83 protein-coding genes and 1 pseudogene (1 of these 84 only partly in view) are annotated in these 85,831 nt (G+C 71.5%); 40 read left to right on the forward strand and 44 right to left on the reverse strand.

The window, feature by feature from the left end; translation table 11 throughout:
* Together ACWENQ_RS31865 and ACWENQ_RS31870 are read left to right on the forward strand one after the other, a co-directional pair.
* On the forward strand, positions 1-394 hold the final stretch of the coding sequence (locus ACWENQ_RS31865; protein WP_449924976.1) for an NAD-dependent epimerase/dehydratase family protein. 503 nt of this gene lie to the left of the window's left edge; only the last 394 of its 897 coding nucleotides appear in the window; its start codon lies beyond the left edge, outside the window; its stop codon occupies positions 392-394.
* On the forward strand, positions 379-1,236 hold the full coding sequence (locus tag ACWENQ_RS31870) for an aldo/keto reductase (RefSeq protein WP_449924974.1): 858 nt from the start codon (positions 379-381) through the stop codon (positions 1,234-1,236). Before ACWENQ_RS31865 ends, ACWENQ_RS31870 begins: the two co-directional genes overlap by 16 nt.
* Here ACWENQ_RS31870 and ACWENQ_RS31875 read toward each other — a convergent pair.
* A complete protein-coding gene (locus tag ACWENQ_RS31875) occupies positions 1,229-1,636 on the reverse strand; it encodes a VOC family protein (RefSeq protein ID WP_449924971.1) in 408 nt (135 codons plus the stop codon). The two genes, ACWENQ_RS31870 and ACWENQ_RS31875, sit on opposite strands and share 8 nt — an antisense overlap.
* 80 nt (positions 1,637-1,716) lie before the next feature.
* On the opposite strand from ACWENQ_RS31875, the gene ACWENQ_RS31880 reads away from it, so the two are divergent.
* Positions 1,717-2,307 carry a TetR/AcrR family transcriptional regulator gene (locus tag ACWENQ_RS31880; RefSeq protein ID WP_449924968.1) on the forward strand — a complete coding sequence of 197 codons (591 nt, stop codon included), beginning with the start codon at positions 1,717-1,719 and terminating at the stop codon, positions 2,305-2,307.
* Positions 2,308-2,833: 526 nt separating this feature from the next.
* Entirely contained in the window at positions 2,834-3,721 is an 888-nt protein-coding gene (locus ACWENQ_RS31885) for an arginase family protein (protein WP_452417494.1), read from the forward strand.
* Between the two features lie 114 nt (positions 3,722-3,835).
* Here the strand turns inward: ACWENQ_RS31885 and ACWENQ_RS31890 are convergent, their stop codons facing one another.
* On the reverse strand, positions 3,836-4,951 hold the full coding sequence (locus ACWENQ_RS31890; RefSeq protein ID WP_449924962.1) for an epoxide hydrolase family protein: 1,116 nt from the start codon (positions 4,949-4,951) through the stop codon (positions 3,836-3,838).
* 96 nt (positions 4,952-5,047) lie between these two features.
* On the opposite strand from ACWENQ_RS31890, the gene ACWENQ_RS31895 reads away from it, so the two are divergent.
* Positions 5,048-6,340 (forward strand): virginiamycin B lyase family protein, encoded by a 1,293-nt coding sequence (locus ACWENQ_RS31895; RefSeq protein ID WP_452417496.1) that lies wholly within the window; start codon positions 5,048-5,050, stop codon positions 6,338-6,340.
* A gap of 240 nt (positions 6,341-6,580) precedes the next feature.
* Here the strand turns inward: ACWENQ_RS31895 and ACWENQ_RS31900 are convergent, their stop codons facing one another.
* From ACWENQ_RS31900 to ACWENQ_RS31930, 7 genes are all read right to left on the reverse strand, one after another.
* A complete protein-coding gene (locus tag ACWENQ_RS31900; RefSeq protein WP_452417497.1) occupies positions 6,581-7,834 on the reverse strand; it encodes a serine hydrolase domain-containing protein in 1,254 nt (417 codons plus the stop codon).
* Between the two features lie 206 nt (positions 7,835-8,040).
* Positions 8,041-8,418 (reverse strand): fluoride efflux transporter CrcB, encoded by a 378-nt coding sequence (crcB, locus tag ACWENQ_RS31905; RefSeq protein ID WP_449924953.1) that lies wholly within the window; start codon positions 8,416-8,418, stop codon positions 8,041-8,043.
* On the reverse strand, positions 8,415-8,759 hold the full coding sequence (locus ACWENQ_RS31910; RefSeq protein ID WP_449924951.1) for a DUF190 domain-containing protein: 345 nt from the start codon (positions 8,757-8,759) through the stop codon (positions 8,415-8,417). Before ACWENQ_RS31910 ends, crcB begins: the two co-directional genes overlap by 4 nt.
* Positions 8,756-9,229, reverse strand: coding sequence for a fluoride efflux transporter FluC (locus tag ACWENQ_RS31915; RefSeq protein ID WP_449924948.1), 474 nt, complete (start codon positions 9,227-9,229; stop codon positions 8,756-8,758). Before ACWENQ_RS31915 ends, ACWENQ_RS31910 begins: the two co-directional genes overlap by 4 nt.
* A gap of 159 nt (positions 9,230-9,388) precedes the next feature.
* On the reverse strand, positions 9,389-10,588 hold the full coding sequence (locus tag ACWENQ_RS31920; protein WP_452417499.1) for an RNA polymerase sigma factor: 1,200 nt from the start codon (positions 10,586-10,588) through the stop codon (positions 9,389-9,391).
* Entirely contained in the window at positions 10,585-10,923 is a 339-nt protein-coding gene (locus ACWENQ_RS31925; protein ID WP_354916217.1) for a YciI family protein, read from the reverse strand. The genes ACWENQ_RS31920 and ACWENQ_RS31925 overlap by 4 nt, the downstream gene beginning before the upstream one ends.
* Positions 10,924-10,961: 38 nt before the next feature.
* Positions 10,962-11,909 (reverse strand): helix-turn-helix domain-containing protein, encoded by a 948-nt coding sequence (locus ACWENQ_RS31930; protein ID WP_452417501.1) that lies wholly within the window; start codon positions 11,907-11,909, stop codon positions 10,962-10,964.
* A gap of 72 nt (positions 11,910-11,981) precedes the next feature.
* On the opposite strand from ACWENQ_RS31930, the gene ACWENQ_RS31935 reads away from it, so the two are divergent.
* Complete coding sequence (locus tag ACWENQ_RS31935; protein ID WP_452417503.1) at positions 11,982-12,305, forward strand: cupin domain-containing protein; 324 nt, start codon at positions 11,982-11,984, stop codon at positions 12,303-12,305.
* 195 nt (positions 12,306-12,500) lie between these two features.
* Positions 12,501-13,121: an IMPACT family protein gene (locus ACWENQ_RS31940; protein ID WP_452417505.1), complete on the forward strand. Its 621-nt coding sequence runs from the start codon at positions 12,501-12,503 to the stop codon at positions 13,119-13,121.
* Positions 13,122-13,126: 5 nt separating this feature from the next.
* On the opposite strand, the gene ACWENQ_RS31945 is transcribed toward ACWENQ_RS31940, so the two are convergent.
* Entirely contained in the window at positions 13,127-14,344 is a 1,218-nt protein-coding gene (locus ACWENQ_RS31945; RefSeq protein ID WP_449929083.1) for an isochorismate synthase, read from the reverse strand.
* A 176-nt stretch (positions 14,345-14,520) separates the two neighbouring features.
* On the opposite strand from ACWENQ_RS31945, the gene ACWENQ_RS31950 reads away from it, so the two are divergent.
* On the forward strand, positions 14,521-15,339 hold the full coding sequence (locus ACWENQ_RS31950) for an SGNH/GDSL hydrolase family protein (RefSeq protein ID WP_449929081.1): 819 nt from the start codon (positions 14,521-14,523) through the stop codon (positions 15,337-15,339).
* Here the strand turns inward: ACWENQ_RS31950 and ACWENQ_RS31955 are convergent.
* Positions 15,323-16,039, reverse strand: coding sequence for an HNH endonuclease family protein (locus ACWENQ_RS31955; protein WP_354916200.1), 717 nt, complete (start codon positions 16,037-16,039; stop codon positions 15,323-15,325). The two genes, ACWENQ_RS31950 and ACWENQ_RS31955, sit on opposite strands and share 17 nt — an antisense overlap.
* 184 nt (positions 16,040-16,223) lie before the next feature.
* On the opposite strand from ACWENQ_RS31955, the gene ACWENQ_RS31960 reads away from it, so the two are divergent.
* A complete protein-coding gene (locus ACWENQ_RS31960) occupies positions 16,224-17,126 on the forward strand; it encodes a S1C family serine protease (protein WP_449929079.1) in 903 nt (300 codons plus the stop codon).
* On the opposite strand, the gene ACWENQ_RS31965 is transcribed toward ACWENQ_RS31960, so the two are convergent.
* The 3 genes from ACWENQ_RS31965 to ACWENQ_RS31975 all read right to left on the reverse strand — a co-directional run bounded on the left by ACWENQ_RS31965 (position 17,092) and on the right by ACWENQ_RS31975 (position 22,939).
* A complete protein-coding gene (locus ACWENQ_RS31965; RefSeq protein ID WP_449929077.1) occupies positions 17,092-18,426 on the reverse strand; it encodes a glycosyltransferase family 4 protein in 1,335 nt (444 codons plus the stop codon). The genes ACWENQ_RS31960 and ACWENQ_RS31965 overlap by 35 nt on opposite strands.
* Before the next feature lie 120 nt (positions 18,427-18,546).
* Positions 18,547-21,657, reverse strand: coding sequence for a S41 family peptidase (locus ACWENQ_RS31970; RefSeq protein ID WP_452417506.1), 3,111 nt, complete (start codon positions 21,655-21,657; stop codon positions 18,547-18,549).
* A gap of 268 nt (positions 21,658-21,925) precedes the next feature.
* Positions 21,926-22,939 (reverse strand): Rv2578c family radical SAM protein, encoded by a 1,014-nt coding sequence (locus ACWENQ_RS31975; RefSeq protein WP_452417508.1) that lies wholly within the window; start codon positions 22,937-22,939, stop codon positions 21,926-21,928.
* 132 nt (positions 22,940-23,071) lie between these two features.
* Here ACWENQ_RS31975 and ACWENQ_RS31980 point away from each other — a divergent pair, with 132 nt between their 5' ends.
* Positions 23,072-23,359, forward strand: a complete 288-nt coding sequence (locus ACWENQ_RS31980) for a DUF3040 domain-containing protein (protein WP_449929071.1) — start codon at positions 23,072-23,074, stop codon at positions 23,357-23,359.
* 204 nt (positions 23,360-23,563) lie between these two features.
* Here the strand turns inward: ACWENQ_RS31980 and ACWENQ_RS31985 are convergent, their stop codons facing one another.
* Positions 23,564-24,208, reverse strand: coding sequence for a hypothetical protein (locus ACWENQ_RS31985; RefSeq protein WP_449929069.1), 645 nt, complete (start codon positions 24,206-24,208; stop codon positions 23,564-23,566).
* Between the two features lie 501 nt (positions 24,209-24,709).
* Between ACWENQ_RS31985 and bla the strand changes: the two genes are divergently transcribed.
* The 3 genes from bla (at position 24,710) to ACWENQ_RS32000 (ending at position 29,429) form a co-directional block, all read left to right on the forward strand.
* Complete coding sequence (bla, locus tag ACWENQ_RS31990; protein ID WP_449929067.1) at positions 24,710-25,648, forward strand: class A beta-lactamase; 939 nt, start codon at positions 24,710-24,712, stop codon at positions 25,646-25,648.
* Complete coding sequence (locus tag ACWENQ_RS31995; protein ID WP_452417510.1) at positions 25,648-27,888, forward strand: transglycosylase domain-containing protein; 2,241 nt, start codon at positions 25,648-25,650, stop codon at positions 27,886-27,888. Before bla ends, ACWENQ_RS31995 begins: the two co-directional genes overlap by 1 nt.
* Before the next feature lie 791 nt (positions 27,889-28,679).
* Positions 28,680-29,429 carry a TNT domain-containing protein gene (locus ACWENQ_RS32000; protein WP_452417511.1) on the forward strand — a complete coding sequence of 250 codons (750 nt, stop codon included), beginning with the start codon at positions 28,680-28,682 and terminating at the stop codon, positions 29,427-29,429.
* A gap of 176 nt (positions 29,430-29,605) precedes the next feature.
* Here ACWENQ_RS32000 and ACWENQ_RS32005 read toward each other — a convergent pair whose 3' ends face one another.
* The 8 genes from ACWENQ_RS32005 to ACWENQ_RS32040 form a co-directional block, all read right to left on the reverse strand.
* Positions 29,606-30,115 carry a hypothetical protein gene (locus ACWENQ_RS32005; protein WP_452417513.1) on the reverse strand — a complete coding sequence of 170 codons (510 nt, stop codon included), beginning with the start codon at positions 30,113-30,115 and terminating at the stop codon, positions 29,606-29,608.
* A gap of 99 nt (positions 30,116-30,214) precedes the next feature.
* Positions 30,215-31,807 (reverse strand): penicillin-binding transpeptidase domain-containing protein, encoded by a 1,593-nt coding sequence (locus ACWENQ_RS32010; RefSeq protein ID WP_452417515.1) that lies wholly within the window; start codon positions 31,805-31,807, stop codon positions 30,215-30,217.
* Positions 31,808-31,882: 75 nt separating this feature from the next.
* A complete protein-coding gene (locus ACWENQ_RS32015) occupies positions 31,883-32,536 on the reverse strand; it encodes a lysophospholipid acyltransferase family protein (protein ID WP_449929057.1) in 654 nt (217 codons plus the stop codon).
* A 462-nt stretch (positions 32,537-32,998) separates the two neighbouring features.
* A complete protein-coding gene (locus ACWENQ_RS32020) occupies positions 32,999-35,290 on the reverse strand; it encodes a penicillin acylase family protein (RefSeq protein ID WP_452417517.1) in 2,292 nt (763 codons plus the stop codon).
* A gap of 16 nt (positions 35,291-35,306) precedes the next feature.
* Positions 35,307-37,520, reverse strand: a complete 2,214-nt coding sequence (locus ACWENQ_RS32025) for an FtsX-like permease family protein (protein ID WP_449929053.1) — start codon at positions 37,518-37,520, stop codon at positions 35,307-35,309.
* Entirely contained in the window at positions 37,517-38,209 is a 693-nt protein-coding gene (locus tag ACWENQ_RS32030; RefSeq protein ID WP_449929051.1) for an ABC transporter ATP-binding protein, read from the reverse strand. The genes ACWENQ_RS32025 and ACWENQ_RS32030 overlap by 4 nt, the downstream gene beginning before the upstream one ends.
* The gene (locus tag ACWENQ_RS32035; RefSeq protein WP_452417519.1) at positions 38,206-38,733 is read right to left on the reverse strand and encodes a PadR family transcriptional regulator; all 528 of its coding nucleotides are present in this window, start codon (positions 38,731-38,733) and stop codon (positions 38,206-38,208) included. Before ACWENQ_RS32035 ends, ACWENQ_RS32030 begins: the two co-directional genes overlap by 4 nt.
* 139 nt (positions 38,734-38,872) lie before the next feature.
* Entirely contained in the window at positions 38,873-39,310 is a 438-nt protein-coding gene (locus ACWENQ_RS32040) for a MarR family winged helix-turn-helix transcriptional regulator (protein WP_452417520.1), read from the reverse strand.
* Between the two features lie 110 nt (positions 39,311-39,420).
* Between ACWENQ_RS32040 and ACWENQ_RS32045 the strand changes: the two genes are divergently transcribed.
* Positions 39,421-40,425: an SMP-30/gluconolactonase/LRE family protein gene (locus ACWENQ_RS32045; protein ID WP_452417522.1), complete on the forward strand. Its 1,005-nt coding sequence runs from the start codon at positions 39,421-39,423 to the stop codon at positions 40,423-40,425.
* Positions 40,426-40,483: 58 nt separating this feature from the next.
* Here ACWENQ_RS32045 and ACWENQ_RS32050 read toward each other — a convergent pair whose 3' ends face one another.
* Together ACWENQ_RS32050 and ACWENQ_RS32055 are read right to left on the reverse strand one after the other, a co-directional pair.
* The gene (locus ACWENQ_RS32050) at positions 40,484-41,467 is read right to left on the reverse strand and encodes a tyrosine-type recombinase/integrase (RefSeq protein ID WP_449929045.1); all 984 of its coding nucleotides are present in this window, start codon (positions 41,465-41,467) and stop codon (positions 40,484-40,486) included.
* Positions 41,468-41,516: 49 nt separating this feature from the next.
* A complete protein-coding gene (locus ACWENQ_RS32055; RefSeq protein WP_452417524.1) occupies positions 41,517-43,181 on the reverse strand; it encodes an acetolactate synthase large subunit in 1,665 nt (554 codons plus the stop codon).
* 40 nt (positions 43,182-43,221) lie between these two features.
* Here ACWENQ_RS32055 and ACWENQ_RS32060 point away from each other — a divergent pair, with 40 nt between their 5' ends.
* A complete protein-coding gene (locus ACWENQ_RS32060) occupies positions 43,222-44,643 on the forward strand; it encodes a WS/DGAT/MGAT family O-acyltransferase (RefSeq protein ID WP_452417526.1) in 1,422 nt (473 codons plus the stop codon).
* 10 nt (positions 44,644-44,653) lie between these two features.
* A complete protein-coding gene (locus ACWENQ_RS32065; protein ID WP_452417528.1) occupies positions 44,654-45,736 on the forward strand; it encodes a winged helix DNA-binding domain-containing protein in 1,083 nt (360 codons plus the stop codon).
* On the opposite strand, the gene ACWENQ_RS32070 is transcribed toward ACWENQ_RS32065, so the two are convergent.
* Positions 45,733-47,886 carry a SpoIIE family protein phosphatase gene (locus tag ACWENQ_RS32070; protein ID WP_452417530.1) on the reverse strand — a complete coding sequence of 718 codons (2,154 nt, stop codon included), beginning with the start codon at positions 47,884-47,886 and terminating at the stop codon, positions 45,733-45,735. The genes ACWENQ_RS32065 and ACWENQ_RS32070 overlap by 4 nt on opposite strands.
* 116 nt (positions 47,887-48,002) lie before the next feature.
* Positions 48,003-48,623: a TetR/AcrR family transcriptional regulator gene (locus ACWENQ_RS32075; protein ID WP_452417532.1), complete on the reverse strand. Its 621-nt coding sequence runs from the start codon at positions 48,621-48,623 to the stop codon at positions 48,003-48,005.
* Positions 48,624-48,745: 122 nt separating this feature from the next.
* Here ACWENQ_RS32075 and ACWENQ_RS32080 point away from each other — a divergent pair.
* Positions 48,746-49,666: pseudogene (locus ACWENQ_RS32080) on the forward strand (RNA polymerase sigma factor); the annotation flags it as partial.
* A gap of 64 nt (positions 49,667-49,730) precedes the next feature.
* Positions 49,731-50,684 (forward strand): adenosine deaminase, encoded by a 954-nt coding sequence (gene add, locus ACWENQ_RS32085; RefSeq protein WP_452417534.1) that lies wholly within the window; start codon positions 49,731-49,733, stop codon positions 50,682-50,684.
* 114 nt (positions 50,685-50,798) lie between these two features.
* Here the strand turns inward: add and ACWENQ_RS32090 are convergent, their stop codons facing one another.
* Positions 50,799-51,650: an LLM class flavin-dependent oxidoreductase gene (locus ACWENQ_RS32090; RefSeq protein ID WP_452417536.1), complete on the reverse strand. Its 852-nt coding sequence runs from the start codon at positions 51,648-51,650 to the stop codon at positions 50,799-50,801.
* Between the two features lie 64 nt (positions 51,651-51,714).
* On the opposite strand from ACWENQ_RS32090, the gene ACWENQ_RS32095 reads away from it, so the two are divergent.
* Positions 51,715-53,058: an APC family permease gene (locus tag ACWENQ_RS32095; protein ID WP_449929030.1), complete on the forward strand. Its 1,344-nt coding sequence runs from the start codon at positions 51,715-51,717 to the stop codon at positions 53,056-53,058.
* Positions 53,059-53,160: 102 nt separating this feature from the next.
* Here ACWENQ_RS32095 and ACWENQ_RS32100 read toward each other — a convergent pair whose 3' ends face one another.
* Both ACWENQ_RS32100 and ACWENQ_RS32105 read right to left on the reverse strand, forming a co-directional pair.
* Positions 53,161-53,943, reverse strand: a complete 783-nt coding sequence (locus ACWENQ_RS32100; RefSeq protein WP_452417538.1) for an ABC transporter permease — start codon at positions 53,941-53,943, stop codon at positions 53,161-53,163.
* Entirely contained in the window at positions 53,940-54,884 is a 945-nt protein-coding gene (locus tag ACWENQ_RS32105; RefSeq protein WP_452417539.1) for an ATP-binding cassette domain-containing protein, read from the reverse strand. Before ACWENQ_RS32105 ends, ACWENQ_RS32100 begins: the two co-directional genes overlap by 4 nt.
* A 39-nt stretch (positions 54,885-54,923) precedes the next feature.
* Here ACWENQ_RS32105 and ACWENQ_RS32110 point away from each other — a divergent pair, with 39 nt between their 5' ends.
* The 4 genes from ACWENQ_RS32110 to ACWENQ_RS32125 all read left to right on the forward strand — a co-directional run bounded on the left by ACWENQ_RS32110 (position 54,924) and on the right by ACWENQ_RS32125 (position 58,252).
* On the forward strand, positions 54,924-55,496 hold the full coding sequence (locus tag ACWENQ_RS32110; protein ID WP_449929024.1) for a TetR/AcrR family transcriptional regulator: 573 nt from the start codon (positions 54,924-54,926) through the stop codon (positions 55,494-55,496).
* 159 nt (positions 55,497-55,655) lie between these two features.
* Positions 55,656-56,870 carry a low temperature requirement protein A gene (locus tag ACWENQ_RS32115; RefSeq protein ID WP_452417541.1) on the forward strand — a complete coding sequence of 405 codons (1,215 nt, stop codon included), beginning with the start codon at positions 55,656-55,658 and terminating at the stop codon, positions 56,868-56,870.
* Between the two features lie 315 nt (positions 56,871-57,185).
* The gene (locus tag ACWENQ_RS32120) at positions 57,186-57,944 is read left to right on the forward strand and encodes an SDR family oxidoreductase (RefSeq protein ID WP_449929020.1); all 759 of its coding nucleotides are present in this window, start codon (positions 57,186-57,188) and stop codon (positions 57,942-57,944) included.
* Between the two features lie 77 nt (positions 57,945-58,021).
* Complete coding sequence (locus ACWENQ_RS32125) at positions 58,022-58,252, forward strand: hypothetical protein (protein ID WP_452417542.1); 231 nt, start codon at positions 58,022-58,024, stop codon at positions 58,250-58,252.
* Between the two features lie 82 nt (positions 58,253-58,334).
* Here the strand turns inward: ACWENQ_RS32125 and ACWENQ_RS32130 are convergent, their stop codons facing one another.
* Entirely contained in the window at positions 58,335-59,306 is a 972-nt protein-coding gene (locus tag ACWENQ_RS32130) for a hypothetical protein (protein WP_449929016.1), read from the reverse strand.
* Between the two features lie 273 nt (positions 59,307-59,579).
* Between ACWENQ_RS32130 and ACWENQ_RS32135 the strand changes: the two genes are divergently transcribed.
* The gene (locus ACWENQ_RS32135; RefSeq protein ID WP_452417544.1) at positions 59,580-60,590 is read left to right on the forward strand and encodes an ABC transporter substrate-binding protein; all 1,011 of its coding nucleotides are present in this window, start codon (positions 59,580-59,582) and stop codon (positions 60,588-60,590) included.
* On the opposite strand, the gene ACWENQ_RS32140 is transcribed toward ACWENQ_RS32135, so the two are convergent.
* The 4 genes from ACWENQ_RS32140 to ACWENQ_RS32155 all read right to left on the reverse strand — a co-directional run bounded on the left by ACWENQ_RS32140 (position 60,587) and on the right by ACWENQ_RS32155 (position 64,665).
* Positions 60,587-61,387 (reverse strand): substrate-binding periplasmic protein, encoded by an 801-nt coding sequence (locus ACWENQ_RS32140; protein ID WP_449929012.1) that lies wholly within the window; start codon positions 61,385-61,387, stop codon positions 60,587-60,589. The genes ACWENQ_RS32135 and ACWENQ_RS32140 overlap by 4 nt on opposite strands.
* Positions 61,384-62,712, reverse strand: a complete 1,329-nt coding sequence (locus ACWENQ_RS32145; protein WP_452417545.1) for a hypothetical protein — start codon at positions 62,710-62,712, stop codon at positions 61,384-61,386. The genes ACWENQ_RS32140 and ACWENQ_RS32145 overlap by 4 nt, the downstream gene beginning before the upstream one ends.
* A gap of 177 nt (positions 62,713-62,889) precedes the next feature.
* On the reverse strand, positions 62,890-63,504 hold the full coding sequence (locus tag ACWENQ_RS32150) for a VC0807 family protein (RefSeq protein WP_449929008.1): 615 nt from the start codon (positions 63,502-63,504) through the stop codon (positions 62,890-62,892).
* Positions 63,505-64,665: an alpha/beta hydrolase family protein gene (locus ACWENQ_RS32155; protein WP_452417547.1), complete on the reverse strand. Its 1,161-nt coding sequence runs from the start codon at positions 64,663-64,665 to the stop codon at positions 63,505-63,507. It lies immediately after the preceding gene.
* An 87-nt stretch (positions 64,666-64,752) separates the two neighbouring features.
* Here ACWENQ_RS32155 and ACWENQ_RS32160 point away from each other — a divergent pair, with 87 nt between their 5' ends.
* Entirely contained in the window at positions 64,753-65,316 is a 564-nt protein-coding gene (locus ACWENQ_RS32160; RefSeq protein WP_354916084.1) for a TetR/AcrR family transcriptional regulator, read from the forward strand.
* Positions 65,317-65,615: 299 nt separating this feature from the next.
* Here ACWENQ_RS32160 and ACWENQ_RS32165 read toward each other — a convergent pair whose 3' ends face one another.
* Both ACWENQ_RS32165 and ACWENQ_RS32170 read right to left on the reverse strand, forming a co-directional pair.
* Positions 65,616-66,080: a luciferase domain-containing protein gene (locus ACWENQ_RS32165; protein WP_452417548.1), complete on the reverse strand. Its 465-nt coding sequence runs from the start codon at positions 66,078-66,080 to the stop codon at positions 65,616-65,618.
* A gap of 129 nt (positions 66,081-66,209) precedes the next feature.
* The gene (locus ACWENQ_RS32170; protein WP_452417550.1) at positions 66,210-66,788 is read right to left on the reverse strand and encodes a helix-turn-helix domain-containing protein; all 579 of its coding nucleotides are present in this window, start codon (positions 66,786-66,788) and stop codon (positions 66,210-66,212) included.
* Positions 66,789-66,912: 124 nt separating this feature from the next.
* Between ACWENQ_RS32170 and ACWENQ_RS32175 the strand changes: the two genes are divergently transcribed.
* Together ACWENQ_RS32175 and ACWENQ_RS32180 are read left to right on the forward strand one after the other, a co-directional pair.
* The gene (locus tag ACWENQ_RS32175) at positions 66,913-67,269 is read left to right on the forward strand and encodes a hypothetical protein (protein ID WP_452417551.1); all 357 of its coding nucleotides are present in this window, start codon (positions 66,913-66,915) and stop codon (positions 67,267-67,269) included.
* Positions 67,269-68,555: an MFS transporter gene (locus tag ACWENQ_RS32180; protein WP_452417553.1), complete on the forward strand. Its 1,287-nt coding sequence runs from the start codon at positions 67,269-67,271 to the stop codon at positions 68,553-68,555. Before ACWENQ_RS32175 ends, ACWENQ_RS32180 begins: the two co-directional genes overlap by 1 nt.
* A gap of 83 nt (positions 68,556-68,638) precedes the next feature.
* On the opposite strand, the gene ACWENQ_RS32185 is transcribed toward ACWENQ_RS32180, so the two are convergent.
* Together ACWENQ_RS32185 and ACWENQ_RS32190 are read right to left on the reverse strand one after the other, a co-directional pair.
* Entirely contained in the window at positions 68,639-69,487 is an 849-nt protein-coding gene (locus tag ACWENQ_RS32185; protein ID WP_449928996.1) for an alpha/beta fold hydrolase, read from the reverse strand.
* A complete protein-coding gene (locus ACWENQ_RS32190) occupies positions 69,484-70,077 on the reverse strand; it encodes a TetR/AcrR family transcriptional regulator (RefSeq protein WP_449929095.1) in 594 nt (197 codons plus the stop codon). The genes ACWENQ_RS32185 and ACWENQ_RS32190 overlap by 4 nt, the downstream gene beginning before the upstream one ends.
* 665 nt (positions 70,078-70,742) lie before the next feature.
* Between ACWENQ_RS32190 and ACWENQ_RS32195 the strand changes: the two genes are divergently transcribed.
* From ACWENQ_RS32195 to ACWENQ_RS32220, 6 genes are read left to right on the forward strand one after another with little or no spacing between them, the layout of a single operon-like run.
* The gene (locus ACWENQ_RS32195) at positions 70,743-71,192 is read left to right on the forward strand and encodes a hypothetical protein (protein WP_452417554.1); all 450 of its coding nucleotides are present in this window, start codon (positions 70,743-70,745) and stop codon (positions 71,190-71,192) included.
* Positions 71,189-71,770, forward strand: coding sequence for a MauE/DoxX family redox-associated membrane protein (locus ACWENQ_RS32200; RefSeq protein WP_452417556.1), 582 nt, complete (start codon positions 71,189-71,191; stop codon positions 71,768-71,770). The genes ACWENQ_RS32195 and ACWENQ_RS32200 overlap by 4 nt, the downstream gene beginning before the upstream one ends.
* 49 nt (positions 71,771-71,819) lie before the next feature.
* Positions 71,820-72,404 (forward strand): hypothetical protein, encoded by a 585-nt coding sequence (locus ACWENQ_RS32205; RefSeq protein WP_449928990.1) that lies wholly within the window; start codon positions 71,820-71,822, stop codon positions 72,402-72,404.
* Entirely contained in the window at positions 72,401-72,715 is a 315-nt protein-coding gene (locus ACWENQ_RS32210) for a hypothetical protein (RefSeq protein WP_354916058.1), read from the forward strand. The genes ACWENQ_RS32205 and ACWENQ_RS32210 overlap by 4 nt, the downstream gene beginning before the upstream one ends.
* 34 nt (positions 72,716-72,749) lie before the next feature.
* The gene (locus ACWENQ_RS32215; protein ID WP_452417558.1) at positions 72,750-72,926 is read left to right on the forward strand and encodes a hypothetical protein; all 177 of its coding nucleotides are present in this window, start codon (positions 72,750-72,752) and stop codon (positions 72,924-72,926) included.
* A gap of 18 nt (positions 72,927-72,944) precedes the next feature.
* Positions 72,945-73,508 (forward strand): hypothetical protein, encoded by a 564-nt coding sequence (locus ACWENQ_RS32220; RefSeq protein ID WP_452417560.1) that lies wholly within the window; start codon positions 72,945-72,947, stop codon positions 73,506-73,508.
* A gap of 234 nt (positions 73,509-73,742) precedes the next feature.
* Here the strand turns inward: ACWENQ_RS32220 and ACWENQ_RS32225 are convergent, their stop codons facing one another.
* The 3 genes from ACWENQ_RS32225 to ACWENQ_RS32235 all read right to left on the reverse strand — a co-directional run bounded on the left by ACWENQ_RS32225 (position 73,743) and on the right by ACWENQ_RS32235 (position 77,489).
* Complete coding sequence (locus tag ACWENQ_RS32225) at positions 73,743-75,071, reverse strand: serine hydrolase domain-containing protein (protein ID WP_452417561.1); 1,329 nt, start codon at positions 75,069-75,071, stop codon at positions 73,743-73,745.
* A 98-nt stretch (positions 75,072-75,169) separates the two neighbouring features.
* A complete protein-coding gene (locus tag ACWENQ_RS32230) occupies positions 75,170-76,939 on the reverse strand; it encodes a CocE/NonD family hydrolase (protein ID WP_452417562.1) in 1,770 nt (589 codons plus the stop codon).
* 10 nt (positions 76,940-76,949) lie between these two features.
* Positions 76,950-77,489, reverse strand: a complete 540-nt coding sequence (locus ACWENQ_RS32235) for a CGNR zinc finger domain-containing protein (protein WP_452417564.1) — start codon at positions 77,487-77,489, stop codon at positions 76,950-76,952.
* A 76-nt stretch (positions 77,490-77,565) separates the two neighbouring features.
* On the opposite strand from ACWENQ_RS32235, the gene ACWENQ_RS32240 reads away from it, so the two are divergent.
* On the forward strand, positions 77,566-78,432 hold the full coding sequence (locus ACWENQ_RS32240) for an alpha/beta fold hydrolase (RefSeq protein ID WP_354916040.1): 867 nt from the start codon (positions 77,566-77,568) through the stop codon (positions 78,430-78,432).
* 291 nt (positions 78,433-78,723) lie between these two features.
* Positions 78,724-79,182 carry a hypothetical protein gene (locus ACWENQ_RS32245; protein ID WP_452417566.1) on the forward strand — a complete coding sequence of 153 codons (459 nt, stop codon included), beginning with the start codon at positions 78,724-78,726 and terminating at the stop codon, positions 79,180-79,182.
* 221 nt (positions 79,183-79,403) lie between these two features.
* On the opposite strand, the gene ACWENQ_RS32250 is transcribed toward ACWENQ_RS32245, so the two are convergent.
* On the reverse strand, positions 79,404-80,231 hold the full coding sequence (locus ACWENQ_RS32250) for an alpha/beta fold hydrolase (protein WP_452417567.1): 828 nt from the start codon (positions 80,229-80,231) through the stop codon (positions 79,404-79,406).
* Between the two features lie 86 nt (positions 80,232-80,317).
* Here ACWENQ_RS32250 and ACWENQ_RS32255 point away from each other — a divergent pair, with 86 nt between their 5' ends.
* On the forward strand, positions 80,318-80,950 hold the full coding sequence (locus tag ACWENQ_RS32255) for a TetR/AcrR family transcriptional regulator (protein WP_449928976.1): 633 nt from the start codon (positions 80,318-80,320) through the stop codon (positions 80,948-80,950).
* Between the two features lie 145 nt (positions 80,951-81,095).
* The gene (locus ACWENQ_RS32260; protein ID WP_449928974.1) at positions 81,096-81,932 is read left to right on the forward strand and encodes a class II glutamine amidotransferase; all 837 of its coding nucleotides are present in this window, start codon (positions 81,096-81,098) and stop codon (positions 81,930-81,932) included.
* Between the two features lie 155 nt (positions 81,933-82,087).
* On the opposite strand, the gene ACWENQ_RS32265 is transcribed toward ACWENQ_RS32260, so the two are convergent.
* On the reverse strand, positions 82,088-82,843 hold the full coding sequence (locus tag ACWENQ_RS32265) for an SDR family oxidoreductase (RefSeq protein ID WP_449928972.1): 756 nt from the start codon (positions 82,841-82,843) through the stop codon (positions 82,088-82,090).
* Between the two features lie 102 nt (positions 82,844-82,945).
* Here ACWENQ_RS32265 and ACWENQ_RS32270 point away from each other — a divergent pair, with 102 nt between their 5' ends.
* From ACWENQ_RS32270 to ACWENQ_RS32280, 3 genes are all read left to right on the forward strand, one after another.
* Complete coding sequence (locus tag ACWENQ_RS32270; protein WP_449928970.1) at positions 82,946-83,782, forward strand: helix-turn-helix transcriptional regulator; 837 nt, start codon at positions 82,946-82,948, stop codon at positions 83,780-83,782.
* A 69-nt stretch (positions 83,783-83,851) separates the two neighbouring features.
* Entirely contained in the window at positions 83,852-84,901 is a 1,050-nt protein-coding gene (locus ACWENQ_RS32275; protein ID WP_449928968.1) for a LuxR C-terminal-related transcriptional regulator, read from the forward strand.
* An 88-nt stretch (positions 84,902-84,989) separates the two neighbouring features.
* Positions 84,990-85,721: a hypothetical protein gene (locus ACWENQ_RS32280; protein ID WP_449928966.1), complete on the forward strand. Its 732-nt coding sequence runs from the start codon at positions 84,990-84,992 to the stop codon at positions 85,719-85,721.
* Positions 85,722-85,831 lie beyond the last annotated feature (110 nt).

The following is an 85,831-nucleotide window of genomic DNA, read 5'->3' on the forward strand; positions in this document are numbered from 1 at the left end:
GCGGATCCGCGCCGGCCTGCCGGTGACCGTGCACGAGAACCCCGGCGCCTCGTCGTTCGTCCACGAGGCCGAGATCGCCCGTTTCCTGGCATGGGCCGCGGGCGCCGACTTCACCGGCCCCGTCAACGCCGCCTCGCACGGCGAGCTGGACGTGTGGGAGCTGTGCGCGGCGATCGGCACGGCCACCTCCGCCGCCCCCGCCTTCACCCGAGTCGCCGGCGCCGCGGCCGGGGAGGTCTCGCCGTACTCCTTCGAGCGGGCCTTCACCATGGACACCGGCCGCGCCGCCCGCCTGGGGTTCGCCTTCTCCCACGTGGCCGACTGGCTGCCGGGCGTCATCGAACGGGCCGTCACGACGAGTGTCGAGAAGGCTGCGGCATGCGCCGGCGGCTGATCGGGGACTTCGAGGTCGGCGCCGTCGGCATGGGCGCGATGCCGCTGTCCGTCGAGGGCCGTCCGGACGAGGAACGTGCGATCGCCACCGTCCACGCGGCCCTGGACGCCGGCGTAACGCTCTTCGACACCGCCGACTCCTACCACTGGCACGCCGGCGAGGCCGGCCACAACGAGCGCCTGCTGGCCCGCGCCACCCGCGGCCGGGACGTGCTCATCGCCACCAAGGGCGGGCGCGGCCGGCCCGGTGACGGCTCGTGGACGGTCAACGGCGATCCCCGCCATCTCAAGCGGGCCTGCGAGGCGTCGCTCCACCGGCTCGGCGTCGAGGCCATCGGGCTCTATCAACTGCACAAGCCGGATCCCCGGGTGCCCTTCGCCGAGTCCGTCGGCGCCCTGCGCGACCTGCTCGACGCGGGCAAGATCAGGGCGGCCGGGCTGTCGAACGTCGACGCCGGCCAGATCCTGCTGGCCCGCCGCGAGCTCGGCGAGCACCTGGTCTCCGTCCAGAACAGGTTCTCGCCCGCCGTCCTGGACAGCGATGCCGAGCTGCGGCTCTGCGCCGAGCTCGGCATCGCCTTCCTGCCGTGGAGCCCGCTGGGCGGCATCGCGCGCAGCGCGCTCGACGAGGCGGACCCGGCCGGCGAGACCCCGTTCCACACCGTGGCGAAGGAGCGCGGGGTCAGCCCGCAGCGGGTGTGCCTGGCCTGGCACCTGTCACTGTCGCCGGTGGTGATCCCGATCCCCGGTGCGAGCCGCCCCTCGTCCGTCCGCGACTCGGCGCAGGCGGCCGAGCTGGAGCTGAGCGCCGCCGAGCTGGGCCTGCTGCCACGGCTCAGCTGACGTACTGGCCGGCGTACTCGCCCACCGGCGGGATGGGGGTGATGACGTCGATGAGCACGCCGTTGGGGTCGGCGACGATGAAGTGCCGCTGCCCGAAGTCCTCGGAGCGCAGCTCCAGCTCGGGCCGGAGACCGCCCTGGACCACCAGCCGCTCCCACTCGGCGTCGACGTCGTCGACCTCGACGTTGAGCAGCAGGCCCTGTGCCGCCACGCCCCGGAAGCCGGCCGGGACGGTCGGGTGGGCCGGGTCGAGCAGCGCCAGCTCGTGGTTGTCGCGGCGCAGGCTCACGTACCAGTCCGCCTCGAAGGTGAGCTCGAAGCCGAACAGGCGGGTGTAGAAGTCGCGCGACTCCTGCACCCGGGTGGTGCAGATGACCGGGTAGAAACTGCTGACCTTCATGCCGGACCCCTTTCGCATACCGTCGGTATGTCGAGGTACGGTAGTTCGCATACCGTTGGTATGTCAAAGGGGTCGAGGCGATGACGACGCGGAGCCAGAGGGCGGCACAGCGCGAGCAGACCAGGCGGACGCTGCTGCGCGAGAGCCGGAGACTGTTCGCGGCCCAGGGCTACGCCGCCGTCGGCCTGGCGGAGATCGTCCGCGCGGCGGGCGTCACCAAGGGCGCGCTGTACCACCATTTCGACAGCAAGGCCGAACTGTTCCGCGCGGTGCTCGAACAGGTGCAGCAGGAGGTGGGCGAGCGGGTGGCCGCCACCGCCGACGCCCAGGACGACCCGTGGGCGCAGCTCGTGGCCGGATGCCACGCCTTCCTGGCCGCCAGCGCCGACCCCGACGTGCAGCAGATCATGCTCATCGACGGGCCCGCCGTCCTCGGCTGGGCCGAGTGGCGGGCGCTGGACGAGGCCACCTCCGCCCGCCACCTGGCCGAGGCGCTGACCACGCTGATGGCCGCAGGCACGATCGTCGAGCAGCCGGTGGCGCCGCTGACCAGGCTGCTGTCCGGGGCGATGAACGAGGCCGCGCTGTGGCTGGCCGCCTCGGCGGACCCGGGCGATCTCGCCGCCACCCAGGCCGCGCTGTCCAGGCTCCTGGAGTCGCTGCGCGCATGACCCCTGCGGCCGGGCTCGCGCGACCCGGCCCCCGGAGCTCCGGCATGCCCGCGGGCTGGTTCCCTGCGGTCTGCCAGGGCGCGGATGGCCGCTCCGGCCCGCCCGCTGGCAGGCTCCACTCTCCGGGCCAGATGCCGGTTCCGGCGCGCCCGCCCACCGGCCGCCCTGCGCCCACTGGCCACCCTGCGCCTACCGTCTGACCGACGGCCACCGGTAGCCCGATGTCCACCATGGGCCCGACGTCCACACCGGCCCAACGGTCACCCTGTGCTCGAGGTCCACCTTGTGCTCGACCCGGTCACGGTGACCGTCCACCGTGTGCTCGAACGTCACCCTGTGCTCGAGGTCCACCTTGTGCCCGAGGGCGGCACCGTGTGCTCGGTGTCCACCGATAGCACGGCGGTCGGTCCGGGAGCAGACGGTCGAGTGGGATCGGGCGGCTCGGGGAGAGGGTGGGCAGGCCGGGGTAGGGGATGGGCGGGAGATGGGCCCGGTGGGAGGCGGAATGGCATGCCCGGAGCGTCCGGTGATCATCCAGGTGCGGACCAACCTGGGCCTGGTCCCCGGTGTCGAGCGGCTCGGCGGCGCGCTGCTCGACGCCGGCCTGGCCGAGGCGCTCGGCGCCCGTCGCGGGCCGGTGGTGGAGGCGCCGCCGTACTCGTGGGAGCGCACCCATCCCAGCCGGCTGCTCAACGCCGAGGCGATCGCCGACGTGGCGCTGCGCCAGGCAGGCGTCGTGGCGAACGTGCTGGACGCGGGGGCGTTCCCCGTGGTGCTCGGCGGGGACGACAGCGTCATCTTCGGCAGCCTGCTCGCGCTCGGCCGCACGGGATCCCACGGGCTGGTCTTCCTCGACGCGCACACCGACTTCTACCCGCCCGAGCACTCGCCCACGGGTGAGGCGTCGGACTCCGAGTTGTACCTGGCGTTCGGCCCCGGCACCGACCTCCTCCCGAGGATGGACGGCGCGCCGCCCATCGTCCGTAGCCGAGCCGCGGCGCTGATCGGCCACCGCGACCCGGACGAGCAGCGGGACACCGGCGCCGCGCTGCGCGCCACCGACGCCCTCGTCGTCTCCCTCGCCCGGACGCGCGACCTCGGCGCTGAGGAGACGGCCAGGCGGGCGCTCGCCCATCTGGACGGCGCGGGCGTCGAGCGGTTCCTGCTCCACGTCGACGCCGACGTGCTGGACGACGCGCTGATGCCGGCGGTCGACTACCGCCTGCCCGGCGGGCTCACCAGGCGGGAGTTCGCCGTGCTGGCCGGGACGCTGCTGGCCGACCCGCGCGCCGCGGCGCTCGACGTGACGATCTACAACCCCGCCCTCGACCCCGACGGCAGCGCGGCGCGCGATCTCGCCGCCTGCCTGCTCGACGCCTTCACGCACGCCACCACGCTGACCGGCCGCGCATGAGCACCCCGTCACACCAGACGGAGTGAGAGAGCCGCGGGCGTCCTCCACCCCGTCGATCATAGTGAGCGGCGCTGGAAAGCCGGGACGGCCGGCGGACCTGGACGGCCGGGGCTATCAGCGGCCCTGGAAGAAGGCGCGGACGTCCTCGACGTAGCGGTCCGGCTGCTCCATGGCGGCGAACGTGCCGCCCCGCTCGTGCTCGACCCAGCTCACCACGTTGTTGTCCCGCTCGGCGAAGCGGCGGATCGGCCGAAGGATGTCCTTGGGGAACACCGAGATGCCTGTCGGGACGGTGGCCGGCTTCAGCTCCCACTCCACGGAGGTGTCCTCCGAGGTGTCCGGCGTCTCCACGAACGAGCGCGCGGCCGAGCCCGCCGTGTTCGTCAGCCAGTACAGCATGACGGTCGTCAGCAGCCGGTCGCGCGGGATGCCGCCGTCGCTCCACTCGTGGAAGACGCTCGCGAACCAGGCCAGCAGGGCGACGGGGGAGTCGGCCATGCCGTAGGCGAAGGTCTGCGGGCGCGCCGACTGGATCAGCTTGTAGGCGTACTGCTCGCTCATGTACTTCTGTCGGAAGTCCATCCGCTCCTGCTCGACCTCGGTGAGGTCGTCGAGCTCGCCCGGCAGGCCCAGCGGGAAGCAGATGAGGCCGTTGCCGTGCATGCCCACGACGCGTTCGGGGGCCAGGACGCCGACCTCGCGGGAGATCCAGCTGCCCCAGTCGCCGCCCTGCACGCCGAACCGCTCGTGGCCGAGCCTGGTCATCAGCTCCAGCCACGCCTTGGCGATGCGGGTGGAGCCCCAGCCGATCTCCCTGGTCTGTCCGGACAGGCCGTAGCCGGGCAGCGAGGGGATCACCAGCGTGAAGTCGGCCGACAGGCGCTCGATCACGTCCAGGTACTCCACCGGCGAGCTGGGCCAGCCGTGCGTGATGAGCAGCGGCAGCGCGTCGGGGGCGGCGGACTGGACGTGGAGGAAGTGGATGGTCTGGCCGTCGATCTCGGTGGTGAACTGCGGGTGGGCGTTCAGTTCTGCCTCGGCGGCGCGCCAGGAGTAGCCGGTGCGCCAGTGGTCGACGAGGCCGCGCAGGTGATCGAGGGGCACGCCGTACTGCCAGCCGAGCCCGGGGACCTCGTCGGGCCAGCGGACCCTGTCGAGCCGCTCGCGCAGGTCGTCCAGGTCGGCCTGGGCGATCTCGAGGCGGAAGGGCCGGATGTCGTTGTCTCGCAAGACGTTCTCCTCCAGTGTTCGGTACGGCGTACCGTACGTCATACGGTTCAAGTGGTCAAGTAGCATTTCGGTCTTTGATCGGAAACAGGGGGAAGAGTGCGCACTGTCGTCTATGTCCACGGCCACGACGCGCGGCCCACCGGCGGCCTGGCCGGACGCGTGGTGGAGGTGCACGCCGCCGCGCCGGCCGACGTGGCCGCCGCCTACCGGGCGCTGCTCGGCGAGGGCACGCCCGCCTCGAGGATCGTCCTGGCGGGGGAGGAGGCCGGTGCGACCGTCGCGCTGGAGGCGCTGCCGCTGCTCGGAACGCCCCCGGCTGGCGTGATCCTGCTGTCGCCGCCGCCGGTGTCCGCGCCGCCGTACGGCATGCCACCCCTGCTGGTCCTCGTGGCCGCCGCCGACCGGGCCGCGGCGACGGCCGAGACGGTGCGGAACGCGGGCGGCAGCGTCCGCGTAGACGTCCACCACGACCGCGCCGCCCTGCTCGCCGCGGCCGCCGCGTGGATCGACGATCCGGTCAGGGAGTTCGCCGTGCGGGGCGCGGGCCCCTACGCGATCACCGCGGGACCCGACGGCGCGCTCTGGTACACGCTCGTCGGCGAGGGCGCCGTCGGCCGCAGAGGGGCGGACGGTTCGCTCACGACCCATCCGGTCGGTGCCGGCCCCACCGTGATCACCCCAGGTCCGGACGGCGCGCTGTGGTTCACCGAGTACCAGGGACACGCGATCGGCCGGATCACCGTCGACGGCCACGCCCGCTCCTTCGCGCTGCCCACCGGGCAGGCGGGGCCGTTCGGGATCGCGCAGGGGCCCGACGGCGCGCTGTGGTTCACCGGCACCAACGCCGGCCTGGTCGGGCGGATCACGACCGACGGCACGGTCACCGAGTACCCGCTGCCGGTGGCCGGGGCCTTCCCCTCGGCGATCACCGCGGGGCCCGACGGCGCGATGTGGTTCGCGATGAACCAGGCCAACGCCGTCGGCCGCGTCACGATGGACGGGGGCATCACCGTCCACCCGCTGCCCACGCCGGCGGCGGCGCCCGTCGGCATCACCCAGGGCGGCGACGGGGCGCTGTGGTTCGTCGAGATCGGCGCCGGGCAGATCGGCAGGATCACCGTCGACGGCGACATCGCCGAGTTCCCGCTGCCGGACCGGGCGGCCCGCCCCCACGCGATCACGCTGGGCCCCGACGGCGCCTGCTGGTTCACCGAGTGGGGCGGCAACCGCGTCGGCCGCATCACCGCCGCGGGCCGCATCACCACCTACGACCTGCCGACGCCCGCCTCCGAGCCGCACGGCATCGCCGCGGGACCCGACGGCTTCCTGTGGGCGGCGCTGGAGACCGGCCACCTGGCCAGGATCGAGCCGCCCGCCGACCCGTCCTGAACGGGTCCCCGGTAGCGACGGAGCAGCATCCCACGAACCTCGTCTGACCGTCCGCGGCCGGTCCGTCGTGGAGACCGCTGGTCCACGCCGCCGCCAGGTCGGAGGTTCCGGCCTGGACCTGGCGACGTGCACCGACGGCGTCCGCTGAGCGCGCGCGCTCCTCGGCGGCACCGGGCCGCCGAGGAGCGGCTGCGGCCGATGTCCGCGTGGCTTCCGCCGCCGGCCGCGTCCGCGCGAACGCTAGAAGTAGCGGGAGCTGAGGTCCGTGGTCGGCCAGCTGGTCACCTTGCCGATTTCGGCGTTGATCCGCGGACTGAGCACGTCGAAGTCGAGTGACCCGCTCTCCTCGCCCCTGTTGAACAGGGCGGCGTAGGTGAAGCCGTTCTGCAGCCGGGCGAGGTAGGTGTAGGTGCCGGGCAGCGATCCGTTGTGCCAGGTGTTGAGGTGACCGGGCACCTCGCGCACCCACCACCCGGCGCCGTACCAGGCCCCGTCAGGGGTAGGGCCGGTCTCCGGCTTGGCGAGCATCCTGTTGATGGAGGTCGCGTTCAGCACCGCTCCAGGCGCGTCGAGCACCTTCGCGAACCGCACCAGGTCGACCGCCGAGGCCAGCCATCCGCCGCCGGGCCCGCGGTTGGTCATGCTGAACCCGCCGTACGGCCGCGGCACCACCGCGCCTGACGCGTCCACGACGGTCGTGGCGGTGGCATCGGACTCGTAGATCACCTCGCCGGGCGCGGCCTCTGATCGGAGGGTACGGCCGAGCCGGAGGCGGGTGATGCCGACGGGCCCAAGGATCCGCTGCCTGACGTAGGACTCGTAGCTCATCCCCGAGGCCTTCTCGATGATCCGCCCGAGCAGCATGTAGCCGTAGTTGCTGTAGCCGTACCTCGTGCCGGGCGCGAAGTCGAGCGGACGGCTGTTGGCGTACCGGATGATGTGGTCCTGGGTGATCGGCAGCGGGACGCCGAGCGCCTTGGAGATGGGATGGTCCATGTAGAGGTAGTCGCCGGAGATTTCGCGGTCCCAGCCTCCGGTGTGCTGCAGCAGCCGCCACACCGTCACCTTCGCCAGCCGGGCGTCGGTCTCGGTCGGCAGACCCAGCAGGGTGGCGACCGACGCCGTCAGGCTGAGCTTGCCGTCCTGCGCCAGCCGCATGATCGCCGTGGCGGTGATGTGCTTGCTCAGGCTGGCGATGCGGAACAGCGAGGTGGGCGTCACCGCGGGAAGGGATCTGCCGTCGTCGGAGTAGCGGTAGCCCCTGGCGAGCACGAGCTTGCCGTTCTTGGAGATGGCCAGCTGGGCGCAGGAGATGCCTCGTTCGACGATGTAGGTCTTCAGCACCCTGTCGAACCCGGCGAGCGCGGCGGGCGCGATCCCCGAGGTCTCCACGGTCGCGGCGAGGGCCGCGCGGGGAGCAATGCCGCCCAATGCGATGGCCGGCACCGTCGCGGCGCCGGCCTGGAGGAATCTCCGCCTGCTCAGCATCCCCATGTCCGCCTTTCGGCTGCTGTCCCGGATGCGTGAAGTGTGAAATTGTGCATGGTCATATATCTAGTGGATCAACCATGGCGGTTGCTGGCATATGACGGGATTTGTGGAATCACATGGACCGGGCGGCCCGCACCTGCGGGGTGCGAGTCAGCTCGGGAGTACCAGCGCGCAGCCGGCGAAGGCGGTGCCGGACGACAGCCGGTCATTCATGTGCCGAAGACCGCCTGGGCGATCGTGAGGCCGACGAACAGCGCGCCCAGACCGGCCACCACCGAGGCGAGGACGTTGGCGGCGGCCAGCAGGCCCGCGCCGGACTCGGCCAGGCGCAGCGTCTCCCACGAGAACGTCGAGTACGTGGTCAGCGCCCCGCAGAAGCCGGTGCCCACCAGCAGTTGCACGTCGTGGCCCGCCGCCCCCGCCAGCACCGCCCCGGTCAGCACCCCGAGGAACAGGGAGCCGGTCACGTTGACGGCGAAGGTCCCCCAGGGGAAGACGGTGTCGTGGCGGGCCTGCACGGCCCGGTCGGTCAGATAACGCAGCGGCGCGCCGACCGCGCCGCCGAGCAGGACCAGCAGCCAGTTCATGCCGTCGCCTGCCGGCCGCGGTAGTGCACGACCTCGACCTCCTCCAGGACGGCCAGGCCCTCGATGTGCAGTTCGTCCAGCTGGGGAAGGAAGGCACGGATCTTCTCTTCGGCGTCGACGATGACGACGGCCACCGGCAGGTCGTCGGCCATCGACAGCAGCCGGGTGGTGTGCACGACGTTGCCGGCGCCGAAGCCCTCCATGCCGCGGAAGACCGACGCCCCGGCCAGCCCGGCGGCGTGGGCCCGGTGCACGATCTCGGTGTACAGCGGGCGGTGGTGCCAGGTGTCGGTGTCGTCGACGAGAACCGTCAGCCGCAGCGCCCGTCCGGACAGGGTCATCGCGTGCCGCCTTCCGTCTTCGGCCGCAGCAGCCGGCGGGTGGTCCAGGCGCCGGCCGTCACCGCGGCCATGGCCACGACGACCGTCGCCGCGAGGTAGCCGAGGGCAGGTCCGGCCCGGCCGCCGCTCACCAGCCGTTCGATGTCGGCGCAGTAGGTGGAGAAGGTGGTGAAGCCGCCCAGCACGCCGGTGGCGAAGAACGGCCGCACCCATGCCGGTGCCGTCCACGCCTCGGTCACCGCCACCAGCAGGACCCCGATCAGCAGGCAGCCCGAGGCGTTGACGCCCAGCGTGGTCCACGGGAAGGAGACGGCCGGGGTCGGCCACAGCAGCGCGGCACCGTAGCGGGCGCCCGCGCCGGCCGCGCCACCGGCGGCGATCACCGCCACCACGCGGTACTGCGCGCGGCGCGCCTGCCGGCGCCGGCGGGCATCGACGAGGTCGACATCGCGGTCGACGGGATCGGTCACTGCCGCGAACCTCACCTGATCAGGACGCATGCCTGTCCATGCGCGTGGCGTACCCGCGGGATGCGGGACGAGCTGTCACGGCCGGGGCCGGCCTGGCACGCCCCCGCACCCCTTCAGCCTAGCGTGAGGCCACGCCCCGGCCCTGCGCCCGACCGGGGGCTAGGAGAGCTCCGACAGGCGTTTGCGCAGGTAGCGACGGTCGGCCTGCTCGTCCGCCAGTTCGATCGCCCGCCGGTAGGCCGCGGCCGCCTCGGTCCGGCGGCCGAGGCGGCGCAGCAGGTCGGCGCGGGTGGCGGGGAGCAGGTGGTAGCCGTCCAGGCCGGCCAGCGTGTCGATCCGGTCGAGCCCGGCCTGCGGTCCCGCCACCATCGCGAGGGCCACCGCCCTGTTGAGCTCGACCACGGGGGAGGGCAGCATGCGCGCCAGCGTGCCGTACAGCAGGAGGATCTGCCGCCAGTCGGTGTCGTCCGCGTGGACGGCGGTCGCGTGGCAGGCCGCAATGGCGGCCTGCACCTGGTAGGGCCCGGGACGGCCGCGCGCCAGGTTCGCGTCGAGGACGGCGAGGCCCTCGTCGATCTGGGCGCGGTCCCACCGGGCGCGGTCCTGGCGGTCGAGGGTGACGAGCACGCCCTCGTCGTCGAGCCTGGCCGCCCGCCTGGCATCGTGCAGGAGCATCAGCGCCAGCAGCCCGCCGGCCTCCGGCTCGTCGGGCATCAGGCCGGCCGCGAGCCTGGCCAGCCTGATGGCCTCGCCGCACAGGCCGTGCGCGCTGTAGCCCTGGTTGAACAGCAGGTACAGGACGCCCAGGACGGCCTCGAGCCGTTCGGGCAGCAGCTCGGGCGGCGGCACGGCGAACGGGATCGCCGCTTCGCGGATCCTGCGCTTGGCCCTGACCAGCCGCTGCGACATCGTGGACTCGGGCACCAGGAAGGCACGGGCGATCTCGCCGGTGCCGAGCCCCGCCAGGCTGCGCAGGGTGAGCGCGACCTGCGCCTCGAAGGGCAGCGCGGGATGGCAGCAGGTGAACATCAGCCGCAGCCGGTCGTCGGGGAAGCCGTCGACCTCCGGCTGCGGTCCGGGCGGGTGCGCGGCCAGCTCGCGGAGCTTGGCGGCCCCGGCCGCCTGCCTGCGCAGCCGGTCGGTGGCCCGGTTGCGGGCGGTCACCGTCAGCCACGCGCCCGGCCGGTCGGGGACGCCCTCGCGCGGCCAGCGCTCCATGGCCGTGGCGAAGGCGTCCTGGGCGCACTCCTCGGCCAGGTCCCAGTCGCCGGTGACGCGGATGAGGGTGGCCACGACCTGACCCCATTCGGCGCGGAAGACGCTCTCGATCAGCGCCTGCCGGTCCGGTGGCCCGGTCATGGCTCCCAGACGGGCCTGATCTCGATCTGGCCGTAGCCGGCCGACGGGTGTCTGGCGGCGATCTCGACGGCCTCCTCCAGGTCGGCGCACTCGATGAGGACGAATCCGCCGATCTGCTCCTTGGTCTCCGCGAACGGCCCGTCCGACCGCAGCACCCGGCCCTCGCGCACGCGCACGGTGGTGGCCTCCGAGCTGGGCCGCAGCCCCGCCCCGCCGCGCACCACGCCGCGCGCCTCCATCTCCTCGCTCCAGCCGCCGCAACCCGCCTGGATCTGGGCGTCGACCACCTCGCGCGGCACCGAGGCGTCGGAAGCGATCATGAGCACGTACTTCACGCCGTCGAGCTTACTGCCGGGGCCGGTCGCCGCCGCGGCTACCAGCGGCAGGACCGGCGGTAGGCGGCGGGCGTGGTCCGCAGGGCGTCGTGGAAGCGCCTGCGCAGGTTGGCCGCCGACGACAGCCCGACCCTGGCCGCGATCGTCTCGACCGGAAGATCGGTCTCCTCCAGCAGCGCCTGCGCCGCCGCCACCCGCCGGCCGAGCAGCCACCGGCCCGGGCTGGCGCCGAGCTGCTCGGCGAACCTCCTGGCCAGCGTGCGTGGCGAGATCCCCGCCCTGGCCGCGAGGTCCTCCACGGTCAAGGGCTCGTGCAGCCGCTCGGCGGCCCAGTCCAGGACGGGCGCCAGCGAGTCGGCGACCTTCGCGGTGACCGGCGTGGCGGCGTACTGCAGCTGCCCGCCCTCCCGGTGCGGCGGCATGATCATGTGCCTGGCCACCTGCGCGGCGTAGGCCGCTCCGTGGTCGGCGCGGACCAGCTGGAGGCACAGGTCGATGCCCGCCGCGGTGCCCGCGCTGGTGGCGACGTCGCCCAGGTCGGCGTACAGGATGTCCGGGTCCACCTGGACCAGCGGGAAGCGGGCGGCGAGCTCGGCGGCCATGCGCCAGTGGGTGGTGGCCTTGCGGTGGTCGAGCAGCCCGGCCTGCGCCAGCAGGAAGGCGCCCGAGCAGATCGAGACGATGCGCGCCCCGCGCCCGTGCGCCCGGACGAGGGCGTCGACGACGGCCGCGGAGGCCCGCTCGCCGGGCCGCTGCCAGCCGGGCACGACGACCGTGTCCGCGGTGTCGAGCGCGGGCAGGCCGTCCCGCACGTGCATGTCGTAGCCGGCCAGCGTCGGCACCGGCCCCGGCCGCTCGGCGCAGACGCCGAAGTCGTAGTGGACCGGTAGCCCCGGCCGGCGCACGCCGAACACCTCGGCCGCGCAGGCCAGCTCGAACGTGGACTGCGGCGGCAGGACGAGCACGACGACCCGGTGAACGCCCATGGCAGGAAAGTATCTCAAGATGTCAATCCAGACACTGTGCCGGGGGAGCGGTGGCCGAGCAGGATGGCCGGCATGAATCACCAGGACAACGACATGAACGTGCTGCACGTGGACGAGGTGGAGGCCGTCGAGGTGATCCCGGGCATCGTCAGGCGGCGGCTGACGGCGACGGACCGGGCGCGCGGCTGGATGTACGACTTCGCCCCCGGCGCCGAGTGGCCCGAGGTCGACCGGCACGACGGGGAGGAGCGCTACTACGTGGTGGCGGGCGAGTTCATCGACAACGGCCACCGTCTCGGCCCGGGCAGCTACGTGGTCTTCGGTCCGGGCAGCACCCACCGGCCGCGCACCGAGACCGGCGCCCGCATGCTCGGCATCAGTCTCCCGCCTGCCTGACCCTCCAGCAGGTCGTCACCGCCCGTCCGGGACACCGCCCGTCCGGGACACCGCCCGTCCGGGACACCGCCCGTCCGGGGCGCCGCCCGTCCGGGGCGCCGCCCGTCCGGGGCGCCGCCCGTCACCGGCTTCCCGCGCGGGGGCGGCGACGGCGGGATACATTGATCTACTTTGTAAAGGCGGTAGCCTGGCCAGGTGACCCCTTACCTCACCCTGAAAGCCCCCGCCGAGCACGAGACCGAGGTCAAGAGGTCCCGCTTCATCTGCGCGATCGCCCCCGCCGAGAGCGTCGAGGCGGCCGCCGCGTTCATCGCCGAGCGGCGCGGGCTGCACCCCGGTGCCACCCACAACTGCACCGCCTACGTCATCGGTCAGCGCCTGCAGAAGGGCGACGACGACGGCGAGCCCGGTGGCACCGCCGGCACGCCGATGGTGCAGGCGCTGGTGGGCCGCGGCTTCAACGACGTGGTCGCGGTCGTGACACGTTACTTCGGCGGCGTGCTGCTCGGCGCGGGCGGCCTGGTCAGGGCGTACGGCTCGGCCGTGACCGAGACCCTCGACCGGGTGGAGCCGGTCCGCATGGTGCCCGCCAGGCTGGTGCGGGTCTCGGTCGGGCACGAGCTGGCCGGCCGGGTGGAGAACGCCCTTCGCGCGTCGGCCTATCCGGTGCGCGAAGCCGGCTACGGGGCCGAGGCGTCCTTCGCGGTGGCGGTGGGGCAGGACCAGATGGACGTCTTCACCGCCTGGGTGGCCACGCTGACGGCGGGCAGAGCGGCGGTGGCCGTGGAGGCGGAGGTCCACCTCCCCGAGGCGTGACGGGCTCAGCCCTCCAGCGCGTACTGCATGACGCGGAACTTGGTCTGCGCCTCGGCCAGCTCGCAGGCCGGGTCGGAGTCGCCCATGATGCCGCAGCCGGCGAACAGCCGGGCGCGGCGGCCCTTGACGATGCCCGAGCGCAGCGCGATGCCCCACTCGCCGTCGCCGTGGGCGTCGATCCAGCCGACGGGGCCGGCGTAGCCTGCCCGGTCCATGCCTTCGAGCTCGCGGATGAGCCGGATGGCGGTGTCGGTGGGGGTGCCGCCGACGGCGGCGGTGGGGTGCATGGCGGCGACGACGTCGAGGACGGAGGCGCCGTCGGCGAGGGTGCCGGTGACGTGGCTGGCCAGGTGCTGCAGGTTGGGCAGGACGAGGAGCTCGGGCTCGTCGGGCACGCTGAGCCTGGCCGCCAGCGGGGTGAGCGCCTCGCGGACGGAGGCGATGGCGCACTCGTGCTCGTGGCGGTCCTTGGTGGAGGCGAACAGGGCCGCGCCGCGGGCGATGTCGTCGGCGGGGTTGGTGCCGCGTGCGGTGGTGCCGGCCAGCACGAGGGATTCGATCTGCTGGCCCGTGCGGCGGATGAGCAGCTCGGGGGTGGCGCCGACGAGCCCGGCGACCGAGAAGGTGTAGCACTCGGGATAGCGCTCGGCCAGGCGGGTGAGCAGGAGGCGGGTGTCGATGGGGCGCTGCGCGGTGGCGGTGAGGTCGCGGGCGAGCACGACCTTCTCGAGCTCGCCTTCGCGGATGCGCCGGGAGGCGCGGGCGACGATGGCCTCCCACGCGGGGGCGGTGAGGCTGCCGTCGCCGTAGCTGATGCGCCCGGGATCGGTGATGGGGGCCGGCGGCCCGGCGGGGGCGGGATCGCCGATGGTGGTCATCCAGGTCTGCCCGTCGCGGCGGGTCAGCACGGTTCTGGGGATGACGAGAGTGGAGCCGGGTGAGTTCTCGTCGAAGGTGAAGGTGCCGAAGGCGACGGGCCCGATGCCGTCGTGGGTGTGGGCGTCGGCGAAGGCGGAGGAGAGCCACTGGCGGGCCCAGGCGAAGCGGCCGGGGCCCGAGGGCACGGTGACCTTGGCGGCCTCGCCCCATCCGGCGAGGCCCTCGCCGTGCCGGATCCACGCGTAGGGAGCGGTGGAGGGCAGGCTGGCGAGCAGGTTGCCGGGGTCCCCGATCGGGACGGTACGAACCGGCAGAGGGCGGGTTGTTCCGAGCGCGACACTCACTCAAGACATGCTATGCCGGAACTGAACGTGTTCGATTCAGGCCCCCTGCCAAGCCCTACCTTAGGGGAAAATCCGGACACCAGGTGGTATAGGGCTCAACCTGGTTGTGTCAAGCGTCGATAGGAAGTGGGTCCTTGTCGTGGCCTGCCCTCGCGGCCGTCTCTACCTTGGGGGCCATGATCCTTCGCGTGCTCACCGCTGTGATTCTGGTCTCCGGGTCGGGCGCCGTCGAGACCGAACCGGTGCCCGGGGTGATGGCGGCGCTGGGCGATTCGGTGAGCGCGGGGTTCAACGCCTGCGGCTGGTACGTCTCGTGCACGTCGCGCTCCTGGTCGGCGGGCGACAACGCGCACGTGCGCAGCCACTACCTCAGGCTGGCCGAGCGGGAGCCCGAGCTGCGGGGCAACAACCGCAACTTCGCCGTGCCGGGGGCGACCAGCGCCGATCTGATGGGCCAGGTGGACAAGGCGGTCGCGGTCAAGGCGGAGTACGTGACGATCATGCTGGGCGCGCAGGACGCGTGCGTGCGCACCGAGGCGGCGATGACGCCCGTCGAGGTGTTCGGGCAGCGGGTTCGGGAGGCGATGGACCGGTTGCGCGCCGACCTGCCGCAGGCGCGGGTGTTCGTGGCCAGCATCCCCGACCTGCGCAGGTTGTGGAAGGTCGGCAAGGACGACGTGATCGCGCGGACGTTCTGGGGGCTGGGCAGGATCTGCCAGGCGATGCTGGCCAACCCCACCTCGACGAAGCGGGCCGACGTGCGGCGGCGGGCCAGGGTGCGGGCCAGGGTGATGGCCTTCAACAGGGAGTGGGAACGGGCGTGCGCTGCCTACGGGCCGCGGTGCCGTACCGACGGAGGCGCGGTGTTCTCCTATCCGTTCTCGCTGGACCTGGTGAGCAAGTGGGACTACTTCCATCCGAACGCCGACGGCCAGCGGGCGCTGGCCGGCATCACGTTCGAGAAGGGGTTCGACTGGTCTACCGACACACTCTGAGCATGGTGGCCTTGTCGGCCCTGGTGACGGCCATGCCGTACTTCAGCGCGACCTGGGCGAAACGGACGGCGTAGGCGCAGCGGACGCGGCGCTGGGGCGGCAGCCACGCGGCCGGGCCGGAGCCGCCCTTGGCCTCGTTGGTGTCGCCGTCGACGGGCAGCAGGTTGAGCGGGTCGTTGGCGAAGCGCAGCCGCTTGGCGGCGGGCCAGCGGGTGGCGCCCATGCGCCAGCTGTAGGACAGCGGGACGACGTGGTCGACCTGGATGTCGTCGGCGCGTCTCTTGCGCCAGGCGATGGTGCGCCCGGTGTAGGGGTCGTCGAGGCTGAGCGCGACGACGTCGCAGGAGGAGCCCCTGCGGTAGGACAGGTCGTGGCCGTCGCGGGCCAGCAGGTCGTCGCGGGTGCGGCAGCCGTTGCCCGCGTACGGCAGGTCGGTGGCGGTGTCGGCCCAGTTCTCGCCGTAGCGGGCGCGGCTGTAGCCGGTCTTGGGCCCCATGCCCCGCACGCGTAACCCGCCGATGAGGTCGCGCGCGGCGGACCTGTCGTCCGCGCTGGTGATGGGGGCCAGCCCTGGGCGGGTGCCGTGGGGGTTGTCGAGCGGGGTGGCCGCGGCGGTGGCCGGCTGGCCGGGGTGCCGTCCGAGGAGGCCGGCGAGGAGTACGGCGGCGGCCAGCACGGCGACCGCGTCCCGAGTGCTCAAGTGGCGCCTCCCGGCCATTCATGGGCACAGGCCGAGTAGATTCCCGCTTCCCCGGGGTTCGACACGACCTGCTCGGCTCAGGTGAGGAAGGTGTGACGGAGGAGGTGGTCCGGCGCGCTGACGATCGCCATCACGTGCTGGGCGAGTTACCGTGTAATCGTGTAATCGACACGGGAGGTCTCGCATGTCCGATCCCCTCGACGCCTACTCCAGCACCGTGTCCTCGGTCGCCGCCGAGCTGATGCCGAAGGTGGCCGGCGTGCGCGCGGACAGGGGCAGCGGTTCGGCCGTGGTGTTCACCACCGACGGCTTCCTGCTGACGAACGCGCACGTGGTCGGCTCGTCCCGGTCGGGGACGGTGGCCTTCGCCGACGGGTCGGCGAGCGACTTCGTGCTGGTGGGCCGGGATCCGCTGTCGGATCTGGCCGTGATCAGGGCCGAGGGCGCGACGCCCGCTCCGGCGGTGCTGGGCGACAGCGACGGCCTGGTGGTGGGCCAGCTGGTGGTGGCGGTCGGCAACCCGCTGGGCCTGGCCGGTTCGGTGACGGCGGGCGTGGTGTCAGGGCTGGGCCGCTCGCTGCCCGTGGGCGGGCGGCTCATCGAGGACGTCATCCAGACCGACGCGGCGCTCAATCCCGGGAACTCCGGCGGGGCGCTGGCCGACGCGCGCGCCAGGGTGGTGGGCATCAACACCGCCGTGGCGGGGGTCGGGGTGGGCCTGGCCGTGCCCGTGAACTCCACCACGCGCTCCATCATCGCCGCGCTGATCAGGGACGGCAGGGTGCGCCGGGCCTTCCTCGGCCTGGTGACCTCGCCCGCGCCGCTGCCCGAGGCGCTGCGGGCGCGGACCGGGCAGCGGCAGGCGCTGCGGGTGATGGAGGTGGTGCCGGGCTCCCCGGCGGCGCGGGCGGGGCTGCGGGCGGGCGACCTGGTGCTGAGCGCCGGACGCAACCCCGTGGGCGACGCGCAGAGCCTTCAGCGGCTGATGTTCGCCGAGGCGATCGGGCGGCCGTTGCCGATCACGGTGTTCCGCAACGGCGCGCTCGTGGACGTCATCGCTGAGCCGGTGGAGCTGGAGACGGTGTGAGCGCGGGCGGCTCGGGCGCGGCCGGCGCGGCGGTGGGGTCGGGCTTGACGTAGGTGCCGTTGCGGCGGGCCAGCAGCTCCTCCAGCAGGGCGTCCCACTTGGCGCCGACGGACTGCACGTCGTAGGTGGCGGCGGTGGCCAGCGCGCCCTCGGCCAGCCGGTGGCGCAGCTCCTCGTCCTCGATGACGCGGATGAGGGCGGCGGCCAGGTTGGCGTTGGTGCGCGGCTTGACCAGCAGGCCGTCGACCTCGTTGGTGATCATCTCCTTGGGGCCGTGCGGGCTGTTGAAGCTCACCACCGCCAGCCCCTTGGCCATCGCCTCCAGGATCGTCATGGGGAAGCCCTCGTGGCGCGAGCTGAGCGCGAAGATCGAGGCCTTCTCCAGCTCGGCGCCGACATCGGTGGTGGGCCCCGGCAGCTCGATCCTGTCCTGCAGCCCGGCCTCGGCCACCTGGGCCCGCAGGTTGTCCTCCTGCGGTCCCGCGCCGAAGATGCGCAGGGTCCAGTCGGGGTGGGCGGCCGCCACGGTCTCCCAGGCGGTGATGAGACGGTGGAAGCCCTTGAGCCTGGTCATGCGGCCGACGGCGACCACGACCTTGTTCTCGAGCTTGGAGACCTCGCCCGTCATGGGCGGCACCGCGTTGGGGATGCGGGCCAGCTTCTTCGGCTTGCGCCGCAGCGTCTCGCGGTAGTCGCGCAGATCGGCCTTGGTCAGGGTGACCAGCGCGTCGAAGCTGCGGTAGCGGCGCTTGATGAGCTCCTGCACCTCCTGCGGCTGTCCCTGCAGGGCCACGTGCTCCTGGCCGATGGTGATGACGCTCGGCAGCGCCAGCTGGGCCAGGGCCAGGTTGAGGCCGGGCCTGGTGGCCATGACGACCCCGGTGTCGATCGAGCGGATCCACCTGGCCAGCTGCAGGTCGGTCCACAGGTTGAAGCGGTGGTAGGCCGCCTCCTGCGGGGGGATGAGCCTGCTCGGCATCTTCGACAGCCGGCCGCGCAGGCCGGTCCTCGGGACGAGCCGGTCGTCGAGGAAGCGGACCTTCACCCGCGGATCGAGGGGGAAGAACGGCTCCTCGGCCTCCTTGAGGATGGAGACGATCTCCACGTCGCGGCCGGTGGCGGCCAGGTATCCGGCCAGGTTGAAGACCGTCCTGATGGTGCCGCCCATGCCGTAGGCATGCAGAAGAAGGATCTTGATCTGGTGCGTGGACGGAGGTGGCGCGGCTCGTCCGCGCCTGCGGTTGTTGGCCTCGAACAGCCGGTAGACGGCCGCCTTGCCCTTGCCTGCCAGTGCACGCACCTGTGGGGGTCCCCTTCTCGGAAGCTTCCGGGTTCACGCGCTTGCCTGTCCCCGTGGCGCGTTCCCCCGCTTTCGCCCTTTAGACGCTCCAATGATGGAGAAGGTTGCAAAGTCTGAGCATCAGCTGTGAAAGATCCGTTCTATCGCGAGATCGATGGCTTTCTCGAGTTGCGTGTCGATCCCTCGGGCGTAGTCCTGAGGTGTGATATCAACCTCAAAGTCCGGGTCTGTCCCATAATTCTCCACTCGCCGGTCACCTTCGACAAAGGTGAAGGAATATTCCGGTTGGGTGGTGAGCGTGCCGTCGGCCAGCCGGTGACGTGGCCAGATGCCGATGACACCGCCCCACGTGCGCTTGCCGACCAGCGGGCCGAGTCCGAGCAGCTTGAAGGTGTGGCTGAAGATGTCGCCGTCGGAGCCCGCCCACTCGTTGGTGACGGCCACCAGCGGGCCGCGCGGCGACTCCGGCGGGTACGGCTCGGCGTCGCCGCGACGCGGATGCTCGTAGCCGACGCGGCGGCGGGCGAGCTTGTCGAGCAGGAGCGCGGAGATGTTGCCTCCGGTGTTGAACCTGACGTCCACGATGAGCGCCTCGCGGTCGTACTCGGACAGGTAGCCGCGGTGGAACTCGCCGAACCCGGCCGTGCCCATGTCGGGGATGTGGACGTAGCCGACACGGCCGCCGCTGCGCTGGTGGCAGCGGGCGCGGTTGAGGTTGACCCAGTCGCGGTAGCGGGCGGGCTGCTCGTCGGCGATGGCGCGGACGGTCACGCTGAACGTGCGCCCCTGCCTGGACAGGGCCAGCTCGACCTCCTGCCCGGCCTGGTTGACCAGTGCCTGGTTGGGCGTGGTGGTCGCGCCGACGGGGATGCCGTTGACGGCCAGCAGCGCGTCGCTCTGCCGTACGTGGACGCCGAGCCGGTTGAGCGGTGAGGTGGCCTCCGGATCCCACGGGTCGCCCTGGACGACGCGGCCGATCACGTAGGCGCCGTCCCTGTACTCCCAGTCGACGCCGAGCTTGCCCTGGGTGTAGTCGGGGCCGGGCCGGTACTCGCCGCCGATCTCGTAGGCGTGGCTGGTGCCGAGCTCGCCCTGCAGCTCCCACAGCAGGTCGGAGAACTCCCCCCGGGTGGTGACGCGGTCCAGCAACGGCAGGTAGCGCTCGTAGACGGCCTGCCAGTCGAGCCCGGCCATGTCGGCCGACCAGAAGTTCTCCCGCTGCAGCCGCCACGCCTCGCGGAACATCTGCCGCCACTCCGCCTCGGGGCTGAGGGAGACCTTGACGCGGGACAGGTCGAGCCATCCGCTCTGCCGGCCGGGCGTCTCGTCGTCCACGTCGGGGACCTCACCGGCCTTGAGCAGCCGCAGGCGATCTCCCGCCCGGTAGAGCAGGCTCCGGTGGTCGGCGGCCAGCACGAAGTCGGTGACGTCGGTGGCGAAGGTCTCGTCCTTCTGCTTGTCGAAGTCGAACAGGTGCAGCGTGCCCTCGTCGGCCTCGATCGGGTGGGACAGGATCAGCACCTTGCCCTTGAGCCCCGCCAGCCGCTCGTAGCGTCCCTCGGGCAGCGGGAAGGCGGTGATCCGGTACGGCAGGCGCTCGACGTCGACGGCCGGCTCACCCGGCTCGTCGCCCTCGTCCTCCCCTTCCTCCGCCTCGTCCCTGCCGTCGTCCTCGTCGTCCCCGTCGTCGTTCTTGGCGGCGAGCGGCCGCGGCCGGGGCACGAACGGGGAGGGCACGTCCTCGCGCAGGGCGATGGCGTAGGGCCTGGTGCCCAGCGGGAAGCCGAGATCGAACTGCAGGGCGTCGTAGACGGGGTTGAAGACGCGCTGGCCGATGAAGTAGAGGTAGTCGCCCTCGGGATCGAAGGCGGGGCGGTAGTCCTTGAGCACCGGGTGGGTGGCGGTCACCGTACGGCCGGAGGGCACGTGGTGCATCTTGATGGCGGTGTGCTGGGCGCTGGTGGGCGAGGCGTAGGCGAGCCAGCGGCCGTCGGGCGACCAGGCGGGGTCCTCGACCGCGGCGTGCGGGTTGGCCTCGACCAGGGTGGCGGTGCGCCTGGTGAGGTCGACGACGTGGAGCTCGTGGCGGTGGTTGGTCACGGCGATCAGGTCACCGGCGGGCGCGGCGACCAGGTCGGTGACCCGTCCGGTGTCGAGGTGGTCGAGGCGTGTCTGGCTCCTGCCGTCGAGCAGCACGAGGACCTCGCGGTCGCCGTCGTCGCTGGCGGCGGCCACCAGACCGCCCCCGCCGGTCCAGGTGAGGAAGCGGTAGCGGACGCCGTCGACCTCCCCGTGCTGGTGGACGGGCCCCTCCCAGCCGGCGAAGGTGTAGGCCTTGCCACGGGTCGTGATCGCCACCGCGCTGCCGTCGGGGCTGGGCGTGGCGCTGTCGAGGTAGTCGGAGGCGTCGACGAAGCGCCGGTTGCGCTGGGTGCGGGAACTGGCCAGCAGCACCTCCACCCGCCTGGTCTCGCTGTCCGGTTCGAGGACGTAGAGGTCACCCGCCGCGTGGTAGACGAGCGTGTGGCCGTCGCTGGAGAGGTTGCGGGCGTAGTAGTCGCGGTGATGGGTGTGCTTGCGCAGGTCCGAACCGTCGGGCGCGCACGAGTAGACGTTGCCGGTGCCCTCGTGGTCGGACAGGAAGCAGACCCGGTCACCGCTCCAGCACGGCGAGGCGAGGTTGCCCGGCAGGCTGATCAGCCGCCGCCAGTCGCCCTGACCGGCCGGGTCGATCCACAGATCGCCGGCGGTGCCGCCCCGGTAGCGCTTCCACCGGGCGGGGTCGGCGGTGTTGCGGCCCAGCACGATCATGTCCCGCGGTCCGTGGCTGATGCTCGTGGCCGGCCCGTACGGCAGGCGCTCGGGCACGCCGCCGGGCCGCACCCGGTGCAGCCACTTCTGCCCTTCGAACGGCTGCTGCGCGTCGCTGGCGTACAGCACCCTGTCGTGCGGGTCCCAGCCGGTGACGGTGCACCGGGCACCGTGGAAGGTCACCCGCCTGGCCGCCCCGCCGCCCGCGGGCATGACGTAGACCTCCTCGGGACCCTCCTCCCTGCCGACGAAGGCGAGCTGGTCGCCGCGCGGCGAGAACCGCGGGTAGGCGGCCTCGGCCAGCCCCGCGGTCAACCGGAAGGCGCGCCCGCCCTGCGCGGGGACCATCCAGAGATCGTCCTCCGCCGCGAAGACGACGACGTCTTTGAAGATCGCTGGGAAGCGCAGGTATGCCGTCATTGGCCGCTCCGTGATCAGGCAGCCGGACGGGCGGCCGGCTGCCTGATCATGATCGCACCGTCGCGGTGAGGGGAACCTACTCGCCTTCCGGTTTCTTGCCGGCCTCGCGTTTGGCGTTCTTGGAGGCTCTTGTCGCCTTGATGCTCGCCTTCTTGGCCTTTCCGGACTTGGCGGGTTTCTTCTGCGGTTCTGGCATTGGTCGTTCCCCCGATGTGTCGGCCCGCTATTCGGGCATCAACCCCGTTAATACCCAAATGGCTACTTGGCCTCACAAAAGGGACAACTGTTCCGGCTTGGCGGCTTGCTCCGGTCTGATGCGCCACGAAGGCGAGCGGCCGATCCCGGCATGCTCGGCCAGCCGCCTGACGTGGGCCGTCACCTGATCCTGGTAGGCCTTCGGCGCGTAGGCGCCCCTGCCGTACAGCTCCAGGTAGCGCGGCACCAGCCGCGGATGCTCGCGCGCGAGCCAGCCGAGGAACCATTCGCGCGCCCCGGGCCGCAGGTGGAGCACGATCGGCGTGACGTGCGTGGCGCCGGCCGCCGCGATCTGCCCGACCGTCTCCTCCAACTGCCGGGGGGAGTCGGACAGGTAGGGCAGGATCGGCGCCATCAGCACGCCGCAGGCGATGCCGCTGTCGTTGAGCCGCCGGCAGACTTCGAGCCGCCGCCGCGGATGGGGGGTGCCCGGCTCCACCGTCCGCCACAGCTCGGCGTCGAGGAAGCCCACCGACACCGCCGTGCTCACCTCCGTCACCCGTGCCGCCGACACCAGCAGCGGCAGGTCGCGCAGGATCAGCGTGCCCTTGGTGAGGATCGAGAAGGGGTTGGCGGCCTCGCCCAGCGCCCGCAGGATGCCGGGCATCAGCCGGTAGCGGCCCTCGGCGCGCTGGTAGCAGTCGACGTTGGTGCCCATCGCGACGTGCTCGCCGCCCCAGCGCGGCGCGGCGAGCTCCTTGCGGGCGAGCTCCGCGGCGTTGACCTTCACCACGATCCTGGAGTCGAAGTCGTGGCCGGCGTCGAGGTCGAGATACTCGTGGGTCTTGCGGGCGAAGCAGTAGACGCACGAGTGGCTGCACCCCCGGTAGGGGTTGATGGTGTAGGAGAACGGCACGCGACTGGCGGCCGGCACCTTGTTGATGATCGATCTCGCGTGGATCTCGTAGAAGGTCATCCCCCGGAACTCGGGGGTGTCGAAGGTGCGGGTCACCGCGCCACGGGCGAACAGCGGCAGCGCCGAATCGTCGCCGCCGGCGTCGGTCAGACGCAGGTTGTCCCAGCGCATGACATGATTAGAACGCAGGTTCGACAATGATCGCAACAGGAAAGACTCTGCAATTCGCTGCCCTAGGAACGGATAATGATCTTCACGGTTGGGCAGGAAACGGTGCACAGAGCTTGCGTTCGGAGGTGCACGATGGCCTGGTCGCAGGACGAGGAGCGGATGCTGGCACAGATCGAGCGCCACCTCGTCGACGATGATCCGCGACTCGTCGCGCGGCTGGAGTCGTTCAACGATCGCGTACGGCGCAGCGAGGAGTCCGAGCGCCGCCGGACGGCCAGAGCCAACGGCGAGCAGCCCGCCAGGCGCCGCCTCCGCCGCTCGACGGTCATCATCGTGATCAGCTGGGTGCTGATCGCCACGCTGGTGGCGACGCTGCTGGTGCTGGTCCTCCGCCAGGAGGCCGCCGCGCTGGCCTTCTAGGCCGCCCCGGCGGCCGCACTCGCGACGGCCTTCAGGGTGCGCCGCCGCCGGCGGGAGCTCGTGGAGCTCGGCCGCCGGCAGCCGCTCCCGCACGTCCCACGGCATCCCCGACCGTGCGGGCACGGCCCGGATCCCGGGCCGCCGGATACTCGGTCACCGTGGGTGCAGGCGGGCGCCTACGCGATACGGTCACCGTCGATGTACTTACTTGGCCGACAGGACGCGTCCCATGAAGATGGGGCGCTTGGTCTCCCAGTACCTCCAGCCCTCGACCCTCGACGGGACGTTGGCGATGCCGGTGGCGACCGGGTGGACGTCGCAGTTCTGGAACTGCCGCCAGGCCGAGAAGCCGATGCGGTAGCCGAAGACGCGGTACCACAGGTTGCCGTACATGTTCTTGCTGATGGTGTGGGTGTACTCGTGGCCCGCCTCGACGATGTTCTCCTCGGCGAGCAGCGGGTTCACGTTGTTGCGCAGCCTGCGGATCAGAGTGTCCTGGTTGAAGGGCATCTGGATCTCGCTGCCCTTCTCGCGCTCGATCTCGACTTCCCAGTACACGCGGTGCTGGCGCCTGACGGTCGCCGTGATCTCGCCGCCGGGGCCGTCGATGAAGCGGCTACGCGGGATGAAGAAGTTCCTCGGCTCGAAGTTGTGGAACCGGAAGAAGCTCCTGGGCCTGCACTTCCTCCTGGCCTCCTCCCGCAGCGTGGGGCGACCGTTGGGGCGGGGATCCGAAGCCGCGACCCCTGCGGAGGCCCCGCTCCCCACGGTCGGGGACGCGATGGCCGGTGAGCACAGGCTGGCGCCGAGCGCCATGGAGACGGATCCCGCCAGCGTCAGCGTCGCCACCCTCCTCAGTGGCTTGTGCCGCGCCGGCGGTGTCGGTGTGGTGTCTGTTCGGGGACTCGTGAACATAGAGAAAATCCGTTCCCTCTCGGATCGCGGCGGGGCCGCGACTGACTCGCTGGCCGGATGACGGCCGACGCTCGTCCGTTGAGTGACTCAACGTAACAATGAGGATGCTTACAGTCGTCGCGGGTTGTCTTGTGACGACACGCCACGCCGGAGTCTCCCGAGCGAGGAAAGTGCCGGTCAAAAGCTACGAAAACGCTGAGCGCCGCGCGGCGTCCCCGCTCCGCCGGCGGTGCGGCAGGGCCGGTCATGGCACGGAAAGATCACGTTTCCTGATGTGACGGGCCCGCCACTCCGTCTGGCACGGTCCCGCGACACGCGACACCACCAGTTCTCATATCGAAACTGATATTGGTTGATCGTCCATATCGCTATTGGACTGCACCGGGCCGGGCCTGCTTTGCTCCTTGCCTCTGACAGCCGACGCAAGGATGTGACATGCGAAACCCGCGCGCCCGCCGGCTCTCGGCCGCGCTGCCCGCGACCGCTCTGGCGATCTCCCTCCTGTCCGGGGCCGCCCCCGGCATCGCCACGGCCTCGGCCGCCACCGTGACGGCGGCGCGGCCGCTCTCGGCGCAGGCCCAGGTCGGGAAGGAACTGCGCGAGCTCGAGGCGTCCTTCGACGGCCGCATCGGCGCGTACGCCGTGGACACCGCGACCGGCAGGACCGTGACATACCGGGCGGGCGAGCGTTTCCCGTTGCTGTCGACGTTCAAGGCGCCCTTGTGCGCGGCCGCGCTGCACAAGGCCCGCACCTCCGAGCCCGGCCTGATGGAGAAGGTCGTCACGTGGACGGCCGCCGACCTCAAGCCCAACTCGCCGACCACCGAGAAGCACGTCGAGGACGGCCTGACGGTCGCCCAGCTGTGCGAGGCGACCATCACCCTGAGCGACAACACCGCGGGCAACATGGTGCTCAAGCAGATCGGCGGGCCGGCCGGCCTGACGAGGTACTTCCGCTCGCTGAAGGACCCGATCTCCCGCCTGGACCGCTGGGAGACCGAGCTCAACGACTGGACCCCCAAGGACAACCGCGACACCACCACGCCCGCCGCCATCTCCCGCGACCTGCGCCTGATCACGACCGGGAACGCGCTGCACCCCAAGGACCGGGCACGGCTCAACGCCTGGCTCATCGCGAGCAAGACCGGCGACGAGCGCATCCGTGCCGGCCTGCCCAAGACGTGGACCATCGGCGACAAGACCGGCACGAACACCGAGATTGGCGCGGGCAACGACCTCGCCGTCATCTGGCCGGGCAAGGCGGCGGCGCCCATCATCATGGCCGTCTACACCAACCGCGGCACCCCCGCCGTCGACAACACGGTCATCGCCAAGACCGCCACCATCCTGGCGCGTGGGCTCGGCAAGCTCTGATGGCGCGACGGACAGCGAAGGTCGTCCGGCTGGCCGCCGCGGGCGTGGCGGCCGGCGTGGTCGTGGCGGGGATCGCCTTCCCCGCCACGGGGGGTGCGGGTCTGGGGCTCATGTCGGCTGTGGGACAGGTCGACCTCAGGCCGGTCGCCCTCGCCGAGCCGCCGCTGGCCGAGGTCACGACCGTGCAGGACGCCATGGGCAACGAGATCGCGCGCTTCTACGAGCAGTACCGGGAGGCCGTCGGCTTCGACGAGATCGCCGAGGTCATGAAGAAGGCGATCGTCTCGATCGAGGACTACCGCTTCTACGAGCACGGCGCCATCGACCTCGAGGGCACGGTGCGGGCGCTCGCCACGAACCTGCGGGCGGGCCAGGTCAGCCAGGGCGGGTCGAGCATCACCCAGCAGTACGTCAAGCAGGTGCTGCTCAACTCCGCCGACACGCAGGCCGAGCAGAACGCCGCCCTCGAGGCCAGCTACGCGCGCAAGCTGAAAGAGCTGCGGTACGCCATGGGGGTCGAGAGGGCCTACACCAAGGACCAGATCCTCGAGAAGTACCTGAACATCGCCTACTTCGGCGCCGGCGCCTACGGCGTCGAGGCGGCGGCCAAGCGGTTCTTCGGCGTCCGGGCCGGCAAGCTCACACTCGCGCAGGCGGCGACGCTGGCGGGAGCCGTTCAGGATCCGAACGCCACCGACCCGAACCTCGGCGGCAAGTACCGCGAGCGGCTGCGCAAGCGCCGTGACGTGGTGCTCGACCGGATGGCCGAGCTGGGCGCGATCACCCCGGCGGCGGCCGCGGCGGCGAAGGCCACCAAGCTCGGCTACAAGGGCACGAAGCTCCCCGGCGGCTGCGAGTCCACCAAATACACCTACTTCTGCCTGTATGTCCGACACGAGATCCTGAGCAACCCCGACTTCGGCAAGACCGCCGACGAGCGCCTCAAGATGCTCAACCGCGGCGGGCTGACCATCAAGACCACGATCAACCCGGCCATGCAGGCCGCCGCCGACCGGGCCATCAGGCGGTACGTGCGCGCCTCCGACGGCCCCCTCGCCGCCGAGGCCCTGGTCCAGCCGGGCACCGGAGCGATCAGGGCCATGGCCGCGAGCCGGCCGTACGGCCCCCACAAGTCCAGGAACGAGATCTCCTACAACGTCGTCGCGGACGCCGCGCACGGCGGCGGGGTCGGGTTCCAGGCGGGCTCCACGTTCAAGACCTTCACCCTGATCAGCGCGCTGCAGCGGGGCATGAAGCTCGACGACGGCCTGAGCGCCGGCGCCGGCTACCGGGCGCCGGACTTCGCCACGTTCAGGACCTGCGCGGGCGGGAAGGTCGGCGACCCCCGGCACACGGTCACCAACGACGAGGGCTCGCCCGGGTGGAAGACGCTGCGGACCGGCACCTGGAGTTCGGTGAACACCTTCTTCATGGAACTCCAGCAGCGGGTCGGGCTCTGCAGCACGGTCACCACGGCCCAGTCGCTGGGCGTCCGGCGTGCCGACGGTCGCAAGCTGCGCGAGGTCGAGACGTTCACGCTCGGCGTCAACGAGATGGACCCGGTGACGGTGGCCAACGCGTACGCGGCCATCGCGGCGCGCGGCCGGTACTGCGCGCCGATGGCGATCACGCAGATCACCGACCGGGACGGCAAGGTCACCCGGTACCGGCCCAAATGCCGCCAGGCACTCGACCCCGAGATCGCCGACGCGACGGCGGAGGTGCTGTCCGGCGTGTTCACCAAGGGCACGATGCGCGGCGTCGGGGGCATCGGGCGCCCCGCGGCGGGCAAGACGGGCACCACCGACGGCTACGCGACCGCCTGGTTCGCCGGATTCACTCCGGATCTGGCGTCGGCGGTCAGCATCGGCGACCCGCGCGGCTCCCAGCGGTACAAGCTGACCGGGGTGACGATCGGCGGGCGCTACTACGGAACGGTGGAGGGGGCCACCCTGCCCGGGCCGATCTGGAAGGACACGATGATCGGCGCGCTCACGGGCGTGCCGCCGACGCGGTTCACGCCCCTGAACGCGGAGCGCTTCGAGGGCTGCTCCGGGCACTGCCGTCCCGCGCCGGAGTCCGCACCCGACGACGGCGACAGCGCACGTGAGGCCGACTCCGGCACCGACGCCATCGGGAACGCCGACGAGTCAGGTGCCGACGAGGCCGCCGATCCTGACACCGGGGCCGTGGAGGACACCCGTCCACGTGGCCGCCGCCACGGTCCGCCCAACGGCTGAGGCCGGTCTCCCACCTGTCCGGGCCGCCGGCCGTTCCGGCGCCAGGCGGCACGCTCGTCGGGGTGGGCGAAGCGGGCAGTGCCCAGGCGCGGCGGGCGGGGTTGCGGTGGCGCGGCCCCGGTGGCGCGGCTCCGGTGGCGCGGTCCCCTTCGGGACATGCGGCGGCCGACGAACGTCGAGGGCCCCGGCGGCATGCCGGGGCCCTCTTCTCAACGTGTCACATGGAGTCGGCGCGACTCATGCTCCATCATGACCGCCACCTCGCCGCCGACGCACGCACGACACGCCAGGCAACCGCCTCCCGCACGCCTCGAGCCGTGTCGCCCCTGACCGGCGCCGTCCCTGGAAGGTCCGTCGGACGGCGTGGCCGCGTCGTCGAGGACGGCCGGCGGATTCTCCGGAAAGTGTGCAATCGGCATATATATCCGACATGGCGATACAAAATAGCATGTGCTGGGAAATTCAGAAAATAGCGCACTGCCGCGTTCATTGCTCTATTCTTTGCTCTTCTCTTGCGGTTGATGTGATCTGGTTCCAGTGGTGCCGGGAATGTAGAGATCGATCACATTATTCATGTGCGTAATGCACTCATGTCCGCATGTACTCATAGGAGCGCCCTTCTCGAGCGAGAAATGCCGAAGCGGCTGATCCGGCGGAAGTCGCGGTGCGATCGGGTGCGTACGTCGCTGAATCGCTTGTGGTCAACCTTCATGTATTTGTCGTCCACAATTGACGGGAAAGTCATGCGATTCTATCGACGAAGCGCCATGCTGGTCGCTGCGATATACGCGATGGCCGGCGCCATGGGCGGGGTGGCCGCGCACGCCGACAGCGTTCTGCAGTCCGAAACCCGGCTCGTTCATGCGGCGGATCTCGGTCCGACGCCGCCGCCCGGTAAAGGCGAGAGCGACAGCAGGAGCACGCCGGGCGGCCAACTGGTCTGCGGACCGCCGTACGTGACCGGCGACCCGGACCTCGGGCCGGTCTTCCTGCCGCGGACCGGCTATCTCGGTGCGCTCCTGCGCGGCTACGTGCCGCTGGGCACTCTCAGCCCGCAGCATTTCCTGTCGCGCTACTGGGACTACACCACGAACGACTACCGCTACCCGCCCAACGCCGGATTCGCCCAGTCCGGCAATTACCCCAACGGCAGGCTGCTGGTCAAGACGACGATTCTGCAGATCGGCATGAGGCTCGACCGCTTCGGAGGATACGGGGGCGCATACCTGGCGCCGATGGGCGACCTGTTCATCAGGCGCGGGCTGCCGCCGCGCAACCTCAACACCAACGCGCAGGATCCCGAGCACCCATGTAATTACCACGCCTTCCGGGTCCTCAAGCCCTTCCGCGTCGATGTGGGCCCGGCCGCCCCCGCCTTCCAGCAGCCGGGCGGCGGCACGCAATACCACGTGCTCAGCAAGTACATTCCCGAGGCTCCGCAGACCAGCCAAGAAGTTCCGGTGAGCTGGCTGCTGGCGAACCAGTACCTGGAGGAGATCGCGCCGATCCCGCCGGCCGATCTCGTGGCCGGCAGCGAGTAGGACACAGGGCCTGGCAGCGGCGGCGCTCGCCTGCGGCGGGGTGCGAAGATCTCGCCGGCGGCGGGCGCCGAACCTCGCCCGACCGCTGAGACTGCCTCCCGAGCAGGGAAGCCCGCCTCGCCGTCGACCAGCCGGATCCTCTCCGCGCCAGCGAGGATCGCGGCCGGCTTGATTCGTCAGGTCCTTGCGGGCTTGATGTCGATCACGATCATCTTGTCGTGACGGAAGCTGTCGAGGTCGGCGGCGTTCCAGGTCTCGCCGGGCCTGATCTGGTGGAACCTGAAAGTCGCGTTGGTCTCATTGGCGTTCACGATGCAGCGCACGGCGTTGGGCGGGTCGAGGGCGTAGACCAGCCGGCTGAACTCCAGGGCGAACGCGACGCCGTTCATGAGAAGGATCCGCTGGTCATCGTCGCTGATCGTGGGTGCGCCATCCACGCTGACGATGTCGATCGGGACGTGGTCCTCCAGATGGAAGGAGCTGTCGGAGCACTCCCAGCCGGTGAGGTCGTGGAAGGAGGGGAAGCCTTCGGCATGTCCCGTCGAGGACGCCCAGGTGAGCACCTCGCCGCGGCGGACGATGCCTTCCGCCACGCGCTCGCGAAGGCCCGCGGCAAGGCCGCCTGGTGGCTCGACGCCCGCCAGCCCGCCCAATACCCGGAGCATGTCGGCTGCGGCGTCATTCATCGACAAGGACAGCATGCGTCCCATGATCGCAGCTCAGCTGTCCGCGGGGCGGTGGTCGGGGCCGGCCGCGCTCGTGGACGGCGCGCCGCTTCGCTGCTTCTAGGGCAGCGAAGCGGCCAGGCCGCGCAGGAAGGCCGCCGCGACGGGCGCGGCCACCTTGCCGCCACCGCCACCGCCTTCGACGACGACCGCGAAGGCCACGTCGCCCCGGTAGCCCATGAACCACGCGTGGGACGGAAGCTCGGGGCCGGAGCCGTACTCGGCGGTGCCGGTCTTGCCGCGCGTGCCCTCGGGCAGACCCGCCGCCTTGGCGGTGCCCTTGGTGACCACGGCCGCCATCATCGACCGCAGGTCTTCGGCCACGTCCTCGGGCAGCTTCACCGCCGCCGCCTTCTGCTTCAGGCCGGACACCAGCGTCGGCGGGCGCCAGGTGCCGTCGGCCAGCGCGGCCGCGACCGAGGCCATGGTCAGCGGGCTGGCGGTGATCCTGGCCTGGCCGAAGGACGCGGCGGCGAGCTCGGCGTCGGACTGGGTCCTGGGGAAGCTGGCCTTGGCCGCGGGGACGCCGACGGCCAGCGGCTGGTTGAAGCCGACCATCTCGGCGGCCTTCAGCAGCTTGTCGGAGCCCAGCCGTTCGGCGGCCATCGGGGCGATGGTCGTGTTGCAGGAGTAGGCGAAGGAGTCGGAGAAGGTGAGCGAGCCGTACTCGGCGTGCTCGGAGTTGCGCACCTTCAGGCCGCCGATGGTGGCGTACTTGGGGCAGGTCACCCGCTGGGTGGGGGAGACGCCCTCGGCCAGCAGGCCGAGCGCGGTGACGGCCTTGAATGTCGAGCCCGGCGGGTAGCGACCGTCGAGCGCCCGGTTGAAGCCGCCCCGGTTGTTGACGACGGCGAGGATCTCGCCCGTGGCGTGCCGTACGGCGACCAGGGACGTGGGCTTGGGCAGGTCGCGGACCGCGGTGACGGCCGCGGTCTGCACCCGCGGGTCGAGCGTGGTCTCCAGCGGGTTGCCCTTGCTGCCGTCGATCCTGCCGAGCACCTTGTCGCCGAGCATGATTTCGGTGGCGGGGGTGCCCGCCAGCCGCTTCTGGAAGTTCTCCTGCAGGCCGCCGCGGCCGATCGCGTCGCCGGCACGGTAGGAGGGGCCGAGCTTGGCGACGTCCTTGGCGGTGGCCTTGTCGAGGAAACCGACCAGTTGCTGCACCGACCCGCCGACCTGGCCGGTGTCGATGCGCTCGCCCGAGGCGTCGGTGATGGCGCCGCGCCGCGGCCAGTCGGTCTTGAGCTTGAAGGCGGCGCCGCCCGTCAGCGACGGGTGGAGCGTGCTGGGCGACCAGGCGACCTTCCACGCGCGCTCGGCGACCTTGAGATCGATCTGGCCGGTGTAGGACCACTCGCCGATGTGCCTGAGCGTGAGCGTGGCGGTGTAGGGGGCGGTGGCGGTGTCGTCGCCGTGGTCGACGACCCGGCCCACCGTGATCGCCATCCGCTCGACGTCGAGGCCCTTACGCTGCTGGTCGTAGGCGGCCAGCGACTGGGGCGCCACCAGCTCGGCCGTCATCTTCGGCGTGTCGCCCGCCTGCCAGGCCGCCGCGAAGCGCCGGGCGGTCTCCTCCGGCGAGCCGCGGGTGTGCAGCAGCCAGTAGGCACCGCCCGCGGCGGCCCCCACCGCCAGCACGGTGGCTCCCGACACGATCGCGATCGTCCGGCCACGCGCCACGAGTCACCCCCATGTCCTCGATCGGCTCACGAGCTTAGCGTCGGCCGATCACGACCGGCCAGCCTTCACGCTGGCGGCGTAGGTGGCCACGTACTCCTGGCCCGACAGCTTCTGGATCTCGGCCATGATCTCGTCGGTGACCCTGCGCCTGTCGCGGGCGTTCCTGTGGTCGCCCTCGAAGGTCAGCGGAGCGCCGATCTTGATGCCGATCCTGGTGAGGCGCGGCACCTTGGCTCCCGGCGGCATGACGTTCTCCGTGCCCGACAGCGCCACGGGCAGGACCGGCGCGCCCGTCTTCAGTGCCAGCCACGCCACGCCGATCTTGCCGCGGTACAGGCGGCCGTCGGGGGAGCGGGTGCCCTCGGGGTGGATGCCGAACAGTTCGCCCCGCTCGAGCAGGTCGGCCGCGCTGTCGAGCAGGGCCTGGGCGGCGGTGGCCGTCTCGCGGTCGGCCGGCAGGCTGCCGCCCAGGCGCATGAACCACTGCGAGACGGGGTTGCCGCTGAAGTACTCGCTCTTGGCGGCGAAGGTCACGTGGCGGGGCAGGAGAGCGGGAAGCAGGAAGGAGTCGATGACCGCCAGGTGGTTGGCCGCCAGGATGGCGGGACCCTTGGCCGGGACGTGGTAGGCGCCGGAGATGTGCGGGCGCCACATCACGTGCGCCATCGGCGCGGCGACGAACTTCACCATCTGGTACAGCAACGGCTCTCCTGGGTCGTGGGACGGCGAAGCCCACCCTAGTGGGCCCGGCGCCGGCCCACGTCCCAACGCGGCACGGCGCCCCACCCGTGAGGGGTGGGGCGCCGTCTCCACGTTCAAGGCCGCTGTGGCGGTCGCCTCCTCGGCGAGATGCACAACACGGCTCCAGCCGAACGGTATTCCGTGAAGGCGGTAATTTGCGGCCCGGGGGACACAGACCACAGCGGCCTTGTCGACTCTAACGGACATCCGGCGGTCGCTATTCCATCCCGCCCCAAGACTGGGTCAGCACTTGCCTCACCGGACCCATGAGAAACGGCAAAAGCGCAGGTCACGGCGCTCTGGTCGGCTTTGGCGCAACGGGAAGGAAATCCGCGCCGGGCCCGCCGGCGCCCCGGGTCGTGACAGCCGGCGATCCGCTCCACCGTCTGGGCACCAGGACGGCCTTCTCGTAGGGCGTCTGCCTCACCCGCGTACCGTGGTCGTCCGCAGATGCGGGTCGGCGGCGATCTCGGCTTCGGTGAAGCGCTCGCTGACCCACTGGCCGCGCGAGAACAGGACGGTCTGGTCGGTGTGGTGGGGCGAGTCCGGGTTGGTGGAGAGCGAATAGGTCAGGATGGTGCGGGTACGGGGCCCGGCGCGGGTGAGCTCGACGGCCATCATGAAGCTGGAACCGGTGTCCACCTCCGGGTAACGCCCGTCGGTGCCGAGCCGGCCGCGCATGCGTACCCTGTCGAAGCAGCCCTCCCCTTCCGTGCAGCCGGGAACCGGGATCGAGGAGTAGTGCTGCGCCTGGCCGGGGGTGAGAGCCAGGGGGATGCGGTTGGTCTGGAAGTAGAGCACGGCGTCGGCCAGGGCCTGCCGTACCACCGGGTCGTCGCGTTTGAGCCCCCGAGGGGTGGTCAGCGGATGCGCGGGATCGAACGGCACCCGCCAGGGGGTGAAAACGGGGTCCCCCGGCCTGGTGGGACGCTCCAGCCGAGCGAAGAATTCTCGCCACAGGACGGCCCCCTGGCCGTCCAGGGTGGCGCGCCCGTCCCAAGCACGCAGCGTCCGGCAGGCCTCGCGCACGTTCACCTGCCTGCCGGCGGACGTGGTCAGCTCGGGGTGGGTACGGCACAGCTTCAGCAGGTCCGAGCGCATGAGCTCGAAGGTGTGGTTGCGCTTGCCCTGCGCGGTGGCCTGGAGCGTTCGCAGGGTGAAGCCCGGATCGCCGAGCCCGTCGGTCCCGGACAGCCGCTGGGCGATCATGTCCAGGCTGACACGGGGGCGCGGCTCCAGCTCGGTACGCGCCTCGCCCCACACGCGCGGGTAGCCGGTCAGCGGCGCCGACGGGTTCGTCATCCAGGCGGTGTTGTTGGAGTTGGCCACGTAATCGGCGCGGGTCAGCTTCGGCTGGCTGCCCGGCCCGAAGATGCCCGGCACGACGGCGTCGCGATCCTTGCCCCACAGGCACGCGGAGGTCGAGCCGTCCAGGACGTACGCCTCCAGGCCCGGCATGGGCGAGGGCTTGGCGCAGCGGTCCGCCTGGGCGTCGGTGACGTGGGGGACGACCGAGGTGTCGGCGAAGAAGGCGGTCCCACCGGCGTCCGTGGCGAGCGTGTGGACGAACGGCATGCCCTGATGCGCGGTCTGGGCCGCGCGGAGCTGGGTGAGGTTCCTCGCCCTGGCCATCGCCAGCCACTCGTCGGCCGCCCGCAGGTTGGCGGCGTTGGCGTCGGCCAGCGCGTAGGCGACCTTGTCGGTCTGCCCGGCGGCCAGCACCGGGCCGTAGCGCGAGGTGTGGAGCGTGTGGGCCACCGTGGTGCCGTCCTGCAGGGTGACCTGCACCTCCTGGCGGCCCATCGGCTCGGCGTGGCCGTCCACCAGGTAGCTGGTGGGGTCCACGAGGTCGAGTTGGTAGAGGCTGAAGCGCTGGGCGTGGGAGACGGTGTGGGTCCAGGCCACAGCCGCGTTGTGGCCGATCTGGACGACCGGCGTGCCGTACAGGCTGGCGCCGGAGACGTCGAGCACGCCGGGGATGGTGAGGTGCACCTGGTAGAAGCGCCGGATGCCGTTCCACGGGAAGTGCGGGTCGGCCAGCAGCATGCCGTGGCCTTCGCGGGTGGCCCGGCGGCCGAGTGCCCAGGCGTTGCTGCCCGCGGCGGGCCGCCGCTGCGGCCCCTCGGCCACGGCTCCTCCGACGATGTGCTCCTTGAACTGGGAGCTGCTGACCATGCGACCGAGGTCGAGGAGGTTGTTCCAGATGTCGGTGGCGGTGATCCGGCCGACCCAGGCCTTGCCTCGGCAGGTGGGATCCGGCAGGTTCGCCACCCCGGTCTCCTCCAGGTAGCGGTTGTACCCGGCGGCGTAGCCGTCGACGAGCCGGCGCAGTTCGTCGCTCGGGCCCACCGGTGGCGGCTGGGCCAGCAGCCGTCGCACGACGCCTGAGTCGGCGAGGCTCTTGTAGTAGACGTCGCTGACCAGGTTGGCGACCGGGCGGACCGGGTCGTCGGACTCCGCCTGGGGGCCGAAGTGTCTGGATCGCTCGCCCCGCAGCGTCACCACCCAGGAGGCCAACACGCACAGGTTGTCCTGCGCGAAGGCGTAGCCGTACCCGAATCCGAGCCCGCCATAGTCCTTGGCGGACACGTGCGGGAGACCGTACTCGGTGCGCCGGATCTGCGCGGAGTAGCGGGCGTCCGCCGCGCTGGTGGGCGCTGCCACCACGACCGCGGTGATCAGGGACAGCGCGATCAACCCTGCCAGTCTCAGCATGAGCGTCATGGGACTCCTATTCGAAACGCGCGTTGTCGGGCGCGGTCATGCGCCTGAGCAGCGGGATGGCCGTGAGGATCACCAGGAGGGACGCGGCCAGGCCGCCGCCGACGGCCGCGAAGTAGACCGGCCCGGGCATCGCCAGGGACGCGCCCTTCATCGCGAGTTGGTCGATGACCGGTTCGGCCACGCCGAAACCGGCTCCGGCGGCGAGCACGGCGGCCAGCACGAGCGGCACCGCCGACTCCAGCAGCACCACCGTGGCCAGGGTGCGCGTGGGCGTGCCGGCCAGCCGCAGCAGGGTGAACGGCTGCCTGCGCTCCACCAGACCGCCGCCGACCGCCACCACGAGGCTGCAGCCGCCGGCGACCAGGGTGAGGGCGACCATGACCAGGGCCACGTTTTCCGCTCGGATGTACAGGTCCGCTCTGGCCTGGGCGATCTCGGCGAAGGTCATCGGCGCCTCGGCGGTGTAGTCCGCCAGCAGGGTGCGCAGCCGCTCCAGCGTCGCCGCGTCACCCGTGCCGATCATGACAGCCTCCAGCTCGAGCCCGGCTGCGGAGGTGGACTCGCTGGCCGGCCCCGCCAGCGGAAGGAGCTTGTCGACGGTGAGGGGGTTGTCGGCGCCGACGATGCGGGCGAAGTTGCCCATCACGGCCTGCGCACCCACGGGGCAGCGACCGAGCATGGGGAAGCGTGCCAGGCTCGAGCACTCGACGACGGAGGTCGCGGGTGGCGGGCCGTCCAACGGCGGGCGGATGGTCCCCAGGTCCGCCCTGGCGTAGATCGGCAGCACGTCCGCGCCGGGATGGGCGCGCAGCCGGGCGAGCAGGTCCGCCGACGCCCGTGAGGACAGGCCGGGGACGCCCGGCCGGGAGAGCGAGGCGCCCAGGACGTTGTTGAGCGCGCCGCCTGCCACGGCCTGCTGGCCCGCGACCACCGCCGGTACCAGGGCCGCGATCGTCGTCCCGATGAACACCGCCAGCACCAGCCCGCTGACCGACCTGAACGCGGCCTTCGGGTCGGCGGCCAGACGCTGCGCGGCCAGCAGCGTCGCCGCGCCGCGGGTCAGCCGGGCCGTCAGGCGCGCGGCCAGCATCGTCAGCCACGGCCCGGCCAGCACCAGCCCGACCATGATGAGCGCGATCCCGGCGTCGGCCCACAGGGCATCGGGTTTGCCGTTGGTGAACGCCGGGCCCGCGAAGAGCCCCAGGCCGGCCAGAAGCGGGACCACCCGCCAGGCCCGCGGCGGTGGCGGGGCGGCTTTCCTTGCCACACCGAGCGGCGAGATCCGCACCCGGCGCAGCGACCACAGAGCGGCGCCGGCCGCGACGAGCGGCACGCAGGCCAGCACGGTCACGTACTGCCAGGGGCTCGGGACGGCCGTCTCGGGGAAGAAGCGCGAACCGGTGATCCGCACGCCGGCCACGGCCGGCCGTACCAGATGGAAGAGCGCGACGCCGGCCAGCGCGCCGAGCAGCGCGCCCACCGCGGCGTCGACCGCGGCGAGGACGTTGACCTGCCGGGAGGTCGCGCCGACCAGCCTGATCGCCGCGAAGCGGGTCTCGCGGCGGGCGGCTGCCAGCCGGGTGGCGGTGCCCACCAGCACCAGCAGCGGGACGATCAGCCCGATCGCGGCGATACCGAACCCGAACCGGTAGACGTCCGCGCTCCCATCGGCCGCGGGGTCGGTGGCGACCGCGTCGACCTGCCGGGTGCCGGTCATGGCGGCGACCTGCTGCGGCGTCCGCCCCACCACGATGGCCAGCTCGTCGGGCCCGGACAGCCCGGCCTGGCCGATCAGGCCCGCCCGCGTGCCGGGGAAGCGGCCGGCGAGCTGCTCGCGCGGCGCCGAGTCCATCAGCCTGGCCAGCGCGGGCGAGGCGTAGTACTGGCCGGGCAGGGGCATGCGGAACAGCCCGGGGATGACCGGCGCCCGGGCGCCGAGCGCCGCCGCGTCCAGCCTCTTGATCGTCTGGCCCGCGTAGTAGTCCTCGCGGAGGTTCCACAGCGCGCCGTCGGCGGTGGCGTCCAGGACCCAGCCGCTGGGCGGCGTGCCGCGCGTGCACTCCCAGCAGGGGCGGTCGTTGGTGGCCTGGAAGGCGTTGAAGAGCGACAGCGTGGCCAGCAGCACGGCCACGCCGACCGCCACCCCTGCCACGATCAGCGCCAGCCGGGCCGCCGTCTCCCTGCCGCTGCGCAGCGACAGCCGCAGGCCCAGGAGGATCATCGGACGACCCCGCCGGCGTACGGGTCGGTCACCCTGCCGTCGCGCACGATGATCTCCCGGTCGGCGCAGGCGGCGACCCGGACGTCGTGCGTCACCACGATCACGGTGGTGCCCTCCTCGCGGGCCAGGCCCACCAGCAGGTCCATCACGTGCTCGCCGGTGAGCGAGTCGAGCGCACCGGTCGGCTCGTCGGCGAAGACGACCCTCGGCCGCGTCACCAGCGCCCTGGCGATGGCCACCCGCTGTGTCTGCCCGCCCGACAGCTCCCCGGTGCGCCGGCCGCCCAGGCCCGCCAGCTCCAGCCGCTCCAGCCAGGAGACGGCCCGCGCGTAGGCCTCCTTGCGTCTGGTACGGCCGAGCAGCAGCGGCAGCGCCACGTTGTCGGCCACGGTCAGCTCGGGCACGAGCTGACCGAACTGGAAGACGAAACCGAAGGCGGTGCGCCGCAGCTCGCTGCGGCGGCCGTCGTCCAGCGTGTCGAGCCGCCGCCCGTCGAACCACACCTCGCCGCTGTCCGGTGTGAAGATCCCGGCGAGTAGGTGCAGCAGCGTCGACTTGCCGGAACCGCTGGGCCCCATGATGGCCAGGACCTCACCCGCGGTCACCGAAAGGCCGGCCTCCACCAGCGCGGCCGTGTTGCCGTAGGAGCGGCTGACCTTCTCGGCCCGCAGCAGTGCGTTGACGATCATCGGCCGCGCACCGTCTCCGCCAGCGCCCCCAGCCGGGCCTGGGTGACATCGATCCACCGCAGGTCGGCCTCCAGACGGAACAGGGCGTGGTCGGCGAGAAGCGCGTCGATCAGCGCGCCTTCGCGCCTGATCTCGGTCAGCTCCCGCATGCGTCGCAGGTGAGCCGCGCGCTGGGCATCCAGGTAACCCGCCGCGTCGCGGTCCAGCATCAGCGCCAGCACGACCTTGGTGAACAGCACGGTCTGCAGGTACGGCTCAGCCGCGACCGGCTCGGCCAGCCACGACTCGACCTCGCTCCTGCCGATCGGGGTGATGGCGTAGCGCTTGCGGTCCGGTCCGTCGCCCGGCTCGCTCTGCCCGGCGGTGACCTTGCCGTCCCGGGCCAGGCGGGCGAGCGTGGAGTACACCTGTCCGAACGGCAGCGGCTTGCCCCTGCCGAAGTAGGTGTCGTAGTCGTGTTTCAGGTCGTATCCGTGGCTCGGCTCCCGCTCAAGGAGACCGAGCAGCGCAAGAGGGACGCTCATGGCCGCCGACTATACACTGAGGGTATATCTGCGGTGCATAAGCGCATCTGCGCTGTTGATCTGTAAGACGGCCCGGCTCGGCCCTGGGCGGCCTGCCCTGCTCGGCGCGTTCAGCGGCGGCGGCTTCCGCCCTGGGATCTCACTCGCGCGACCGCAGGTGGTCGATGCACCGGCCGAGCAGGGCGATGAGCGTCTGTCGCTCCTCCTCGCTGAACGCGGCGGCCAGCTCGCGTTCGACCCGCACGGCGCGGGGGTCGGCCTCGGCCAGCACCCTCTCGCCCTTCTCGGTGAGCCGGGTCTCCAGGATGTTCTTGTGCCACGCGTGTGGGGTGCGCTCGATGAGGCCGTTGTCCTGGAGGTTCCTGAGCACGGTGTTCATGGTGGGCGCGGTGACCGCGCAGGCCCGTGCCAGCGCCGCGGCGGAGATGCCGGGGTTGTCGGACAGGTGAAGCAGCGCCGCGTACTGCGGCACCGTCAGGCCGGCCCCCTTGAGCGCGGCGTGCTTGGCCGCGATGAGCGCCTGTTCGGCGCGCTTGAGATGGCTGCCGAGGCGCTCGGGAACCGGCATCGAGGTCATCTTCGCATGGTAGCGGCCCTGTGTATTCGCCTGTTGACGAGCATTAGAACTCTAATTATCGTGTGTATTCATCCAAACGATAGAGAGCTATCAATCTAAGGAGCAGTCGCATGCCCCCCTTCCGTCAGGCCGTCGCGGCCGCGGCCCTCGCTCTCCTGACCTGCGCGGCCCCCGCGCAGGCCGGTACGGCCGGCGCCGCCGTACCCGCCCACGCCGCGGCGCACGCGCGGATCTCCGCCGCCTACGAGCTGCCCGGCGAGCGGGTCTACCCCGAGGGAATCGCCGCCGACCCCCGCACCGGAGACCTCTACGCCGGCTCGTACACCGACGGCACGATCTTCAAGATGACGCCAGGCCGGCGCACCGCCACGATCTTCCTGCCGGCGGGCGCGGACGGGCGCGACACCGCCAACGGGCTGAAGGTGGACCGCCTCGGCCGCCTGTGGGTGACCGACTCCACGACGGGCGTGTCCGTCTACGACACCCGCAGCCGCCGCCTGCTGGCCGCCTTCACGGTCGAGGGGCGCGAGCCCCGCTTCGTCAACGACGTCGCGATCGCCCCCGACGGCACCGCCTATCTCACCGACAGCGTCCGCGCGGTGGTCTATCGCGTCACGCCCGCCCAGGTGGCCGCGGCCGACGGCAGGTCGGGGAAGCTCGAGCCCCGCTTCGACCTCAAGGACGCGCTGGCACCGCACGAGCCGGGCGCCTACACGCTCAACGGCATCGTCGCCGACCCCTCCGGGCGCTTCCTGCTGACCGCGGACATGGCCGGAGGCCACCTCTACCGACTCGATCTCGCCTCGGGCGCGATCGGCAGGGCCGCCCTGAACGGAGGGGACATGAGGTACGCCGACGGGCTGGACCTGCGGAACGGCACGCTCTGGGTGGCCCACAACGTCACCTGCACCGTCAGCCGGTGGCACGTCGCCGCCGACGGCACGTCCGCCCGTCTGGAGCGGCGGGTGACCGACGACGCGCTGCAGTTCCCGACCACGCTGGTGCGCAGCAGGGGAACGCTCTACGTGGTCCGCTCCCAGTTCGACAAGGGTGGTCCGCTCGGCGAGGGGACGCCGCAGCGGCCCTTCACCATCGCCGCCGTGCGCGGCCTGTGAGATCCCCGCAGCCGGGCGCGGCGCGGCGGCCAGGGACCTCGAAGGCGGCGCGCCACCGTCAGGGGAGGGGGCGGGCCTGCGGCAGCCGGAGCCGGTCGACGGCCTCGCGGCGGGTGTTCTCGGGCCGCCGGTCGTAGCGCGCGGTGGTGGCGGGGGAGGAGTGGCCCACCAGCGCCTGCGCGGTGGCCAGGTCCACCCCCGCGTCGAGCAGCTCGCCGATGAACGTCCTGCGGAAGTCGTGCGCGGTCCGCCTGCCGGCTCCCGCCTCGCCGAGCCGCCGCGCCAGGATGTCGGCGATGCCCTGTCCGGTCAGCGCGACCGGCCGCTCGTCCCGCGTCCGCAGCCGTCCTGACCGGCTGATCGGGCAGAACAGCGCCCCCGCCGCCCGCCCGCGGACGGCCAGCCACCGCTCCAGCAGGCCGATCGCGTCGCCCGTCAGGTAGACCAGCCGCTCCTTGTCGCGCTTGCCGCGCACCCGCAGCGAGCGGGCGGCCGGCTCGTAGTCGGCCAGCGTGAGCCCGGCGATCTCGGCCCGCCGGCAGCCGGTGGAGTACAGGGCGGCGATGAGCGCGGCGTCGCGCCGCCCGGCGGGCGCGTCGTCGCAGGCCGCCAGCGCCGCTCCCACCACCTCCGGCGGCACGTGCTGGCCGGCGGGCAGCCGCGTGTGCGTGACGGGAGCCAGGTCGGCGGCCCTGGCGTAGTCCTCGGCGCTGGTCTGCCCGAGCCGCCAGGCCTCCTTCAGCACCCGCCGCAGCGCCACCAGGTGCTTGTTGACGTAGGCGGGCGACCAGCCCTGCTCGGTGAGCACGGTCCTGATCCGCACGGTGTGCTCGTAGCGCAGCAGGTGCCACGGCATCCCGGCGCCCGTCACCGCCTCGTCGCCCGTCAGCACCCGCGCGATGCGGTCGAGGCAGCCCCGCATCGTCCTCCTCGACTCGGCGCTGGCCAGGGAGTCGAGGTAGACGTGGTAGGGGTCGCCCGCCGGCCGTACGGCAGGGGCGGGCGGCCGCGGGCCATCGGTGACTACGGCGGGCACGTCCATCGGCCCGATCTTAGAGGGTGCGGTTCCCGGAGGGCGCGCTCGCGCGGGCTCACGCGTCGCCGGTCGGGGGCGTCACCCCCAGGCCCGCGAGCGACTCGGTGAGCGCCAGGTTGGCCGAGTAGTCGACGGGGACGGCGATCACCGACACGCCGTCGCCGTCCAGCGCCTCGCGCAGCGTCGGCAGCAGCTCGGCGGCCGAACGCACCCGGTAGCCCCTGGCCCCGAAGCTCTCGGCGTACTTCACGAAGTCGGGGTTGCCGAAGGCGATGTTGGAGCTGCGGCCCAGCTCGAGGCCCATCTTCCAGCCGATGAGCCCGTAGGCGTCGTCCTCCCAGATGAGCACCGTGATCGGCACGCGCTCGCGCACGGCGGTCTCCAGCTCCTGGGAGTTCATCAGGAACGCGCCGTCACCCGTGGCGGCCAGCACCCTGCGCGAGGGGAAGGCGAGCTTGGCCGCGATCGCGCCGGGCACCGCGAACCCCATGGACGACAGCCCGTTGGAGACCAGCATCGTGTTGGGCTCGTAGGTGGGGTACATGCGCGACATCCACATCTTCACCGCGCCCGTGTCGGCCAGCACGATGTCGTCGCGTCCCATCGCCTGCCGGATGTCGGCGACGATCCGGCGCGGCGTGAGCGGGAAGCCGTCCTCCTGCCGCCCCTGCTCGAACTCCTCCCTGACCAGCCGGCGCACCTTCTCCACCGTCGGACTGGGCGTGAAGCGGCGGTGCACCGCCTCGCCGAGGGCGTGCAGCGACCTGGAGATGTCGCCCTGGATGCCGACCGCGACCGGGTAGTGGTCGTCGACCTCGGCGGGGAACTGGTGGATGTGAATGATCTTCTTCGACCGGTCGGGGTTGATCTTCACCGGGTCGAACTCCTGGAGCTCGTAGCCCACGCTGATCAGCACGTCGGCCTCGTCGAAGGCGAAGTTCACGTGGTCGTGGCGCATGAAGCCGAACGCCCCCAGCGCGTGCCGGTGATCGTCGGGGAAGACGCCCTTGCCGTTGAAGGTGGTCGCCACCGGCAGGCCGAGCCGTTCGGAGAAGCGGACGAGCGCGTCGCGGGCGCCGGCCCTGGTGGCGCCGTGGCCGGCCAGGATCACCGGGCGGGCGGCCGTGGCCAGCAGGTCGGCGGCGCGGGCGATCTGCGCGGCCGACGGGTCCACCGGGCGCACCACGTTCACCGGCAGCGGCCCGACCCCGTCGGGGACCTCCGCCTTCTCCACGTCCTCAGGGATCGCCAGGTACACCGCTCCGGGCCGCTCGGTCTGCGCGGTCTTGAACGCCTTGCGCACCATCTCGGGAACGGCGGCGGCGGTCGGCACCAGCTCCGACCACTTGGTGATCGGCCTGAACAGCGACACCAGGTCCACGATCTGGTGCGACTCCTTGTAGATGCGGTCCAGGCCCACCTGCGCGGACACGGCGATCACGGGAGTGCTGTTGGTGGTGGCGTCGGCGACGCCCAACTGGAGGTTGATCGCACCGGGGCCGAGCGTCGCCGAGGCGACTCCGGCCTTGCCCGTCAGCCTGCCGTAAATCTCCGCCATGAAGGCCGCGCCCTGCTCGTGGCGGACCAGGACGTAGCGGATCGAAGAATCGTTCAACGCGTCGACGAAATGGATGTTTTCCTCACCCGGGATGCCGAAGACGTACCGCACGCCCTCCGCCTCCAGCGCCCGGACCAGCAACCTGGCGGCAGTGCTTGTCATGGTCTCTGCAGCAATGCCGATCCTCGGTAAATTTCCTGGTATGGCGCAACTGTCCGCTCTCGACGCGCAGTTCCTCAACTTCGAGACCGCCACGAACGTGGCCAACATCGCGGGACTGGCCGTCCTCGACGGTCCCCTCCTCAGACGGGACTTGCAGGACCTGCTCACGCAGCGGCTCCCGCACGTGGCGGCGATGCGGCGCAAGCTGGCGCCGGTGCCGTTCGGTCTCGACCACCCCTACTGGGTGCACGAGGACGACCTCGACCTCGACTACCACGTCAGGGAGATCGGGCTGCCCCCGCCGGGTGACGACAGGCAGCTGGCCGAGCAGGTCTCCCGCCTGCACGCCCGCAGGCTCGACCGCAACCGCCCGCTGTGGGAGATCTACCTGATCCACGGCCTGGCCGGCGGCCGTACGGGCCTCTACACCAAGATCCATCACGCGGCGGTCGACGGCGTGGGCGGCGCGGACGTGCTGGCCGTCCTGCTCGACCTCACCCCCGTCCCGGCGCCGCCGCCCGAGGTCGAGCCCGAGCCTGACGAGCCGGCGCCGAGCCCCCTCGAGATGGTCGGCAGGGCGCTGACCAGGCTGGCCGCCAACCCCGCGCAGGCGGTGAAGTTCGCCGCCCGGGCGGTGCCGCACCTGGACGAGATCCCCGTCGTGTCGAAGGTGCCCGGCGTGGAGCTGGTCTCGGGCCTGGCACGCACGCTCGCGGGCACCGGAGACGCGCCGGCCCTGCCCGCCCTGCCCGCGCCGCGCACCCCGTTCAGCGGCCCGATCTCCGCGCACCGGCGCGTCGCGTTCGTGTCGCTGCCGCTGGAGGAGATCAAGGAGGTGCGCAAGGCGTTCGGCGTGACGGTCAACGACGTGGTGATGGCGGTGTGCGCCGGCGGGCTGCGCGCGTGGCTGGCCGCGCACGGCGGGGTGCCCGACCGGCCGCTGGTGGCGGGCGTGCCGTTCTCGCTGCACGAGCGCGGCCCCGGCAACCAGGTGACGATCATGACCGCGCCGCTGGCCGTCCATGTCGAGGATCCCGTGGCGCGGCTGGAACAGGTCCAGGCGGCGATGGGCCGGATCAAGGAGCGCTTCTCCCTGTCCCCGGCGCGCTGGCTGAGGGAGTTCAGCGAGTCCATGCCCGCCGCCCTCATGGGCCTGGCCGCCCGCTCGGCCTTCCAGCTCGTCGGGCACACCGCGCCGCCGATCAACGTGACGATCTCCAACGTGCCGGGGCCGCAGTTCCCCCTGTACGTGTGCGGGGCCAGGCTGCTGACCTTCTATCCCGTCTCGGTGATCACCGACGTGAGCGGGGGCGTCAACATCACCTGCTTCTCCTACGACGGCGTCCTGAACATCGGCGTGGTCACCGACCGCGACATGATCCCCGACGCCTGGGAGATCACCGACAGTCTCAGGGACGCGCTCGCCGAATTGAGGAACGAGGTCTTCCGCAAGAGGCCCTAGCGTCGCCGGTATGAAGCTGACGCGCAGGACACTCAACCGCACCGCCCTCGACCGCCAGCTCCTGCTGCGCCGCGCGCACACGACGCCGCTCGAGGCGGTCCGCCGGCTCGTGGCGGTGCAGGGACAGGAGATCGACGCCCCCTACTTCGGCCTGTGGTCACGCCTGGCCGGCTTCACCCAGGACGACCTGTCCGGCCTGCTGTACGGCCGGCAGGTCGTGCGCGGCTCGCTGCTGCGCGGCACCCAGCACCTGACCGCCGCCGCCGACTACCTGTGGCTGCGCCCGCTCATGCAGGCCACGCTCTCCCGCACCCGCCAGGCCGCCTTCGGCAAGGCCACCGGCGGCGTCGACCTGGAGGAGCTGGCCGCCCTGGCCAGGGAACTGCTCACCGGCCGGACCCTGACCCGCCCCCAGCTGCGCGACCTGCTGGCCGCCCGCTGGCCCGAGGTGCAGCCACTGGCCCTCGGCTGGTCGGCCCAGGCGCTGCTGCCCCTGGTGCACACCCCGCCCAACGGCATCTGGGGCACGGGCGGCGCCACGCCGTTCACGCTCGCCGAGGAGTGGATCGGCGCCCCCCTGGCCGCCGAGCTGGCGGTGGAGCGGATGATCGAGCGGTACCTGGCCGCGTTCGGACCGGCCGGCGTGAAGGACATCCAGGTCTGGTCGGGGCTGACCAGGCTGCGCGAGGTCGTCGAGCGGATGCCGCTGCGCCGCCACACCGACGAGAACGGCCGCCCCCTGTATGACCTGCCCGAGGCCGAGCTGGTCCCCGAGGACGCCCCGGCCCCCGTACGGTTCCTGCCCTGGTTCGACAACCTGGTCCTCGCCTACGACGACCGCACCCGCATGATGACCGACGAGCACCGCAAGGTGGTGTGCGTCGGCGCGGTCACCAACCCCGTCATCCTGGTCGACGGGTTCGTCGCGGGCATGTGGTGGCTGACCGGCGAGGGCCTGGAGATCAGGCCCTTCCGCGAGCTGCCCGCCGCGGTCATGGCCGAGGTCATGGCCGAGGCCGGCCGGATGCTCGCCTTCGCGGGACGGCCGGAGGCGGAGATCAGGGTCACCGCGGAGGGCGCCGTCGCGCGCTAGGAGGCCGCCTCGGCCGTGAGGCGCAGCAGGAGCAGGGCGACGTCGTCGCTGCGCCGGTTGGCGCCGCGCGCGCCGCCCATCAGGATGTCGGCCAGTTCGGTCAGCGGCAGGTCGCCGGAACGCCCGAGCTCGGCGCCGAGAGCGGCCAGGCCGTCGTCGAGGTCGAGCCCCGGCACCTCGATCAGGCCGTCGGTGTAGAGCGACAGGAGACTGCCGTCCTCCAGGGCGATCTCGGTGCACGGGAACTCCGCCTCGTGGTCGACGCCCAGCAGGAGCCCTCCCGGCACGTGGATCACCTCCACGCGGCCGTCGGGATGCCGGACGAGAGGTTCGGGGTGACCGGCGCGGGCCAGGCGCGCCACCCGGAGCCGCAGGTCGAGATGGACGTAGGCGCAACTGGCGAACAGGCCGGGGTCGAGGTCGGTGAGCAACTGGTTGGTACGGGTCATGACCTCGCCCGGATCGGCGCCGGCCGCGGCGTAGGCGCGCACCGCGGTGCGGAGCTGGCCCATGAGGGCGGCGGCGGTGACGTTGTGCCCCTGCACGTCGCCGATGACGGCCGCGGCGGCGTCGCCGGGCAGGCGGATGACGTCGTAGAAGTCGCCCCCGATGTCCATGCCCTCGGTGCCGGGCAGGTAGCGGGCGGCCGCGGCCAGCCCTGGCACGTGGGGGAGGGCGTGCGGCAGCAGGGCCTGCTGCAGGCCGTGGGCCAGCTCCACCTTGGCGTCGTACAGCCGGGCGCGCTCCAGCGCCTGGGCGATCAGGCCGCCCAGCGAGGTGAGGACGGCGCGCTCCTCGATGGTGAAGCGGTGTGGCTCCCTGAAGGCGAGCACGCAGGTGCCGATGGGACGGCCGGAGGCGATCAGCGGCATGAGCGCCCAGGCGGCCATGCCGTCGTCCGGCGCGACGGCCAGCGGGTAGACCCGGTACAGCGCCTCGTGCGACTCGAAGAAGTTGGGCACCCCGGTGACCATCGCGCGCACGCTCGGGGTGGGCGCGGTCTGGGACAGCCTGCCGTACTGCTCGATGATGTGCGGCGGGAACCCCCGGTGGCCGACGACCCGCACCCGTCCGTCCTCGGCCGTCAGCAGGGCCACCGCCTGGGCGCCGAACGCGGGCATGATCTGGTCGGCGACCAGGTCCAGCACGTCCTGCACCCCGGCGGCCTGCGTCAGCCTGCTCGCCAGATGGAGGATGTGGTAGATCGCTCCAGCCCGGGCGGGCAGCGCCACGTCGATCGGCTGCGTGGCGGCGGGGACGGCCTGCGCCTCCGCAGGCGCCGGGGTGATGCGCGCGGTGATGCCGGAGATCGAGGGATACAGGTCGAAGGCCAGCCACCGGTCCGGCGGACGCAGCGCCACGAACGAGGACGGCCGCTGGCTGATCATCGCCCGGCGGTAGTGGTCCTCGTAGACCGGATCGTCCAGCCACGGCAGCACGACCCAGGGCCGGGCGCCGATCAGCCGCAGCGGCGACTCGCCGAGCAGGGCGGCCCCCTTCGGGCTGACGTAGGTGACGCGGCCGTTGACGTCCAGGGTGCACAGTCCCTCGGGCAGCCGGGCCACCATCGCCCCGAGCGCGACGGCCGGGTCGGCGCGCGCCGCGTCGAGCGAGCCGGTGCCCCGTTCCAGGGAGGGGCCGCCGCCGGCGGTGGCCGTCTCCAGTTGGCGGGCCAGCGTGTCCGCGGCGGCCGTGAGCCGGTCGCGCATGTGCGCCGGTGGTGGCGGATAGGAGCCCGACCAGACGATGAACATCGCCCCCCAGTCGCCCGCCGAGGTCGACAGCGGGAGCGCGGCCAGGGAGTAGTCGTAGGGGAGGGCCACGGCGATCGACGGATAGCAGCGCACCATGTCGCGGGCGCTGCCCACCCACACCAGTCGCCGCTCGCGCAGCGCGTCGGCCACCGGGACCGGTGCGGACCGGCTCACCCGCTCCCACGGCTGGACGAACTCCCGGGGCAGCCCCAGCATCACCCGTAGTTCCAGCACCTGGCCGTCGGGAGACAGACGGTAGACCGCGCCGGTGTGGGCGCCGATCGTCTCCAGCATCTCGGTCAGGCCCCTGGCCATCAGGTCGTGGTCGTCGTGGCCGTCGTGGCCCTGTCCGTCGTCGAAGGCGTCGACAGCGTCGGAAGGGGGGAACCGTCCCACCAAAGTCACCACCCCCGAGGCGCCGGATCCTTACATATGGGACGGTACCCCGGCTGACCTGGAGCTTTCTCCTCCGGCCGGTCGGCACGCCGCAACCCCCGGCCGGCGGCGGGCGTTCAGGCCGCCCGTACGGCGTAGCCGCCGAACGACGACTCCAGCAGGCCGAACGCGGTCGTGGCCGCCTCCTTCAGCGCGGCGGCGACGGCGTCGGGGTCCTCGTGCGCCAGCGTGCGCCGCGTCAGGTCGGCGAACAGCACCCGGTGGACACCGGCGAGCGCCGAGGCGGCGACCCGGGCGTCCAGGTCGCCGCCCAGCTCGGCCGCCAGCGCCTCCTCCCGCTGTTCGTGCAGCTCGCGCAGGCGGGCCACCAGGGTGGGGCTGTCGGCGATCATGCGGGTGAACGGCTCGCCCGCGAACCCGATCACCGGGTCGCGCCGCTCGACCGCCGCCAGGAACGCCTCGCGCAGCGCCGCCAGCGCCGACTGCCCGGCCGCCCGCCCCCTGACCGTCGCCGCCAGCGAGGCCACGAACTCCTCGTGGTGGTCGAGCGCCATGTCCTCCTTGCGGGAGAAGTAGTTGGTGACCGTCATCTTCGCGACCCTGGCGGCGGCGGCGATGTCGGAAATCGTGGTCCGCTCGAAGCCGCGCTCCACGAACAGGCGGGTAGCGTGGTCGGAGATGGCCTGCCTGGTCTCTCGCTTCTTCTGTTCCCTCAAACCCAGCGCGTCGGTGCTCATGGGCACCACCCTCTCACAAATTTTTAGGTCCGACATCATTTTAGGTTGACACTATCTATGGTTGATCCTAATCTTATGTCCATACTAAATTTGGAAAGGAACGCATGACCGCGACCCTGACGGCCGAGGCCGTAGCCAGCCGCGACACCGTGAAGGACTATCTCAAGCAGATCGGCAAGGTCCCGCTGCTCACCGCCGAGCAGGAGATCGACCTGGCCAAGCGGATCGAGGCCGGCCTGTTCGCCCGAGAGCGGCTCGACACCGAGCCGGGCCTGCCCGCCGAGCTGCGGGCCGACCTGGAGTGGATCGCCGAGGACGGCGGGTGGGCCAAGCAGCGCATGCTGGAGGCCAACCTGCGGCTGGTCGTCTCGATCGCCAAGCGCTACACCGGGCGCGGCATGCTCTTCCTCGACCTGATCCAGGAGGGCAACCTGGGTCTGATCCGCACCATCGAGAAGTTCGACTACACGCTCGGATTCAAGTTCTCCACCTACGCGACCTGGTGGATCAAGCAGGCCATCACCCGCGCGATGGCCGACCAGTCGCGCACGATCCGCATCCCCGTGCACATGGTCGAGGTGATCAACAAGGTGGCCTCCGCGCAGCGGCGGCTGCTGGCCGACCTCGGCCGCGAGCCGACGCCGGAGGAGATCGCCGCCGAGGTCGAGATGGAGCCCGACAAGGTGGTGGAGGCGCAGCGCCACGCCCGCGAGCCGATCTCCCTGCACACCCCGCTCGGGGAGGAGGGCGACGCCGAGCTCGGCGACCTGATCGAGGACTCGGAGGCGCCCGGCCCGGTCGAGCAGGTCTCCTACACGCTGATGCGGCGCCAGCTGCTGCAGATCCTCGGCAGCCTGTCCGAGCGGGAGGCCGGGGTGATCTCGATGCGGTACGGCCTGGCCGACGGCCGTCCGATGACGCTGGACGAGATCGGCAAGGTGTACGGCGTGACGCGCGAGCGCATCAGGCAGATCGAGGCCAAGACGATGTCCAAGCTGCGCCACCCCTCCCGCGCCGAGGCGTTGCGCGACTACGTCGGCTGACGCCCCGCCGTACCGCCGGAAAAGCAGGTGTGCGCCTTGAGGAGGGCTCCGTAGGATCACACCAGTGAGAGACCCGGTAAGAGACATCGCGCTGCTGCCCAAGGCCCATCTGCACGTCCACCTGGAGAGCACGGTCCGCCCTGCCACGCTGCGAGATCTCGGGGTCCAGGCGCGGCGCCCGGATGTCTTCGCCGGTTTCCGGCCGTTCGCCGACTTCAACGCCCAGGTGCGCGGCGCCCTGCGCACCCCCGACCACTTCCGCAGGATCGCCCGCGAGTTCTGCGCCGACGAGGCCGCCCAGGGCACCCGCTACGCCGAGGTCACCTTCACCGCCGCCGCCCACGGCGAACGGCTCGGCGATCTGGAGATGCCGCTGCTGGCCGTGCTCGAAGGGTTGGCCGAGGGCGAGGCCGAGCACGGCATCACCTGTCGGCTCATCCTCGACCACTCCCGGCGGCGCCCCGCGGAACGCCTGTGGCAGACGCTCAAGCTGGCCACCGCCCACGACGAGGTCATCGCCATCGGCCTGGCCGGCGACGAGAGCTTCCCGCTGGCGCCCTTCGCCGACGTGCTGGAGGTGGCCAGGGAGGCGGGGCTGCACCTGGTGCACCACGCGGGGGAGACCGCCGGGCCTGACAGCCTGCGCGAGGCGCTCGACGTGGGCCACGCCGAGCGGATCGGCCACGGCATCCGCGTGCTCGAGGACCCCGACCTGGTGGCCGAGCTGCGCGAACATCGCGTGCCGCTGGAGGTGTGCCCGTTCTCGAACGTGCTGCTCGGCATCGTGCCCTCGCGCGCCGAGCACCCGCTGCCCCGCCTGCGCGAGGCCGGCCTGGTCGTCACCCTCAACACCGACGGGGAGACCTCGCTACTGCGGGAGTACGCCGACGCCCGCGACAGCGACGAGACGCTCGCCGAGCTGGCCGCGGCCACCGTCGCCGCCTCCTTCGCGCCCGAGGCCCTGAAGGCCGAACTGCTGCAGGGGATCGCGGCCTGGCTCGCCACCCCCGCGGGATGAGCGGGACACGGCTTGCCGCGCCGGCCGGGTGAGCGCGGCGGAAGCGCACGGCTTCGCGTACCAGCGGGATGAGCGGGACACGGCTTCTCGCGCCGGCCGGGTGCCAGCGCGCCGTCAGCGCACGGCTTCGCGCACCAGCGGGATGACCTCGCCGGCCAGCAGCCCGGCCTGATCCCCCGGGCCGGTCGGGGCGAGGCTGAGCGTGCTGAACCCCATCGCGGCGAAGCCCGCCAGCCGCTCGGCGACCGCCTCGGCGGGGCCCGAGACCATGCCGGGCCGCCCGAGATCCTCGCCGACGTGCACGACGACGTGGTAGGCGCACGTGGGGGCCGGCCGTCCGGCCCGTTCGGCGGCGGCCAGCACCTTCTCCCGCATGACGACGGCCTGCTCGGGCGGCGCGAACCCCAGCGAGGGGATCCACCCGTCGGCCAGCCGTCCGGTCAGCTCCAGCGCCCGCGGCCCGAACGTGCCCAGCCAGATCGGGATCCGCCGTGACGGCTTGGGCTCCAGGTCGGCGGCGTCGGTGTGGAAGAGCCTGCCCTCGAAGGTGAAGGCGGGCCGCTCCCACAGCCCCCTGGTGATGTGGATCGCCTCCTCCAGGCCGTCGATCTTCTCCCTGGTGGTGGGCACCCGCAGCCCGAACGCCCGGAACTCCTCGTCGGAGTGCCCGCCGCCGAGGCCGAGGATCAGCCGGCCGCCCGACAGCCGGTCGAACGTCTCGGCCATCTTGGCCACCATCGCCGGCGGCCGGTACGGCACGCCGAGCACCCTGGTCGCGATGCGGATCCGCGAGGTCGAGGCGGCGATCCACGACAGCAGCGTCCAGGTCTCGAAGCTGGGGGCGGCGCCGCACGGGTGGTCGCTGGTGGAGACGAAGTCGAAGCCGAGCTCCTCGGCGCGCACGGCGGCGCGCACGGGGTCGTCGCCCGGGCGGGCGTCGGCGGGGACGTTGAGGCCGAATTCCATGGTTGTTGATGTATCAACATTACTGGCGGGTGTCAACATCACCGGAGCCGGGCAGGGCATCCACATGACAACACCCCCAGCCCAGGTGTCCCTCAAGCGCGCCATCGGACCGAAACTGCTGGTCTTATTCATCGTCGGCGACATCCTCGGCACGGGCGTCTACGCCCTCACCGGGACGGTCGCGGGCAGGGTCGGCGGAGCGCTGTGGATCCCCTTCCTCATCGGCTTCGTGATCGCGCTGTTCACGGCCATGTCCTACGTCGAGCTCGTCACCAAGTACCCCAGAGCGGCGGGCGCCGCCCTCTACACCCAGCTCGCCTTCAGAAAGCCGTTCCTGACGTTCATGGTGGCCTTCGCGGTCATGTGCTCGGGCCTCACCTCGGCCAGCGCCGCCGCGCGGGCCATCGGCGGCAGGTACCTGCAGCAGTTCGTCACCCTGCCGTCGGTCGTGGTGGGCATCATCTTCATCGTCGCCGTCGCGGCGCTGAACTACCGGGGCGTCTCGGAGTCGGTCAAGACCAACATCGTCTTCACCCTGATCGAGCTGACCGGCCTCATCATCATCATCCTGATCGGCGTCTACGCGGTCGCGACGGGCGCGGGAGAGCCGTCGCGCCTGGTGCAGATCAGCGCCGAGGACTCCGGCGGGCTGCTGCTGGCGCTGCTGGGCAGCACGGCGCTGGCCTTCTTCGCCTTCGTCGGGTTCGAGGACTCGGTGAACATGGCGGAGGAGACCCAGGACCCCGCGCGCAACTTCCCCCGCGCGATCTTCCTGGGCGTGGCCATCACCAGCACCATCTACATCCTGGTCGCGCTGACGTCCTCGCTGCTGGTCGACGCCAGCGTCCTGAAGGAGTCGGACGGGCCGCTGCTCGAGGTGGTCAAGGCGGGCGGGCTCGGCTTCCCGCCGCAGCTGTTCGCCGCGATCGCGATCTTCGCCGTGGCCAACTCGGCGCTGATCAACATGATGATGGCCTCACGCCTGGTGTACGGCCTGGCCAACGAGCGGGTCATCCCGGCCCGGCTCGGCATGGTGGACCCGCGCCGCCGTACCCCCGTCGTCGGGATCCTGTTCACCACCGCGCTGGCCATCGGTCTCATCTCCACCGGTGAGATCGCGGGGCTCGGCGAGACCACGGCGTTCCTGCTGCTGTGCGTCTTCGCCGTGGTGAACGTCGCGGTGCTGGTGCTGCGCAGGGAGCAGGTCGAGCACGCCCATTACCGGGCGCCGACCGCGCTGCCGGCGATCGGCGCGGTCATGGCGGTCGTGCTGGCCAGCCCGCTGACCGGGCGGCCGGGCACCGTGTACGTCACGGCGGGCGTGCTGCTCGGCATCGGCGTGCTGCTGTGGCTGGTCAACTGGGCCTTCACCCGCCGCCAGCGGCAGCGGGAGGAGGAGAACGCCTGAGCCGGCGGCCGTGCCGTACCGGCAGAGTCGGGCGGCCGTGCCGTACCCCCTGAGCCGGCCGTGCCGTACCGCGACCTGTGCGCGGTACGGCACGGCCCACGGTCACCGGCTCAGTCGCCGGTAGGCGCGTGCCGACAGCGGCAGGAACACCAGCGTGATGGCCACCGGCCAGGCGACGGCCAGCAGCAGCGCGTGCTCCGCCGCCCACGACTCGCCCGCGAACCCCGGATTGCCGAACAGCCGCCGGCAGGCGGCGACCGTCGCCGAGAGCGGGTTCCACTCGGCCAGGAAGCCCAGCCACCCCGGCATCTGCGCGGGGGAGACGAACGTGTTGGCCACCATGGTGAGCGGCAGCATGAGCATCCAGGACGCGCCCGCCGCCTCGGGGGTCAGTTTCAGCCCGGCGAAGATGCCCACCCAGATGAGCGAGAAGCGCAGGAGCAGCAGCAGGCCGACGGCGGCCAGCGCGGCCGCCGGCCCGTTGTGCCAGCGCCAGCCGACCGCCACGCCGCACGCGATGAGCACGGCCAGCTCCAGCGCCGAGCTCACCATGTCCGACAGGGCCCGGCCGAGCACCACGCCCGTCTGCGAGACCGGCATCGAGCGGTACCTGTCGGTGACGCCCCTGGAGGCCTGGGTGGTCGTGATGATCAGCGTGCTGGTGACGCCGACGGCCATCGTCTGGCCGAACATGCCGGGCATCAGGTACTCGCGGTAGTCGCCGTCCGTGCCCGCGACGGCCATCGCGCTGCCGAAGACGTAGCCGAACAGCAGCACCATCACGATCGGGTACAGCAGCTGGGACAGGATGGCGGCGGGGTTGCGCACCCAGTGCAGCAGGTACGCCCTGGCGATCACCCAGCCGTCGGTGAGCGCGTGTGTCATGCCGTCACCTTCAGGAACACCTCGTCCAGCGTGGGTCGGCGCAGGGCCACGTCCTCGACCTCGATCCCCTTGGCCGCCAGGGCGCGCATGACCTCGCCGAGGGCGTGCATGCGGTCGGTCACGGGCGCGGTCAGCCTGCGGGTGTCGGGGTCGGCCGCGGGAGGGCCGAAGGCGGCCAGGACGTCACAGGCCTCCGGCAGGTCCCGCGCGTCACGCAGCACCAGGTCGAGCTGGTCGCCGCCGATCGAGGACTTCAGCCGGTCGGGCGTGTCGTCGGCGATCACCCGTCCCCCGCGCAGCACCGCGATCTGGTCGGCGAGCTGGTCGGCCTCGTCCAGGTACTGGGTGGTGAGCAGCACCGTGCAGCCGTCCGCGACCATGGTGCGCACGGCCTGCCACACCTCGGTGCGGTTGCGCGGGTCGAGCCCGGTCGTCGGCTCGTCGAGAAAGAGGACCCGGGGCGCCTGGATGAACGTGGCGGCCAGGTCGAGGCGGCGGCGCATCCCGCCGGAGTAGTGCTTGATCCGCTTGTCCGCGGCCTCGGCGAGCCCGAACTGCTCCAGCAGCTCGTCGGCCCTGCGACGGGCCCGCCTGGCGTCGAGGTGATAGAGCCTGCCCCACATCACCAGGTTCTCCCTGCCGGTGAGGATCTCGTCGACGGCGGGCTCCTGGGAGGCCAGGCCGATGACCCGGCGGACCTGCGCGGGCTGGGCGGCCACGTCGAAGCCGGCCACCGTGGCCCTGCCGCCGTCGGCCCGCAGCAGCGTGGTCATGACGCGCACGGCCGTGGTCTTGCCCGCGCCGTTGGGTCCGAGCAGCCCGCACACCGTCCCTTCTCGCACGGCCAGATCGAACCCGTCGAGCGCGGCGGCGTCGCCGAAGCGCTTGGTCAGCCCTTCGGCGACCAGAGAATAGGAGTTCATTGTTTTAGAGTGAGACATCAATGTCCCAAAGTCAAACGATGATGTTAGGGTCTGGGAGTGAGTACTTCCAGGACGGAGTCCGGCACCCGAAGCCGTACGCGCCGCGCGATCCTGGCCGCCGCGGCCGCCACGCTCGCCCGCGACCGCAAGGCGACGCTCGCCGACATCGCCGAGGCCGCCCAGGTCGGCCGCAGCACGCTGCACCGCTACTTCGCCGACAGGAACGAGCTGATGGCGGCCGCGATCGTCGACTCCTTCGGCGCGGTGGAGGACTCCGTCCGCGCGGCCGCGATCGACCAGGGGCCGGCGCTCGAGGCGATGCGACGCCTGATCGCGGCCATGGTGGAGTCCGGCGACCGGCTGGCGTTCCTGTTCGGCGACCCGCACGTGCTGGAGGAGTTCACCGACCGCTTCGAACCCGACATGTCGGTGCCGACCACCCTCGACCTGATCAAGCGCGGCCAGGAGGAGGGCGTCTTCGACCCGGCCGCCAGCCCCGAGTGGATCCAGCGCGTCGTCTGGGCGCTGACCTACACCGGCTGGGAGGCCGCCGAGAAGGGGGAACTGCCACGCCACGGCATCACCGCCACGGTGATCCGCACCTTCGAGAGCGGGGTGGTGGTGACCTGAGAACGCCGGCGACCGACGCCGGAGGCGGCATGGGCACGCGCTCGCGGCCGCTGTCACAGATCGCACTACTGTCCTGTCCTTGAGACGGACCGGACCTCGCGCAGTGACAGGAGCTTGACCGTGCCACCAGCCAGTACCACCCTCCGGATTCGAGTCCGGATGAGCTCGCGTCCCATCGACGAGCCGCATCGCGTTTCAAGCCAGCTGGAGCTGCTGTTCGACCTCACGTTCGTGGTCGCGGTCGCCGCCGTGACCGCGCAGTTCGCGCACGGCATCGCCGACGGTCACGGCCTGAGCGAACTGATCCCGTTCCTCCAGGTGTTCTTCGCGATCTGGTGGGCGTGGATGAACTTCACCTGGTTCGCCTCGTCCTACGACACCGACGACGTCCTCTACCGGGTGCTGACCATGGTGCAGATGGCCGGGGTGCTGGTGCTGGCCGCCGGCGTACCCGCCGCGGTCGGCCGCTCCGACCTCGGGATCATCACGCTGGGCTACCTCATCATGAGAGCCGGGCTCGTCGCGCAATGGCTGCGGGCCGCTCTGGAAGATCCGGCCAGCCGCCGCACCGGTTTCCGTTACGCGGCCGGCATCGGCCTCGTGCAGCTGGGCTGGCTGCTCCGGCTGGCCCTCGTGGCGGCGGGCGTCGTTCCCGCGTCGTTCCAGCTGCCGCTCTTCGTCTGCCTGGTCGTCCTGGAGTTGGCGGTGCCGCGGTGGGCGGAGCGGGAAAGGGCCACCAACTGGCACCCGCACCACATCGCCGAGCGGTACGGCTTGTTCACGATCATTCTGCTGGGTGAGAGTGTCCTGGCCGCGAGCCGGGGAGTCGAAGGCGCGCTCGAATCGGGCCAGATCAGCGGTCCCCTTGTCGTCGTCGCCGGGTCCGGTCTCGTCCTGCTGTTCGCGCTGTGGTGGCTGTACTTCCTCGTCCAGGCCGGGGCCGGTCTCAGTGACCGCCGTCACCGGTCCTACTGGTGGGGATACGGTCACTACGGCATCTTCGCGGCGCTTGCGGCTCTCGGCGCAGGGCTCGAGGTGGCCGTGGAGCAGAGCGGGCACCAGGTGGCGGCATCACCGCAGGCGATCGGCTACGCGGTGGCCGTCCCGGTCGGCGTGTATCTCGCACTGCTGTGGGCGGTGCACGCGCTTGCCGTCGCGGAGCCGGTCATCTCAGTCGCCGCTGTGGTGGGCTGCGTCGCAGCCGTCCTGCTGCTGCCGCTCGGGACGCCGTGGATCGGTGTGGCCGCCGTAGTCGCGTTGGTCGCGGCCATCTGCGTCGTCCTGGTCGCCGTCACGCTCTGGAGCGCGGCCGTCGCGGCCCGCGCCGGCGCGCAAGATCGTGGTCCGCGGTTCACAGACTCACGCGAGTCGTGAAGCAGACTCACCCGCGGACGGCAGGCGCGGCCAGGGGACCATCCCGCTCTGCGGATCGACCTCGTCTGGTCCTGGATCGGTGGAGCGGGAGGCTGATTCCCGCTGACTCCCACCGAGGTCGCGGCGCTCATGCGTGAGATCTCGGCCGCGGGCAAGCTCGTCGAACAGCTCGCACGCCGTCCAGCCGGTCCCGGGTCCTTGACCTGATTTCCGGAGAATTTTCGCGGTTGTTGTCACAGGTGTGGGGGGTGTCTTGTCTTAGCCGGCGACCGGGTGGCGCACGGGGTGCCGCTGGTGGACAGGAGGAGGTTCGCGATGAAGGTCGTCGTCGTCGGTGGGACGGGTCTGATCGGATCGAAGCTGGTGACCAAGCTGGGGGGACATGGCCATGAGGCGGTGGCCGCGGCGCCGAACACCGGGGTGAACACGCTCACCGGTGAGGGGCTGGCCGAGGTGCTGGCGGGGGCGCAGGTGGTGGTCGACGTGTCGAACTCGCCGTCGTTCGAGCCGGCCGCGGTGATGGACTTCTTCGTGACCTCCACGCGGAACCTGCTGGCGGCGGAGGCGGCGGCCGGGGTCGGCCATCACGTCGCGGTGTCGGTGGTGGGGACCGAGCGGATGCCGGAGAACGGCTACTTCGCGGCGAAGATCGCTCAGGAGCGGTTGATCGAGACCTCGGGGGTGCCGTTCTCGCTGGTGCACGCGACCCAGTTCTTCGAGTTCGTGCGGAGCATCGCGGACGAGGCCACGGCGGAGGGCGAGGTGCGGATCGCGCCGGTGCGGTTCCAGCCGATCGCGGGTGACGAGGTGGCGCAGGAGGTCGGCAGGGTCGCGGCGGGCGCGCCGCTGAACGGCAGGCTCGAGGTGGCCGGACCGGAGCAGGTCCGGATGGACGAGTTCTTCCGCGAGGCGCTGGCGGCGTGGGGCGACGCGCGCGAGGTGGTGACTGATCCGCGGGCGCGCTACTTCGGCAGCGTGCCGGGCGAGCGGACCCTGGTGCCGGGTGAGGGCGCTGTGCTGGGCAAGGTGCGATACCGCGACTGGCTCGACCAGAACGCCGCCGCCGGCCACTGATGGCCGCCGGCCAGATCGCCGTCCGGCTGATCCACGCGATCAGCCGGACATCCGTTCCAGCCACGCATGGAGGAAACATGAGCACGTCCGACAGCGAGAACGAGTTCCTGTACGAGCTTCAGATCGAGGTCGAGGCCGAACTGACCATCGTCGAGGCGAGCCGTCCGGAGGAGGAGATGCGACTGCCGGCCACCGAGTGGCGGTTCGATCCGACAGACGTCGAACGCACGGAGATCGGGCTGCGGGGCTTGCGCGACGCGGTCGAGGCGCTCGAGGACGACATCCGGCCCGGCGGTCACGTCGCCTGAGACGCGGATCGACCGCCGACTCGGCGAGCCGTCTCGACCTCCAGGGCGAACATCCCGGTTCGCCGCCGACGCCGCATGGCGCTCACCGTGTCACAACCGTGGCGTCATCGGGGCCTCGTCGGGGCCTGGTCATGCTGCGCGGGTCCAAGCCGACGGCCCGGTGCTCGGGTATGCCGCCCGCGAGGGCGGCCTGGGTAAGCGCGGCGGCGACCCACTCCTGGTCGACAGGTTTGCCGTCGTCGCGGCGAAGGATCGGTTCCGTGGCCGCCCGGTCGTGGCACAGCGCTCTCACCAGTGAGCGAACGGCCGAAGGCACCGGGTAGGCGACGATGTCGTCACGACTGGTGTGGATCACGATGACCAGGTGCTCGCCATCGCCGTCGGCGACAAGGCGGAAGTCCTGCGGGGCGACGTCGGCCAGCACGTCCCCGCAGGCGCCGGTGGCCTCCAGCAGCCCGACCGCGGCCGCCTCGGCCGATCGGCCGTCGGCTGCCAGCCGGGCGATGCCGCGGCGCAGCAGCCGGCGTTCGTCCCGGGTGAGCACGCCGGGGGCGCCGCTGTCGCCACCCTCGGCCGGCGTCTGGGTGGCGTGCCGAGAGGCTCGCAGGGCTCCGCTTCGCCAGGCGAAGGTGTACAGCGAGGTGAGGACGGCACGCTTCCTGGCCACCGTGGTGCCCGACAAGGGTTTTGGCGTGCTGAGGCCGCCGGCGCGCGCCGCCGCGCAGTAGCGATCCACCTCGGCTCCGGTGACGGAGAGCAGGCCGAGACCTGGCTCGGTGGCGCGCAACCAGCGCAGGAACGCGGCCACCACCCGTAGCCGGGTCTGCCGCGCGGCAGGGGAGGGGGTGCTCTGCAGCCACGCCGTCACCGTCTGCCGGCTGAGTTCGTCCAAGGTGTCGACCACCTCGATGTCGGCACCGCTCACCGTGCCGCCGTCACCGGGACGGCGGCGCGGCCGCAGGCCGGGAATCTGCCCGACACCCCTGACCATGGGAATGGGCGTCTCCAGCGAATCGGGAACACCGCGGCGGTGCAGGTCAGACGGGCCAGTCATGCCATGGATCATCTCATGGCGGAACGCCGTGATCTGCCCCGATCTGCTCGCCGGCGACGGCATGTGCCGCATGCGCCCGCGCGAGAAGTCTGTCGAGGAGGTCGAGCGCGCCATGCTCCGTATCGGCACCGCATGGACAGATCATGACGGAACAAACAAGGTCAGGCCTGCTCTTCGCGGGTCGGCCAGGCGGGGATCTTGCACGGCTCTCGCGCCGGAGTGTCGAATGGGATCGGCACACGGGCGAGACGTCGGCAACCCCTTGGAGGGGCAATGAGGCCGTTGGCCATCGCAGTGGTGGCGGTCCTGATGGTGGCGGGCTGCACGGCACCGAGGCGGGACAAGATCACCGTCGCGTGCGGCGCGAGCGAGCGATGGTGCGCGATGATGGTCAAGAGGTTCTCCGACGCCACCGGCGTGGAGGCCGACTTCGTCCGGTTGTCGAGCGGCGAGGCGCTGGAGCGGATCAAGGCGGCCAGGGCGCGGCAGGAGTTCGACGTCTGGCACGGCGGCCCGGCCGACTCCTACGTGGCCGCCAAGAGTCAGGGGCTGCTGGAGCCGTATGAATCCAAAGAATCCGGTGAGATCCGGAAGGACTGGGTCGATCGGGAGCATGCCTGGAGCGGGATCTACGCCGGCGTGCTGGCCTTCTGCAACAACACCAAGGAACTGGCCAGGCGCGGCATGCGGCCGATCCGCTCCTGGCGGGAACTGCTGGACGAGCGGCTGCGCGGCGGCGTCGCCATCGCCCATCCGGCCACCTCCGGAACCGCCTACACCGCGCTGTGGACCCACGTGGAGCTGAACGGCGGCGATCAGGAAGCGGCGCTCGGCTACCTGCGCGGCCTCCACCCGAACGTGCTCAGGTACAACGCCTCCGGCAGCGAGGCCGCCCTGCAGGCGGCCAGGCAGGAGGCGGCGGTCGGCGTCGTCTTCTCCCATGACTGCGTCGCCGCCCAGGAGCAGGGCTATCCGAACCTGCAGGTGACCTTCCCCCAGGAGGGCACCGGCTACGAGCTCGGTGGCCTGGCCGTGCTGGCCGGCGCCCACAACCCCGACAGTGCGCGCACGTACGTCGACTGGGCGCTGAGCGCGGCATCGCAGCGGCTGGGGCCGCTGGTGAACTTCTACGCCCTGCCCACCAACACCACGGTGCCGGCGCACTCCAAGGCGGCCGACCCGGCGACGGTCAAGCTGGTCCCCTACGACGTGGAGGTCGCCGGGCGCGCCAAGCAGGCGCTCGTCGACAGGTTCAGCGCGCAGATCGCCGGGCCGCCTGACTAGGAACAGCCCTCGAACTGCGGGACCGAGACCACCGACAGGTCGATGCCCGACCTGCCGAACCACTTGTCCAGCAGCATGTGGGCCGTGCCGTCCTGGTACATCCGGGTGATGGCCCGGTTGAGCTCCTCGCAGCCGTCGACGTCGCCCTTGCGGACGCCGATCGACGTGCGTTGCTCGTTGAAGGTGGCGCCCACCAGGTGCAGGTCGACGCCCGGCCTGGTGAGCAGCCCGGCCAGGATCTGGCTGTTGGTGGAGATGGCGTCGATCCTGCCATCCTTGATCATCTCCAGGCAGACGTTGTAGTCGGGTGCCGCGACGACGACCGCCTTGACCCGGCGCTCGTCGACGATCCGCTGGGCGATGTTCGTGCCGCGCACCCAGCAGATCCGGCGGCCCGCCAGGTCACGGACGTCGCGGATGACGTCCTTGTCGGCCGGCCGTACCGCGATGTCCTGGAAGTCGACGTGGTACGGCCCGGCGAAGTCGATCACCTTCTTCCGCTCCGGAGTGACCGACATGTGGGCGAAGACCAGGTCGGCACGCCCGTCCGTGAGCACGGTGAGCTGGTCGCCGGCCTTGATCTCCAGCCAGCGGATCCGCTTGCCCAGCCGGGACACCAGATCCTTGGCCACGTCGATGTTGAAGCCGTCGTAGGCGCCGTCCTGCCGCTTGAAGCTGATCAGCGGGACGTCGGAGCGGATGGCGACGACCAACTCGTCCTTGTCCACGAGGGATTGCGGTCGCGCGGCGCCGCAGGCGGTGAGCAGCAGGATCAGGCAGATCAGCACTCTTGTCACCGGTACTCCCTGAGTCGTGGCCAGACGCCGGCCAGGACGAGCAGGGCGCCGGCGGCCAGCCCGGCGGGGATCGAGCGCCACAGCGTCTCCAGGGCTCCGTCGCCGCTGTCGATGGCGCGCTCGAAGTCGGACTCGTGCCGCCGGACCAGCTCCTCCAGCACCTTGTCGTAGCTCTCGTAGGTCTGGGTGAGCTCGCCGTCCCAGAACTTGATCGCCGCTTCGGCCGGCATGGTCCGCATCCGCGCGTCGGCCTGCTGGAACCTCTGGTAGACGGCGAAGAGCCGGTGCCGGTCCCGGCCTGTCAGGCCGCCGAGCAGTCCCTGGAAGTCGGCGTGCAGCCTGCTCTGGTAGTCGGGCAGGCTGGTGGACTCGACGGCCGCGACGGCCCGGGACTTGTCCAGGAAGGTGTGTTCGTAGGTGTCCCTGCGGAAGCGGTCGAGCAGGTAGCGGCTCTGGTCCGCGTGCATGCTCTTGCTGATCGCCCGTGCTCTGCTCAGGGTGAGCACCGAGTCGAAACCGCGGCGCTTGGCCTCCTCCAGCGCCTGGCCCTGCCGGTTGAGCAGGGCCGTGCCGGTCACCAGGCCGGCCGCGGTGAGCACGGTGGCCACTATCAGGGCCGGTGCGAAGACCCGGCGGAACCTGCTGGTCAGGTAGGCCTGCAGGCCCAGCAGGCAGGCCAGCGCGAGCAGCCCGGTGACGATGACGGCGGTGCGGGCCAGCGAGGTGGCCGAGCGTTCGGCGTCGTGCGCGCGCCTGACGATCGTCCCGGTTTCCAAGGTCAGGTTGTAGGCCTGGGGAAGCAGTTCGCGGTGCATGAGGTCGGTGGCCTGCTGGTAGGCCGCGACCACGTCGTCGGGCGGCTGCCCGGCGGTGTGCCCGGATTGCGCGTCCAGCAGCCGGGCCCGGGCCGCCAGCCGTTCGTAGCGGCCCAGCCCCTCGATCAGCGACTCGACCGTGCGTTGCTCGGCGGGGTCGTCCATGGCCAGCCGGTAGGCCTTGAGCAGGCTCTCGGAGATCTCCAGCCGCCGCTGGTCGTAGCCGGTCAGGTCGGCCTGCTGCTGCGAGCCGTACTCCCTGCCCAGCAGCAGGGTCTCGGCCACCAGCGCGTCCATCTCCGACATCTGCCGGTGCAGGCCCGTGGTGGCCAGCACCTGCGGCCCGGCGTCATGCCCGATGACGCGCAGGCTGGAGCCCGTGCTCGCCGCGCCGGCCAGGATCGCGCCCAGCAGCAGCGCCAGCGTCAGCAGGGACAGCCCGGCCAGCGTGCGCACCCGCCCGGAGACCGACTCCTTGCGCCGGACCGGGGGCGTCGCCGTCACGGTCATGGCCTGCTCCGGCGGGAGACGCCGGGATCGTTGGCGGGCACCGCGCCTCCCGAGATCGACTCGTGCTGGGAAACCGAGCATGGCCGCGGGCGCGACAGGCCGCAAGAGGGGCCGCCGGCGGCGCTGTCGAGAGGAGGCCGCGGCCGGCGCCCGCCCGTGATCGGCCGGGGCGGCGGATCACGCGGCGGGGCGGGTCCTGAGCTCGCCCCGCTTGCCGTACCAGGCACTCCACAGGCCGAGGAGCGCCATGGTGCCCAGCAGCATGACGGTGGAGACGGTGACCATCACGTCGGTGGGCAGCAGGTAGACGAGCGGGAGCCGGGCGGCGGACTCGGCCAGCATCGCCACGCCCCACACCAGCGTCATCACCACGTAGACCCGGCGGAACCGCGGCTCGGCCGCGTACAGGACGTCCCACCGCGCGGCCGTCTCCGTGTCCTCGGCGCCGAAGCGCTTGGCCACGGCGAAGGCGGCGGGGCGGCCGGCGATGACGGTGCCGAGGAAGATCACGCCGACCACGGCGGTGGTCACGGACTTGAGCGCCAGGATGAACTTCTCGTCGCCCGTCATGAGCGAGAGGACCAGGCCGATCGCGAAGATCGACGAGGTGAAGGCGGCGAAGCCGTCGAGGCGCCGCTTGCTGACGGCCACGTACCCGACGCGGAGCAGGCCGACGCAGCTGGCGGCCAGCATGGCGAGGTACTCGCCGACGCCGAGCGCCCGGCCCGCGTAGTAGGCGGCGACCATGGGCGCCACGTCCCACAGGACCACGGAGACGATCGAACGGTTCATTCAGAGAACCTCCTCCAGCCAGGTGCCGATCCGGGACATGGCCAGGCGCTGTGCTCCTGCCTGGCAGTGCGCGTCGCCGCCTTCCTCCTCGGTGAACTCCAGGAAGGTCTTGTCGCAGGTCAGGTGTTCGAAGAGCTGCTCGGGCTGGCCGCGGAAGAAGTGGTCGTCCTGGGCCGCGCACACGAGCGTCGGACAGGTGATGCGTTCGGCGATCCCGTCGCGCAGGTGATAGTCGAAGAGCGTCGCCGTGTACTCGCGCGGGCTGCCTGCCCCGGTCACCCACATCCCGTGGGTGCACGCCCAGCGCACGCCCGGGTCGGTCGCCATGAGCCGTTCGAGGGCCGCATCCGCTTCGGGGCCGGCCAGCATGCTCCTGGCCAGCTCCCTGTCGCCGCCGAAGTGTTCCGTGGCCTTCGCGCCCATGTCGTAGACGCCGTCGAGTGCCACCAGCGCCTTGATCCGAGGCTCGAAGGCCGCCGCCCGAGGCGCGAGCATGCCGCCCAGGCTGTTGCCGAGCAGCCCCACCGGGCCGCCTGCCCTCAGGTCGTGCTGCAGGAAGTCGAGGACCGGGCCGACCACGTTCTCCCAGTCGGGCCTGAACACCAGCCCCTGCCGGTGCATCGGGCCTGGCTGGCCGGGGCCGTCGAAGGCCAGCACGTTGAAGCCGCGCTCGAACAGCGCCGCCGCGGCGACGAAGTGCATCTCCTCCGCGCTGCCGTCGAACCCGTTGTGCATGACGACGGTACGGCCGGCGCCCGCGTCGTAGTAGTAGCCCGGCAGCGTCGTGCCCTCGTAGGGGATCTCCACGGGCGCCACCTCGGGCAGCGCCTTCCTGAAGCACTCGACCGCCCGCTCGTAGGCGCTGGCGATCCGCTCGTCCGCGGGGTCCCCGTGCAGGAAGAACTCGGCCGACCTGTAGTAGTTGGACGCCCGCAGGAACCCGTCCCTGGCGCTGATCCCGCGGCTGCGCCCCGCCTCGGCGGCGACCCGGTCGGCGGTCGCGCGCCACTCGTCGTGCCAGCTGTCGTAGTCGCCCTCGACGATGCGCTGCGCGGTGACCAGCACCTCGCCGAAGTCGGCGCCGCCGTAGGCGATGTGGCCGAACATGCGCAGCGTCTCATACCAGAACGTCTCATCCTTCTCGAAAACGATGGGCCGCACCACGCCTCCTTAATGCGAGAAATTTCGTGATTAAGGTAAGGCTCGATGCATCGCTAACGCAAGAGGCTTCGCGTTAAGATGGCCGGCATGACCACGCAACGACGCCCCGGCGGCCGTACGGCACGCGTCCGCGTCGCCGTGCACGAGGCGGTGATTGCGCTGCTCCAGGAATCGACCTGGGACGAGCTGACGATCGCCAAGGTCGCCGAGCGGTCAGAGGTGCACCAGGCGACCATCTACCGCCGCTGGGGGAGTGTGACCGGCCTGGTCGACGACGTGGTCATGGAGCTGCTGCGCCGTACGTCCCCGATCCCCGACACCGGGACGCTGCGGGGCGACCTGGAGGCCTACGCGGTCCAGCTGGCCCGGGACATCGCCGCCCCGACCGGGCGCCTCTTCCTGCGCGCGGCCATGGTCGGCTCCGGCAACGCCGAGGACCGGATCTACCTGATCGAGCGCGGCGTGCAGCTGCAGGCCATGCTGGACCGCGCGAAGGAGCGAGGCGAGCATCCGCCCGCGCTGATCGAGCTCATGGAGATCGTCCAGGCCCCGGTCTACTTCCACGCCATGTTCTTCAACGCCCCCATGGGGCCGGACCAGGCCAAGGCCCTGGTGGACCGGCTCCTGCGGCTCGGCGGCCGACCCTCCTGACGCCTCCCGTCCTCGGCCGCCTCGGGCGACCGTCCACCGGCGGCCCACCCGAGGGGGCGGCGCCCACGATGGGCGGCCAGTGCCCTCGTCGCGCCCGGGCGTGCACAGCCGGGCAGGCCCGCATGACCACCCTCGCACCCGGGCCGGCCGACAGGTCGAGCGGATCGGTCCGGATGCGCTCAGCCGAGTGGACCTGTCCGGGCGTGCTCAGGTCGAGCGGATCTGCCGCGGCGGGCTCGCGCCGTGCGGATGCGGCGCGGATCGGTGCGGACCGGCGCGCCCGGGGCGGCGCGGTCCGGTCACTCCTCCTCGAGCGACGCCTGGCGCCAGGAGGCCCGCAGTGCGGTGCCGACGACGGACAGTTCGTCCTCGTCGCGAGGGGCGTACAGCATGACGATCGTGTCCGGCCATTGCGGGCGCAGGCTGATCGGGTGCGGTTCGGCCCAGCCCGCCGCCACCAGCGGGGCGATCATCGGCTGAGGAAGGGTGAGGTGCAGGAAACCGGCGCGATGGATGTGGGCGAACTCGTCCGGGCTGGGGTGCAGGAACGCCTCCCACGGTCCGGCGGGCCGATGCAGCCGCAGCGCCAGCGAGGCGGGTTCGGAGACCTGGCTCGGCCCGAGGAACACTCCCGGCAGGGCGCGGGCCTGTTCGATCAGCGCTTCCCGGATCGGTGCGGGAGAGAACTGGTCGATCTGGTCATGCGGGATCTCCAGCCCGGTGGTGGTCGGCCTGGTTCCCGATCTCTTCGGTGGGTCAAACATGAGGTACCGCACTTTCTGTGCGTTGGTTATGTTCTGTGCGCACCTCGAGAGTCTGGTCCACCATGCATCCATGACGGAAGAAGGCACTTCAACCCGCCCACCGCACACCGATGTGCGCGTGCTCCTGCGTCAGCGCCGTGAGGTGCGCAGGTGGATGCGTTCGCCCTGCTTCCCGAAGAGGCTGAGTACTTCGACGCTGCCGCGGCCGGCGGCGCCGAACCAGTGCGGAATCTGGCAGTCGAACTCGGCTGCTTCGCCGGCTCCCATGATGAAGTCGTGGTGACCCAGTTTCACGCGGAGCCGTCCGCGCAGGACGTAGAGCCATTCGTAGCCCGCGTGGGTGCGCAGGTGGGGCTCTTCGTCGTGCGCTGGAATGGTCATCTTGTACGCGCGTGGCTCTCCCTGATGCCGCGACAACGGGATCAGCACCCGGCCGTTCTTTCCGGTGGGCTGCTGCGGCACGCGCGGATCGATTATCCGGGGTGCGGCGACGATCTCGTCGAGGGGGATGCCCAGCGCCGCGGTGATCGGCAGGAGAAGCTCGAGGCTCGGCTTGCGCTGGGCTGATTCCAGCCGGGACAGCGTGCTGGTCGAGATGCCAGTGGCGCGCGCGAGGTCGGCCAGGCTGATGCCCTTCTTCTCGCGGGCGCGTCGCAGCCGGGGAGCGATCTGGTCTATCACGGCGCTGACGGTCGGCTGCTCGTCCATGGGATGCAGTCAACCAATGTGTCCCGGAATCAGCAATGGAGTTTGTTGATTTCGGTCAGATCTCCCGATCCTCTCGATGGAGGTGATCCGCATGGACGCAACAACGGATTCAACGAGCGGATCGGTGTCAGAGGTGCTGTGGGACCCGGTCATCGTCGGCGGTGGAGCCGCCGACCCGCGGGCCGGGTTCGTGCCCGCGAGAGCACGGTTCGCGGCCCCGGCCGTCGGCGGAGGTCAGCCAGGGAACGGGCCCGCCGACCACCCGCACGGGTACCTGACCAGGGACGGGGTCCCTGGACTCGGCGCCGCCGATTCCCCCGGTGCCACGCATGTCCCGGAGGTCTGGGCAGGCGGGAACGTGGTCGACCCCGGGGCACAGGTCGTCGCCGCCGCCATCGGCATGACCGGCCGCCTGCTCGAACGGGAGCCGGCTGCCGCCGTCTCGTCTGGTGGCGGGCTCGACGCCGGGGGTGCGATCTGATGGCCGGCATCACCGCGGAGACGCCCAGGAACACTCGCTCCGACCGGTTGCCTGCCGGCGTGTACCTGCTCAGTTTCAGCCTGTTCGCGATGGGAACCGCGGAGTTCCTGCTGGCCGGCGTACTGCCGGCGGTGGCCGCCGATCTGGAGGTCACGCTCTCCTCGGCCGGGTTCCTGATCACCGCGTTCGCGCTGGGCGTCGTGATCGGCGGGCCACCGTTCGCCGTGCTCAGTCTGCACTGGCCGCGCCGTACGGCGCTGGTGGCGACCCAGGGCCTCTTCGCGGTCAGCATCGTCGTCGGCCTGCTGGGCGACTACCAGCTCCTGCTGCTGACGAGGGTGGTCGCGGGTATCGCCTACGCGGGCTTCTTCGCCGTCGCGTCGGTGACCGCGATCAGCCTGGTGACGCCGGACCGGAACGCCCGCGCCTCCGGAGTCGTGGTCAGCGGGCTCAGCGTGGCCATGGTCGCCGGCGGCCCCGCGGGCACGCTGCTCAGCCACTTCATCCAGTGGCGCGGCGGCTTCTGGGCCGTGGTGGCTCTGACCGTCGCCGGGATCATCGGTTGCCTCCTCGGGCTTCCCGCCGCCGACTCCGACAGCAACCGACCCGCCGAGCCGAGTGTTTCGCGGGAACTGGCCACGATGCGGAAACCGATGCTGTGGGGCATCTACGCGATCACGATCCTGACCACCGCGGCGTACATGATCACGTTCAACTACCTGGCGGCCATGCTCGCCGACATCACCGCCATCCCCGAGGTCTGGATCCCGGCGATCCTCGCGCTGTTCGGGGTCGGCGCCTTCGTCGGCCTGTCCATCGGCGGCCGCATCTCCGACAAGCGCCCGCACGTCGCACTCCTCACCGGCGCGTCGGCGATCGTGATCCTGTCGGTCGTGATGGCTGTCGTGATCCAGCAGGCCTGGGCGGTGGTGCCCACGGTGTTCCTGCTCGGCGTCGCCGCGTTCGTGCTGAACCCCGCCGTCTACGGACGCGTCTTCGCTCTCGCCGCCGAGGCGCCGACCCTCGCCGGCGCCACCACCGTGTCGGCATTCCAGCTGGGTATCAGCATCACCCCGGTCCTGGCGGCGGTCTCCCTGACGCAAGGGGCCGCACTCACGTCGGTCTGCTTGATCGGCGCCGCCCTCGCCGCGGCCGCGCTACCCCTCATTCTCCTGGACCGGGCGCGACAGGCCCGCCCGGCGGCTGACCCGACCTCAGCCGCCGGCCGTCCGGCCCACGAGGAGGTCGCCACGGCCCGCCCGGACCCTGAAAGGAACCAGCGGTGACCCGTCGGACCGCCTGTGCTCGCCACGGCGAGCACAGGCGGTCCGCCTGACGGATCACCGGTGTACGGGCCGGGGACGGGCGCTCAGCCGTACGACTGGACGCTCAGCACCTTGCGGAGCAGCTCGCCGAACTCGGCGGGGTGCGTGCTGAGGCCCGTGTGCCCGCCGGGGAAGTGGACGAGCTCCGTGCCGAACCGCTCGGCCAGGAAGGCGGCGGGACGGTAGGGCAGCTCACCGCGTGAGTCCGCTCCGCCCGCGAGCACGAGCCGGTCCGACAGGGCCATCAGCCGATCCACGTCCGGGGCGTAGGCCATGAAGGTCGGGATGATACGCCCGATGAAGTAGGGCATGTCGGCCATCGTTCGTTCGGCTCGCTCCTTCGCCTGCGGCGGCAGCTCGGTGGCCCGGGCGTCGACGGGATCGGCGCCGGGCCGCCTGAGACCGGCCGCGAGCAGGGCCGCCGCAGGCATCAGCCCGTCCTGCAGGAAGGTGTCCTGGACGCGGGCGAGCAGCGCGCGATGCTCGGCGGCGTCCGGCAGCACCTCCACCACCGGCGGCTCGTGCGCCACGACGCGTTCGATCCGCTCGGGACGGGTGGCCAGCAGGTGCAGCGCGACGATCGCTCCCGAACTGCAGCCGACCACGCGGGCGGGCGCGGCTGGAGACAGCAGCTCCAGCAGCTGGAACGCGTCGTCGGCGTGCTGGGCGACCCGCTGCCGGGCCTCCGGGTCGTCCAGCGGGCTGCGACACAGGCCGCGCGGGTCGTAGGAGGCGACGGTGTACTCGGCGGCCAGCTCGTCGGCGACGCCGTCAAAGGAGGCCGCGCCGCCGGTGCCGCCGGGGATCAGCAGCAGAAGGGGGCCCTTCCCGCGCACCTCGTAGCGCAGGGTGGCGCCGTCGACGCGCAGGTGGCCGATGGTCGGGCCGGTCATGTCGGGTCTCCTTCATGGTATGCGGGCCAGTGCTCCAGGAGGTCGTGCAGGGCGTCGAGGCAGCGGACCCAGGAGTCCTCGGCCGGGCGCGCGTGCGCGAACCCGCCCGCGGCCTCGAGGCCGATGAACCCGTGGAACATGCTGCGCATCAGCCGGACCGCGTCGGTCAGGGCGGGCTCGTCCAGCGCGTAGGCGCGCAGCATGCTGTAGGTCAGCTCGACCGCGCGTCGTGGCCCGGGCGCTCGGGCCATGAGCTCGGGATCGATCTCCGTCGGGATCTGCGTCGCCGTGTACCGGCCCGGGTGGTCGTGGGCGTACTGCCGCCAGGCGTTCGCGTACGCCACCAGCGCATCCTTTCCGGCCCGCCCGGCGGTGGCCTCCGCGATGCGGATGGACTTCTCGTCGGCGGCGAGCAGCGCGATCCGCCCGCGCAGGTCCGCCAGGTGACGGACGTGCGCGTAGAGGCTGGCGTCTTTCACCCCGAGTCGTCGCGCCACCGCCGACATGGTCACGTGGTCGAACCCGACCTCGTCGGCCAGCTCGGCACCGGCGAGAGTCACCCGATCCGCCGTCAACCCGGCCCGCGCCATGCGCACACCACCATCCCTAGAGTCATTCGGATCTGCCTAGTGATCCTAGGTTATATCTTGGGAGCCAAGGGCTGCGCAACAAGCCGCTGGCGACCGTCGCCGACACGGACATGTGCATCGGCCTTGGCGGGTTGCCCTGGTGGCCCGGTGCGGATCATTTCGGACCACAGAAACTCCGCGGCGGCCCGGGGATGAAAAAGGCGCATCGTGCCCGTCCTGATGTGCCGCCCTCTTCGGTTGCCGGTAAATCCGCATGTCACGAGCGCTGCGAGGCGAATGCATTAGGCGGTCGGCGGTGAAATGGATCCCTGGTTTTCCGGCCCGTGGTTCCGGCCGCACGGGACCATGTCGTGCCTTGGGCGTCGGATTTCAGGGTGGAACGGATCCGGGGCGCGCGTGACCGGCTTCGACAGCCGAAGATCGTCGGGTCCGGGTGGTTCAGTGTCGTACGGGACCCCCGTCGACCTGGGTGCGAGAGAGCGGCATGCGAAGCGATCATGCTGTGACCAGGCAGGTTATCGTCCGGGAATGAGAATGGGCGCGATTCGAATCGATGGTGAAAACAAGTTGACCTTCAGTGTTGACGAAGATCAACCCGTGTGATCACATGAGTGAGGTTATCGAGTCGGTGCTCAGGGGGTTCCGTCAAATCATCTGCAGGGAGAATGAGGAGAACTGTGGAAACGAGAAATCTGCAGCCTTCGTACGTCCTCCGAGGATTCAAGTTCCAGTTCCGGACGGAAGGGCCTGAGGCCCCCGGGTTCGGCACCCTGGAAAACCAGATCGCACTCGTGTACGCGCGTGGCTCCAGTCACGAGGAGCAGGCCTCACCGCTCGTTGTCTGTTTCGTCGCCGAGCCGGGCCGGACTTTGGAGGGCACGGAGAACCGTCCGGGAATCGCTGTGGACCTCGGGATTCCCGGGGCGAGCGCCGTCTACCACGACGGCCTCTGGATGTTCACCGGACCTGACGGCGACCGGTATTGGGCGCCGAACGCGCACTCGGTGACGGTCAACGCCCCGGGCGGCACCTATGCGCTCAGGGCGCCGCGCGACGTCGGGGCCGACGAACTCGTCAAGGTCGCCCGGTCCCTCCCGGAGCTGGTCTCGTCTTGAGCGGCTCGGGGCAGTGGGTCGTCGTCCTCCAGACGGCGATAGGTTTCCAGCTGGTCTTCGCCGCCCTCATGAAGGCGGGAGGGGGTGCCTCGCTGTCCCCTTTCCTCGAAGCCATGGCGGTCCCTCCTGTCCTGGTGCGGATCTCGCGGGGGGCGGTCCCCCTCTGCGAGGCGGCCGTGGGGCTCGGCCTCATCGCCGGAACGGGATGGTGGGCGGCCCTGGGAGCCGCCGGACTGTCCCTGGGATTCACCGCCGTCCTGGTGAACGCCGCCCGTCTGGGTGTCTCTGAGAGTTGCCGCTGTTTCGGAGCGCTGGATTCCGGTGTCCCGACATCGGTCAGCGCTGTCCGGGCGGCCGTTCTTCTCGCGGGGAGTCTCGTTCTTCTCGCACTGTCGACGGGCGGCCCCGGAGCGTCGGTGGGCGGCCCGGGAGCGACGTCGCCGATCACCGACCCGACGGCCCTGCCGGCCGCGCTGACCGGCGTGCTGCTCGGGGTGGCCTGCATCGCCTGTTTCGCACTGCTGGGGCGGACGATCCAGTTCGAAAGGTTCCGCTCGACGCTCAGAGGGAGCAGGTGACTCCCGGCGGTTCCGCTCCCGCCGCTGCCGGATCGAGCACGAGGTGCACATGAGTACGTTGTTCGTGATTTCGTATGTCGTTCTGTGGGTTCTCGTCGCTGTGCTGGTGGGCGCGGTGTTCGCCCTCTACCACCACTTCGGGCAGATGTACATGACCAGTCCGGAGGGACGGGTCGCGCACGGTCCCGACGAGGGGAGCCTCTTCCCGGCCCTGGACGCGAGGGATCTGGACGGCGCAGCCGTGACGCTTCCCGCGCAGGACCGTCCCTTCATCACGGTGTTCGCCTCCACCGGATGCACCCTGTGCGGTGCCCTGCGATCGGTGCTGCGGAGGTTCGCGGCGGAGCACCCCGACGTCCTGGTGGTGGTCATCTGCGACGGCCATCCCCGCGCGGTTCGTGAATGGGCCGGTGACCTGGCCTCCGTGATCCGCGTCGTCCCCGATCCCCGAGGCCGTATCGCCGCCCGGTACGAGGTCGGCCTGACCCCGTTCTCGGTCGCGGTCGGCCATGACGGCCGGGTGCGGTCACGCGGGATCGTCAACGGCCTCGACGGCCTGGAACTGGCCGCCCACGAGGCCAACCAGCTCACAGTTCTGTCCGCGCCCACAGAGGAGAGGAGCACTTCCCGATGAAACGACTGCTCACCTGGACCGCGTCGAGGGTCAACCGCCGCCAGGTGCTGCGTGGGGCCACCGCGGCCGCTTTCGGAACCCTTGCCGGGCTGACCGTCGGGCAGTCGCCCGTGCAGGCGGCGGTATGCACCGGGCCGTTCGGGAGCGGCTACTGCGGATCGAGCAGATGCTCGGGAAGCGACTGCCTCAGCAGCGCGGGGTGCAGCTACTACAACGGCTGCGGCGGAGGGGCCTGCTGGTCGTACTCGCCCGGTTACTACTGCTGCGACTGCAAGTGCGGGGGAAGCTACTGCTACTGCAACGGCCGATGACCGGTCTGGTCGTGATCAATCCAGGAGGGGTCTCATGCGGTTGACGGTTCCGCTGAGCCCCAGGTGGTCGGTCGCCGGTCCCGCTCTCGTGGCGGGCGTCGGCGTCAGCGCCGTGACGTTGTCCGTCCCCGGGGTCGCCGACGGCTGGGAGATTCCGCTGCTGGCGCTGCTCGGCATCCTGAGCGGCATCCAGGGGCTGCAGACGCCTTGAGGCGGTAACGCGGTCCACGTGATCGCGTCTCCTCCGGTCCGGGGGAGAGAGCAACTGAAGGCGTTCGCGGTCGCGGCCTATGCCGCCGGCCTTCCGCTGGGAGCGCTGGCGACCGCGACCACGGGTTACCTGCTGGGCGAGGTCACAGGCGGGCTTCCGGCGTGGGCGCTCGGCGGCGTGGCCCTGGTCCTGGCGCTGGTGGCCGGCGGGCTCCTGCCGGTACGGCTGGAGGGCAGCCCGTGGCGGGTCCCGCGGCACTGGGCGGCGCTCGGCCCCGTCCCCTACGCCGGAGTCTTCGGCGTGGCGCTCGGCACCGGGCTCGCCACCGCCCTGTCGTCGCCGGGCCTCTACCTGCTGGTGCTGTGGCCGCTGGGCGCGCCGAACTGGTGGCCCGCCGTTCTTCCCTTCCTGGGGGTCGCGGCGGGGCGCGCGTTCCCGCTGGTGCTGATCGCGGCGCGATCCTTCAGCCGCGGCAGGCATCCTTCCGCCGACCTGCGCCGCTTCTCCGGGTGGGCGGGACGGCTGGACGTCGCCGAGACGGTGATTCTCATCATCCTGGCGGCGGTGTGGATCGGGGGCTGAAACCCGGCCCCTGACCGTACGGCTCGCAGCCTCGTGGGGAGGGCGCGAGCCGTACGGCATCGCCCCCCGGCCGCCCGGCCGCTGCGGCTGACCGTCACTCGGGACAGCCGATAGCCGACCTGCTGGAGGACCGCCACGAAGCGGGCCTTGACGGCGTCGGCGCCTTCTCTGCCGAGAAGTGGGACCGGTTGTCTCCCTATTTCAATACAGACCTGTGCTCGGCGGTGCCGCGGATCATGATATCGGGATCCGCCGGGCGGCCCTGCCGCCCAGGTGCAGGAAGGCGATCTCACCCGCGTCGTCGCGAAGGAAGCGGCCCACGACGCGCCGCGGGTCGGCGGCGATCGTCACCTCGTCACCGCCCTCGACCAGCGCCAGCGGCAGGTCCGGCATGCCCTCCACCCCCGCGCTCACCAGTTCGGGCCGCAGCACGAACCGTGCCGTCAGGTTCTCGTCGACCTCGAAGGTCCACTGCCCGGCGTCGTAGCCGCCCGCGTACTCCGGCGCGGGCGCGCGCAGCGCCAGCCGTACGGCCTGCGGCTTCGCGCCGAGCAGGTGCTCGAGGCACCAGTCGGTCACCAGCGCGCCCAGCGCCTTGCCGGGCGCGGAGTTGGTGAGCGTGGTGACGGCGAAGCCGTGCTCGGGCGCCAGCACGAACGTGGACAGCTGCAGGTTGCCGATGTTGCCTCCGTGCGTGACCAGCCGCACGCCCGCCTGCTCCTCCAGCAGCCACGGCAGCCCGATGCCGGTCCACGGCGCCCCGACCCTGACGTGCTCGGCCCGCATCAGCTCCCTGGTGGCCGCCGAGATCGGCGCCTCGCCGTCGGCGCCCAGGTGGAAGGCGGCGTAGCGAAGCTGGTCGCGCACCGACGAGACCAGCCCGCCCTCGGCCATGCCCTCGCGGAACAGTCCCCACGTGTGCGCCACCCGCGGGCCGTCCTCGCGTACGGCGTGCCCGACCGCGTGCGCCCGCGTCGCGACCTCCCAGGGGAAGAAGAAGCTGGAGCTCATGTCCAGGGGTTCGAGCACGATGCGCCTGACCGCCTGCTCGTACGGCTCGCCGCACACGACCTCGACGATCCGGCCGAGCAGCCGGAACCCGGCGTTGTTGTAGGAGGCGAGCGCCCCGGGCGGGAAGAGCTGGGGCAGCCGGTCGTAGGTGCCGATCGAGTCGGCCAGCGCCGAGGTGTCCCAGCTCTCGCCGTCGTCGATGTCGCCGAGGAATCCGCCGGTGTGGGTCAGCAGGTGCCGGACGGTCAGCTCGTCCGCGGCCCGCTCGTCGGCGAGCCGGAAGCCGGGCAGGTACTGCCGCACGCGCCCGTCCAGGTCGAGCCGGCCGCGTTCGACGAGATGCATGGCCGCTGTCGCGGTGACCGTCTTGGTGGTCGACCCGATCTGGAACAGCGTGTCGCCGGTCACGGGGGCCGGCGCGTCGACGCTGGTGACGCCGGTGGTCAGGATGTGCTGCACGCCGTCGGCGAGCACGCCGACGGCGGCACCGGGGACGTGGCGGGATGTCGCTTCGCTGTCGAGCAGGCGCTGCAGGGGAGTGAGGTCGGTCATCGGTTCATCCTGCTGACTGCGGGAGCGGCGGGCTTCGTCGGCCCGCACCATTTCCGCCGCGCCGTTCGTCCGCCCGGGTGGATGCCTCGGAGCGGGGGTCAGCCGACCGTGGGCAGGGTCAGCGTGGTCCTGGCCAGGTCGACGGTGAGCGTGGGCCGCTGGCCGGGTTCGAGGAACTCCCAGTAGTCCGTCCCGCCGATCACCAGGCCGATGCGGTGCCCGGCGGGCACGACGTGGTCGAGCGGCGACAGGTCGAAGCTCATCGTGTAGAACCGCTCGGGGTCCAGCGGCACGCCGCGCCGCAACGTGGCGTGGTGGCCGAGGTCCGCCCATCCGGTGGCGACGATCTCGTGATCGACGGTCGTGGTGGCGGTCTCGGTGTCGAGGTAGCAGGCGCTGTCGGTGGCGCTGCCCTCACCCCAGCACGAGCGCGTCGTGAGGGTGCGGATGCCGCCCGTCCCGGTGATGTCGACGTAGTCCCTGATGGTGGCGGGGCCGTAGTCGACCACCGCGATCCCCACCCTGGCGACCGGCGTGGAGGACTTCATCGTCACCGTGATCCTGCCGGTGCCCGACAGGCGGGTGTCGGCCGCCAGCGGCTCGGACCTGTACAGCAGCCGGTGGTTCGAGGGCCCCTCCTTCACCCATTCGAACCGGCCGATGTCGGGGTCGTCCTGGAAGGTGGCCCGCGCCGACGCCGGGGGCGGGGTGGTCGACAGGCCGTCCTGCCCCGGCCACCACGTACGGGGCCGCGCGCCGGGCGCGGGCCAGGCCTGCTCCTCGCGCCACTGGTCGGGGGCGTGCTCGATCGTCACGGCAGGCTCGCGGTCGACGCCGTTGTCGACGCCGCGCAGCCACCTGTCGAACCACCGCTCGACGGTGCGCACGTAGTCGGCCCTGCGCAGGTCGAACGGGTCCACGTGCCCGCCCTGGAACAGCCACGCCTTGCGCGGCACCCGCAGCGCCTGCCACCACAGGGAGAAGTTCGACGCCGCCACGGCGTAGTCGCCGAACCCCTGGGTCACGAAGACGCTGGCCCGCACCCGGTCGGCCTTGCCGGGGTAGTCGCGCTCCTGCCAGTAGCGGTTCCAGTCGCCGTCGTTGCCCTCCAGCCGGTTCAGCTCCTCGGTGAACGGCTTGCACAGCCGCATGGCGCGCTCGTTGTAGAGCCGCGGCGGGCCGTCGTCGGTCCGGACGTAACCGCGCCAGGCGCCGTTGGCGTTGTAGGTGCGGTAGATGTCGGTGTTCCCGGCGATCGACACCACGGTCTTCAGGCCGCGCACCCCGGTCGTGGCGATGCCGTTGGCCAGCCAGCCGTCGTGCGACTTGCCCCAGATGCCGACCGCGCCGGTGGACCAGCCGGCCGCCACCGGCTCGCCGCCGAACGGCTTGGTGTAGGCGCGGGCCCTGCCGTTCAGCCAGTTCACCACCTGGGCGCCCGCGGCCACGTCGTGCCGGCCGCCCCTGTCCATGCAGCCGGTCGACCGGTTGGTGCCCGACATGTCGACGAGCACCACCGCGTAGCCCTTCGGCACGAAGTAGTTGTCGTAGTACAGCGGGAAGCCGGTGGGCTTGCCGTCGGCGTCGTAGGTCTTCTTCTGGGCCTCGTTGCCCCGGCCGCAGCAGGCGTAGTAGGGGCTGATGTCCATCAGGACAGGCACCTTGAGCCCGCTCGCCGCCGGCTCGGCGGGCCGGATGACGTCGGCGGCCAGGCGGTCCCTGTGGCCGTCGCGATCGAGGTCGACGTCGAGCTCCACCCACGCGGTCTCGCGGATCGCGTCGGCGTAGGAATAGGTCTCGGCATGCGCGGGAAAGGCGGGGATCGCCGCCGCGAGCGCCATGCACATCGCGACAAGTAATGATCTCATCCGGCAAGTTTCACACTGATTTGTGGCGCTGGTAGTAGCGCGCCACCCTGGCCCGGTTGCCGCACAGCGCGGCCGAGCACCAGCGCCGCCGGGGGTGCGCGGGCAGGAACAGCATCACGCAGTCGTCGGCCGCGCACTGCCGGATCCTCCCGGCGGCGGGATCGCTCAACAGGTCGGCCGCCGCCTCGGCGAGGATCGCGGCCAGCCGGACACCCGGCGAACCCGTGCGGACGGGGACCGCGGTGAGCGCCTCGCCGTCCCAGCGCAGCTCCCTGACCGCGGGCGCCGCGCGCTGGGCCGTGTTGAGGCCACGCAGCGCGGCCGCCGCGGGCCGCTCACCCCGCATGAGCGTGTGGACGGCGGCGCCGGCGTGGTCGCGTACGGCGTGCACGGCGGCCAGGTCGGCCGCCGACGGCAGGCCGTCCAGGCCCGGCAGCCGGTCGGCCTCGAGGTCCAGCCAGCGTCTGAGCCCCTCGGGGGTGGCGATCAGGTCGGTGCCGGCCGGGCGGGTATTGATCAGGTCGAGCGCCAGGGGCTCTCCGATGAGCATGGTTCTAATGGTACATCGCCATCTTGACCCATTAGTGCTATAACTAATGCATCTTCTCGCTACGGAGGCATGTGACATGTTGGTCCCGCGTGTGGTGCACAGGTTCGTCGACGTCGACGGGGTGAAGGTCTTCTACCGGGAGTCGCTCCCCGAGGATCCCGACGCCCCCGTGCTGCTGCTCCTGCACGGCTTCCCGTCGGCGTCCCACCAGTACCGGCGGCTCATCGACGCGCTCGGCGCCCGCTACCGGCTGATCGCCCCCGACTATCCCGGCTTCGGCCACACCACGGCCCCCGACGACTTCACCTACACCTTCGACCGGCTGGCCGACATCACCGAGGGCTTCGTGCGGCGGCTCGGGCTGGAGCGCTTCGTGATGTACGTCTTCGACTTCGGCGCGCCCGTCGGCTTCCGCCTCGCCCTGCGCAACCCGTCGTGGATCGCCGGCCTGATCGTGCAGAACGGCAACGCCTACGAGGACGGGCTGTCGGCCGGTGCGCGCGACTTCATCGCGCTGCGCCCGGAGGTGGCGGGGGCGGAGGAGACCGTGCGCGGGCTGCTCACGCTGGAGAGCACGCGCGGCCAGTACGAAGGCGGCACCGGCGACCCCGAGGCGGTCGCCCCCGACGGCTGGACCCTCGACCAGCACTTCCTCGACCTGCCCGGGCGCAAGGAGGCGCAGGTCGCGCTGGCCTTCGACTACCACTCCAACGTCGAGCAGTACGACAGGTGGCAGGCGTGGCTGCGCGAGCACACCCCGCCGGCGCTCATCACCTGGGGGCGCCACGACATGTTCTTCCCCGAGCCCGGCGCCCACGCCTACCTGCGCGACCTGCCCGACGCCGAGCTGCACCTGTTCGACACCGGCCACTTCGCTCTGGAGGAGAAGCTGCCCGAGATCGCCCCGCTCGTCGCCGGGTTCCTCGACAAGGTGTGGCGCTGAGGCATGTCCCGAGGCGCCCCGAGGCACGGTCCGAGGCACGGCGGTGCGCGGGTCACGCAGCGTGCGGCGCCGACGTACGGCGGGTTGCCCAGGGCAGGGTGCTGACGTACGGCGGGTTGCCCAGGGCAGGGTGCTGACGTACGGCGGGTTGCCCAGGGCAGGGTGCTGACGTTACGGCGGGCGCCGGCTCGGCTCAGGGCAGGCGGGCGGCCCGGGCGTTGAGATAGCGCTGCTCCGGCATGCCCTGCCACCGGCCGGACCGCGGCGGACAAGCGCCGAGAATGAGCTCTCATGAGAGCCATTGACCATCCCCTGGTGCGAGCACTGCTGTCGCTCGAGCTTCCCCCGGCGGACTTCGTCATCGCGGGCAGCGGGCCGCTCCTCGCCCACGGCATCAAGGACGACATCCGCGACCTCGACGTGGTCGCCCGTGGCCAGGCCTGGGCCAGGGCGTGCGCGTTCGGCGCGCCGGAGCCGTCTCCGTTCGGCGAGCACGTCGAGAAGGTCGCGGTCCTGGACGGAAGGATCGAGATATTCAACGGCTGGTTCGCCGAGGCCGGCACCGTGGACGAGCTGATCGCCCGGTCCGAGGTCGTCGACGGCCTCAGGTACGAGTCCCTGGCCGACGTACGCCGCTGGAAGCGGCTCCTGGGCCGCCCGAAGGACCGAGCGGATCTGGCGTTGATCGAGCGGCACCTCTCGGGCCGGGCCCCCGCGCGACCACCCCGCGCCGGCGATCCCATCTCATGAGGGTCGGGGAACGGGCGTGGGGCCACCGGCTCCGCCGTGCGCTCGCCGCGGCGCCGCGCCTCGCGTCCTGAGACCGGGATCGGCCCTCGTCGGTGGCCCGGCCGTGCGGGCCGATCCCGTCACTCGTGATCGGCCCGCACCGGCATCCCGACCGTGCGGCCCGGCCCCGTCGCCCGTGATCGGCCCGCGCCGGCATCCGGGGAGTGCGGCCCCGAGACACGCTAGAGGTCGGCCTCTGCGAGTACGGCACGCAGCCGGGCCGCGAAGCGCTCGGGATCCCCCGCGAACCCGACGTGGTCCCCCGGGAACATCGTCGGCTCGACCCCGAGCGTGTCCGCCAGGGCTCGCGAGGAGCGGTCACAGAGCTGCCCGGCCGAGTCCGTGCCGATCCCCACCACGATCCGCGGCGTCCCCGAGCGCAGGGCGTGCACGTCGGGGACCCATCGGACCGTGGGCCGCAGCATGTGCGTGTGCTGGAAGTCCGCGTCCGCGACGTCCTGCGGGTCGCGATCGCCCCCGACCATGTGCTCGAACACCTCCTCGGGCAGGAAGATGTTCGCCTGCTCCAGGAACTTGCGGAACGCTCCGCGGGCGTCCCCCGCCAGATGCGTCGCGATGATCTCCTCGGTGCCCTTGCGGAGTTCCTCGCGGTCCTCCAGCAACTCGATCAGCGGGGGCTCGTGCGCGATGACGGTGTGGACCTGGTCGGGATGCGCCTGGGCGAGGGCCAGCGCGCTGACGGCGCCGCCGCTGGAGCCGAGGACGGCGGCGGGACCGGCGCCCAGGTGCGTCAGCAGCCGCGAGAGGTCGTCGGCGCGCATCTCGGGCGTGGAGTCCTGGCCGGGGTCGTCGACGGGGCTGCGGTTGATGCCGCGCGGATCGGTGGTGAGCACCGTGTGGTCGGCGCTCAGCAGGTCGGCCAGGGGTTCGAACGACCTGGCGTCCATCGGGGCGCCGACCAGGACCACGACGGGTCCCTGGCCGCGCACCTCGTAGTGCAGCCGGGCGCCGGGTACGGCGAGGGTGCCGGTGGTGACGGTATCGGGCATGGCGAACCTCCTCGAGTTAACTGAACTGTACGGTACAGGAAAGTTTTACTGTACTCAATCGTTCAGTTGTTGGGTAGGATGGCGCCATGGCCAGAGGCACCGCCGCATCCGCTCCCACCGGCAAGCGCGCCGAGCGCAGCAGGCGCGCCATCGTCGCCGCCGCGCGCGAGGTGTTCCTGCGCGACGGCTTCGACGCCAGCGTCGACGTGGTCGCCGCCACCGCCGGCGTGTCCAAGGTGACCGTCTACAACCATTTCGGCTGCAAGGAAGACCTGTTCACCGCGGTGGTCGAGGACGCGCTGGACGAGATCGGCTCGACACTCTCCCAGGTCAAGGCCGGCGTGCTGGCCGCGGAGGACGTACGCGAGGTGCTCACGCGCACCGCGCGCGCCATGGTCGCCGAGGCGATCGAGCCCCCGCGGCCGGAGCTGCGCAACCTCGTCACCGGCGAGCTGCGCCGCTTCCCCGAGATCGGCCGGGCCTGGCAGGAGCGCGGGCCTGGCCGGTTCGCCGGGCTCCTCGGCGAGATCCTGGGCCACCTGACCGAGCGCGGCCGGCTCGCCGTCGGCGACATCGAGGTGGCCACGATCCAGTTCTTCGGGCTGACGGTCTACCCCCACCTGATCTTCAATTCCTTCGGGACCACGCTCACCGCCGACCTCGCCGAACGCCTCATCCGCGAGGGTGTCGACATGTTCCTGCGGCGGTACGCCACCTAGCGACCTCACGTGCGGGCCCACCCGCACGGGGCTCCGGTCACTGACCTGCTCCTTCGACGGCACGGTCGCGCGCAGGCCACGCCATACCACCCGGCCGAGAGGGTACGGCGGAGGTTGTACGACCTGTTGAGGAAAGGCGTGGCTCATGTGCAGATGGCTCGTTTACTCGGGAACGCCCATGCTGCTGTGCGACGTGCTGTACCGTCCGCAGCCGTCGCTGATCGACCAGAGCCTGCGCTCCCGGATGGGCGTGGAGACGACGAACGGCGACGGGTTCGGCATCGGCTGGTACACCGTCGGTATCGGCACCCCCGCGATCTTCCGGGACACCGGCCCGGCGTGGAACAACCGCAACCTGCGGGAGATCGCCGAGCATGTCCGCTCGCCGCTGTTCTTCGCCCACATCCGCTCGTCGACCGGTACGGCGGTGCAGCAGACCAACTGTCACCCCTTCCGGTACGGACGCTGGTTGTGGATGCACAACGGCGTGGTCACCGGCTTCGACCGGCTCCGGCGGGAGCTGTGCATGGCCGTCGACCCCGCGCTGTTCTCCCGCATCGAGGGCACGACGGACTCGGAGGTGATGTTCTACCTGGCGCTGACGTTCGGCCTGGACGACGACCCGCCGGAGGCCGTGGCCCGCATGGCCGGCCTGGTCGAACGGCTCGGCCACGAGCACGGCATCGAGTTCCCGCTGCAGATGACGGTCGCGACGTCGAACGGCGAGCGGGTGTGGGTCTTCCGCTACTCCAGCCGGCGCCAGTCGCGCACGCTGTTCTACAGCTCCAGCGTCGAGTCCCTGCGCTCGCTGCACCCGGATGTCGCGTGGCTGCGCGGGCTGTCCGCCGACACCCGCCTGGTCGTGTCCGAGCCGCTCGGCGACCTGCCGGGAGCCTGGAACGAGCTGCCCGAGAGCAGCTACGGCGTCATCCCGCCCGACGGCGAGCTGCTGGCCGGGTTCACCGTCGGACAGCTGACCTAGCCAGGCATCCGCCCGCGCCGACGGGCACCAGGGCCCGCCGGCCTCCCCGGGCTGAGCGGGCGCTGCCCGTGCCCCTACCGGCTCTGAGCGTCCACACGGTGTGGGAGCGGCTCGAAACCCGGCCGCTCCCACACCGTCGCCCAGGTCCGGGCTCGTTACACCTGCCGAGTCGGATACATGGTGATCCGCGAGAGATTGACATGTGCCGGCTGAGCCGCCGTGAACGCGATCACCTCCGCCACGTCCTGGGCCGACAGCACCTCGATGCTGCCGATCAGCCCGTCGAGCCACTGGTTGACCGCGGGATCGGTGACGTGCCCCTGCAGCTCGGTGGCGACGACCCCCGGCTCGACGGCGGTGACCCGCACCCCACGGCCGCCGAGTTCGGCGCGCAGGGTCGTGGACAGGTGGGTGACGGCGGCCTTGCTCGCGGTGTAGGCGGCGAAGCTGGGGAAAGGCACGTGCGAGGCGATCGAGGAGATGTTGATCAGGTCGGCGGGTCCGGTGGCCGCCGCCCGCAGCAGTGAGGGCGTGAGCGCGTGGACGATGCGCAGCGCGCCGGTGACGTTGACGTCGATCTGGCTCTCCCAGTCGGCGAGGTCGGCCTGCTCGGCGGGGGCGGGCAGCATGATCCCGGCGTTGTTGACGACGAGGTCCACCCCGCCGAAGACGCCGAGCACCCGCTGGACGGCCGCGGCCACCGAAGCGGAGTCGGCCACGTCGGCGGCGACGGCGATCGCCTCCCCTCCGGCGTGCTTGATCTCCTGGACGAGGTCGGTCAGCCGCTCTTCGCGGCGGGCCAGCAGCGCGACCCTGGCGCCCCTGGCGGCCAGCAGCGTGGCGGTGGCGGCTCCGATGCCGCTGGATGCTCCGGTGACGATGGCGGTACGGCCCGCGAGGTTGTCGGTCATGGCGCCGACTCTGCCGCCCGCCGCATGCCGTACCCAGGGACCTGGTTTTCCTGGGTCTGACAGGACCAGGCACGCGCGGCCGGGCGGACCGATAATCGAGGGGTGAACGAACTGGGTGAGTTCCTCAAGTCGCGTCGCGCGCGCGTCCGTCCCGAGGAGGCGGGCCTGCGGTCGTACGGCGGGCGCCGCCGCGTGCCCGGCCTGCGCAGGGAGGAGCTGGCCCAGCTGGCAGGGATGAGCGCCGACTACTACACGCGGCTGGAGCAGGGACGCGGCGGCGGAGTGTCGGAAGAGGTGCTCAACGCGCTGGCCAGGACGCTCGGTCTGGACCAGGACGAGCGGACCTACCTGTTCAGCCTGGCCAGGCCGGTGCGCGCACCTCAGCGCTCGCGGCGTACCCGGCGCACGGTCGGCCCTCAGCTGCGGCACCTGCTCGACGCGATGGAGGGCGTGCCCGCCTACGTGATCGACCACAGGAGCGAGCTGCTGGCCTGGAACCGCCTGGCCTCCGCGCTCTACACCGACCTGGGCAGGCACCGTAACTGGGCGCGCTTCTGCTTCCTCGACGAGGCGAGCAAGGAGATCTTCGTCGACTGGGAGAAGAAGGCCAGGGAGGTCGTCGCCTACCTGCGGCTGAAGGCGGCCCAGTATCCGGACGACGCCCTGCTGGCAGCGCTGGTGGGCGAGCTGTCGGTGAAGAACGCGCACTTCCGCCGCTGGTGGGCCGATCACAACGTGCTGGAGAAGACGCGCGGGACCAAGCAGCTCCGTCATCCGGTGGTGGGCGAGTTGTCGCTGAGCTTCCAGTCGTTCACGGTGACCGGAGAGCCCGACCAGGTGCTGGTGGCCTATGCGGCCGAGCCCGGCTCACCCTCGCAGGAGGCGCTGCGGCTGCTGGCGAGCTGGTCCCTGCCCGAACGGCAGGGTGCGCCCGGCTAGGGCCTGCTCAAACCGAGAGTAGTCAAAACGCTACCCTCCGCTTGCGGACGCTTTCCACGCTGTGCTGACGTGAGCGGCGTGACCTCATGCCAGGACCGGGTGGTCCACGAACTGCGCACGCTGATGGATCGGGCCATCGCCGCCGAGGATCTCGGCGCCGCGCTTTCCGCGGCCATCGCGCCGTGGGTACGGCACGACGCGCTGCGCCTGATCGGCACCAGTCCGGCGACCGGGCTCGGGCAGGGCTCGTTCAGCTTCTGGCACCGGTACGAACGCGAACTCGCCACGGCCCTGCTCGCCCACCGTCACACCCACGGCGATCCCTGCCGGCCTTCGTCCCTGGTGCGCCGGCAGGTGCCGGTCGCGGTGGCCGGCGCCGACGAGGGGGCGCGGCGGGCGTTCGCGGCCTGCGGCGTCTCCTGCGAGCTGCGGCTGCTCCTGCGTGACAGCCGCGGCGTGTGGGGGCTGCTCGGGCTGGTGCGCGCCTGCGACGACCACCCCTTCACCGGCGACGACCTGCGCAGGGCGGCGCTGCTCGGCCCGGCGCTGGTGACCGCGCTGCGCCGGTACGTCACCGCGGGCCCGCTGGCGCCCACCGCGGCCGCGCTGCCCGCCGGCGTGATCGTCGTCGGCCCCGACCGCACGATCCGTACCGTGACCCCGCAGGCCCAGGCGTGGCTCGAGCGGCTGCGCGGCCCTGTCCGGCACGGCACGCACGCCTGGCTGGCCGACACGTTCGTGACGGCGCTGGCGATCGACGCCGGCGAGCACGTCCGCGGATCGGGCGGCGGCCGGCCGCTCATCTGCGCCCCCGCGGCCCACTACGGCCGCTGGCTCGCCGTCGAGGGCCAAGCCCTGGACGAGGACGGCACGGGCGACGTGGCCGTGGTCATCCAGTCGGCCGCGGGCGCGCTCATGCTGCCCTCGTTCTGCGACTGGTACGCGATCACGCCGCGCGAGCGCGGCGTGCTGGAACTGCTGTGCAGGGGAGCCGCGCCGAAGCAGATCGCGCGGCTGCTCGGCCTGTCCGCGTACACGGTGAACGACCACCTGAAGGCGGTCTTCCGCAAGACCGGCGCGGCCGGCAGGGACGAGCTCATGGCCGCCTTCACCACCTGAACGCCATCCCCAACACTGGGGGGATGTCCGGGCCGCCGCCTCACCCGACCATGAAGGAGTTCGCACCACTCACAGGGGAGGAACACCCGTGAAAAGCATCTCAACCCCCGCCCGCCGCCAGGTCGAGCGCTTCCTGGAGTTCTCCGACCACGTCGGGGGACTGGCCGAGGCCGACGTGCTGGCGCTGCTGCGCGACCAGGGCATCACCACGCTGGAGGCACTCGTCAGCAAGGCCGTCAGCGCGCCCCGCTCGGCCCCGCCCGTCAAGATGGACGCCGCCCAGGCGCTGAGCGCGCCCAGGGCGACCTCCACGCAGCCCATCACGCACCCGGCACCCGCCATGGCGGTGGTCGTGGACGGCGTCGAGCACGACCCCCGCGACCTGTCGCGGTTCGACGGCCGCCCGCTGACCTACATCTACGGCCCCGAGCGGCTGTCGGCCCTCACCGACGACAGCGCGCTCAACGGCGCGCTGTGGGCGGCCTCGCAACTGGCCCAGGCAGGGGCCGCGCGGGACCCGCGCCCCGCGACGTGGGGCCAGGTCCAGATGTTCGAGCACGTGGACTACGCCGGTGACTGGTTCTGGTGCGCGGCCCGAGAAGCGCACAACGACCTGACCAGCGTCCACCACGGGCCCCTGCACCTGCACGACTGGAACGACGTCATCAGCTCCATGGGCGGCACGAACTGCTCGGTCCGCTACTACGAGCACATCAACTTCGGTGGCAGTTCCCTGTTCGTCGCACCGTTCACCGACATCCCCAACCTCGTCCCCAGCGGCTGGAACGACCGCATCTCCTCCGTCTGGAACCTCGGCTGATCCGCACACCACCGCCCTAGATGACTGATTCCAAGCCGTACGGCTGAGCGTCAATGGTCGTAGGCGGTGAGGGATCGGGCGGTGGGCCGGCCGGTCTTGTCGTTGTGCCA

This window comes from Nonomuraea sp. NPDC004354 (genome assembly GCF_053602555.1).

What these genes read in the sequence shown, in the direction of transcription:
- ACWENQ_RS31970 (WP_452417506.1), bottom strand. Translation starts at nt 21,657, where the DNA reads ATGACGGCATACCTGCGCTTCCCAGCGATCTTCAAAGACGTCGTCGTC.
- ACWENQ_RS32065 (WP_452417528.1), top strand. Translation starts at nt 44,654, where the DNA reads ATGAAGCTGACGCGCAGGACACTCAACCGCACCGCCCTCGACCGCCAG.
- ACWENQ_RS32195 (WP_452417554.1), top strand. Translation starts at nt 70,743, where the DNA reads ATGAGGAGAACTGTGGAAACGAGAAATCTGCAGCCTTCGTACGTCCTC.
- ACWENQ_RS32120 (WP_449929020.1), top strand. Translation starts at nt 57,186, where the DNA reads ATGAAGGTCGTCGTCGTCGGTGGGACGGGTCTGATCGGATCGAAGCTG.
- ACWENQ_RS31930 (WP_452417501.1), bottom strand. Translation starts at nt 11,909, where the DNA reads ATGGGCGTTCACCGGGTCGTCGTGCTCGTCCTGCCGCCGCAGTCCACG.
- ACWENQ_RS32215 (WP_452417558.1), top strand. Translation starts at nt 72,750, where the DNA reads ATGCGGTTGACGGTTCCGCTGAGCCCCAGGTGGTCGGTCGCCGGTCCC.
- ACWENQ_RS31980 (WP_449929071.1), top strand. Translation starts at nt 23,072, where the DNA reads ATGGCCTGGTCGCAGGACGAGGAGCGGATGCTGGCACAGATCGAGCGC.
- ACWENQ_RS32030 (WP_449929051.1), bottom strand. Translation starts at nt 38,209, where the DNA reads ATGATCGTCAACGCACTGCTGCGGGCCGAGAAGGTCAGCCGCTCCTAC.
- ACWENQ_RS32125 (WP_452417542.1), top strand. Translation starts at nt 58,022, where the DNA reads ATGAGCACGTCCGACAGCGAGAACGAGTTCCTGTACGAGCTTCAGATC.
- ACWENQ_RS32135 (WP_452417544.1), top strand. Translation starts at nt 59,580, where the DNA reads ATGAGGCCGTTGGCCATCGCAGTGGTGGCGGTCCTGATGGTGGCGGGC.
- ACWENQ_RS31920 (WP_452417499.1), bottom strand. Translation starts at nt 10,588, where the DNA reads ATGACCGGGCCACCGGACCGGCAGGCGCTGATCGAGAGCGTCTTCCGC.
- ACWENQ_RS32180 (WP_452417553.1), top strand. Translation starts at nt 67,269, where the DNA reads ATGGCCGGCATCACCGCGGAGACGCCCAGGAACACTCGCTCCGACCGG.
- ACWENQ_RS32040 (WP_452417520.1), bottom strand. Translation starts at nt 39,310, where the DNA reads ATGACCTCGATGCCGGTTCCCGAGCGCCTCGGCAGCCATCTCAAGCGC.
- ACWENQ_RS32225 (WP_452417561.1), bottom strand. Translation starts at nt 75,071, where the DNA reads ATGACCGACCTCACTCCCCTGCAGCGCCTGCTCGACAGCGAAGCGACA.
- ACWENQ_RS32090 (WP_452417536.1), bottom strand. Translation starts at nt 51,650, where the DNA reads ATGGAATTCGGCCTCAACGTCCCCGCCGACGCCCGCCCGGGCGACGAC.
- ACWENQ_RS32245 (WP_452417566.1), top strand. Translation starts at nt 78,724, where the DNA reads ATGAGAGCCATTGACCATCCCCTGGTGCGAGCACTGCTGTCGCTCGAG.
- ACWENQ_RS32105 (WP_452417539.1), bottom strand. Translation starts at nt 54,884, where the DNA reads ATGTCTCACTCTAAAACAATGAACTCCTATTCTCTGGTCGCCGAAGGG.
- ACWENQ_RS32060 (WP_452417526.1), top strand. Translation starts at nt 43,222, where the DNA reads ATGGCGCAACTGTCCGCTCTCGACGCGCAGTTCCTCAACTTCGAGACC.
- ACWENQ_RS32075 (WP_452417532.1), bottom strand. Translation starts at nt 48,623, where the DNA reads ATGAGCACCGACGCGCTGGGTTTGAGGGAACAGAAGAAGCGAGAGACC.
- ACWENQ_RS31935 (WP_452417503.1), top strand. Translation starts at nt 11,982, where the DNA reads ATGAATCACCAGGACAACGACATGAACGTGCTGCACGTGGACGAGGTG.
- ACWENQ_RS32145 (WP_452417545.1), bottom strand. Translation starts at nt 62,712, where the DNA reads ATGACCGTGACGGCGACGCCCCCGGTCCGGCGCAAGGAGTCGGTCTCC.
- ACWENQ_RS31875 (WP_449924971.1), bottom strand. Translation starts at nt 1,636, where the DNA reads ATGAAGGTCAGCAGTTTCTACCCGGTCATCTGCACCACCCGGGTGCAG.
- ACWENQ_RS32230 (WP_452417562.1), bottom strand. Translation starts at nt 76,939, where the DNA reads ATGAGATCATTACTTGTCGCGATGTGCATGGCGCTCGCGGCGGCGATC.
- ACWENQ_RS32190 (WP_449929095.1), bottom strand. Translation starts at nt 70,077, where the DNA reads ATGGCGCGGGCCGGGTTGACGGCGGATCGGGTGACTCTCGCCGGTGCC.
- ACWENQ_RS32255 (WP_449928976.1), top strand. Translation starts at nt 80,318, where the DNA reads ATGGCCAGAGGCACCGCCGCATCCGCTCCCACCGGCAAGCGCGCCGAG.
- ACWENQ_RS32050 (WP_449929045.1), bottom strand. Translation starts at nt 41,467, where the DNA reads ATGGACGTGCCCGCCGTAGTCACCGATGGCCCGCGGCCGCCCGCCCCT.
- ACWENQ_RS32240 (WP_354916040.1), top strand. Translation starts at nt 77,566, where the DNA reads ATGTTGGTCCCGCGTGTGGTGCACAGGTTCGTCGACGTCGACGGGGTG.
- ACWENQ_RS31880 (WP_449924968.1), top strand. Translation starts at nt 1,717, where the DNA reads ATGACGACGCGGAGCCAGAGGGCGGCACAGCGCGAGCAGACCAGGCGG.
- ACWENQ_RS32170 (WP_452417550.1), bottom strand. Translation starts at nt 66,788, where the DNA reads ATGGACGAGCAGCCGACCGTCAGCGCCGTGATAGACCAGATCGCTCCC.
- ACWENQ_RS32185 (WP_449928996.1), bottom strand. Translation starts at nt 69,487, where the DNA reads ATGACCGGCCCGACCATCGGCCACCTGCGCGTCGACGGCGCCACCCTG.
- ACWENQ_RS32150 (WP_449929008.1), bottom strand. Translation starts at nt 63,504, where the DNA reads ATGAACCGTTCGATCGTCTCCGTGGTCCTGTGGGACGTGGCGCCCATG.
- ACWENQ_RS32205 (WP_449928990.1), top strand. Translation starts at nt 71,820, where the DNA reads ATGAGTACGTTGTTCGTGATTTCGTATGTCGTTCTGTGGGTTCTCGTC.
- ACWENQ_RS31960 (WP_449929079.1), top strand. Translation starts at nt 16,224, where the DNA reads ATGTCCGATCCCCTCGACGCCTACTCCAGCACCGTGTCCTCGGTCGCC.
- ACWENQ_RS31870 (WP_449924974.1), top strand. Translation starts at nt 379, where the DNA reads ATGCGCCGGCGGCTGATCGGGGACTTCGAGGTCGGCGCCGTCGGCATG.
- ACWENQ_RS31950 (WP_449929081.1), top strand. Translation starts at nt 14,521, where the DNA reads ATGATCCTTCGCGTGCTCACCGCTGTGATTCTGGTCTCCGGGTCGGGC.
- ACWENQ_RS32100 (WP_452417538.1), bottom strand. Translation starts at nt 53,943, where the DNA reads ATGACACACGCGCTCACCGACGGCTGGGTGATCGCCAGGGCGTACCTG.
- ACWENQ_RS32235 (WP_452417564.1), bottom strand. Translation starts at nt 77,489, where the DNA reads ATGCTCATCGGAGAGCCCCTGGCGCTCGACCTGATCAATACCCGCCCG.
- ACWENQ_RS31910 (WP_449924951.1), bottom strand. Translation starts at nt 8,759, where the DNA reads ATGACCCTGTCCGGACGGGCGCTGCGGCTGACGGTTCTCGTCGACGAC.
- ACWENQ_RS32265 (WP_449928972.1), bottom strand. Translation starts at nt 82,843, where the DNA reads ATGACCGACAACCTCGCGGGCCGTACCGCCATCGTCACCGGAGCATCC.
- ACWENQ_RS32055 (WP_452417524.1), bottom strand. Translation starts at nt 43,181, where the DNA reads ATGACAAGCACTGCCGCCAGGTTGCTGGTCCGGGCGCTGGAGGCGGAG.
- ACWENQ_RS31975 (WP_452417508.1), bottom strand. Translation starts at nt 22,939, where the DNA reads ATGCGCTGGGACAACCTGCGTCTGACCGACGCCGGCGGCGACGATTCG.
- ACWENQ_RS32025 (WP_449929053.1), bottom strand. Translation starts at nt 37,520, where the DNA reads ATGATCCTCCTGGGCCTGCGGCTGTCGCTGCGCAGCGGCAGGGAGACG.
- ACWENQ_RS32020 (WP_452417517.1), bottom strand. Translation starts at nt 35,290, where the DNA reads ATGCTGAGACTGGCAGGGTTGATCGCGCTGTCCCTGATCACCGCGGTC.
- ACWENQ_RS32000 (WP_452417511.1), top strand. Translation starts at nt 28,680, where the DNA reads ATGGCCGGCGCCATGGGCGGGGTGGCCGCGCACGCCGACAGCGTTCTG.
- ACWENQ_RS32095 (WP_449929030.1), top strand. Translation starts at nt 51,715, where the DNA reads ATGACAACACCCCCAGCCCAGGTGTCCCTCAAGCGCGCCATCGGACCG.
- ACWENQ_RS32130 (WP_449929016.1), bottom strand. Translation starts at nt 59,306, where the DNA reads ATGACTGGCCCGTCTGACCTGCACCGCCGCGGTGTTCCCGATTCGCTG.
- ACWENQ_RS32035 (WP_452417519.1), bottom strand. Translation starts at nt 38,733, where the DNA reads ATGAGCGTCCCTCTTGCGCTGCTCGGTCTCCTTGAGCGGGAGCCGAGC.
- crcB (WP_449924953.1), bottom strand. Translation starts at nt 8,418, where the DNA reads ATGAACTGGCTGCTGGTCCTGCTCGGCGGCGCGGTCGGCGCGCCGCTG.
- ACWENQ_RS32210 (WP_354916058.1), top strand. Translation starts at nt 72,401, where the DNA reads ATGAAACGACTGCTCACCTGGACCGCGTCGAGGGTCAACCGCCGCCAG.
- ACWENQ_RS31900 (WP_452417497.1), bottom strand. Translation starts at nt 7,834, where the DNA reads ATGGGGATGCTGAGCAGGCGGAGATTCCTCCAGGCCGGCGCCGCGACG.
- ACWENQ_RS32115 (WP_452417541.1), top strand. Translation starts at nt 55,656, where the DNA reads ATGAGCTCGCGTCCCATCGACGAGCCGCATCGCGTTTCAAGCCAGCTG.
- ACWENQ_RS32160 (WP_354916084.1), top strand. Translation starts at nt 64,753, where the DNA reads ATGACCACGCAACGACGCCCCGGCGGCCGTACGGCACGCGTCCGCGTC.
- bla (WP_449929067.1), top strand. Translation starts at nt 24,710, where the DNA reads ATGCGAAACCCGCGCGCCCGCCGGCTCTCGGCCGCGCTGCCCGCGACC.
- ACWENQ_RS31995 (WP_452417510.1), top strand. Translation starts at nt 25,648, where the DNA reads ATGGCGCGACGGACAGCGAAGGTCGTCCGGCTGGCCGCCGCGGGCGTG.
- ACWENQ_RS32260 (WP_449928974.1), top strand. Translation starts at nt 81,096, where the DNA reads ATGTGCAGATGGCTCGTTTACTCGGGAACGCCCATGCTGCTGTGCGAC.
- ACWENQ_RS32250 (WP_452417567.1), bottom strand. Translation starts at nt 80,231, where the DNA reads ATGCCCGATACCGTCACCACCGGCACCCTCGCCGTACCCGGCGCCCGG.
- ACWENQ_RS32045 (WP_452417522.1), top strand. Translation starts at nt 39,421, where the DNA reads ATGCCCCCCTTCCGTCAGGCCGTCGCGGCCGCGGCCCTCGCTCTCCTG.
- ACWENQ_RS32165 (WP_452417548.1), bottom strand. Translation starts at nt 66,080, where the DNA reads ATGTTTGACCCACCGAAGAGATCGGGAACCAGGCCGACCACCACCGGG.
- ACWENQ_RS32005 (WP_452417513.1), bottom strand. Translation starts at nt 30,115, where the DNA reads ATGAATGACGCCGCAGCCGACATGCTCCGGGTATTGGGCGGGCTGGCG.